Genomic DNA, 113,170 nt, shown 5'->3' on the forward strand with positions numbered 1-113,170 from the left:
TCGCTGAGCTCGACGGTGACGTCCTTGAGGACGGGTTGCCCGTCCCCGAAGGCGTGCGTGACCTCGGTGAATTCGATCAGCGGCATGCTTCGACCAGGATCGCCGTACCTTGGCCACCACCGGCAGCGATCGCCGCAACGCCGTACCGGCCGCTCTGCTGCGTGACCAGCTGACTGAACAACCGCACCGCCAGTACGGCGCCGCTCGCGCCCCAGGGATGGCCGAGCGCCAGCGCACCGCCTTGGGTGCAGACGCGCTCGTCGGGGAGACCGAGCACGTCGCAGCACGCGAGCACCTGGCCAGCGAAGGCTTCGTTGAACTCCCAGACATCGATCTGCTCAATCCCCAGACCCGTTGCCTTGAGCACCTTTTGTACGGCGGGCACGATTCCCAGCCCGGGCAACGTCGGATCCACGCCTGCCGAAGCGGTCGCCAACACCCCCAGCCCCGGCCCGGTCTTGGACAGTGCGACCACCGCCGCGCCATCGTTGATGCCACACGAATTGCCAGCAGTCACCGTGCCGTCGGCCCGAAACACCGCAGGCAACTTCGCCAGCCGCTGCACCGTCAGCCCACGCCTGATCCGCTCATCAACCGTCTGACCGTTGACCGGAACGATCTCCCCCTCAAACGCTCCAGCAACCTGCGCCGCCGCGGCCCGCTCATGCGACCGCGCCGCATATTCGTCCTGCCGCCCCCGCGTGATCCCCTGCAGCTCAGCCAACAAATCAGCCGCCGCACCCATCTCCGGATCCCGCCCAACAGGAGCAAACGGCGCCCGGTCATACCGCACCGCCCCCGCATCCCCCACCGGAGGCCAAAACCGCCACGGAGCGGTCGACGCACTCTCAACCCCACCCGCCAAGACAGTTCCTTGTGAGAAGCCTGCGGCCGCGAGTTGGATGGCGGCCAGGCCGCTTGCGCATTGGCGGTCGACTGTCAGCGCCGGCACGTGGTCGGCAATGCCTGCGGTCAGCGCGGCTACCCGGGCGACGTTTCCGCCCGGGCCCATGCAGTTGCCTAGGACAACGTCCTCGACCTGACCAGCGGGAACGAGCTGCTTCAGCACGGCAGCGCCGAGGTCGGCGGCCGCGACATCGCGAAACGCCTTGCCTGCCGTACCGATCGGCGTCCGGAGCGCATGGGTGATGAACACGTCAGACACGCGCCAGCCTCGCTCGATCGATCTTCCCGCCGGGTGTCAGCGGCAGTTCGCCGACAAACTGCCAGCGCCGCGGCCGGTGTGACGGCGGCAGGTGTTCCCGCGCGTACTCGCGCAGTGTCGCCAGATCAGCCTCCACCACAACCGCAACCGCCAGCACCTCCCCGAGCACCGCATGCGGAACCCCGAACACCACCACGGGCCCCCGCGCAACACTCGCTAGCCGTTCCTCCACCTCGGCGATCACCACAGTCGCCCCGGATGTCGTGACAGCTCCGGGCCGACCGAGCACGCTGAGCGTCGTACCGGACCAGCGTCCGCGATCACCCACCGTCGCCCACCCGTCCGGATCGGTGCGCAACGGGCCGGTGGCGCCATCGGCGTACCCGAGGCACACGTACGGCGACCGCACCCAGATCTCGCCGTCCCGGAGCTCGACCTCCACCCCGTCGAACGGCCGCAGGTCATCGGCATGCGTGCCCGCAGCAACGAACGACAACTCAGCAGCGCCGTAGTAGTGCACGACATTCGCCGCCGCGGCCCGCCGCTCCAACCGAGCCCCCGCCACGCAGATCACCACCTCCGGCCCCAACTCACCACCCAGCCGATCAAGCTGAGCCGGAGTCAGACAAGCATGAGTCGCCTCCCCAGGCTCCCCCACAACCCGAGCCCCGACCACCTCCGCATGCACCGCCGCAAACAGGTTCATCGTCGCGCTCAACGGCCCCGGAACCCACACAGCCGCCCCCGAACCAACCCCAGTCAGCTCCGAGTAGGCCTCGAACGACGCCCACCACGACTCCGTGTCCCGCACCACCATCCGCGGCCGATCGGTAGTACCGGACGTCGGCAGCGCAATCGGCACCCCAAGCTCCCGCGCCTCGAGCACCGCCCGCACCGAAACCCCAGCAATCACGCCCCCGACTGTACGTAACAACAGGACGTAGTCATGTACGTATACCCCCGTTCCCGCCTGAGCCCCACCCAGAACCCCGCGATCCAGCGACTACTACCTGTCCTTCCGCACACCTCAGCGGGTCAGGACGGCGATCGGGACGACAAGGTAGAAGAGGTTGATCGAGGCGATGAAGATCCGCTCGGACAGGCCGAAGAACCGTCGGCGCAGCGGGCGGACGACCAGCGCGACAACCAGGGCGGCGAGCGAGACCAGGGCGATCCAGCGCAAGGCATTCAGCACGACCAGGTCGAACTGGTCGGTGAACGTGCTGGTCAGGCTGAAGCTGATGGCGAACCAGGCGATCGCGGCCAGGTAGTGGATCCGGCCGATCGCCGTACGGCGGGCGCCTTCGAGATCGGTCGGGAGGAACGGGAGTACGACGAAGATCGCGGCCAGGATCAGCAGCCAGACCGCACCGCGGTCGACGGCACCGGCCAGGGCCGCCCAGGCGGCAGCCCAGACCCAGGTGGCGACTGTCGAGAGGCGGCGGGTGGATCCGACGGCGTAGTCACTGACAGCATGCTCGATGGGGTTGTACTCGCTGCGGACAAGATGGAGCGCAACGAACAACCCGAACCGGACCAGGAACAGAGCGGCAGCGACGGCGGCCAGAGCGGTAGTCATGGGTACATGTTCGTTCCATAGCCTGAAATTCTGATGACACGCACCTGCGCAGCCGCCTTCTACACCTCGCGCATGAACGCGGTGAGCTCGCCGGCCACGAGCTTGGGCTCCTCGAAGGCCATGAAGTGGCCGCCGCCGTCCGGTGCGAGGTAGCGCCGGATGTCGCCGGCCGCGCGCTCGGCGATCGAGCGCGGGAACAGCGGCATGTTCCACTCCTGGCTCTGGGTGACCGCGACCGGTACGCCGATGGTCGGCCGGTTCCCGTTGTGCGAACCGTCGTAGTACGGACGGAACGACGTACCGATCGAGGCTGTCACCCAGTAGAGGGTGACGATCGTGCAGAGGTCGTCGCGGCTGAAACGCGACTCGAGGTCGCCGTGGCAGTCGCTCCAGGCACGCAGCTTGTCGATGATGAACGCGGCCAGCCCGGAGGGTGAGTCCAGCAGCGCCGCAGCAACCGTGTCAGGCCGGGTGCCGACGATGGCTCCGTAGCCGCCGTCCTCGTCGCCGCGCTCGTCATCCGAGTCGAGCCACACCTGCTCGGCCTCGGTGATCGGCTCCGCGAAGTCCGACGGGAACGGCCCGTGGATGACGTGGATTCCGGCGACCTGGGCCGGGTACATCGTCGCGAGCCACCCGCACACCGAGCCGCCGATATCACCACCGAAGGCGAAGTACCGCTCGTAGCCGAGGGTCTCGGTCATCAGCCGGTGGTACCGCTCGGCGATCGCAACCTTCGTGGCCGGCCCCTCGGTCGGTGTCGACCACAGAAACCCGGGCAGCGAAGGGATGACCACGTCGACCTCGAGCAGGTCGGCGAGCGGCAACAGCTCAGCGAACGTGCTCGGCCAGCCATGCGTGAGCAGGACCGGCGGCCGCGTCGGATCGCGTCGGATGTGCACGAAGTGAGTGCCGTCCACTATGTACTGCGGGTATTCGTTCAACCGCGCCTCGGCGGCCCGCCAGTCGAACTCGTCGGCCCAGTGGGAGACGAGCGAACGCAGGTAGTCCGGATCGACACCGGCCTCCCAGTCCTTCGCAGTCGGTACGGCGAATCGCGTCCGCCGCAGTCGCGACCGGAGATCGTCGAGCTCCGCATCGGGTACGGCGATCGTGAAGGGATCCATCGGACTACTCCTCGTCGGTTCCGCCGCGAGCCAGCGGGAACGCATTGAGCTGCAGCTGCACCGGTCGGGCACCTGCAGACGGTTGAACTTGGAGGCGGCGAGCGATGACTGCGTCGATGTCGGCCACAACGGACCGGAGTTCGTCGGCAGTGAGCCGCAGGTTGACGGTGTCGAACGAGGCAACGTCGAGCCACTCAGCACTGAAAGCGTGCTCACGGAATTCACGGACGGCGTCGTCGCGGCGGCGCATCCACTCCTGATCGATCAGCTCGGTCGCGAGCCGCTCGGCACTGCCCTCCGGCTGCTGATGTGCGTCCGGCAGCGTGATTGATCCCGGCGCCCGCATCCACCAGCGCTCCCGCCCGGTGCCGCGCCCGACATCCTCGGCGACCAGACCGTGCTTCGCCAACTGGCGAAGGTGGTAGCTGGTGGATCCGCTCGACTCACCGAGCCGCTCCCCCAACCCACTGGCCGTGAGCGGTCCGTACATCGACAGCTCGTCGAGAATCCGCACCCGCAGCGGATGCGCGAGCGCCCGCAACGCCGCCGTACCCAAAGCCGGCGCCCGGGCCGAGATCACCTCTTGCATGATGCAAAGATAGCTTTGCAAAGATTCCTTTGCAAGAAACTCAGTGCGCGAGGCCGTCCAGCAGCAGATTGACCAGGCGGCGAGGGTCGTAGGTGGCGTCGCCTTCACGGCCGATGCAGAGGTTTCCGATGCCGCGCATCAGCTCGTAGGCCTTGATGTCGGAGACGATCTCGCCGGCCTCGGCGGCGGCCTCGAGCAGCTCGGTGCAGATCGGCAGCAGGCGGTCGAGGAAGTAGCCGTGCAGGGCTTCGAAGCCACTGCTGTCGGACTGCAATGCGTGCGCGAGGCCGTGTTTCGTGACCAGGAAGTCCACGAAGAGGTCGACCCACTCCCGCAGCGCCGCGAACGGTGAGTCCAGCTCGGCCAGCAGGCGCGGGCCGGCTTCGGCGCAGGCCTCGACCTGATGCCGGTAGACGGCGACGACCAGGTCCGCGCGGGTCGGGAAGTTCCGGTAGATGGTCCCGGTACCGATGCCGGCCTGGGCCGCGATCTCCCGGATCGGCGCATCGACGCCGGACACCAGGAACACCTCGGCCGCCGCAGTGAGCAGCTTTTGCTCGTTCCGCAGCGCATCGGACCGTCTGTTCCGGCCGGTCTCCGCCATCCGAACTCCCTCCTTCGCAGCAAACGGAACGACGTCCCACTTGATAACCGGAACAACGTTCCGTATCGTAAGTGGAACAACGTCCCGGTTCTCACTCTAGTGCACCGAAGGAAGCAACATGAGCGTCCTCTCCTACAGCCCGGTGATCCTGTCCGTCCCCGGCCGGCCCGTCGACCTCCAGGTCCGGGTCTCAGCACCGGCGACCGGCACGGACCTGCCGGTGATCCTGCTGTCGCACGGCCACGGCTTCGCGAACAATCTGTCCTCGCTGAACGGCTATGCCCCACTCGCCAACGACTGGGCCGCGCGTGGTTTCGTCGTCGTCCAGCCCACCCACCTCAGCTCGCGGACGCTGACCAGCGTGGTCGGTGCCGCGCCGGGAGCGCCGTACTTCTGGCGATCGCGCGCCGAAGACATGTCCCAGATCCTCGACCAGTTCGACCTCATCGAGGACGCCGTAAAGCAGCTCGCCGGCCGGGTGAACCGCGACCATGTCGCCGTCGCCGGCCACTCGCTCGGCGGCTTCACCGCCACTCAGTTGCTCGGGGCCCGCATCACCGACCCCGGCACCGGCGAGATCGCGGACCTGCGCGAGCCGCGGATCAAGCAGGGCATCGTCCTGGCTGCCCCGGGCCGCGGCGACGTCCTGAACGGCCCGATGGCAGACGCCATCGACTTCGCGCGGACGATCGACTTCAGCACGATGACGACACCGGCCCTGGTGGTCATCGGCGACAAGGACGACTCACAGCACTTCACCGACCTGGGCCCCGACTGGCACGCCGACCCGTACCACCTGGCACCGGCCCCCAAGACCCTGCTCACCGTCTTCGGCGCCGAGCACCTCCTCGGCGGCATCCAGGGGTACGACGCCGCCGAGACCACCGACGAGGATCCGCAGCGAGTCGCCGCCATCGCCCGCCTGACCGCGGCCTACCTGCACACTCAGTTCAACCCCGGCAGCTCCGCCTGGCAAGAAGCCTCGGAGGAGCTTGCGGGGCTCGCAGCCACCGAGTCCAAGTAGGCGAGGACAGGATCGGCACCGGGAGCCGACAATTCCCTGACATTCGGTCGGCATCGTGGCGTGTATGACGATCAGGAGACTGTTGCAGTGGGCACCGATGGTGCTGGTGGTGGTGCTGGCGGCCGGCTGTTCGGCCTCGAAGGCGGACACCCAGGCTCAGACCGGGAAGGCACCGGATATCGCCACACTCGAGACGCCGACCCCCGGCAAGGGCGGTAGCACCACGAAGGCGACCCCGAAGGACCCGGATGCCGGCCGCGTCCGGGAGCGGATCGACATGACCGATGCGGACCGCCAGCGGCTGCTCCAGCCGTACCTGCAATGCATGAAGGACAACGGGATCGACGTCCTCGCGAAGCGGAAGGAGGCCGCCGTACTGGGCAGTGGGCCGGTCACGGACCCGAAGAAGGCGAAGAATGCAGGCAAGGTCTGCGAGCCGAAGCTGCCGCTGCCTGCTTGGGAGGTCGACGCCAACAACCCGGATGCGATGGAGTTCGGCCGCAAGGTCGTGCAGTGCCTCAAGGACAAGGGCGTCAAGTACGTCGAGCTGTCCAAGGACACGTCGTCCGGCATCGTCGGCCCGTCGCTCGGTGGCAAGAACAACGACATGCAGTCCATCACCAAGGGCATGGACCTGATGCCCGAATGCCAGCGCGAGGTGGCCGGCAAGTGAAACGTGTGGTGACGGTGGTTGTCGCGCTGACGGTGGTCGGCGGCGGTCTGGCCGGGTTCCGGTACGTCGATCGCCCGGAGAAGGCAGTCGCGGCGAACGGCCCCGATCCGGCCCAGACGGTGGAGATCGCCCGGACCGATCTGTCCCAGGCCAGGGACGTCACCGGGCAGCTCGGGTACGGCGGCAGCTCGACGATCAAGAGTCATGCCACCGGCACGATCACGTGGTTGCCGAAGGCAAACACGACGGTGGAGCGCGGCGACGTGCTGTTCCGGTTGGACAACGAGCCGGTGACGTTGTTCTACGGATCCACCCCGCTCTTCCGCCCGATCGGCAAGCCGGCCAAGGACAAACCACTGACCGGGCCGGACGTCCGGGTCGTCAAGCAGAACCTGACAGCACTCGGCTTCTTGCCCAAGACAACGACCGACAAACTCACCCCCGCCACCACCCAGGCCATCAAGGAATGGCAGAAGTCGCAGGATCAGGAGCCGACCGGCCTGATCGACCCGACCACAGTCGTCGTGCTGCCCGGCGCCGTACGGGTCGACTCGATCAAGGCCGCGCTCGGCGATCCGGCCGCGACCGAACTGCTCGGCGTCACCGCGACCGACAAGGTCGTCTCGCTGCCCTTCGACGCCGACGCGGCCGACGGCATCAAGGCCGGTGTCAAGGTGAAGCTCGCGCTACCGAACGGCAAAGACACTACCGGGACGATTCGCAGTGTCAGCACGGACGCCACCGCTCCACCCGATGACGGCAGTCCGTCCGACGGCGGCACGAAGCCGCAGCTGGTTGCGACGATCACACTCGACCAACAGGCCGCGAGCAAGGGTGTCGACACCGGCCCGGTTCAGGTCACTGTGCCCGGTCCCAGTCGCAAGGGCGTCCTCGTCGTACCGGTTGCTGCACTACTCGCGCTGCGCGAGGGTGGGTACGCCGTACAGGTGGTGAACGGTACGACGACCACGCTGGTCGGCGTACAGACCGGAATGTTTGCCGACGGCAACGTCGAGATCACGGGGACCGGCCTCCAGGCGGGCCTGAAGGTGGTGACGACCTCATGACCGCGGTCGTCGAACTCACCCATGCGGTCAAGGAGTACCCCGGCGGTGTCCGGGCCCTGGACGACGTCTCATTGCAGATCGAACCGGGCGAACTCATCGCGATCGTCGGCCCGTCCGGCTCCGGCAAGTCGACCCTGCTCAACCTGATGGGCACGCTCGACCGTCCCACCACGGGTACGGTCGCGATCAGCGGCCACGACGTCGCCAGCCTCTCCGACCGCGAACTGTCTGCCCTGCGCGGACGCTCGATCGGCTTCGTCTTCCAGCAATTCCACCTGTCCGACGGTCACACCGCGACCGAGAACGTGGCCACCGGACTCCTGTACGCCGGTACGCCGCGGCGCGCGCGGAAACCACTCGCGCTCGAAGCCCTCGCCAAAGTCGGCCTGTCGCACCGAGCCAACCACCATCCGCACCAACTCTCCGGGGGCGAACGCCAACGCGTGGCGATCGCCCGAGCCCTGGTCAACAACCCCTCAGTCGTGCTGGCCGATGAGCCGACCGGCGCTCTCGACACTGCCAACGGCCTAGCCGTCCTGGACCTGCTGACTCAACTGCACGCAGCCGGTACGACGATCGCCGTCATCACGCACGACCGCGACATCGCCGCGCAGCTCCCCCGCCAACTCGAAATGCGCGACGGCCACCTGGTGAGCCCATGACCAAGCTGACCCAGCCGGTCCGGCTGGCGCTCTCCGATCTGCTGCTGCTCGGGCTGACTCGGGTGAGAACCCGGCCGTTGCGCGCTGCCCTTTCGGCACTCGGTATCTCCATCGGTATCGCCACCATGATCGTCGTCACCGGCATCCCCGCCTCCAGCCAGCAAGCAGTGCTCGACGAGTTGTCGACCCTCGGACCGGACCTGCTCCGGGCGGCCGCCGTACCGGATGCGACGGACAAGAGCGGCGCTCCAGCCGGGCTGCCGGTCGAGGCGGTGGGGATGGCCGGGCGGATCGGGCCGGTGCAGGACGTCAGTGGCGTGGCCAACGTGCACGCGAGCGTACGGCGTTCGGACAAGATCGACGCGACCACCAACAGCAGCGGGATCACCGTGCTGGCCGGGACGCCCAATCTGCTCGGCCTGCTCAGCGCCAAGATGTACGCCGGTAAGTTCCTGTCCCCCGCAACCGACAAGTTCCCGACCGTCGTGCTCGGCGCGAAAGCCGCTACCTGGCTGGGAATCACCAGCCTGCCCGCCGGTCAACCGCTCCCCCGGATTCTGCTCAACGACACCTGGTTCACGGTGATCGGCGTGCTTGCCGACTCACCACTGGCACCGGACGTCGCGCAATCCGTGCTGATCGGCTGGGACGCCGCCAAGACCAACCTCGGTTTCGACGGACGACCGTCGGTGGTCTACGTCCGGTGCACCGACACCGCGGTCGAGGACGTCCGCGCCGTACTGGGTCGCACGCTCAGTCCCGAGCAGCCCGGCCTGGTTCAGATCAGCCGGCCGTCCGAGGCGCTCGCGGCGAAACGCATCACGCAGAACGCCTTCTCCACCCTGTTCCTCGGCCTGGCCGGGGTCGCGCTGCTGGTCGGTGGCATCGGGGTCGCGAACACGATGGTGATCTCCGTCCTCGAACGCCGTCGCGAGATCGGCCTGCGCCGCGCGCTCGGTGCCAACCGGCGGCAGATCCGCGGCCAGTTCCTGACCGAGTCCGTCGTACTGTGCGCGATCGGTGGCCTGATGGGCGCGGTCCTCGGGGTGATCGGCGTGATCGGGTACGCCGAATCCCAGGACTGGCCGGTGGCGATTCCGGCCTCCGCTCTGCTCACCGGCCTGGCTGCGTCGATCTCGGTCGGGGTACTGGCCGGGGTCTACCCGGCGATCCGCGCATCGTTGCTCACGCCAACGGAAGCGCTGGCCTCGGATTGAGACGGCCTATAGTCGGCGATATGTGTGCGCAGGTCGTGCTTGCGGAGGATGACGAGAAGCAGGCCGAGCTGGTCCGGCGCTATCTCGAGCGGGAGAACCACACCGTGACTGTCGTGAACGACGGCCGGTCCGCTCTGGAGGAGGTCCGGCGGCGGCAGCCCGACCTCCTGGTCCTGGACGTGATGCTGCCCGGCGTCGACGGGCTCGACGTGTGCCGGATCCTGCGGCGCGAGTCCGATATCCCGGTGCTGATGCTGACCGCACGGACCGAGGAGGACGACATGCTGCTCGGACTCGATCTCGGTGCGGACGACTACATGACCAAGCCGTTCAGCCCGCGCGAACTGGCCGCGCGGGTGCGCACTCTGCTTCGCCGTACCAGGGTGCCGGTGGCAACCGAGCCCAGCACAATGCTGCGGGTCGGCGAGGTCGCGGTGGATCTCGAGCGGCACGAACTGTTTGCCGACGGCACCAAAATCACCTGTACGCCGGGTGAGTTCCGCCTGATCGCGACGATGGCCGCGCGACCGCATCGCGTCTTCACCCGCGCCCAGCTGCTGGAGAACATGCACGGGATCGACCAGTACATCACCACCCGGACGATCGACACCCACGTGCTGAACCTGCGGAAGAAGATCGAGCCGGACCCACGCCGGCCGGTCCGGCTGCTGACGGTCTACGGGGTCGGCTACAAGCTGACCGACGGCTGACATGGCCGTGCGACGCAGCATCCTGGTCCGGTTGCTGGCCGGTGCCGTCCTGATCGCGCTCTGCTCGATCGCCGCGACCGCCTGGCTGGCGGCCCGCAGCACAACGGTTGCGATCCAGGAGCAGCAGGGCCAGGCGCTCGCCGACGACGCCAAGATCTACAACACCCTGCTCGAGTACGCCGCAACGCACCGGAGCTGGCAGGGTGTCGATCGGCTGCTCACCAAACTCAGCCAGGACACCGGCCGGCAGATCAGTCTCAGCCTCCGCGATCGCACGCCGATCGGCGGCAAGCCGGTTCCGGAGACCAGGAAGCCGTCGGCTTTCATCGATCCGCTCCGGATCGACCCCAACCTGGTCGGCGCGGAGGGCGGCGGTGACCTGATCGATCCACGGGTGGTCGGCCCGTTCGCACTGACGCCGGCCCAGCGGACGGCGTACAACGAGCTTGCGCAGCGAGTCCTGAAATGCGTTCAGGGACGCAGTGGCCAGGGCAGGATCGAGGTCGCGCCAACCGGCCGGCCGCAGATCCTGGACGCCCCGGAGGCCACGGTGGCCGGCTGCCAGGGTGACCGGCTCGCCCTTATCGAGCCGCCGCAGCTGAAGGCCTACGAGGAGTTGCAGAAGGACGTCAACAGCTGCCTGAACACCCGGGGCCGCAAAGCGACGATCAAACTCGACGCCAACCTGAACTGGTCGATCCCCAGCGGCCCGGCACAGGCAGCCCCGGCCGTCGCACCACCGGCGGCGACCGCCGAGGCCGTCGAGACCTGCCTGACGAATGTACGTCGAGACATCCTCAAGCCGTACGTCGCTCCCTTCGCACTACTGTTCGTGAGCGCACCAGGCAGCAGCGCCTCGGCCGGGTTCGACCTGTCGGCGGCCAATCAAAAGCGGATCGCGGGAGTCGCCGCCGCGATCCTCGGGATCACCGTGCTGATCGCGGTACTCGGCGGAATCCGGCTGGTGCAACCACTGCGAGCGTTGACCAAGGCGTCGCGGCAGATGACGAGTGGCGACGAGGAGATCCGGGTCCGGGTGCGCGGCCAGGACGAGATCGGCCAGCTGTCACTCGCGTTCAACGAGCTCGCCGACAGCCGCGCCAAGACCGAATCGTTGCGCAGGGCAATGGTCAGCGACATCGCCCACGAACTGCGGACCCCGCTGAGCAACATCCGCGGCTGGCTCGAAGCCGTCGAGGACGGAGTCGCCCACCCCGATCAGGCCTTCATCGCCTCCCTCTCCGAAGAGGCCGCGCTGCTCCAGCACATCATCGACGACCTCCGCGACCTGGCCACCGCCGACGCCGGCAACCTCCGCATCCACCCCGAACGCGTCTACCTCGGCCTGCTCCTCGACCAGGTCGTCGCCACCTACCTCAGCCAGGCCGAGCACGCCGGAATCACGTTGTCCTCGGCAACCGACGGCGACATCGAGCTGGACGCCGACCCGGTCCGCCTCCGCCAGGCCGTCGGCAACCTGGTCGCCAACGCCCTCCGCTTCACCCCCGCCGGCGGCACAGTCCGAATCAACGCCCACCGCGAAGGCACCGACGTACTGATCGACGTCACCGACACCGGCGCCGGCATCGCCCCCGAAGACCTCCCCAAGGTCTTCGACCGCTTCTGGCGCGCCGAACAATCCCGCAACCGCCACACCGGCGGCAGCGGCCTAGGCCTCCCCATAGTCCGCAGCCTCATCGAAGCCCACCACGGCACCACCACCGCCACCAGCCACCTAGACCAAGGCTCCACCTTCACCCTCCGCCTCCCCCAAACCAACTGACCCCAACCTTGAGCACCGTTCAACCATCCCGGCGGGCCTCACGTGGTTGACGGATACTCAAACTGGCGCCGGACCACGACCTCGGCTCCCCGGGACGGTCGGAGTGCGTTACGCGTCAACTTTTCGGCGCATAGACCCGAAAACCACCGCACAACGCAAACCCTCCAACATCACGCACCCCAGCCACAGCCCGTCAGCCCCAAACAACGCAAAACCCCGGTCGCCCACCTCGCCACCCGGCCCAGCCACCCGCTCGGCGCACCCTCTGGTTTTGTCGGCCGCCTTTGGCGGTCGAGTGGGCTGAGGCCCGAAAGGACTCGGCCGGGGACGTGCGCTGTGGCTGATCGCCGCGTCCGGCCGATCTGAAAGACAGCATGGGCTGGGCGCCGCCGTGGCTGGCGTGGATGGCGTGCTCCGGCGACCGGCGGGGGTGGGTTAGGGGTGGGTGGGGGTGCGGAAGGTTTGGCGGTAGGTGTGGGGGGAGACGCCTACGGTGTGTTTGAAGTGGCGGCGGAGGGTGGTGGGGGTGCCCATGCCGGTGGCGGTTGCGATGGCGTCGATGGTGTCGTTGGTTGCTTCCAGCAACTCTTGGGCCCGGCGGACGCGGCGGGTGAGGAGCCATTGGAGGGGGGTTTCGCCGGTGGTGGCGCGGAAGAGGCGGCCCAGGTGGCGGGGGCTGGTGTTGGCTTCGCGGGCGAGGTCGGTGACGGTCAGAGGCTGGTCGAGACGCGCTTCGGCCCAGTGGAGCAGACGAGACAGGGCGTGCTCGTCTGCCGGCTGCACGGGCTTGGAGACGAACTGTGCTTGCCCACCAGCGCGATGCGGCGGTACGACGAGGCGCCGGGCGACCGCGTTGGCCACGGCTGCACCTCGATCCAGGTACACCAAGTGCAGGCAGAGGTCGACTGCCGCGGCCTTCCCGGCGGCGGTTAGCACGCGACCGTTGTCGGTGTAGAGGACATCCGGATCGACCTCGGCCGCTGGGAAGGCTCGACTCAACTGCTCGGTGTGTGCCCAATGCGTAGTCGCCCGCTGCCCGTCCAGCAGCCCGGCCGCGCCCAGCACGAACGCCCCCGTGCACAGCGACGCCACCCGCGCGCCCGCGTCGTGCGCCGTCCGCACCGCCTCGACCAGCTCCACCGGCGGCGGTACGTCGACGTCCACGCAGGCCGGCACGATCACCGTGTCCGCAGCGGCCAATGCATCCAGCCCATGATCGGGCTCGACCTGGAACGGCCCGACCCGGATCGGCCCCGGTCCGCACAGCCGAACGTCGTACCAGTCAGGCACGTCGACCGGCGGATTGCCGAAGACCTCGTAGGCGACCCCGAGCTCGAAATGCAGGAGCTGCCCGGCCGCGGCGACCGCAACGGTATGCATGTCCGAAAGTGTACGCATGGTGGCGTTCCGGACGCTCCCAGAAGATGAATCGAGCGGCCAGACTCGACACATGACGCAAAGAATCGCCGTGTACGGCGCTACTGGGCACACCGGCCGCTTCGTGGTGGCGGAGTTGATCCGGCAAGGCTTCACACCGGTCGTGTCCGGCCGCGATGCCGAGGCCTTGAAGACGCTGTGGCCCGATTTCGAGGCCCGCCCGGCCACCGTGGACGACAGCCACGCACTCGATGCCGCTCTGATCGGCGTGGCCGCGGTCATCAACACGGCAGGTCCGTTCGCGCTGACCGGCGCGGCGGTCTCGGCCGCAGCCGTCCGCGCCGGGATCCCGTACGTCGACGTGGCCGCGGAGATCGAGGCGAACGTCGACACCTTCGCGGCGCACCGGGATGCGACGACCCCGATCGTGCCCGCGATGGCGTTCTACGGCGGACTCGGCGACCTTCTCGTCACCGCCGCACTCGGCGACCGGACCAGCGCCGACGAGGTGATCGTCGCGTATGGACTCAGCAGCTGGCACCCGACACCGGGCACCCGGACCGCCGGCAAGATCTCTCACGACCGGCGGAACGGACGGCGGGTGCGCTTCGCGGACGGCGAGCTGCAGTACCACGAGGACCAGCCGAGCCAGGAGGACTGGCCGTTCCCCGAACCGCTCGGCACCCGCCGCGTGATCAAGGAATTCACCATGGCCGATGTCGTCACGATCCCCAGCCACCTCGACGTACCGAGCATCCGAACCGCCATGACCCTCGAGGCCGCTGGCGATCTGGCCCAGCCGGACACCCCTGCGCCGAAGGCTGTCGATGACGAAGGCCGGTCCGATCAGACCTTCGTCATCGACGTCCTGATCCGCACGCCCGAGGGTGAGCTGCGGGCGTCCGCCCACGGCCAGGACATCTACGCGATCACCGCGCCCCTCGCAGTAGGCGCCGTACGGCGTCTGCTCGCAGGTGAGGGCCGTGCGACGGGCGTGGCATCGGCCGGGGCGATGTTCGACCCGGCCGACTTCCTCAATGAGCTGGCGCCCTATCTGACGGTCACATCCACCAACGGTTCGTGAGGCTGTCCCGCAGGGTGTTGGTGGCGCAGTGGATCTCACCCTCGGAGACGTGGGTGCTGGTCAGATCGTTGACGTAGGTGACCTGGTAGCCGATCTTCCGGAAGGCCTTGGTGATCGCCTCCGCGAACAGATCCTTCCCACCGAGGACCGGACCGAACGGCTTCGGGGCAACGTAGTGGCCGGCGTTCAGCACCAGCCCATTGACCGTGCCGGGCACCTCGGCCACACCGTCGCGCATCGCGTTCAGCTCAGCCCGCTTCGCTTCCTTGGCCGGCCCCTCCGGCATCGAGCGGACCGTGGTCTCGAGCATGCCCCAGTCGAGCGAGCGCGCGGTGTAGAGAGCCGGGACGCGAACCAGGTCGGCCTCGGTCAGCCCGGTCTTCGACCGCAGTACGTCGAGGTTGGCGCGGATCCGCTCGGCCGCCCGCTCGTTGGTCTCGACGAACTGCTTGTCGGCGAGGAACTCGTTCGTCGTCCGCTGGTCGATGCGCTCGTCGTACGGCCACTGCAGTGGCGGCAGGTTCCCGTGCAGCTTGTCGCCACCCCGCCCGGCCTTCTGCACCTGATCGAGCAGCTTCAACCCAGCCGTCGGATCCGCGACCACGGCCTTCCAACCGAGCCGGCTGCCCGGTACCGGGACGAACTGGATGAACTCGTCGACATGCCCGATCGTCAGCCACGAGGTGTCGAGTGAGATCGGATCCTGCAGCCCCTGCGACTTCAGCAACGTGAGCATCTCGGGCGCCGGACCGGTCTGGCCCGGCGCGAATCCGTCGCCGCCGATCACGACACGGCCGTTCGGGTACGACGAGGTGGCGGGAATCGTTTCGAGATTCCCCATCGAGTCGTAGCTGCTGTTCTCGGTCGGGGTCGGAACGTGTTCGACGTGGATGCCGCCGATGTCCGCACCGGCGAGCTCGGTGAACATCACCCGGGAGGCGACCCGGCGGTCGTCGTTCACCGAACCGATCAGCAGCTTCATCCCCTGCGGACGGCCGTCGGGACCAGGAATCGAGGTGTAGGCCGGCTCGAAGATGTCCTGCGCCCACTGATCACCACTCAGGTCGAGCTGCCGCAAGCTGCCACCGGCCTTCTTGGTCACCACGGCAGCGTCCGCCCGCCACTGCTTGCCCTCGGCATCGTCATCGGAGGTCGTCCCGGTGATGACCTGCTCGAGTTTCTGGGTGTTGAGCTGAGTCAGTACTGGCGCCTCCCGCATCGTGACCGTGCTCGACCCACGACCGGTGACGGTCAGCGTGACATCGATCGTGCCGTCCCACACGGCAGTGTCACGGATGATGTCGCGCCCCTCGATACCCAGCTCGGCACCACGTCGCAGTTCCTCCGCGGTCAGCCGAGTCTTCGGCGTCACGAGCTCCCAGGTACTGCGCTTGATGAACAGATGCACCCGATCCGGCTGCGAGATCCGCAGCGAACCAACCGCCGACTTCGGCACGGTTGGCTGAGGGATCGTGTGGATCCGCGCCAGATCGAGTGCATCCTTGCTGCCGTTCACCACGGTGTCGGCAGCGTCATTGCAGGCCGCCAGTTCGCGGTCGGCCAGGTTCTGCTTCTGACGGTGCGTTCGGACGAGCTCCTGGTACAGCCGTTCGGCCTCCTCCTTGTCGGGCAACTTCTCCAGCTCTTCACGACGCTTGGAGAACGCGTCGTCGTTGGCGGCTTCCCGATCGACCGCATCGGCGGCGACCTTCTTCGCCGACGCGTGACAGCGGCCGGTGTCGTCATCGAGGTTGGCCAGGAACAGACCACGCGGCGTATCCGTGCGGAGTCCGGCGTACGTCGTACCAGCGGTGGCGGCCAGTGGGGCTCCGAGCGCGAGCGCCCCGGACGTGGTCAGGAACAAGAGTGTGCGAGCAAGCATGCGGTCATGCTCCCGGCCGCTTGTCAGGGAGTTGTCCGCGTCGCATCCACATCTGATCCGGATCAGTGACCCAATACAGTCGTATCATAAAAGCATGAGATCGTCCGTGCGTTCGTGGATTCGCGAGACCGCTCTCGAGCTGCCTGATCCCGGCGACGGCACCGGTTGGGACACGGCGCTGCGGTCGTGGTTGCCGAAGCTCGCCGAGGTCCGCGTGGTCGGGGTCGGGGAGGCGACCCACGGGACGCGAGAGTTCTTCCAGCTCAAGCACCAGCTGTTCCGCTACCTCGTGAAGCACGCCGGCTTCCGGGTCTTCGCCATCGAAGCCTGCGCCTCGGAGGCACCTGCTGTCGACGCCTACGTCCGCGGTACCAGTCGCGAGAATGGGCTGGCCCAGTTGGGCTTCTGGACCTGGCAGACGGAAGAGGTCCTGGCCCTGCTCAATTGGATGCGGGAGTACAACGACGGACTTCCGTACGACGAGCAACTGCAGTTCGTGGGTGTCGATCCGCAGATGCCGAACCTCTCGATCGAGGCGGCCGAATCGTTGCTGGAGACAACGACTGGCCCCGAGGCCGAGTTGATCCGGCAGCATCTCGAAGTCCTCAAGGCACCCGAGGCCGTCCGGACCGCGGAGCAGGCGGCCAAGTCGACGTACGCCGTCCGCGACCGGCTGATGGCCGACGCCGTCGAGAAACTGAGCCAGGACGCCAAGGTCTTCTTCTGGGGTCACAACGGCCATATCGCCGCCAAGCCCTACCTGCCGGGCGCCCCGAGCACCGGCCAGGTCCTCCACGAGCGGCTCGGAGCGAGCTACTACGCCGTTGGCCTGCTCTTCGGCCGCGGTTCGCTCCGGGCCTTCCGAGGGATGCCGACGAAGAAGGCTGAGCCAGCTGTCATCCGGACCGGTCGCCCAGTCCCCTGGTCGGCCGAGGCGGCGCTGGGCCGGGTGCTACCCGCCGGCTGCCACCTCCTCGACCTCCGAGACGCTCCGGACTGGTTCACCGAGGACCGCTGGACGAGATCCTTCGGAGCCGTCGCCACCGGCCGGCCCGTCTTCAACTTCGGCTTCACCAGCCTGTCCACGGCGTACGACGCCATTGCCTACCTGCCGGAGTCGACACCGTCCCGCCCGTTGTGACCGACTCCGGCAGGCACGACGTCAGTGCCGCCAGGCGGACTTGCTCTGGGCAACCAATGCGGCGGCCCGATCGGCGAGTGAGCCGGTCGACCGGTTCGCCGCGGATGCCCCCGCCGTACCGTCAGCCGGTACGTCGGGCCGTGGCGCGCCGTCGCACGTACTGCGCGATCCCGGCAGGATGCCGTTGATCAGGTAGTCGTCGATCTTCTGCGTGGCACAGGGGTTTCTGCCGTACTGCCCGTGGCTGCCCTCGTCCTTGACCGAGACCAGGTTGTTGTTCAGCGCGGACGCCAACGCGGGCGAGCCGTCGTACTGCGTGGCCGGGTCGTACTCGGCACCGATCACCAGACCGACCGGGTAACCCTTGCGCTTCAGCTCGACCGCCTTCTCCTGTGGCTTCCACTTCGCGAAGGTGCAGTTGGTCGGCCCGGCCGTGATCGCACCCGGACCGTACGGGTACTTCTCGCGGAAGATCCGCATCTGCTTCTCGTAGGTCTTCGGGTCCTTCGACCAGGGCACCTCACACGACACCGTCTCGAAGACCCCTTGGTAGGTCTCCTTCGCGTTGCCGTACACCAGCTTGAGCGCCTTGCCCGCATCACTGCTCAACGCGCGCTTGCTGTCCGGCGCGTTCGCGGCGTCGCGGACCAGACCGAGCAGCTCCGCCGCCAGGTCCCAGAACGGCCGATACCCCGACCCGCCGAGGATGAGGTCGAGGAAGATTCCGTCGACATCTGATGATCCCTGCCCCGGAATCGGCCACGGGACCGGTTTCGCGACGAGCTTCTTCCGGAGCGCCTCCATGGTCGCCGTCACCTCGGCGAGCGTCTTCCCGAAGTGGTAGCGGCTGTCGCGCTCGGCCAGCCAAGTCGCCAGGGCCTCGTAGTTCTCCTTGGCCGACACCGAGATCTGCTGGGCCTGCTCGTACCACAGCCAGTCCGGGTGCATCGCGGCGTCGAGGACCGAGCGGTTCAGCTTGCCCGGGAACAGCGAGCCGTAGACCGCACCGAGGTAGGTGCCGTAGGAGAACCCGAGGTAGTTGATCTTCTTCTCGCCGAGGACACCGCGGATGACATCCATGTCGCGGGCAGTGTTCGCCGTACTGACGTACTTGCGGATCCCGCCGCCGGCCGCCTCGCAGGCCTTCTCCCGCGCCTCCGCGTCGGCAAAGATCTGGGCGAACTGGTCGTCGGTCGGCCTGGTGTCCCCCTCCCACTTCTGCTCTGGAATCTCACACTGCAGCGGGGTGGAACGCCCGACACCGCGCGGGTCGAAGCCGATCAGGTCGAACGGACCGGCGATCTTCTGCTCGGCCATCCCGTTCGGCATCGTCAGCCCGTCACCGCCGGGTCCGCCGGGGTTGAGCAGGAGCACACCCTGCCGGCGGTCCGGGTCGGCCGCCTTGCGCCGGCTGATCGCGATCGACAGATCGCCATCGGACGGCTTCTGGTAGTTCATCGGTACGACGATGGTCGCGCAGTCCAGCCCGGCCCATTCCTTCTCCCACTCGTCCTTCGGCCAGCCGGGTGGCGGCGTACCGGCCTCACAGGCGGCCCAGTTCACCTTCTGGTTGTAGTACTTCGCCAGGTTCGGTGCACCGCTTGCCGGCACCACCATCAGGGATCCGGCCGCAATGGCCATTCCGGCTGTCAGGCCCACGACTCGCGCCAACCGTGGTCGTCGTCTCATCAGCTTCCTCTCTGTTCACGGAACGTCAAGAGGTGGTGACGCTAGCGACGCGGCCGTGTGGTGGTGATCAGCGGCAGATAGGGATCCTGTGAAGGTTCCGGAACCAGTAATCTGAGCGAATGACCGATCGCGGGATGCAGGAACTGGCGTTGCTGTTGCTGACAGCCCTCGCGAACGAGTCCCGCCACGGCTACGCGATCGCCCAGGAGGTCAAGGCGATCACCGACGGCCGGGTCGCACCCCGGACGGGCGCTCTGTACGGCGCTCTCGACCGACTGCTGGCCGACGGCCTGATCGAGGTCGAGCGGGAGGAGGTCGTGGGTGGGCGGGCACGCCGGATCTTCACCCTCACCTCGACGGGGCGCGAACGCCTGGAGACCGAGGCCGAGCGACTGGCCGCCACAGCGCGGGAGATGCGCCGGCGACTGGCCGGTGGGACTGCGCCGGCCACATGAGGCTGTACCCGGCTCGCTATCACGCCGCCGCTGAGATCCTCGATGTGCATCGCGACATGACAGCCGGCCTGTCATGGCCGGCACGGGTGCGCGCGGACGCGGACCTGCTCGCGCACGCCCTCCGGGTGCGACTCGGACTCGACTCCGCCTCGACCGGTGGCCGATTCTTCGAGCTCGCGGCGCCCTTCGCGCTGGCCGTCACAGCGGCGTACGGCGGTATCCACTTGATGAGCTGGTACGCCGGGGTCGTGCTCTCGCCCGGTTCCACCTGGAGCCAGCTCGTGACGATCGATCCTCGGCACGGGCTGAACGTGCTGTTCCTGGTGTTGATGTGTGCCGGCGGAATCGTTGCCCTGTTCAAGCATTCGCGACTCGGTGCCGTGCTGGGCCTGCTGGGTTTCGCCGCGGACTGGACGGTCTCCCCCGGTCTCTACGACTCCCCGCTGCAGGCGGTCGCCGCCGTACTGACTGCACTTGTCATCGTCGCCTGCCCGCCGGATCGGCGTCGGCGATCGGCGGCCGCCGGAGCTCTGGCTGCGCTCGCCTGGTTTCCCTCTGCACTGGTGCTGACCAGGGGTTTTGTGATCAGCACCGACTACGGCGCATGGCCGCTCCTGGCTCTCACCCTGACCGGCATCGTCTGCTACGCCCGCCCTTCAGGTCTCCGCCCGCTCGCCGCACTGGCCGCCGCCTCCCCACTCTTCCTGGTGCAGGCCGCGATTTCCCTATAGTCCGTTGAAGTGACTATTGTCGTCGGCATGCCCTTCACCCTGGCCCACCCGGCCGCAGTGCTCCCGCTGCTGCGCCACCCCTTCGTTCCAGCGGCACTCATCACCGGATCGATGGCACCCGACGCGCCGTACTTCCTGACCGCGGTGGGCATCAGGTCCACCCACGCCGGCGACTGGTACGGATCGTTCCTGAACGCGACCACCACCCACTCGCTCGCCGGGCTACCGATCGACCTGTTCTACGCCGTCGTCCTGGTCGGAGCCTATTGGTTGCTTCGGGCACCGATCACCGCCCTCGGCCTCACCCTCCCGAAACTCGAGCGCCCAAATGTCTTGTGGCTCATCGCTTCCGCCCTGATCGGCGCCGCCACGCACTTGCTCTGGGACTTCCTGACGGACACCCGATTGCTGCAATACATCAGCACGGCATTCGGCCTACTCGCCGTCGCCTGGTTCACCTGGAAGCACCGCATTGCACTGCGAACTCCCGATGACACGACACCTCGCCTCAGCCCCACCACACGCCGTACAGTCATCGGCCTCCTGGTCGCCGTTCCACTCCTGGCCGCCGCCGTCCTGGTCCCCGCCGACTACAACGACTACCAAGCCGCCAGCGAGACCTGGACAGGTATCGCCGAAGGTGTGCTGACCGGCGCCGTCAAACGGGCTGGGGCAGCCTTTGTGCTCGCTCTCCTGGTCTATGCCGTTGCTAGCTGGACCACCAGGTGGACAGTTTCCGCGAGGTGGGGTTAGCCCTACCTCGAAGACTCCGGCTGGCCGGATGGTGCGGCGGGCGTTGAGTTTCTAGCGTTTGGGGTGTTCACACAACGCCCATCGCAAGGAGTCCCCGATGTTCACATCACGTCGTCGCCGGTTCGGTCTGCTGGCCGCGTCTGCGGTTGCTGTCACTGCACTCGTCGGCACCACCGCGGTCTCGGAGGCCGCCCCTCGGAGCGAGGTGCAGTACAGTCTGGACGCTCTGGTTCAGGGTCCGAGCTTCCCGGGCGCGATCGCGACCGTGCGGGATCGGGCCGGCAAGGTTCGGACCTACACCGCCGGGCCGGTGCCACGGGCGAGCCGGGTGCGGATCGGCAGTAATACCAAGACATTCACGTCCGTTGTCGTCCTGCAACTGGTCGGTGAGGGCAAGGTCGGTCTCGATCAACCGGTCGAGAAGTACCTGCCTGGAATCGTTCGCGGCGACGGTATCGACGGCCGCAAGATCACCGTCCGCCAGCTCCTGCAGCACACCAGCGGCATCCCGGACTACGACGAGATCTTCGGCAGCGGCGACTACCTGCCCTTCCAGCACACCTACTGGGAGCCCCGGCAGATGGTCGACGAAGGCCTACGGAAGAAGGCGCTGTTCCCGCCCGGCACGAGCTGGGAGTACAGCAACACCAACTACATCCTCGCCGGGCTGATCATCCAGAAGGTCACCGGCCGCCCGGTCGGCGAGGAGATCACCCGACGGATCATCGAGCCCATCGGCCTGCGTGACACCTACTGGCCGGCGGTCGGCGACGAGCGGATCCACGGCCCGCACCCGACGGCGTACTACAAGACCACGCCCGACGGCCCGGCGACCGACGTCACCGAGCTGGACCCGTCGATGGGCTGGGCCGCTGGTCAGATGATCGCCACACCTGGCGACCTGAACCGCTTCTTCAGTGCGGTGATCAACGGCAAACTGCTGAAGCCCGCCCAACTGAGGGAGATGCTGCGGACTGTGCATGCCCCCGACATGGACGTCAACGGCGACGGTGAGTACGGGCTCGGCATCGCCAAACTTCCCTTGTCCTGCGGTGGATTCGCCTGGACGCACGGCGGTGACATCCCCGGTTTCGAGACCCGGAACGCAGTCACTCCGGACGGTCGCGAAGCGGCCCTCGCGGTCACGGCGATGCCGACCACGATGGACGACGCCAAACGGGTGGCCAAAACCCTGGACACCGCACTCTGCAGCTGAGTCCTGGCGCTAGAGCGAGGCAATCAGCGGTACGAGCGTCAGCCAGTTCGCTCGGGCGGCTTCGGCAGCAGCCTCCGCGTCTCCGGCTGCACAGAGTTCGACGATAACGTTGTGCTGGGCAACTGATTCGCGACCGCTGAGGGAGCTGAAGCGGAGCCGCTCGATCCGGCGCAGTGCCGGGGTGTACTGATCGAGGACCGCAGCGACGGCCTGGTTGGCACTGACCCGGACCGGAACGGCGTGGAAGTCGTCGTCGCCCTGAAGGGCGGCGTCGACGTCTGCGGCCTGCAGAGCGGCCGCGAAGCGGTCGTTGGCAGCGCGCATCTCGGCAAGGTCGGCCGCACCCAGGTGTGGAACGGCCTCCCGGACTGCCAGCTCGTGCATGGCCGCAGTGACCAACTGGGCCTCACGCAGGGCGCGGGCGTCGAGCGGGCTGACCATCGTGTAGCGGCCGGGCTTGGTCTGCACGAGACCGGCCTGTTCGAGTCTGGCCAGTGCCTCGCGGACCGGCGTACGACTGACACCGAGCCAGTCCGAGAGGTCTGCGTCGTTCAGGCGTTCGCCGGGCGCGAGCTCACCTTTGACGATCGCGTCGCGAATCGCCCGGTAGGCGTCCTCACGCAGCAGCGAGCGCGGGACGACCGCACGTTCCTTCGGCACCGGCATGCGACCGAAACCTACCGGAAGAGTCCGCTGTAGGCGTTCAGAGCGGGCTGACCACCGAGATGCGCGTACAGAACATTCGAGTCCTTGCCGATCTCGCCGTCCCGGACAAGGTCGATCAGAGCGGCCATCGACTTCCCCTCGTAGACCGGGTCGATGATCATCCCCTCCAGCCGGCCGGACAGCCGGATCGCATCCAGCGTCGACTGCACCGGTACGCCGTACAGGTCGCCGGCCCAGCCTTCGAGCACCGTGATCTCGTCGTGGCGCAGGTCGCGGCCGAGGCCGATCAGCTCGGCGGTCGACCGCGCGATCTTCTCCACCTGCGCATGGGTCTCGGCAAGCTTGGCCGACGCGTCGATCCCGAGCACCCGCCGCGGCCGGTCCTGCCCGGCGAACCCGGCAATCATCCCGGCGTGCGTGCTGCCGGTGACACTGCAGACGATGATCGTGTCGAAGAAGACCCCGAGTTCGCGCTCCTGCTGCTCCACCTCGTACGCCCAGTTGGCGAACCCGAGACCACCAAGGCGGTGGTCCGAAGCACCGGCAGGGATCGCGTACGGCGTACCGCCATCAGCTCGTACTTCGTCGAGGGCCCGGTGCCAGCTGTCCTTGAATCCGATCCCGAACTCGGCGTCCACCAACTTGACCTGCGCACCCATGATCCGGCTCAGCAGGATGTTGCCGACCTTGTCGTTCACCGGGTCCGGCCAGTCCACCCAGCTCTCCTGCAGCAGCACCGCCTTCAGCCCGACCTTCGCCGCCACGGCCGCCACCTGCCGGGTGTGATTCGACTGCACGCCGCCGATGGTGACGAGCGTGTCCGCCCCCTGCGCCAGCGCCTCCGGGATCAGATACTCCAGCTTGCGCGTCTTGTTCCCGCCGTACGCCAGGCCGCTGTTGCAGTCCTCGCGCTTGGCCCACACCCGCGCCCCACCCAGGTGCGCGGTCAGCCGGTCCAGCGGGTGAATCGGGCTCGGCCCGAACAACAACGGATACCGCTCGAAGGCGTCCAGGCTCATCTCTCACTCCTCAGCGATGTGCAATATATCGCATATTGCATCGCATGAACCCGCTGTTTGTCCAGGAGCCGGAGGGTGCAAAAGGCGTTCAAACACTTGAGTTTCTGGGGTTTTTCGGTGCTTTGGGACACATTTGCGAGTCCCTGGCGACTCGGTATCTCTCCGGCATTGCCGGGAGCGGTTACCGCCTGGTAGGAACGTCCATCAGCTTCGTACTGAACGGTAGTTCAAGTACGTGAATCTTGGATTTTCCGGAGGGGGTCCCGGAGTCCGACAGTGAGGTGGAGGACTCAATGCAGCGCAGTACCTTGCTATGCGGTGCTCTGCTGGCCGTGGTCGCGGGTCTGTTGTGTCTGGTCGGGGAAGCGCTCGGTCTGGACACGCAGCATGTGGCACTGGTCGGCGGCGCCCTGGGGGGTGTGGTGGGGCTGGTGCAGGAGCGCACCCCGGCCCAGCGAGCGATCGGGTTCCTGATCGGGCTGTTCGTGGCCTGGCTCGGGTTCGCCGTACGGGCGCTTTACCTGCCCGACTCGGCTTCGGGGCGCGCGGTTGCCGCGGTCGTCGTGGTGGCGGTGTGCGTCGCGTTCGCCGCGGGTTCGGGGAACCGGCTGCCGTTGTGGACGTTGCTGCTCGGCGCGGCCGCGATGGTGGCTGTGTACGAGGAGAGCTACACCGCCGACAGCCCGGCGTTCCTGGCGCAATCGCCTTCGGCGGCGACCGGCGTACTGCTCGCGGCCGGGATCGGGTTCCTGGCGACCTCGCTCCAATGGCCCGGCCGAACGCCTGCCGCAGCTCCGACCGAGGCTCCGCCTGCGGATGACGAGCCCGAAGCACCCACCCGAGAGTTCGCCACCACCGAAGGAGAGCGTCCGTGACCGCCCGCCGGATCACCCGGGGACTGGCTGCCGTCGTCGCCGTCCCCACCGTCTTCGTCCTGACCACGTCACCGGCCCTGGCCTCGGCCACCGCCGACCCGGTCACGATCACCAACACCGAGACCGTGCAGGCCCGCCTCGACCCGAGCGGCAAGGTCGACACCGCCCGCATCTATGAGCAGCTCGCCCTGACCGGCAACGGCAAGGTCAAGCTCACCAACCCCGTCTCCACCAAGGGCCTCCGCAACCTCGACAGCTGGGGCGGTTACTCGGTCAAGGACGGCAAGATGGCCGTCGACACCACAGTGGACGGCGAACAGCGCCTGCGCACAGTCAGCGACTTCGACAAGAAGAAGCTCCCGATCAAGGTCGCCGTCACCTACACCCTCAACGGCAAGCAACTCAAGAAGCCCAGCGACGTCGTAGGCAAGAAGGGCCGCCTCGAAGCCCACTACGTAGTAGAAAACACGTCGGCCCGCTCCGAACCAGTCACCATCACCGACGGCTACGGCAAACAGGTCACCGAACAGGCCGACGTAGTCATCCCCATGGTCGGCCAACTGACGACGGTCCTGCCCCCCGAATTCGGCAACGTCTCCTCCAACGAGGCGAACAAAGCAGGCGACGGCAAGGGCGGCACCAAACTCAGCTTCACAGTGACGCTCTTCCCCCCGGTAGGCGCAGCCACCGCCGAATTCGGCTGGTCAGCCCAGGTCAAGGACGCCATAGTCCCCGAAGCCGAACTAACCGCCCTCCCAGTCAGCCCCCTAGACAGCCCCACCTTCAAAACCGCAGTCACGGGCTACGAAAGCGGCGCCGAAAAGGGCACCGACCTGGTCGACGGCGGCACCGAACTAGACGCCAACCTCATCAAACTCCGCGACGGCTCCCAAAAACTCCTCAGCGGCCTACTCCAACTCAACGCCGGCGCGAAGACGCTGAACGAAGGCCTGGCCGACAAAGCCGCCCCCGGAGCCACCAAACTCTCCGGAGGAGCAGCCCAACTGGCCGGCGGCCTAGCCGAACTCGACACCGGCGCCTCTCTGCTCCGCACCAAAACAGGCGAAGCCGCCGACGGCGCGGACAAGATCAACGCCGGCACGGGCAAGCTCGCCAAAGGCACCAAGGATGCGAGCGCCGGAGCCAACAAGCTCGCGAAGGGCGCCAAGGATGCGAGCGCCGGTGCAGACAAGTTGGCCAACGGCCTGAAGGACCTGAACGCTGGAGCCGGCCAACTGAAGACCGGTACTGGAAAGCTCGCGACCGGGCTGAACCAGGCCACTGGCAAGGCACCTGCCTTGATCGACGGACTGAACAAGGTCAGCGGCGGCCTCAAGGGCGTCCAGGACGGACTGACCCAGATGTACGGCGGCGTGGGCCAACTGCCCGACAAGGCCGAGGCTCTGCACACCGGTGTCGCCCAGCTGCGGGCCGGGATCGGCTCGGTCAACTCTGCCGGCACTCTGCTCGGCGGGCTGGAGCGCCTGAAGGACCAGCTCGCTGCGTCCGGGCCTGGCATCGACAAGATGCGTGGCGGCGTGTACTGCGCGTCCGATGCACTCAAGGCGGTAAGCAACGGCAAGCCGGTCGGCACCTACTCCGAGGAGTGTTACGGCGCCGCCGCCGCACAGCTGAACGGTCCGGCCGGAGCACTGAACACCGGCCCGGAGACCAACGCGGTCAAGAAGCTGATCCTGGATTCGGTGATCGCCAAGATGGGTGATCTCGACGACGGGCCTGGCGACCTGGACTCGCCGTTGCCCGAGTCCGCCAAACTCCAGGTCGCGCTCGCCTATCTGAAAGGCCGGTTGACGCAGCGCGCCGTACCGGGCCTGGCGCAACTCGAGTGCGGGCTCGACAACCGAGTCTCGGGATGCCCGGACTCGAAGCCGGGCCTCAGCCAAGGGCTGGCAGCGTTGGACGCCGGGATCACCCAGCTGGTGTCCGGCGTGGTGACCAATGTGCAGGGCGGCATCGGAACACCGAAGGACACTCCCACCAACAAGACGTTGCGAGGTGGGATCAATGGGCTCCAGGAGGGCGTCGGCCAGATTCAGGCTGGTGGCAAGACACTGCTGGCCGGCCTCACCCAGCTGTCGGACGGGGCGGACCAGCTCGACGGCGGTATGGGGTCACTGGCGACCGGGAGTGGGCGGCTCGCCACCGGAGCCGGAGCGCTTGCCGACGGCAACAGTCAGCTGAAGACAGGGGCTGCGAAACTCGCCACCGGCAATGGGCAGCTCAAGGCCGGAGCCGGGGTGCTGTTGAATGGGACCACGCGGTTGGACAACGGGCTGTTCCTGCTTTCCGATGGATCCCGCAAGCTCGCCGACGGAGTCGGCAAGGCCAAGGACGGGTCGGATCAGCTAGCCACGGGGTCCAAGGACCTTGCGACGGGTATCGGGTCGGCCGCTGAAGGGTCTGGGAAGTTGGCGGATGGGTTGACCACGGCTGCGGATGGGGCGACGGCGATTCCGGACGGAGCTGGGCGGCTTTCGACGGAGGGGTCTCAGGTTCTGAAGAAGAAGGGTGCTGATACTGCGCTCGACTTTGGGCGGCGGTACGGGATGTTGGCGGCTGCTGCCAACCGGGCCAAGGCTGAGGGGATGCCTTATGGGGCTCCGGAGGGCGCTGCTAGTGCTACTGCCTACTCACTGAAGTTGGCGGGGGCTACTGGTGAGGGTGGTCGGAGCTGGGTTCGGTTGTTGGCGGGCTTGGCGTTGTTTGCGGTGGCGGTGGGTGCGACGGGGATGATCCGTCGGCGCGCTCGGCACTGACCCTTTGCTGGGGACCAGGTCGTGGTACCGGCCACGACCTGGTCCTCGATAGGTTCGGCGCATGGTTGAGGTGGGACTGGTTGGCGCTGGGCGGGTGGGGTTGCCGGTCGCGCGGCGGTTGAGCGCGGCTGGGTATGGGGTTCGGGTGTTCGAGGTTCGGCCGGAGGTGGAGGCACAGGTCCGGGCGTTCGGGGGTCGGTGGGGTGGGCCGGTCGACGAGGTCGACGTACTGGTGACGGTGTTGCCGGGGAGCCCCGAGCTGCGGGCGGTGATGCTGGGCGGGATGCTGGCGGAGCTGCGAGCTGATTCGGCGTGGGTGGATCTGACCAGTGCTTCGCCGGAGCTCGGGCGGGAGTTGGCGGATGCGGCCCGCGCGGTCGGGGTCGACTATCTGGAGGCTCCGCTAGGTGGTGGGCCGGAGGCGGCGGAGAGCGGGACGCTGACCGTGTACGCCGGTGGCGAGCGGGCGACGTTCGATCGGGTGCGGCCGGTGCTTGAGGTGTTCGCGGAGCGGATCAAGTACGTGGGCCTGCACGGCAGCGGCTATCTGGCCAAGCTGCTGATCAACCTCTTGTGGTTCAACCAGGCGGTTGCCGTGGGTGAGGTGCTTCGGCTGGGGCGGAGCGGCGGGCTCGATCCGCACAAGTTGCACGAGGTCCTGACGGACAGTCCGGCGGACTCGGTCTTCGTGCGGGACGTCGTACCGGCTTATCTGGCCGGGGACCTGCTGGCGACGTTCGGAATGGAGCGGATCGTCGAGGAGTGGGAGTCGATAGAGCAGTTCGCCCGGGCGAGCGACGTACCGGCGGCGATCACCGGATCGACGGCGGCGTTGTACCGGGAAGCCCTCGAGCACTTCGGGCCGATCGCCGGAGAACTACTGGGTATGAAGTACACAGGAGGAGAGCGATGAGTACCGAGCTGAAGCTTGAGGCGGTTGTGGTTCCGGTGGCGGACGTGGATCGGGCCAAGGGGTTCTACGCCGGTCTGGGGTGGCGGCTGGATGCGGACTTTGCCTTTGACAACGGGTTTCGGATCGTGCAGTTCACGCCGCCGGGGTCGCCGGCTTCGGTGCAGTTCGGTACGGCGGTGACGACGGCCGAGCCTGGTTCCGGACAAGGGTTGTACCTGGTGGTGGACGACGTCGAAGCGGCTCGGAGCGAGTTGAGCGAGCTGGGTGTTGAGGTCAGTGAGGTCTTCCACCCGGGTGCGCCGGGAGCGCAGTTCGAGCCGGGCATTGAGAACCGCACGGCAGGGCGGGATGAGAACAGCTACGGATCGTTCGCGACGTTCCAGGACCCGGACGGCAACACGTGGCTGCTGCAGGAGGTCACCACCAGGCTCCCGGGGCGCGTGACTGAGGCGACGTACACGTCGGTCGATGACCTCACGCAGGCGTTGCAGCGTGCGGCCGCCGCGCATGGCGAGCACGAGAAGCGGCATGGTGGTGAGTACGACGAGCAGTGGCCGGCCTGGTACGCGTCGTACATGGTTGCGGACCGGACCGGCCAGGAGCTGCCGGAGTAGGAGCTACTCGGAAGTGGCCGCGCGGAGCATGTCTTCGCGCGGAACGACCTTGATCCGCTCGCGGCCGTGGGGTTCACCGAGGGCGATCTCGTGGGCGTCGAGGCGGGCCCAGCCGTCGGCGTCGACGATGACGGCGCCGTTCGCCTTGAGGTGCTCGAGGATGGCGTCCGGGTCGGACACCTCGGGGCTTGGCAGGGTGTCGAGGTCGGCGAGCAGGCTGGTGATCGTCTCGGCCGCGTCGGACTTGGTGTGGCCGATCAGGCCGATCGGGCCGCGCTTGATCCAGCCGGTGACGTACATGCCCTCGAGCGGTACGCCGTCCAGGTCGAGCACCCGACCGCGGTCGTTGGTGATGACGCCGGCCTGGTGGTCGAACGGGAGCTCCGGCAGGTGCGACGACAGATACCCGACGGCGCGGTAGACCGCCTGCACCGGCGTATCGACGTACTCGCCGGTCCCCCGCGCGGTGCCGTCACCTTGGAGCTGCGTCTTCTCGGTGCGCAGACCCTCGACGCGGTCGGTGCCGAGCACCTCGACGGGCGCGTGGCACAGGTGGATGTGGATGCGGTGCGGCGCACCGGTCGGCTCGGCCTCGAGGTGCTTGAGCAGAGTGTCGACGACGAGCCGCGTGCTCTTGCTGGAGCTGATCGCAGCCTGGCTCGCCTCGTCGATCTCGAAACCCTCCGGGTGCACGATCACGTCCACCGACGGTGAGTGCGACAACTCCCGCAGCTCCATCGGCGTGAACTTGATCTGCGCCGGGCCACGCCGCGCGAAGACGTGGATATCCGTTGCCTGGTTGAGCTTCAGGCCCTGGTACACGTTGTCGGCGATCTCGGTGCTGAGCTGCTCGTCGGCCGGCTTGGCCAGCATCCGGGCAATGTCGAGGGCCACGTTGCCGGCCCCCAGTACGGCGACCTCACGCGCTTCGAGCGGCCATTCCCGCGGTACGTCGGGATGTCCGGCGTACCAGGAGACGAAGTCGGCGGCGCCGTGGTTGCCGGGCAGGTCGATCCCCGGGATGTCGAGCGGCCGGTCGGTGATCGCGCCGGTGGCGAAGATGACCGCGTCGTAGTGCCGGCGCAGGTCGTCCAGCTTCAGGTCGACGCCGTACGTGACGTTGCCGATGAACCGGATCCGCTCGTTCTGGAGCACCCGGTGCAGTGCCTTGATGATCTCTTTGATCCGCGGGTGGTCCGGTGCGACGCCGTACCGGACGAGGCCGAACGGCGCGGGCAGCCGCTCGATCAGGTCCACCTGGGCCCCAGGGTGCTCCTTGGTCACGATGTCGGCGGCGTAGATACCGGCTGGCCCGGCACCGATGACGGCGATGCGGAGATCCTTCACAAGCTGCGTCCCTCACATGGGCTCGAATGAGTTAGGTATACCTAACTTTAACGAGCGAACTGCCGCAGCCCGAGCCGGTTCCAGCCCTTGAGATTTATTTCACAAGGGCATTTTGTGTGCTAGTCGAGGTCGAAGCCGAGGGCTTCGGCTGCCCGGGTGGGGACGGGGTCGGCCCAGTTGGCGCTGTAGTTCTCGATCGTGCAGAGCGAACGGGTCTCGAGCTTGTCCACATAGACCGTGCCGCGGAGGTGGTCGGTCTCGTGCTGGACGATCCGGGCCTGCCAGCCCTCGAAGGTCTTGCGCTGGGTCGCACCGGCCGGGTCGAGGTACTTGGCGTGGACGGAGAAGTAGCGGTTCACCACTCCGGTGTAGCCGGGCATGCTCAGGCAGCCCTCGTAGAAGCCGCGGCGCCGGGGCCCGGCTGAGCGGTAGGTCGGGTTGATCGCCGCGAAGAACTCCAGCTTGTAGCGGTGCCGCGCTTCGGCGATCTCGGGCGGAACGGTCGCTGGGTCCTCCAGTACGGCGATCTGCACCGGTACGCCGATCTGCGGTGCAGCCACACCGACCCCGGGAGCCGCTCGCATCGTCCGCTGCATGAGCGCGATGAACTCGGCCAGGACGTTGTCATCCACCTGCCCGTCGAACGGTTCCGCGACCTGCCGTAGGACAGCGTCGCCGAGGGAAACGATCGGGGCCACACCGCCGTCGCCGTACTTCTCGACGAGCTCCTCGATCAGGTCCTTCACGGCAGGCGCATCGTTCATCGTGTGGTTGCCAACTCCTGAAGCAGTCTGGACGGAACCGGCCAGCGGCAACGCCGCGGCACCGGTGAGCAAGGTACGCCGGGTCAAGGCCATGCCCCCATTCTGCCCGGTGCTGTCGGCAAGGACATGTAGTAGTCGCGTGTGCGGGACGCGGCGCGGTGACGCCAGGCGGGAGCTGCGGTGTACGTAGATGGGTACTACGTGTTCTTAGCTACGCGGTCGGCAGGTGAAGGTCGAAGGAGGCGCCGCCGGCGGGGGAGGTGGTGACGGTGAGGGTGCCGCCGTGGGCCTGGGCCAGGTCGCGGGCGATCGCGAGGCCGAGGCCGGCGCCGCCTTCGTCGCGGCTGCGGGCGTCGTCGAGACGGACGAAGCGCTCGAAGATCCGCTCCCGATCGGCCTCCGGTACGCCGGGACCGTCGTCCTGCACCTGGATCAGAGCGTGACCGTCGGTGGAGCTGACGACGACCCGGATCTCCTGGTGGGTATGGCGTTCGGCGTTGTCGAGCAGGTTGCCGAGGATCCGGGCCAGCCGGGTTTTGTTGCCTAGGACAACTGGTTCGCCGGTGAGGTCGAGGCGGGCGGTGCGGCCGTCGATCGCGTCGCGGACCAGGTCGGCGACCTGGATGCGTTCCGGGTCGGGGTGGTCGCCGGCGTCGAGGCGGGCGAGCAGGAGCAGGTCGGCGGCGAGGTGCTGCAGGCGGACTGTGTCTGCGATCAGCTCGTCGAGCTCGAGTAGTTCGGGGTGCGCAGCGGCGACTTCGAGCTGGGTCCGCAGGGAGGCGATCGGGCTGCGGAGTTCGTGGGACGCGTCCGCGACGAACCCACGTTGCTGGGCAACCGAGGTCTCCAGCGCGGTCAACGTGTCGTTCGTCGTCCGGGCGAGGCGGGCGACCTCGTCGCGGGATTCCGGTACCGGGACGCGCCGGCGGAGGTCGCGTGCGGCGGTGATCCCGGCGAGCTCGGTCCGGATCGCCTCGACCGGTGCCAGCGCGCGGCGGGTGACCATCCAGGTGGTCAAGGCAACAACCGCCAGCAGCAACGGCAGCCCGATCAGCATCGTCCGGCTGACACTCGACACCGCATCCTGTGTCGTCGCCAGCTCCGCACCGGCCTGCACAGTCACCTCACCACCACCAGCGGGCAACGTCACCCTCAACGCGGCGAACCGATACTCCGCTGTCCGCCCGTCCACAGTCGCCGTCCCCGTCGAGTAGTTGGCGTCGCCCTCAGCAACCTTCCCCGGCTGGGGTTGCGGAGTGGGCGTGTCATCGTCGTCCGGATCCTCTCCCCCACGCCCCTTGTTGTCGTCGTCGCTTCCCTGGTCGTCCCCGTCATCGTCATCACTCGTGACCGTGGACGAGGGGGCGGGGGGCCGCGTCGCCGAGGATGCGGGCGGCGTGGTCGCGCCCGGCTTGCCCGCGGTGGCTGTCCCAGCCGGGTTACCGGAGGCAGTCGTCCCGGGCGGGTTGCCTGCGGGCTTCGCTGTCGGGGGCTGGACGGGGTGGCCGTCTACGGCGGTCAGCTTTTCGCTGGCGGCTAGGACTTTGCCGTTGGCATCAGTTATGCGGACGGGGCGTTCTTCGTCCAGGTCGAGTTTGGTGATGGCGGTGCCGCCGGCCAGTTGGCTGGCTAGTTGCTGGGCGGTGACTTCGGCCTGCAGCTCGGCTTGGCTGGCTAGGTTTGCGCGGAGGAGGAGTACGACGGCCAGGCCCGCGATCACGAGGGCGACGGCTACTACCGCGGTGGCGGCGACCGTGGTTCGGGTTCGGAGGGAGCCGCGCATGTCAGCCGCCGTCCCGCGCGAGGCGGTAGCCCGACCCGCGCACGGTGGTGATCGCCTTCCGCCCGAACGGCGTGTCCAGCTTCCGCCGGAGCGCGCTGACGTAGACCTCGATGATGTTCGGATCACCGTCGTACGCCGCGTCCCAGACGTGATCCAGGATCTGCGTCTTCGACACCACCTGCCCGGCGTTCGTGGCGAGATGCTCCAGTACGGCGTACTCCTTCGCCGTCAGCTCCACCTCGTCCTCCCCGCGGAACACCCGCCGCGCAGCCGGTTCGACGCGGAGATCGCCGAGCTCGATCACCGGCGACGCACCGCGAGTACGGCGCCGGAGCAGGGCGCGGATCCGAGCCAGCAGGACGACGTACGAGAACGGTTTGGTCAGGTAGTCGTCGGCACCGGTGTCGAGTCCCTCGGCCTCGTCGTACTCGCCGTCCTTCGCGGTCAGCATCAGGACCGGGACCTCCGATCCGGACGCGCGCAGGTCGGCGCAGACCCGGTAACCGTTCCGGCCGGGGAGCATGATGTCGAGCAGGATCAGGTCGTACTCGCCGCTCAGCGCCCGGTCCAGCCCGGTCAGTCCGTCGTACGCGACGTCCACCACGAATCCCTCGGCGACCAGCCCCTTCGCGAGCGAATTGGCCAGCCGTTTCTCGTCCTCGACGATCAGCAACCGCATGCCCCCAGCCTGACAGACCCACCTGAAGCCCGCTTCAGGTTGCTTCAGGACCGCTTCAGGCAGGGTCGGCACTGTGGTGGTCGTCAAGGAGTTCCCCGATCGAAAGGCCGCCTGATGAAGCGCCTCGCACTGACCCTGACCGCCGTTGCCGTGATCGCCGCCGGAGGCGTCGCCACCGCGTACGCCGTCCAGTCCGACGACAAGCCGGCCACCACCAGCCCGACCGCGAGCCCGTCGGCCGGCAACTCCACCGGCGTACCGACCGGCTCGCTGACCGCCGCGAAGGCGGCCGAGCAGGCGGTGAAGGACGTCCCGGGTGGCGTCGTGACCGATGTCGACTGGGACGACAGCAAGTGGGAGCTGGACGTGCACACGACGGCCGGCTGGCGTGAGCTGAGCTACGACGCCAACGGCAAGCTCCTGTCGAACCGCGCCGACAACAACTCGGACGACCGCGGCAACGACGACAACTGACGGAACGCCCCTCCCACGAGCCGGCCGAGCCCCCTCGGCCGGCTCGTACGGCGAGACGCCGGAGCACCGGTCGCCGGGAGCGGATAACGTTTGCACCGTGTTCGACCGGCCCGAGTCTGCACTGCGTGTCGTCGCCCGGTCGCCTTTCTACCGCGCGGCGTTCCTGTCGTTGCTGATCGCCGGGATCGGGATGTCGGCCGCGACTCCGCAGCTCACCCTCTTCCTGGTCCGCGACCTCGGTACGCCGCTCCCCGTGGCCGGCCTCTACTACGTCACCAACCTCGTCGCCCCGATCGCCGGCTACCTGCTCGGCCGGCTCTCCGACCGCAGCCACGACCGGCTCCGTCTACTCCGGATCTGCGCGGTCATCGGCACCGCCGGCTGGCTGGCGATGGCCTCCACCAACGCCGTCTGGCAGCCGTTCGTGATCAGTGTCGTCGTGCTCAGCATCGGCGGCGGCTCGATGGCCCAGCTCTTTGCCGCCTGCCGCGACGAACTCAGCCGCAACCCGACGAGAGCCGACAACCGCGTCGTCGCGACCGTCCGGATGGGCTTCACGATCGGCTGGATCCTCGGCCCGGTCCTCGGCAGCTGGTACGGCGGTGTCTTCGGACTCCGCTCGCTGCTCGTGGCGACCGCGGTGTGCGTGTTCGCCCAGATCATTCCGTTCGGCCGCCAGCGCATCGAGCGCTACCAGGCACCGACATCGCGCCTCCGATCGCCGGGCACGCGCGAGATCACCCACATGCTGCCGCTGCTCGCGTTCACCGCGCTGTGCGTGCTGGCGATGACCGGGGACACCATCAAGTTCGGCTATCTCCCGATCTACATGGCCGACGAACTGCACCTGTCCGACGCGGTCCGGGGCGCGGTGATCGGGATCCAACCGCTGATCGAGCTGCTGATGCTTCCCGTGGTCGCCCGGCTGGCCGACCGCTTCGGCGGACTCCCCGTGATGACCGGCGGCGTCGTACTGGGCCTGTGCGGCAATCTCGCCTTCGCCACCAGCACCGGTGTCGGCATGCTGTTCCTCGGCCAGGCCCTGACCGCGGGTCTCTGGGCCTGCGTCGCAGCAATCGGCGTCTCGATCGCCCAGGACCTCTACCCCGAAGGCGTCGGTACGGCGTCAGGTGTGTTCCTCGGCGCGATCCCGGTCGGATCCGCGATCGGTGGCGCGATCGGCGGTATCGGCGTCGCCGCGATCGGCCTCCCACAAGTCTTCTTCGTCCCGGCCGCCCTGACCACCCTCGCGGTCGGCGGCTTCGTTGCCCTCAGCATCCGCACGCGCCGGAGCGGTGCAACGCCGGTGTAACGGCGATGTCATGGCCTACGCCGAGGGTGGTGGCGAACCAGCCACTCTCGGGGAGGACCGAATCATGCAAGCCCGCACCATCATCGGTACGGCGTGCCTCGCGTCCGCCGTCCTGCTCACGAGCGCCTGCTCGACCACTGCACCGGAGGCGAAGGGCAGCACAGACTCGAACGGCGGAATCTCGAAGGGTGATCGGGCGGCCTTCTGTGCTGAGGCGGAGAAGTCGCTCGACGAAGCCGTCAAGGAGCTGGCCGACGACGAGACGACGACCGACGAGCAGGACCTCGCCCGCTTCAAGGACAAATCGGCCCGCCTGCTCGCCGTGGCGCCGGGCGATATCAAGCCGCTGATGCAGAAGATCTTCGAGCGCGAGGTCAAGGCTCGTGAGAACGGAACCCTGCGCGAACTCGCCGACGACAAGGACCACGAGGCCGACGGGGTGAAGTATTTCGAGCAACTGTCGAAGACCTGCCCGGACCTCTGGAAGGACCGCAGCCCCTCACCCGGAAAGTGAGACGAGCAGTTCGTCGGCGAGTTCGGTGAGGGAGTCGTCCCGGCTCGCGGCTACCACCGCGTCCGCGTCGGCTCCCAGGGCCGACCTCGCGGCTTCCTCGACCAGGTCCCGCGCCTCCAGTTCGTCGGCGATGATCAGCGGTACCCCCAGGCGGATCCGTTGGATGCCGGCCACGGTCAGGATCCGGAGGGCGGACCAATGCCGGCCGGCCGCCACCTCGAGACCCGCGACGAGCTCGACGATGTCGATGATTCCCTCGGTCAGGTCGATCTCGCGATACAACTGCAGCGCGTCCCGCAGCCGTTCGCGAGCCCGGGCCAGGTCGCCGGTGCGCTGGTGGACCAGACCTAGGTTGCCCAGTGTTCCCGCCTGGCCCCGCCGGTCGTCGATCCGCTGCCACAGCTCGACGGCCGCCTGGAATCGCTCCTCTGCCTCGGCCAGCCGGCCCAAGCCACGCAGCGCACCACCGGTGACGTTCATCGCGGTCCCCAGCAACCTGGGTTCGCCGACGAACTCGGCCAGTTCGGATGCCTGGAGGCCCAGCTCGAGCGCAGTCTCGAACTTGGCCAGGGCAAGGTTCGAGATGCACAACCCGACCAGCGTCGAGGTGCAGCCCAGGTCGTCGCCGAGTGACCGGAAGATCGCGAGAGCCTGCTCACCGAGCGCCAACGCACCGATCGCGTCGCCGCTGTTCCGCGTCAGCGAAGCCGTCGCCCGGAGCGCTACCGCGCGATCCCGCGGTGGCGCCTCCTCTTCGATCGCCAAGGCCCGATGCAACCAATTGCGCGCCTCCACGATCAGACGGCCGTGGCTCCACCAGTACCACCAGGTCGGTGCCGCGATGGCAAGCACGCGGTGCGCCTCGCCCGGCGTACTGAGTGACCACTCGACCGCTGATCGCAGGTTCGCTTCTTCCGTGCTCAGTTCCCGGACCAGGAGTTCGTGATCGGCCCCGCCGTACCGCTGGGTCCGGGCCGCGAGCTCCGCGCACCAGTCGGCATGCCGGCGGCGGATGTCGATTTCGTTGCCGTCAGCCTCCAGACCTTCGAGGGCGTAGTCCCGGATGCTCTCCAGCAGGCCGAAGCGATGGCCGCCGGGTTCGACGCTGATCGTGATCAGGCTCCGGTCGTGCAGGTCGGCCAGCATCGGCGCGACGTCGGCGGCCGCGATCGGCGGCTCGTTGCCACTGGCAACCTCCTCGGCGGCCTCCAGAGTGAACCCGCCGGCGAAGACCGCGACCCGGTGCAGCAGCGCCTGCCCGAGCGGGTCGAGCAGTGAGCAGCTCCAGTCGATGGCTGTCCGCAGGCTGCTGTGTCGGCCGCCGGCCGACCGTGCACCACCAACCAGCAACCGCAGCCGGTACTCGATGCGCTGCGCGATCTGCTCGACAGTCAACGTCCGGGTCAGACCAGCGGCGAGCTCAATCGCGAGCGGGTACCGATCGACCGCCGTACAGATCGTGTCGGCGACCTCGGCATCGTCGTCAGGCCCCAACCCACAGCGCTCCTGGAAGAGCCGGATCGCATCGGCCCGGCTGAGCGGACCGAGCGGCCGCACCTCCTCGGCCGAAACCCGGACCGGTCGCTGCGAGGTGATCAGCACCGAGACCCGATCGCCCTGGTCGGCAATGGCCATCAGCAGATCAGCAACCGGATCGAGGACGTGTTCGGCTCCGTCGAGCACGAGCAGCGCGCCGGCCAGCCTGGTCACGCAGAGCGGAAGGAGTTCGTTGCCCGCAGCATCGACATGGGTCGCCGCCGCAAGACTCGGCAGTACGGCGTCGCCACGCGACAGGCGGGTGAGATCCAGCCAGATCACCGGCCGCCCCGGATGGGCGACCAGGTTCGCGACCTCCCGGGCGAGCCGGGTCTTGCCCACGCCGGGAGCACCGGTCAGTGTGACGACGGCCGGTCTGCGCAACCGATCCAGCAAAGCAGTGACCTCGGCACCCCGGCCGATCATCGAGGCTCCCGGCTCGGCCACCTCCTCGACCGGGCGGACGTCCGGAACCAGCAGGGACGGATCCTGGCGGAGCAGACGTAACTCAAGTTCGAGAGTTGCCGGCGAGGGGTCGATACCGAGCTGATCGGCCAGCGCCCGGCGAAGATCGGACACCCGCGCCAGTGCCTCGGCCTGCCGTCCAGCGCGGTACAGGGCGACGACGGACAGCCCGACCAGGCGTTCATTCAATGGATTGCGGCGCGCGAGCTGGTCCACCTCGCTGACGGCAATGGTGCCGAGAGCAAGCTCCGCCTCGAGCCGGTCGGTCAGCAGATCGAGGTGCAGGCTCTCGAGCCGCGCCGCCTCGGCCGCGCCGTACGGCGTCTCCCGGACATCGGCGAACGCCGGGCCGCGCCACTGGGCCAGCGCCTCCGCCGCAGCCGCGGCGATCCGGCTCGGTTGACCACTCTTCCGGGCCGCCCGGATCGCCAGCAGCTCATCCTCGACTGCGAGCAGATCGGTCAGCCGCCCCTTGAGGGCATAGCCGTTCGGGGCACGGTGGACAGCGGCGGCGTGCGCACCCAGTGCCTTGCGCAACCGATAGATGAGGACCCGGAGCCGCTCGGTCGGCTTGTCGACCTGGCCCTCGCCCCAGAGATCGGCGGCCAGGGTTTCATCCGGTACGCCGTGGCCACGCGCCAGCGCCAGCCGGACCAGCAGCGCCCGCTCCAGCGCACGGTCGACGCGGAACGTCTCGTCGTGAACTCTCAACTCGGTCGGTCCGAGCACCCTCACCTCGAACTCGCCATCCCCCGATGGACTCATGCTCAGCACTCCCCCCAGCTCTGCCTGGCGCTATCGCATCTGAGCATGGCAGCGGGACCATCGTCCAGCACCCCAGTAAATCCCCCAGGAATCTGGGGTAGGGCTTGACCTGCACGATCAGGCAGACTGACACAGTGGGGACCCGAGACCAGCTTCTCGAGCGCGATCTCGAGCAAGCGGCGATCGCCGACGCGCGTGCAGCGGCAGCCGGCGGGCACGGCCAGATGCTCGTCGTACAAGGCGAACCGGGCATCGGGAAGTCGCGTCTCCTGGCCCAGGTACGGCGGCCGGGGCAGCGGATCTTCACTGCCCGCGGCACCGAATTCGAGCAGTGCGTTCCGTTCGGCCTCGTGGGGCAGCTGTTCGATCACGCCGTGCGCGATGCCGACGGGACAGCGCTCTCTGGGCCGGCGGCACAGGCGGCTCGGGTCTTCGATCCGGTGGCCGGTGAGCATGCGGCGGCCAATTCGGAGCTGGCCGTATTACACGGCCTCTACTGGCTGACGGTGAACCTCTGCGACAGCCCGATGGTGATCGTGATCGACGACCTGCAGTGGGCCGACCCGCCGTCGCTTCGCTATCTCGCCTACCTGCTCCCCCGCCTGCCCGCTCTGCCGTTACTCGTCCTCGCGGCCGTCCGGAGCGGCCGGGACGCCGACGGTCCGGAGGTACTGCGGCTCCTCGCGGACTCTGGTGTCCGAGTCGTCCGGCCCGGCCGGCTGTCGGCCGAGGCGACGACCGAGTTGCTGGACAGTACGTTCGGTGAGCCGTGTCAGCCGCGTTTCGCCCGGGACGCGTACGAGGCCACCCGCGGGAATCCCTTACTGGTGCGAGCACTGGCCGGCGCTCTACTGGACAAGAACGTTGCTCCTGTCGATCAGAATTCGGGCCTGATCCTCGCGCACGGGCACCGAACGGTCGCGCACCTCGTGACCGCTCGCCTGGCGGCTGCTGGTCCGGTGGCGACCGAGATCGCCCGCTGTCTCGCCGTCCTCGGCCAGCGCGCCGCCGTACCGCTCGTCCTACAGTTGGCTGCGCCGGACCGGCCGGAGGCCGCGGACGGTCTGGCCGGACTGCAGGCCGCCGGGCTCGTCGAGCTCGACGCCGGCCACGTGACCTTCACCCACCCCTTGGTCGGCGCTGCCGTCGAAGCCACCATCGATCCGGTCGACCTAGGTCGACGGCACGCGGCCGCAGCGAACGCGCTGCGCGCATCACGAGCCCCCGCGGAACACGTCGGCGCGCATCTCGCGAAGGCGCCGCGTGGTCTGGAGCCGGCCGCGGTCGACTGGCTGGAGCGGGCAGCGTCGTCGGCGTTGGCGCGGGGTTCGGTGGAGGGCGCGTTCGTATTTCTGCGCCGCTGTCTGGACGAATCGCTACCGGCCGATCGGCGGCGCGAGTTGCTGGTGACCGCTTCCGAGCTCGCGTTGCAGGTCGACCTCCAGACCGCCGCGGACCTGACTGCCGAGGCTCGGATCCTGACCGCGGATCCGGTGCAGCGCGCCCGGCTCGGGCTGCAGCTCGGGCGGGCCCGCGGGTACTTGCTGGATCCCGCCGAAGCCTTTGCGGCACTCGAGGAGGCGCGGGACGAGACCCCGGATTCGGCCGAGGATCTCCGACGGCAGATCGAAGCGACCTTGCTCGTCGGAGTGTTCGTCGTACCAGGTCGGCTGCACCTGCAGGACCGCGTGCCGGAGCTGGCCGCACTACCGAGCAGCGACGGCGTTGGCGCCAAGCTGCTGGCGGCCGTGATCGGTGCGCATCAGGCGGCTCAGTGTCTGCCGGCCGGAGTCGAGCGGGCCGCGGCGGCGCTGGCCGATGGTGAACTGATCCGGACATCGAATGGCGAGGGGCCGCTGGTCTGCGGCTGGTTCACACTGCTCGCTGCCGATGAGCGGCTCGCTCTGACCAGCCTGAACGAGGCGGTGGCGCAGGCACATCAGAACGGTTCGGTCCGATCGCTCGCCGCGGCGTACTGCTTCCGGGCGGCAGGTCACCTCTGGACCGGTCAGCTGAGCGATGCAGAGCAGGATGCCCGCGAGGCGCTGGAGCTGGCCCGCACCGGGCGGGTCGACATGGACCCCAGCTTCGCGGCCGCGTACCTCGCCTGGTCACTCGCCCATCGCGGCGACCTCTCGGCTGCCGAGGCAGCCCTCCGCGAGGCCGGCGTCCCGTACGCCGGCGTTCCCGACCGGCCGGTGTACTACGCGCTGACGGCCTGGGCCGAGCTCCTGCTGCTGAACGGCCGGCACAACGAGGCCCTGGCCACGGCCAGGCGAGCCGGGCAGGTCTGGCAGACGTTCGGATTCGCCAACCCCGCCTTGGCATCATGGCGTTCGGTGGCCGGGCTCGCGGCTCATGCGCTCGGCGATCGGGCGACAGCGATCGCCGTACTCACTGAGGAGCTTGAACTTGCCGAGCGTTGGCAGGGCACTCGGGCGTTGGGACGTGTACGACGCAATCTCGGGCTCGTGCTCGATGACGGCGAACTGCTCGCCGCGTCGGTGGCCGTGCTCACGGACAGTCCAGCCAAGCTCGAGCTGGCGGCATCGCTGCTCGAACACGGCGCGTACCTCCAACGAACTGGCCAGCGGATGGACGCTCGCGACCAACTGAGCCGCGCTCTCGACCAAGCCGAGGCCTGCGGAGCAACACCACTCGCCGACCGGGCCCGCTCGGAGCTCACTGCGGCCGGCTTCCGCCCCCGCCGCAACCGCCTCACTGGACGGGCCGCCCTGACCGCCAGCGAACTTCGGGTAGCCGAGCTAGCGGCAGCCGGGGCAACCAATCGGGAGATCGCCCAGGACCTGTTCCTCACCGTGAAGACGATCGAGCTGCACCTCTCCAGCACCTATCGCAAACTAGGCATCGCCAGCCGAGCAGCCCTGCGAGACGGCTTGCTGACGGGCTAGCGAGTTCCCGATGGGGCAGCGTTGGGGGAAGCGGGCGCCGAAGGGTGCGGGACTCTCGTAGGTTGACCCTCATGATCGGACTGGCGATTGCCGTCGCTTGGTTGGGGTTTGTGCTGCACAACGTGGCGGATCTGCCTGGGCAGACGTTGCTGAGTGCGGAGACGCTGTATCCGTCACTCGTGTACGTCGTTCTGATCGGCGTACTGCGGTGGTCGGCCTGGCCGTTGTTCGGGTGGGCGGTACTGAACGGGGTCGGCGGCGGTGTGCTGAGCGTCCTGCCGTTGCCGTTTCTGCCGTTCGACCCGGTGCAGAGTTTCCACCATTACTCGTTCCACATCATCTACACGGCAACCCAGATTCCCCTTGCTGTACTGGCGTTCCGCCGGGCCCGGAGCCCTCAGGCGTTGTAGCCCCCGTGGGCGTCGAGGACGGCGCCGGTGACGTAGGTGGCGGTGGGGCCGGCCAGGAAGCCGATGGCGGCGGCGATCTCATCGGGGTGGCCGACGCGCTGGATGGAGAGTCCGGCGAGGAGGGCCTTCAGTACGGCGGGGTCGGCGGCCATGCCGGTCTCCATCAGGCCGGCCTCGACGACGTTCGCGGTGATGTTGCGGGGGCCCAGGTCGCGGGCGGCGCCGAGGGTGTAGCGCTCGATGCCGGCCTTGGTGGCGGCGTAGTCGGCCAGACCGGGAAGGCCGACGCGGGTGCCCAGGCCCGAGCTGATCGTGACGATCCGGCCGTTGTCGCGGAGGACCTTGGCGGCGGCACGGATGACGGCGATCACGCCAAGGTAGTTGATCGCGTGCATCCGGTCGAGCGCGGCGGTGTCCGCTTCCGGGTCGTCGACGCGGAAGTTGACACCGATCGCCGCGTTGTTCACCAGGATGTCGAGGCCGCCGTACGCCGCAACGACCTGGTCGATCAGCACCGGCGCCTGACTCGTGTCGGCGTGATCGACCTGGAACGCGACCGCCTTCGCCCCGAGCGCCTGCACCTCGTCGACCACACTCTGAGCCAGCGCCGCCGAACTCACGTAGGTGAAGGCGACATCCGCACCCTGCCCGGCCAGCAACCGGACCGTCGCCGCGCCCAACCCTCGGGACCCACCAGTGACCAACGCGACCTTGCCTGCCAACGGCTTACTCATACCCAACTCCTCAGTCGTAACAAGAATGGTTACTTCAGTCTCAAGGTAACATACTTGGTTACGACGTCAAGGAGGATCATGAGCGCAAACAGCAGGCTGACCATCGCGGCGCACGCGCTGGCCTGGATCGGTCTGTACCAGCGCCAGGGCCACGAGGTCGCCACCTCCGAACAGATCGCCGGCAGCGCGAACACGAACCCGGTCGTCATCCGCCGCCTGCTCGGCGAGCTCCGCGCGGCCGGGCTGGTCGAGTCGCGCCGGGGTGTCGGCGCCGGCTGGTCCCTGACCCGCGACCTCGAAGCAATGACACTGCTCGACGTGTACGACGCGATCGAACCCGGCCCCCTCTTCGCCCTGCACCGCGCCGACCCCGACGAAGGCTGCGTCATCGGCCACGGCATCCAGCCCGCCCTGCAGGACGTCTACGCCGGCATCGAATGCACCGTCCGCACCGAACTCAGCAAAACCACCCTCGAAGCCGTCCTCCAAGCAGTCCTAGCAGTCCCCCGCTGACCCCTCACAGTCCAGGCGGTCCGCCCCGCCTCCAGCGGGAGAGCCTCCGCACGAGCCGGTACGACGTCGAGCACGGTTCAACCATCCGCGCGCCCGAACGGCGGTTGATGCGTGCTCAAGGTGGCTGCTGTCCTGCGATCTCGGGTTCGCAGGCTGTCCCGCGCGTTAGCCGATGGATTTTCGTCACCGAGTCCCCAAAATCCATCGGATAGCGCACATCTCGAGCCTCACAACCGGTTGGGGGAAGGGGACTCGGCGACCCTGTTCGTTGCGGGTTTCCCTTGGGGTCCGAGTATCCGGAGACGGGGCCTCCGGGTTTCGGGTGTTAGGGGGTCAGGGGTTCGGCAGGTGGGTCCGAAGGGGGCGGACCTGCCGGGGCTGCAGGGGGACGTAGCCGGCGGCGGCGGAGGAACTCCAGTACGACGACGGTTAGCAGGAGCATGCCGAGGCCACCGGCGCCCACCAGCAGGCCGAGGCGGAGGCCGGCTGGGTGGTAGGTGCAGGCGAGCTTGGTTGAGGTGGGGCCTACTGGCATTGCCATCAGGCCGGCCATTTGGGTGGGTTTGCGCCAGGGCTGGTTGTCTACCTGACAGCGCCAGCCTGGGGTTCGGACTACGCCCATCACGACGAGGCCTCGGGTGCCGGGGTTGAGTTTGACGTCGATGTTGTGACCGCCCACGTGGACCTCGGCGGGCTGGTTCTGCCGGAGGGTGGCGACTGCGGCGTCTAGCTTGGTCCGGTCCAGGCAGCCGATCGGGCGGTCCGGCAGGTTGGTGGGCTCCGGGACTCGGAGCTTCACGTCCACCAGGCCGCTCGGCCCCGCCGTGCTGACCCGGCGGACCGGGGCGCCGCGGAAGATGCCGGGTCGCTTCGCGCCGGTGGTGAGGCTGATCGTCCATTTGCGTCCGTCCACGAGGACGTCGCCGACGAACTCGGGCCCGAACAGGTACACCTCGTCACCCGGCCGGCAGCGGGCGGTGAGGCGGAACTCGCCTGCCTTCTTGAGGCCGATCGGGTGGTTGATCGTCAGCACGCCCGGCCGCTTGTCGCTGACGGTGACCGGGGAGCCCTCGTCGACGTACGCGCGCAGCTTCGGGGTCGTGTACACGCCGGCACCGAGTGCGGTCTCCTGCAGACCGTACGGCGCCCCGAGCTGCGAGACCCACGGTTTCAGCGGGCGCACTGTGACGAAGGGCGCGACCTGGCTGCGCGCGAGCTGCAGCTCGCCCTTGGGGTTCAGCGTGAGCCGCGCACCGACCGAAAAGACCGCGTCGACCACCGGGTTCACCGGGTCGACGATGGAGCGTCCGAACGCCGAGTAGCCGAAGCCGAGGTTGAGGAGCTCCTGAGTGAGCTCGTCCGGAATCGTCGAGCTGTAGTACTCCGGCCCCTCACCGCCGATCAGCATCGGATCGTTGACCGTGGTGAACGCGCCGGGCGCGACCCGCTGCCGCGGCCAGTCGTTGTCCCCCATCACCAGCGCCCGGGCGGTCTCCTGCCGAGCCGCCCAGGCCCGTCCGGTGTGGTACTTCTCGCCGCGATGCGCCTCGATCGCGTACGACGAGGCGCCCGACTCGACCAGCACCGCGGTCACGAGCACGGCCGCGGCGATCCGCCGTACCGGGAGTGTCGGCTTCCACCGGGTGACGACCCACGCCCCGATCGCCAGCGCCCCGACCACCGGTACGGCGACGGCCGTGACCGCGGTCGACGTCCAGTTGTTCCAGGCGAAGGCGTACAGCGCCGCGAGGAAGACGGCCGGGATGACGACGGTCGACCACTTGGTGATCCCGGTGGCCACCGACATCCAGCCCGCGATCACGATCAGCCCGGCGATCACGAACGCCTGCCGGTACGGGTTGCCGTTCGGTACGTCGAAACCGTGCCAGATCAGGTGGGTGATGGTGAGCTGCATGCTGGCGATGGCCAGCAGGATCGCCACCGACCAGACGATCCGCTCCCGGAGTGCAATCTTCCAGTTGAAGGGGAAGCTCAGCGCGAGAAGCAGCAGCAGGGTGCCGACGGCCAGGCTCGGAGTCTTACCGACGCCCTCGGATCCCGGCAGCAGCCGGCCGAAGAAATAGAGATAGCCGATCGGGTGGAAGGTCTCGTCCGGGCTGGGCCGCGCGTAGCCGACCGATTTGAAGGTTGGCACCAGCAGCGGTGCCGACAGCGCGATCCCGATCACGACCACGACCAGGCAGCGCACCGCGCCACCGATCCGGCGCAGCCACGCGCCACCCTCGGGATCGCCCAGCACGCGCGCGATGACCACGATCGCGGCCCCCAGCGAGGCCATGTAGACGGTGTAGAAGTGCGAGTACCAGAACAGGGCGATGACGAACGGCGAGACGATCATCGACGGCAGTGAGCGCGACTGCCAGACCCACTCGCAGAGCAGGCAGATGACCGGGAACGCGATCAGGCCGTACAGCCAGCCGGTCATGTAGCCGCCGTCGTCGAACGCCCACCCGCAGGTCCCGTACGAGACTCCGGCCAGCGCCGCCACCCAGGCCGGACCGCTCGGGCGCAACTTCCGCAGGTACGCCGTCATCGCCGCCGCCGCGCACGCGATCGCGGTCACCGAGATCACGTACAGCGCCAGGTCGATCTTGTCCCGCGGGAACAGCAGCACGATCCAGGACAGTGCGGCCCCGTTGTAGGCCATGAAGTCGCCGATGTACGGGACGCCGTACCCGCTGGACCAGTTGAAGAAGAAGTCGCCCGGCCCGGCCCCGGTCAGGATGTCGCGCAGGTGGGCGTGCATCGGGATGAACTGCTGCCCGAGGTCGAGGATGTTGCGCGGGATCGACCCGAACGGGTAGCTGCCGCGGATGATCCCGCCGGCGAGGTACGCCGCCGCTGCTGCCAGTGCCGCCAGCGGCACTGCCAACCACCCGCGCCCTCGCCCCCGGGCTGCCGCCATCAGTTTCATTCCCTCACTCGTGACCCCGCAACGCCGTCCGACCTTATCCGAGAGCCCGGCCCACGGAGGAAAGTTGCCCTGCACAAGCAGGTGTTCCCCTTCGGGAACCCGCGGTAGACCAGTTCAGATCCAGTAGAACCCTGGGTGCGGATGCATCAGGAACTCGTGGTGCGAGATGTTCCAGGCATAGGCACCCGACATAGCAAACACCACCCGGTCCCCGGCCCGGATCACCGGGACCGGAATTCCCTGTGCCAGCAGGTCTTTCGGCGTACACAGCTGACCGGTCAACGACACCCGTCCGGAGGCCTCCGGACGCGGCCAGGGATGCGACCACTCCTCGACTGGTACGACGGTGAACGGCTGGTCGTGGCCCTTGGTCGCCGGGGTCCGAAGGTGATGTGTACCACCCCGGACCACGCCGAACGGCTCACCCTGGCTCACCTTCACGTCCAGGACCTCGGTCGCATAGAACCCGCAGTACGCCGTGAGCGCGCGTCCTGGCTCGATCCGAAGCCGCAACTCCGGTCGGCGGTCGAGCAGCTTGCGCAGGCCGTCACCGAACTCGGCCCAGTCGAACCGCGCCGACGGATCGGCGTAGTCGACCGCCATCCCGCCGCCGACGTTCACCTCCTCGAACCGCAGGCCGTGCCGCCCGGCCAGCGCGGCCGACCAGTTCACGATCTGCTCGGCCACCGCGAGGTGCTCGGCCGCACTCAGCCCGCTGCCGAGGTGCGCGTGGATCCCGCGCAACCGGAGCTGCCGCCCGATCGGACCAGCCAGCAGCTCCAGCGCCCGCGCAACATCGGCCGGATCGAGCCCGAACGGACTCGGCCGCCCGCCCATCGCGAGGGCGACCGACTCCAGCGAGCCCTCCGCCACCGGGACGTTGACCCGCAGCAGTACGTCGACCTGCTGGTCCGGCGCACTGCCCAGCGCGGACGCCAACTGGTAGAGCTCCTGCACGCTCTCCAGATGCCACCGGTGGATGCCGGCCGCGACCGCGGCAGCGATCTCGGCCGGCGTCTTGCCCGGTCCACCGAAGGCGAGCGGCGCGCCGGGCGCCACCTGACGCACGTGAGCCAGCTCGCCTGCACTGGACACCTCGTAGCCGTCGACCGCAACCCGCACTGCCTCCAGTACGGCGGCGTCCGGGTTCGCCTTGGCCGCGTAGTACAGCTCGACCTCCGTCGGCAGCGCCGCCCGGACCATCGCCGCATGCGTGCGCAGCGCACCCAGGTCGTAGACATAGGCAGGCAGCGCATCGGCCGGCAGACCGGCCACGAACTCGCCGACGTTAGGGGGCACGGTCACCGATCAGCCGCCGCTGCGAGGACGGACTCGGCGATCGGCGATGGCAGCCGAACGTAGCCGGCACTCCGGTCCGGCAGCCGGCCCCACCGGGTCAGCATGTTGGTCTTCGCAGGCAGCGGCACCCCCGCCAGTAGCGCGGCCAGCAGCGACGGGCAACCGTTCTGGTCGGCGTACTCGGCGATCACCGCACGCACCTCGGCCCACAGCCGGCCCTCGAGCGCGGGGCTCAGGTCGGCGACCGCGCCGAGCAGGTCGGACACGTGGTTCACGAGCAGGCAGTAAACGACCCGGTCCCAGCCGCGCTGAGCGTCGTACGTCATCGGACCGGCGACAGCCACAGGCAGACCCGCGAGCGTCTCGGTGTGCCGCTCGTCGACGAGCTTGGTGCCTTCCAGATCACGGAAGAGCACCTGCACCGGCTGGTTGTTCGCGTCGACGCCGATCAGCACATTCTGCAGATGCGGCTCCAGGACCACCCCGTGGTCGAGGTACGCAGCCAGCACCGGCGGGATCAGCAGCCGCAGGTACGCCGCCCACCAGGACACGATCTCGGCGTCGTCGGCTCCGTCGAGCAGGTGCGAGATGTGCGCAGAGCTGGTCGCATACTCGTCAGCCACTGCACCGGCCATCAACGGCGTCACACCAGGACGCAGTACGTCGCTCAGCCCGGTCCGCACGATCAGCCCGAACCCCTCGAAAACCGCGACATCGGCAGCACCGTCCGCACCCGGCAGAGCGAGCGTGCGGAACGCGGGCTCCCGCAGTACGGCGGCACCTGGGAAACGAACCGCGAGGTCGTCCAGCACGGGTGCGAGCAGCCGGGTGAGCGCCACCGCACCGGTCATCTCGTACGCCGCGTTCTTGCGCAGGCAGTTGGTGATCCGGATGTTCAGGCTGAACTTCAGGAACGCATCCGGACCGGCCAGCGTGCGGACCGAGGAGGTCGCCGTGAACGGGACGCCGCCGGTGCCGAGGTCGATGACGTCACCACGCTCGACCGCGGCCTGGTAGAGCGGGTTGATCCGCATCATCGAGAACTGCCACGGATGCGCGGGCAGCAGCCGATAGCCGTCCGGGACCTCACGCAGGCCGTCGACGAGCGCAGTGATCTCGGCGTCGAGGCTCTCCTCGGCGAGCAGCTCCGCACGGACCGCGAGGTACCGCAGCTGGAAGGCGGCCCGCGACTCCGGCCCGTACGCGGCCCAGTCGTCGCGGTTCTCGGTGCGAGCCTTCGGTGCCGGGTGGAAGCGGTGCCCGAACAACATCGCCTGCTCGGACTCGAGGAAGCGGTCCGGACCAGCAGGCCGGGTCCGGGTCAGTCCGCGGCTGACACCTTCGTGGCTGGACTCGATCTGCGGGAGAAACTCCTCGTTCTCGAAACCACTGCGCAGAGCGAGCTCACGCCGTACGTGATCAGCCAGCTCGCGCCAGGTCAGCTCGGCGCCACTCTCCTCGAACACCGGCCCGGTGAAGCGGTGCGCCCCGATCAACGCCGTACGGCGAAGCTCGACGCGCAGAACAACTCCCGCGCGTGGCAGTCGCAGGAGCAGCCAGCCGTCGTCGACAGCGCTCTGGCGCTCCGGACCGGAGACCTCACGCAGCAGGCAGTTGAGCAGGGTGTGTGCGACCACATGGTCGGCACGCGGTACAGCGGTCGCAGCCGGGGGAAGGGACTGCATGACAGACATATGTGACTCCGAAGTCGTACGGGGACGAATGAGCAACGTGGCGGAAACGGCTGTGACCAAGGCGGCGACCGCTGCGACCCTGGAAAGGAATTCGACGGTACCGGACGGTCACTGCGCGAGTCGCAAGTAGTTGGGCCCGGTCGTGTAGTGCTTGTTGATATCCGCGGCTCCGGAACGCTGCTTGCTCAGCAGCGTGCCTGCGGTGACCATCGCCTTGACCGGCAACCGGTCCGCGTCGACCAGGTTGGCTCTCAGCGAAGCGCCGTCCGGGCCGAGCCGATCGATGGCCTCGACGAGGCGGGCGCGCAGGATGCGGAGCATGTCCCGATCTCCCAGCGCGAAGGCGAGTGACGCCGTACAGAGGTGCACGGTGATGGTGGTGAAGAGGTCGGTAAGCGCCCGGTCGTCATCGCCGAACATCCGCGGATCGGTGAAGTCGCCGCGGTCCGCACAGCGCTGCCGGTTGATCCGGAGACCGTCATTATCCTTGTACAGCAGGCGAATCCTCGTCTCACCATCCACACGGTCGAAGATCACCGACGTGTTCTGCTGATGCGATTCGAGCGCGATCCCGTAGCCGAACAACGTGGTCTGCCAATCGAGCACCAGCCTGACGAAGGCGTCGTACAGGTTGAGGACGTTGCCTTCGTAGAAGCGATCGGCCAGGTGATCGATGACGCGTCGCCCGCTCGGAGCCTGCGCCGCGAAGGCGGCCAGTGGGACGACGAGCGCATCGTCCAGGTCGTCGGGATAACGACGGAGCAGTACGGCGAACAGTTCGTGGCCGCTCTCGTAGTACGTCTGCTCGTCCGCGTTCAGGATCGTCGTCAGGAACCGGGGCTCGTGCGCGATCACGTCGTGCATCAGACGCTCCCCCGCGGCACCGTCGACGAGCACACCGGCCTTGATCGTCCGCCGGTTCCGGGCACCGAGTGTGGCCGTTGCTATCGGCAACTTCAGGTGGCAGCGCGGGTCCTGGACGACGGCCACCGTGCGGGTCGACAACGTCGGTACGACGTCGAGGTACGGAATCGGACCGAGGACGCCGTCGACGACCTCAGTCAGGGGATGGATCGGAAGGGCCGTGTGGTCGGTCAGCTCGGGCAGGCCGATATCGGCCACCGTGGGCCACCACTGCGGCCAGTCCGCCTTGGTCGGCCCCGGTACGGCGACCCACCGCAGCTTGAAGGTCGGGTGGAATTCAGGGGTGTACGCGCGCACCTGCTCCGGTGTCAGCCCGATGCGTCCCCGCGCGGTCGGGTAGACGGGGTGATCAAGGAACGCGGCCAGGGTGTCGAACCCGAGCGAGCTGCCCAGACCGGTCCACTCGGTCGGATCATCGCCGTACCGCTCCGCGAGACCAGCCAGGACGTCGGCCTGGACCTCGTCGTGCAGCTCCATCGTGGCGAGCGTCTGCCGGCATTCGTCCGCGAACGTGTCGTACCCACCGCGATCCTCGGGATCGGCCAGCTCCCGCAGTGCGGCCAGGATGTCGTCGAGCGTGGTCAGCTCGGTGCCGTTGACCTCGAGCAGCGGCCGGCGAGCGCCGTACTCGGCCTGGAAGTTGTCCGCGGCGACCGCGACGGCCAACAGCCGACCGCCGAGATCCAGCTGGAGCCAGGGCCCGTCGTCCATCGCAACCAGCAGGCTGCGGGTGCGCAATCCGAGCACGTCTTCCCGGATCAACGTCGACAGAACACGCAGCGCCAACGTAGTAGCCGCGCTCACTCCGAGATCTCCCACACCTGGTCGCGGACGAACTCCTCCGCGATCCGCTGCAGCGCCGCCTGGTCCGGGCCGATGCCCTGGATCACGCCGAGGTAGTCGCGGTTGGTGCGGTAGTACGGATGCTCCGCGCCGACCTCACGGAAGCTCCGGTACGACAGCGCAATGCCGTCGACCACGCGATCGAACGGCTCCGGGGCCGCGGTCAGCGTCCCGGCCCGGTCGGCACAGATGTAGAGGCTGTACGACGTCTGCCCGGTGCGCGCGCCGAGATCCGCGGGCAGCGGCTCCCCGAGGTGGACCCGCAGCACGTGCTCGAAGTACGGGATGCCGAGGATCTGCTCGAGCGCGAGGTCCATCCGGTCGCCGATCGCGCGGTAGTTGACCTCGATCAGCCGGGCGCGGCCGTCGGCCTGGACGACGAACTCGGTGTGACAGGCACCGAACCCGACCCCGAGCGCGTCGAGCTGGGTGAGCACCTGATCGGTGACTGCCTGCGGGTGGGCCCCGACGAACTCCAGCGACAACTCGATGAACTCCGGCGGCTCGGAGATCGCCGTACGGAAACCGCCGATTACCTGGCGACTCGTGCCGTCGCCCAGCGTCTCGAGCGTGCGCAGGTCACCGGCCAGGAACTCCTCGACCAGCAGTACGGCGCCGGGCCGGCGTTCCTGAACCTCTGCGGCGAACTGGGTCAGTGCGGCGAGGTCCTCGACCAGCACGACGTCCTCACTCGCGACGCCCTCGCGGGGTTTGACCACACACGGGAACGGGATGTCCGTCAGCGTCGCCGGGTCCTGCCCCTGCGCGAGCTCAGCCGCCCAGACGGTGTCGAGACCGGCGGCAGTCAGACAGCGCCGGGTCTCCGCCTTGTTCTTGGCCCGGTACGCCGCCCGCCAGTCCTTCCCCGGAAGACCGAAGTACTGCGCGGCCAACGCCGCCTGCGTCTGCAGATGATCGCTGTTGGTGAAGACCGCGGCCGGCTGCCGGGAGATCTCGCTGATCACCTCACGGAAGTCCCGGACGGCACAGTGCCGAAGCTCCGGCGGCTGCGAAAACCCCTTGTAGGCCTCGCGATGCGCGTCGACAGAGTCCGTCAGCACGATCACGTCGAGACCGAGCCGCGCAGCCGCCGGCAAGAACCCTTCAGTGACGGAGTCGGTCGGATTGAGGGCGAGCAGGTACAGCCGCATACCTTGATCTTCTTCGGTAAGGCTACCCTTAGTCAATCCGACCGGCGAGAGCTCCGTCACGCACCGTGCTCAGCGCAACTTCTCCTGCACCCGCAACGCGACCTGCTTGTCGACGACCAGCTCGCCTTCGGTGACGAACCAGTTGTCGGGAACGCTGTGCGCCAGGTCGATCCCCGAGGCACCATCGACGTACTTGCCCACGGTGTAGCCACGCTTCTCGAGCAGCGCACGCACCTCGCCGACGGACAGCCCGGCGTACTGCACCCCGGCCAGGGGCTCACCCGGGTCACTCAGGTTGCCGGCCTGCTCGGCCTGCTCGCCCGGCCGCATCGGCCGCCCGATCGCCAGCTCACCGGCGCCGGTGTAGTCCCGCGGCACCTTGATCTCGATCGCGCACGGCGCCGGTCCGCCGAGCGTGCAGCCTTCCGGATCCTCGCCGACCTTGAACTGATCGTTGCCCTCGTCCCCCATCTCCCCCGCCCACAGGAGCTTGCCCGCACTCGAGGGGGTGGCCGCCAGCAGCTGGATCTTGAAGTTCAGCCCGTGCTCCTTCAGCTCCTTGGTGAACCGCGCGGAGTCGGCCTCCAGGTCGATGATCCGGATCGAGCGGTAGCGGCCCTCGTCGCTGAACGCCAGCGCGGGTCCGGCCGCGACCGTCCGTGAGTCGCCGGTCCGCTCCAGCACGGTGAGCGCGATCCCGCCGAGCAGCGCGACCGTGACCAGCGCCGGAACAAGCCGCCGGACGACGAGACTCCGCCGCCGGCGCTTCGGCTTCAGTGGCCTTTCCTGAGGAGTCGTCTGTACCTTCGAGAGCACATCGAGCCAGGCGAGGTCCTTGGTCCGGGTCAGCTCGCGGGCCTCGTCGTCGGTCACTGGGTTGAGTTCCCGCAGCTTGTCGATCGCCGTCATACCGCACCTCCTTTGAGCAACTTCTCGAACCGGCGTTTGGCCCGGTGCACGCGGATCCGGACCGCGTTCCGTGAGCAGCCGAGTACCACCGCCACCTGGTCGGCGTCGAGCCCCTCCCAGGCGATCAGCGCCAGCACCTCCCGGTCCCGCTCCGGTAGCTCCCGCCAGGCCGCTGCCGTGATCGCCGCGCCCTCCGGATCGGTCTGCGTCCCCGTCAACGGGGCCACCCGCAACCGCTCCACCAGCGCGACCCGGGTCTTCTCCCGGCGCCGATGATTGGCCAGCACCCGTCGCGCCACGGCGTACAGCCACGGCAGCGCCGCGTCCTCCGGTACGTCGCCGAGCCGCCGCCAGGCCGTCAGGAACGTCTCGGCCACGACGTCGTCGACGTCCCCCGCGTTCCCGGTCCGCCGCAAGACGTACCCGAGCACCCGCTCATGATGCGCCGTGAACAAGTCCTCGAACCGAGCCAGCTGCACACTGTCCGGCGGATCATGCACGACGGTCCCGCCCCTGTCCTGAGCTAAGAAGGTCATACCCGGCCTATGTCGCCAGGTACCCCTCGATTTCACCCCCTCATGGGGTCAATTTCAGCTGGCGGGGCCTGACCGGGTCACAGGGAGCGCCAGCCGGTGACGTGGTGCCAGTGGTTGCCGGTGGCAAGGTGGTCGGCGATTGCGCGTTCCAGGCGGGTACGGCGGGGTAGGTCGGCGCCGGGCGGGAGGTCGAAGACGAAGGTGATGACGTCGTCGTCGGCTTGGGAGACGACTGTCTCGGGGGTGAAGCGGCGCTGGAAGCGGAGGATGTTGGAGTCCTCCGGGAGGTAGTCGGCCAGCTGGGGGTCGAGGAGCCAGGACGTGCAGAAGGCTCGCTTGTACTCCTCGGCCGGGAAGTGTCGAGCGAAGAACGGGCGGGCCGCGGCCAGCGACGTGTCACAGGCCTCAGGCTTCAGCGGTCCATCGCCGGGGATGTGGATGTCGAGGATCGGTTCGCCGTGGCGAGCGGTCCGGTCGAACTGGAGTCGGCCGAGGCGGTAGAGGCTGCCGTGGAAGTGCCGGGCGAACCAGTACGGCCGGACGATCTCGCCACCGCGGACCCTGGAACCGAGCTGACGCATCGTCGCATGCGACACCTCCCGAGGCACGCCGCGCGCGGCATGCCAGGCGAGCACCTCCGGCAGGATCGTCAGGTAGGCGTACAGCGGCAGCGTGCCACTACCGGCCGGCCAATCGGTCCGGCTGTCGAGTGTGCCGAGATCGCGTCGCAGCTCCGCGACCGCCGCCGCGAGCTGATGCTCGTCCGGCGGCGACGCGAGGACTGCGGCCTGTTCCGCTGCCGGAATCCCGACCCACTCCATCAGCTCACGCATTCACCACGACCTTCACATACCCACCGCCCACCGGCATGACCTGGGCCGGCTGGTTGTTCACCGTCACGGTCCGGACGCCGGGTGCGTAGATCCGCAGGGTGGCCGGTGCCGGCGCCACGGCCGACCGCCGTACGTCGATCCGCACGATCTCCCCGGCGTATTCGATCGACGCGTTGTCCAGCTTCCGCGACGCCTCGACAAGGATCCGGCCGTCGACCGCGACCGTCGACCGCTGCAGCATGTCGACACTCTGCACCGACCGGGTGCGCTTGATCAACGCGAAACCCTCGTCGTACAGCAGGTCGTCCCGCCCACCCGCGGCCAGGTCGACCCGCACATGCCCGTCCGCGATCCGCTGCACGGCCCCGACAGTCGGCGAGGTTTCCAGGAGGGTCGTGTACCGCGTCGCCGTCACACCCTCACGCCGAGCCAGTACGAACGGGATCGCCGTACCGGTCGATGCCGTCCCCGGCCCAGTCTCGTGCAGCACGGTCGTTGCCTCGGGCTCCAACGCGGTCAGCTTCAGACCGCTCGACCAGGTACCGGTCCACCGACCGTCCGCAGCCTTGCCTTCGGCAACGTTCTTCAGCAGGTGGTAGCCGAAGTTCTTGTTGTCCGGATCAAGCACACAACAGGGCGCCGGTGTCATCGGAACGGTCCCGATCGTCAGCGAACCAGCACCGTGCCACGACTGATCGAACCGATGCGGTTTGGTGCCCTTGGCATCGAACACATCCAGCGCGTAGTCGTCGGTCAGCAGAACTGCGCGTTCCAGCTCGACATCGCTCAACGCCGGGACGCTGGCGTAGGCACCCTTCACCTCCGCGTCCGCGACCTGCAGCCGCGGCGTCGTGCCGAAGTACTTCAGAGTGCCGCGCAGATTCCGATCCTGGCTCGTCCCGTCCACCACGACCGTGTTGTGCGAGACCGTCTCCCGGTACCAGTTCTCGGTCAGATCCGCATTGGAAGCGCCGTACACCTGACCGAGGTCGGTCGACTGCAGCCCGCTGGCCCCGACCACATCCAGATGCAGTTTGTCGGCGTGCCCGTGCGTGCCGCCCGCGATCCCGTAGTCGAGCCGCAAGTAGTTCGCCTGGAAGGCGTCGATCGCATGGTCGAAGCTCAGCACCGCTCGGAAGGGCGCTGAGGTTCGCACCTTGACCGTCTGCGTCGGTACCTCGGCCTGCACCCGGAACTTCCCCGCCTTTGTCCCCAGTACGGCGCCGTCCTTGTCCAGGAAAGTCAGCTCCACTGGGCCGGCCCCACTCAGCGTCACCGATCCGACGTTGCCACCCCGCACCGGAACCTCACGCTGACCGTCGACCAGCAGCTGGTTCGTCCACAGATCCACCTGGTCGAACCACAGCGTCCCAGTCCCCCGCTCACTACCAAGACTGAGCCGCACCGCCCGAGTCGCCGGCGGCACGTCCGCGTCGACGTCGTACGACGCCCAGTCCGCATCCCGCCGCAACGCCACACTCTTCGTCGACAACACCTTCCCGCTGCCATCCAGGAAACTCGCCGTCAACCGACCTGCCGTCACCGAAGACGTCTTGGCCAGGGCTGACAACCGGATGGTCGGAGTCCGCCGCCCATCGAGCGGCACATCCTGCCGCAGCCCACGCCAGCCGGACAGATCGGCCGCCACCCGAGCGGCACGCTTCCCGTCCATCACGACATCCGTCACCCACGACGCTCCGTCCAACTTCCAGTACGCCGGTACGCCGTTCGCACCCGTGGCCTCGTCCTCCAGCCCCGGGTTCGGGGCCAGGTTGCGTCCGTTGTGCGACTGCAGGACGGCTTCACCGAGACTGCCGAAGTTCGTGCTCCCGACTCGCAATCCGGAACTCGGTGGAATGGCGTCGGCGCCGTACCGCAGTGCCCATCGATCTGTCCGCGCCACCTTCGCATTCGTGTACGCGTAGTCGAGCGCGGCCGCGAACCGCGGATCGCCGTACTGGCCGTAAGCGAACTCGGCGAACTGCGTGAAGCTGACCCCGAACCGCCGTCCCCAGTTGCCACCGTCGCCGGCCGCCGGAACCGTCAGATCCGGATACAGGTAAGGCAGCAAAGCCGTGTACATCTGCTTGAACCGCGGATCGCCCAGATAGTCGTGTTCCCCACGAGCTGCAATCGCCAGACTCGTCAACGCCTGCAGGGCATAGACGTGGTAGCTGGCCGAACCCTCCCACCACCAGCCGTCGTTCATCCGCGCCTTGTTCAGCAGGAACTCCAGCCCGTCCTCGGAGTCGTGCAGCGCATACTCCTTGTACGCCGAATCGTTGAGCGCAGCACCGATCGAATAGATCCCCGCGTCGTTCCAGGCTTGGAAGTTCGAGGTGGATGTAGGCCAGGAGATCATCAGATCGGCCAGCGGCCGGAGCAGGTTCTGCTCGATGTCCACCCGCTCGGCCGGTGTCAACGAATCATGGATCAGGTCGTACGCATCGACCAGCGCGATCGACGACACCGCTTCGTCCAGCACCTGGTAATGCACCCGTCCATAGAGCCCGTTCAACGGCACCGAGACGAACTGGTCGGCGTAGTACTGCAGGAGATCCCGCGCCTTCACCGCATACCGCGGATCCGCAGTCAGTTGATACGCGAGCCCCAGATCCGCAGCCCCTTGCGCGGCGTTGTAGTGCCAGGTCTCGATCCAAGCACTGTCATACGGCTCACCGGTGTACACCTTCCCGTCGATCGGACAGGTATGTTGCGTCGGCTTGTCGTAGTCGAACCGCAGACTCGTGTTCGTCCCCGGACACTTGTAGTTGCCGGTCCACGCGTTGTGGAACATCGTCTTGTCGAGGGACCGCGGCAACCAGTTGTCCGCCTCGGTCTTCACCACCTTGGTAAAGGCATCCTTCGCCCATCCCTGATCGGCGACCTTCTGCCGCAACGCGTCCAACTCACCGGACGTGTTGAACACCTGCGGCCCCTCACCACGCGCGGCGGCAGTCGCGACTCGCGTCTCCAGCCACGCCGTCTGGGTCAGCTCCGGCGCACCAGCAGGAGTCGCAAGCAGCTTGACCTCGCGCGTCGTACCAGCTGCCTGCGCCGAAGGTGCAGCGACGAAGACCTTCACCTGGGCAGCTGCGCCGGGGGCCAACGTGATCGAGTCCGCGTCGAGCCGCGCGGTGTACGGCGCCAGACTCGACTGGTCGAGGCTGAGCCGGAAGGTGTCCGCGACCTCACGCCGGTTCGTGATCGTCGTGTAGTGCACAACTTCGGAGCCCGCGGCAACTGACTTGGTCACCGTGTCCGGCGATACCCAGCCGGATTCGGTGCTGACACTCACGTTGTCGATCCACGCCGTACCGGTCGCGTTGGTGACCGTCGGAATCACTTGGATCCGCTTGGTCTTGGCCGGTAACCGCATCGTCCCCGAGATCCGCGACCAGCCGCGGCTCCCGGTGATCACCCCGGCGATGATCGACGACCCCGTATAGGTGGTCTGGCCGTTCTCGACGTACGAGAAGCTCAGGCTGACCCGCAACCCGCCCGGTACGTCGGTGAAGTCCGACGACACCAGCTGCTCGGTCTTCACATCCGCCGCCACGGTGACCACCGGCCAGACGGCCTGATCGACCTGGGTCGTGACGAACCCACCGACCTTCTTCCCCGGCACACCCTTCAGCCGCATCGCCCCTTCGCTGAGGTCATAGACCTGACTCAGGTACGGCGTACACCAGCCGGCCGCCGGGCAGTTCGGATCGGTCGTCGTGGTGTCGAACCCGGGGTTCGGCGCCAGGTTGACCGGCGCACTCGCCGCCACCCGGAGGTCGTCGAATCGCACCGTCCCGACCGCACGATCGAGCGCCACGCTGACGAACGCCGAGACCGTCCCAGCCGGTACGGCGTAGGTGGCGGTCTGCAACGTCCAGTCCTGCGTCCCGTGCAGCCGAACGCCTTGCCAGGTCTTCACCCCCGCCGCAGTGACGAACGCGATGTAGAGCTTCGCCGCATTGTCCGCCGACGGACCTGGGACGACGCCGTCGAGTTTCACCTGTCCGGACACTGTCACCCGGGCAGTACGCCGACCGTCGAGTCCGAAAGATGCCGAGTTCGCGCCCTCCCAGGCAATCCCGGTGGCGGAGGTGACCTTGAGTGCCCGCTCGCCATGTTGCGCGGTGGAGTCCAGCGTCGCACCAGCCGACGTTGCCCATCCGTCAGGTGTCGCGACTCCGGCTTCGAACCCGGGGTTGACCAGGAGGTTGCCGGCAGCAACGGGCGAGGCAGAGGTGGCGGATAAGGCGGCAGTCGCGGGTTGCAGGAGTGCCGCGATCAGGGCGGCGGCTACCAGGTATGGCTTCAACTCTGAACCAACTCTCGGGTTGCCGCACCGCAGGAGGCGCGGATGACCAGCCGCGGACGCAGCTGGACCTGATGAATGGGGGCCGTCTCGCCTTGGGTGAGGCGACGCAGCAGCAGCTCGGCAGCGAGCGCTCCCACCTCGGCCTTCGGCGGTGAGACAGCAGTCAGCGGCACTTCCCCCAGGTCGGCCACTTCGTCGTCATAGGCAACGATCGCCAGGTCGCCGGGGACATCGAGCCCGAGCCGGCGTGCGTGCAGCACCAGGGCCGAGGCATCCCGGTCACCCAGGCAGAAGACCGCGCTGACCTCGTTGTCGGCGCAGGTTCTGGCGTACTCGGCAATCTCCTCACTGGACCAGATCTCCCGGCGCTGGTTGACCGCGGGAAGAACCGGCAGCCCGAACTCCGTGATCGCCGCGTCGAACCCGGCCTGCACGGCATCCGCCGTACCGGTCCGGAGACGACCGAGGTGACCGATCCGCCGGTGGCCGAGCTCGGTCAGGTGCCGGACCGCGGCGTACGCACCGCCTTGATGATTGGTGCAGACGTACGGCGTCGCGTCGTCCAGCGTGGGATGCGGCGGCCCGCGTTCGATCAGCACGTACGGGACCGGGAGCTCGGGCAGGTCCGCGAAGAACAGCCCGGGGTCGTCCATCAGATGCAGGTTCGGCACCAGCAGGAGCCCGTCGACACCGGCCTGCAGCAGCTGGCGGGTCTGCTCGGCCTCGACCTCGAGGTTGTACTCCGAACTCGACAGGATCACCCGCACCCCGGCCGCGCTCAGTACCCGCTCGATCCCTTCGATCACCTTTGGATAGAAGTACGACGTCGACGGCACCAGCACCCCGACGAACCGGCGCTGCAGCCGGAGGCCCGACGGCTGAGCCAGCACGTAGGTCCCGGATCCCTGCCGGCGCTGGACGATGTCGTCCTCGATCAGCAGGTCGACCGCCCGCCGGACGGTGTTGATCCCGACCCCGGCCGACCGGGCCAGCTCCGGCTCGGTCGGCAACCGGCCGCCGACCGTCCAGACCCCGGCCGCGATCTGCTCGCGCAACTGCTCGGCGAGCGCCCGGAACTTCATCCCGCGGGGAACCTCGGCCAACCCGTTCTCGCTCGTCATGGGTGACATCGTGAAAGCCGATTCATCCCTCGTCAAGGCTTGTATTGGGAATGAATCGCCATCTTTTGCGGCCAATCTTGCAACACACAGCCTCAAGGCCCAGAATTCATTCCTTCGATGGAAGGTCTTCGCGGGACAACTTAGACTTCTGCCGGTGAAGATTTCTCATGTGGTGTGGGACTGGAACGGCACCTTGCTGCACGACAACGAGATCGTGCTGGCCGCGGTGAACGAGGTGTTCGTCGGGTTCGGGGGTACGGCGATCACGTGGGCGGACTGGCAGGCGGCGTACACGCGGCCGATGCGCGTCTCGTACGAGACGGTCCTGAAGCGGCTGCTCGACGAGGAGGAGTGGGCGCAGGTCGACAAGCTCTACCACGACCGGTACGACGCGTTGCTCGCCGAAGCGTTGCTCGCCGACGGCACGCAGGACGTGCTGAAAGGGCTGGCCGAGTCCGGGCGGACGCAGTCGTTGCTGTCGATGTGGTTCCACGACCGGCTGACACCGACGATCGACGAGTTCGGGCTGACGTCGTACTTCACCCGGATCGACGGACTGGTCGCCGAGGTCGGCGGCGGTTCGAAGGCGGACAGCCTGCTCCGGCATCTGCAGGCACAGAACCTCGACCCGGCCGACGTCGTACTGATCGGTGACGTGGTCGACGACGCCGACGCGGCCCGGGCTGCCGGAGCCGGCAGCATCCTGGTCAGCACCGGCGCGATGAGCCGGGACGCCCTGGAGGCGACCGGCTGTCTGGTCACCGACTCCATCCAGGAAGCCGTCGCCCTGCTGCAGTAGACGCTTAGATCCTCAGGTCGCGGGCACCGGGCGAGTGACCCAGTGATCGGAGGAGAGCGTGAAAATCGGGTACTTCCTGTCCAGCGAGGAGTACACGCCCGCCCAGTTGATCGAGCAGGCGCGGATGGCCGAGGACGCCGGGTTCGACGGTTTGTGGATCAGCGACCACTTCCATCCGTGGAACGACGAGCAGGGCCAGAGTGCCTTCGTCTGGTCGGCGATCGGGGCGATCTCACAGGTGTGCGAGTTGCCGGTGACGACCGCGGTGACGTGTCCGACCGTGCGGATCCACCCGGCCGTGATCGCCCAGGCCGCGGCCACCAGCGCCGTCCTGCTGAACGGCCGGTTCCGGCTCGGGATCGGGTCCGGTGAGGCGTTGAACGAGCACGTGCTCGGGACGGTCTGGCCGACGGTCGACGTACGGCTGGAGATGCTCGAAGAAGCAGTCGAGGTGATGCGGCGGTTGTGGACGGAGGAGGGGTTCGTCTCCCATCACGGCAAGCACTACACCGTGGACACCGCCCGCATCTACACCCGGCCGGAGCAGCCGCTGCCGATCTACATGTCCGGCTTCGGCCCCGAGGCCACCGATGTCGCCGCCCGGATCGCGGACGGCTACATCAGCACCTCGCCGGATGCGGAGCTGGTCCATCGCTTCCGCACCAACGGCGGTGGCACCAAACCCGCGCAGGCCGGATTCAAGGTCAGCTACGCACCGACCGAGGCCGAGGGAATCGAGCAGGCACACCGGATCTGGGGCAACTCCGGCCTCCCCGGTGAGCTCGCCCAGGTGCTGCCGTCGCCGCGTCATTTCGAGCAGGCGAGCCAGCTCGTCACGAAGGAGTCCACTGCCAAGTCGGTGACCTGCGGCCCGAAGGCCGATGACCACGTCGACGCCTTCACGCCGTACGTCGAGGCCGGCTTCGACGAGATCTACGTGGCCAACATCGGCCCGCACTCCGTCGACATGATGAACCTCTACCGCACCGAAGTACTCCCCGAGCTCCGCCGTCGTCACCCCTAGGAGGAATCATGAGTACCAATCCCATCCCGGTGCCGCCCGTCGAACCCCTGCCCGATCTCACCGATCCCGCACCGGGCGACGGCAATCAGGATCCCGATATCGACCCCAGCCCGACTCCGGCTCCCGGGCCCGACGAGGACCCGAACGAGCAGCTCCCGCACTTCCCGGACTAACGGCCGGCCGAGCCGTCCGCATGGACGGCCAGTAGGTCGGTGATTGCGCGGTTGCACGGAGTCGGAATGCCGAGGTTGCGGCCCCGGTCGACGACATCGCCGCTGAGCCACGCGACCTCGAGCCGGTTGCCCCGGTTGAGGTCGTGGTGCATCGACGACGTCATCTCGGCCGGAGCCTGGTCGACGAAGGCCAGCCGGTCGTCGGCGAAGCCGGCCGGGATCGGCACCCCTTGGGCCCGGGCGACCTGAACGGCCTCGTCCATCACGTCCCGCAGGAACGCCCGCGACCGCGGGTTGCTGCGGACCTCGCCGACCGGCGTCCGGGTCGTGGTCGTCAGCCCGGACAGACCGACCAGGAAGACGAACTTCTCCCAGATGGTCCGCTCGATCTCATTGCTGACGGCAACATCGATACCAGCCTCGGCACAGGCCGCGCGGAACGCCTCAACGCGGTCCGACGCACTCCCGTCGTACTCACCGAAGGCCAGTCGCTGCAAGGTGCCGGTGTGCTTGATGACGCCGGGCTCGGCGATCGTCGCCGCGATGTAGGCGACCCCACCGACGACATGCTCGGGACCGATGATCCGACGCAGTACGTCGTCCTTCACCACCCCGTTCTGGAACGAGATCACCGCCGTCCGCTCGGCCAGCAGCGGCTTGATCAGCGCGGCCGATTCCTCGGTGTCCCACAACTTCACGCCGAACAGTACGACGTCCGCCGGCGCCAGCTCGGACGGATCATCCGTCACCTCGACCGTCGGCAGATGCAGGTCGCCGAGCTCGCTCTGCACGTGGAGCCCGTTCGCCTTGAGGGCCTCCAGCTGACGGCCCCTGGCCACGAAGGCAACCTCATGCCCTGCCGCTGCCAGCCGGCCTCCGAAGTACCCGCCGATTCCACCCGTTCCCATCACCGCAATACGCATGGGAGAAGCCTCGCACAGCCGCACTTCTGCGTGTTGTTGTGTCTACGGAGCGAGAATGCGCGCATTTGCGCTTGCCGGACCGGCCGGACAAGGGTTCGATAGGCGCTTGTGGAGAAAACTCACCAGCATGACGGGGTTTCGTACCGGACGTTGATCTGGCTGGCCGTGGCCGCGTTCTCGACCGGGATCGACGGTTACGTGCTGGCAGGTCTGCTCCCGGCCATTGCCGACGACCTGCGGGTCAGTGAGGCAGCGGCCGGTCAGCTGATGACGGTCTTCGCGCTGACGTCGGCGATCGCGGCCCCCATCCTCGGTACGGCGACCAGTCGGTGGGAGCGCCGCCGTACCATCGCGTTGTCGCTGGCGGTCTTCGTCGTCGGCAACCTGATCGTTGCCGTCGCACCGAACTACGGGGCCGCGATCAGCGGTCGCGTGGTCGCCGCACTCGGTGGCTGTCTGCTGAACGCCGCGATCCTGGCCTATGTGATCGCGCAGACCCCGATCCGGCACCGCGGCAAGGCGCTGTCGTTCGTCCTCGGTGGCTGGATGACCGCGACCGCGCTCGGCGTACCGGTCGGTCTCGTGATCGGACAATCCAACTGGCGCTTCCCGATGGTCCTGGTCGCGATCGTCGGCACGATCGCCCTGGCCGGAATCATGCTCCGCCTGCCTGAACTGCATCTCCCGGCCGGCACCCTGGCCGACCGGCTCCGGCCACTCCGCCAGCCCCGGCTGCTGGCCGGCCTGCTCGTCACGGTCGGCATCCTGTGCAGCAGCTACACCTGCTTCACCTACGCGACGCTGATCTTCGGACCGACCTTCCGAGCCGACTGGATGATCATCCTGATCATGTTCGGCTACGGCTTGTTCAGCATGCTCGGGAACTTCGTGACCGGCCGCCTCACCGACCGCTTCACGCCGATCCGCGTACTGACCGTCGTTCTGGCCGGCCTACTGCTGAACTCGATCATCGGCGACGTCGCCCTCGCCTTCGCACCGTTCACGCTGGCGGCCGTCATGGGGTTGGTCTGGTTCTTCCTGGCCGGCGTCGGCAACGGCGGTGCCGCTGTCCCCCAGCAGGCCCGGCTGGGCGTGCTGGCCGGAGACTCGGCGGCCATCGTGATGGCCCTCAACGGCAGCGCCATCTCCCTCGGCGCTGCCCTGGGCGGCGGCCTAGGCGGAATCACCCTCGCCACCGGCGCAGCTCCCCACACCCTCCTCACCGTCGCCGCCGTGGTCCTCGCCCTGACCCTCGCCCTCCACCTCATCATCGCCCGCAAAGACTCCCGGCTAACCGCTCTGGGCTAACGTCCGAATGATCGGAGGGTGTGGTCTCCGGATCTTCGGACGTTGTGGGGTTAGGCGCGGTGATCGGCGGCGAGAGCGGCCGCCACGGTGAGGGTGGCCTCGTCCAAGGTGGCGGGTTTCAGTACGGCGGTTTGGGCGTAGGCGGCGCGTAGGAGCGGCTCGACGGAGTTGGCTCGGCCGGGGGCTTCGGTCGCGACCGAGCCGACAGAAGCTGGGTCGAAGGGGAGGTCGAGCTGGCGGTAGATATCGGTGAGAAGCGGGCGTAGCCGGTCGTCATCGCCTAACACGATCAGGGCGCTGAACAACCAGCCGTCGCGGACAACGCGTTGCCCGGTCCCGATCAGCTTCACGACTCCCCGCGCGTTGACGCTGTGCGCACCAGGGCAGTACTCCCCCGGTACGGCGCCCACTCGCGCATCGATCCCGAGATCGCGGAGCACACCGGCGTACAGGTCGCCGTAGTGTGCGAACCGGGACTCCATGCCGTCCGGAGCAAGCCGTTCGTGTCGCACGTGGTCCACCACGAGAGCCTCGGTCGTGTACGCGACCGGTCGACCACCCACCGCTCGGACCAACGGTTCGAAACCAGCGTCCCGAGCCGTCCGTACGGCGGCAGCGAAGCCCGGCAACCGGGTATCACGGCGACCGAACACCACCACGGGATCAGCCGGCCGATAGATCCGGAGCGCCTCATCCACAAAGCCGTCCGAGGCCCGCCGTACCAGCGCATGCGCGACCGCGAGCTCTAACGCTTCTTCACCTTGTTGCAGAGGACCCGAGTACACATGCACCTCGGAATGGTGCCATGGGCAGCTAATGTGCTCGCATGGAGGAGGCCGGCCCGGAGGTCCAGGCACGTGTTCGCGCGAGCTTCGACAAGCAGGGCCTGATGGAGCATCTCGGTGCCCGGCTGACGCGTATTTCTCCGGGGTGTGTGCACATCGAGTTGCCGAGCCGCCCCGAGGTCACCCAGCAGCACGGCTACTTCCATGCCGGTGCGACCAGTGCGATCGCTGACAGCGCAGGTGGCTATGCCGGCTTCACTCTGTTCGGTCCGGACAGCTCGGTCCTGACCGTCGAGTACAAGATCAACCTGCTTGCGCCGGCCGAAGGCGACTACCTCGAGGCGGTCGGAACTGTGCTGAAAGCTGGTCGTACGTTGACGGTTTGTCAGCTCGAGGTCTTCGCGGTGGAAGGTGATCGTCGCACGTTGGTGGCCACCGGGCAACAGACACTGATCCAGATCGAGGCCCGCGCGGAGCGTTGATTACGGTCGGGGCCGTTGTGGATTCTCTCGGGGTCCGGCCCGCATTGTCTCGGGGTTCGGAAAGGTCTGAAAGAAGTTGACCGTGCGTACATCTTGACGGGGCCGGTCAGCATCTGATTACTGTTAGTGAGTAACCACGGGGTCGGACAGCAGGCGACTGGGGCGCCGAAGTCCGTATGCCACCCGTAGTCGATCAACCCGTCCCTTCCGACAGCCGAACCACGCTGCGTCCCGGCCTTGTCATGCCTGGACAGCCCGCAGTGCGGCGTTGACACCTGCGCACACCACACCAGCGTGGTGCTGCCACATGCCCGCAGTCGATTCGAACGGTGGTGTGTTTGATATGACCCTCACGGAACCCGATGTGAGCGCTAACGGTCAGCCGCAACTCAGCCTCGGTACGGCGGCCGCCCGCAACCTGGCCACGACCACCAAGTCCGAGCCGCAGATGCAGGGCATCACCTCCCGGTGGCTGCTCAAACTGCTGCCGTGGGTGGAGGCCAAGGGTGGCGCCTACCGGGTGAACCGCCGGCTGAGCTACGCGGTCGGTGACGGCCGGGTCACCTTCACCACGACGGGATCCGAGGTCCGGGTGATCCCGCAGGAGCTCTGCGAACTGGGCATGTTGCGCAGCTTCGACGACGTCGAGGTGCTGACTGCGCTCGCGGACCGCTTCGAGCAGCGGGAGTTCCAGCCCGGCGACGTGATCGTCGAACGCGGCCAGCCGGCCGACCAGGTCTGCCTGATCGCCCACGGCAAGCTGAGCAAGATCGGTGTCGGCAAGTACGGCGACGAGGCCGTCCTCGAGACGCTGATCGACGGCGATCACTTCGCCTACAAGGCGATCCTGGAGTCCGACGACCTCTGGGAGTTCACCGTCAAGGCCCTCACGCCGGGCACGTTGCTGACCTTGTCACAGCAGTCCTTCGAGGAGCTGATCGGCCAGTCCGACAGTCTCCGCGCTCATATCGAGAGCTTCCGCAACAGCCCCGAGGCCGCCAAGAACGAGTTCGGCGAAGCCGCCATCGAGCTCTCGGCCGGCCACGCCGGTGAGTCCGAGCTGCCCGGCACGTACGTCGACTACGAGACGACCCCGCGGGAGTACGAGCTGAGCGTCGCGCAGACCGTGCTGCGGGTGCACAGCCGGGTCGCGGATCTCTACAACCACCCGATGGACCAGACCGAGCAGCAGTTGCGGCTCACCATCGAGGCGCTGCGCGAGCGGCAGGAACACGAGATGGTCAACAACCGCGAGTTCGGCCTGCTGCACAACGCCGATCTGAGTATGCGGATCCCGACCCGCACCGGCCCCCCGACGCCGGGAGACATGGACGAGCTGCTCAGCCTGGTTTGGAAGGACCCGGCGTTCTTCATCGCGCACCCGCGCTCGATCGCCGCCTTCGGCCGCGAATGCACCAAGGCCGGCATCTACCCCGACTCCATCGATGTCGGCGGACACCGGCTGCCCGCGTGGCGCGGCGTACCGATCTTCCCGTGTAACAAGCTCGGGATCAGCGACACCCGGACCAGCTCGATCATGCTGATGCGGACCGGCGAGGACAGCCAGGGTGTGGTCGGCCTGCACCAGACCGGTCTGCCGGACGAGTACGAACCCGGCCTGTCGGTGCGGTTCATGAACATCAGCGAGAAGGCGATCATCAACTACCTGGTCAGCGCCTACTACTCGGCCGCCGTCCTGGTTCCCGACGCCCTAGGTGTCCTGGAGAACGTGGAGATCGGTCGCGAGGGCTGACCCATGGCAACGCAGCCCTACGAGCTGCCCGACTTCTATGTGCCTTATCCCGCCAGGATCAATCCGCATCTGGAGGGAGCCCGGGCGCACAGCAAGTCCTGGGCCTACGAGTTCGACATGATCGACGTACCGCAGGAAGGTCATCACGTCTGGGACGAGCACGACTTCGACTCCCACGACTATGCCCTGCTGTGTGCGTACACCCACCCCGACGCGACCGGACCGCAGCTCGACCTGGTCACCGACTGGTACGTCTGGGTCTTCTACTTCGACGACCACTTTCTCGAGCTGTACAAGAAGACCCGGGACATTCCGGCTGCCAAGGCGTATCTCGATCGGCTGTTGTTGTTCATGCCGGCCGAAGGAGAGATCACCGAGACACCGACCAACCCGGTGGAACGCGGTCTCGTCGATCTGTGGAACCGCACGATCCCGTCGATGTCGGCGGACTGGCGGCGGCGGTTCCGGCTGACCACAGAGGCTCTACTCGCCGAGTCCCTGTGGGAGCTGTCGAATATCAGCGCCGGCCGGATCGCCAACCCGATCGAGTACATCGAGATGCGTCGCAAGGTGGGTGGCGCGCCCTGGTCGGCGAACCTGGTCGAGTACGTCACCTCCGAGGTCCCCGAGGCGATCTCGGAGACGCGGCCGATGCACGTCCTGAGCGACACGTTCTCGGACGCGATCCACATGCGCAACGACCTCTTCTCCTACCAGCGCGAGGTCGAGGTCGAGGGTGAGGTCAACAACGCGGTGCTGGTGATGGAGACCTTCTTCGGTTGCCCGACGCAACGGGCCGCGAACCTGGTCAACGACATCCTCACCTCGCGGTTGCACCAGTTCGAGAACACGGCCGTGGTCGAGGTCCCCCAACTTCTCGCCGAGAACGGGATCGATCCGCAGGGGCAGCTCGACGTACTGAACTATGTGAAAGGCCTGCAGGACTGGCAGTCCGGTGGGCACGAGTGGCATCTGCGATCGAGCCGCTATATGAACAAGGGCGGAAAGGCTGCCCTGAGCAACGGCCTGGGCAGCAACTTCGGTACGTCGGCCATGCGGATCGCCTCGTCGTTGATCGGCACCGCGCCGTACCGGATGCGCAGTCACAGCTTCACGCCGTACCAGCCGGTGGGGCCGACGACCTTGCCGGACATCTACATGCCGTTCAAGGCCAAGAGCAGCCCCCACTTGGACAGCGCGCGGTTCGCGGTCCTGGAATGGGGTGCCCAGACGGGTATCACCGACGGGACGGTCTGGGACGCCCGGATGCTCGAGGCCTTCGATCTGCCACTCTGTGCCTCCGGCATCTTCCCGGATGCTTCGGCCGACGAGCTCAACCTGGCCAGTCAATGGCTGGCCTGGGGTACGTACGCCGACGACTACTACCCGCAGGTCTTCGGTCTGCGGCGCGATCTGGCCGCCGCCAAGGCGACCACCGTACGGTTGTCGGCCCTGATGCCGCTCGACCTGGTGGGTCCACCTCCGGTGGGTCCGTTGGAGGTGTCGCTGGCCGATCTGTGGCAGCGCACGGCTGAGCCGATGTCGATGGAGGACCGCCGCACCTTCCGGCAGACGGTCGACACGATGACCGAGAGCTGGCTGTGGGAGCTGGCCAACCAGGCGCAGAACCGGATCCCCGATCCGGTCGACTACGTCGAGATGCGGCGCCGGACGTTCGGCTCGGATCTGACCATGAGTCTGTGCCGGATCGGGCACGGACGGCAGGTTCCGCCGGAGGTCTACCGGTCGCGTCCCGTGCAGGCGATGGAGAACGCCGCCGCCGACTACGCCTGCCTGCTGAACGATCTCTTCTCGTACCACAAGGAGACCCAGTACGACGGCGACTTCCACAACGCAGTGGCAGTCGTGCAGAACTTCCTGGCCTGCACCAAGGACGAGGCCGTTGCCGTCGTCAACGACTTGATGACGGCCCGGATGCAGCAGTTCGAAGCCGTCACCGAGAACGACCTACCGACCATGATCAGCGACTTCGGCCTCTCCGACGACGTCGGGCACGCCGTCCTCGGGTACGCCGAAGAACTCCGCAACTGGATGTCCGGAATCCTCGTCTGGCACGAAGGTTGTCATCGCTACAAGGCCTCCGATCTGCCACATCGCACCGCCCAACCTCACCGAATCGGTATCCCCACAGGACTAGGCACCTCAGCCTTCCGACTCGCCAGAAAGGCCGGTGCAGCATGACCGTCGACCATACGGAACAACCCCAGCTCAGCCTCGGTACGGCGGCCGCTCGCAAGCTGGCGACCACGACCAAAACCGTCCCGCAGATGCAGGGCATCACCCCGCGCTGGCTGTTGCAACAGCTGCCGTGGGTGGAGACCAAGGGCGCGACCTTCCGGGTGAACCGGCGGACCACCTTCGCGGTCGGCGACGGCCGGCTCAGCTTCTCGGTGACCGGATCGGACGTCCGGGTGATCCCGGCCGAGCTCACCGAGCTGCCGCCGCTGCGCGGGTTCGAGGACGAAGAGGTGCTGAACGCACTGGCCGAGCGGTTCCACCGCGAGGACGTGCAACCCGGTCAGGTGATCGTCGAGTTCGGCAGCCGGGTGGACGACGTCGTACTGATTGCCCATGGCAAGGTTTCGAAGACCGGAGTCGGCGAGTACGGCGCCGGCACCGACCTCGGTACCGTTGCCGACGGCGACCATCTCGGTGCGCAACTGCTGACCGAGCCCCCGGAACACCTCTGGGAGTACACAGCCAAGGCTCTGACCAGCTGTGTCGTCCTGCGGCTCAGTCGCCAGGACTTCACCGAGCTGGTCGATCGATCGGAGTCGTTGCGGACCCAGCTCGACGACTACCGGCAGCGCCCGCGGCACGCTCAGAACAAGAACGGCGAGGCGGAGATCGAGGTTGCTTCCGGTCACGCCGGCGAGGACGTGCTGCCTGGCACGTACGTCGACTACGACCCGGCACCGCGGGAGTACGAGCTCAGCGTCGCGCAGACGATCCTGCGCGTGCAGACCAGGGTCGCGGATCTCTACAACGACCCGATGGACCAGACCGAGCAACAGCTGCGGCTGACCGTCCAGGCACTCCGCGAACGGCAGGAGTGGGAGATGATCAACAACCGCGAGTTCGGCCTGCTGCACAACGCGGACTACAACCAGTGCATCTACACCCGCACCGGTCCCCCGACCCCGGACGACTTCGACGAACTGCTCACCCGGCGGCGCAAACCACGGCTGCTGCTCGCGCATCCGAAGGCGATCGCCGCGTTCGGCCGGGAGTGCACCAAGCGGCGCATCTACCCCGAGACCACGGTGGTCAACGGCAAGACCGTGCACGCCTGGCGCGGCGTACCGCTGCTGCCGTCGAACAAGATCCCGATCTCCGACACCAACACCACCTCGGTGCTGGTCCTGCGCACCGGCGCCGACGACGAGGGTGTCATCGGTCTGCACCAGACCGGCCTGCCGGACGAGTACGAACCCGGCCTGAACGTGCGGTTCCTCGGCATCAGCGACAAGGCAGTCATCTCGTATCTGGTCAGCACCTACTACTCGGTGGCTGTTCTCGTCCCGGACGCGCTGGGCGTTCTGGAAAACGTCGAGCTCGGTGGATGAGAGGTATGAGATGTCAACACTCCAAGAGACGACCAGCCAGGGTGACCGTTCGGCGGCCGAGGTGCTCGCCTGGAGCCGTGAGGTCGTCGACCCCGCGCTCCGTGCCGCGGTAGCCACCCTGCCACCGGCCACCCGCCGGATCGCCGACTACCACTTCGGGTGGGCCGACGAGGACGGCCGGCCCGCCCACGCCGACAGCGGCAAAGCGATCCGTCCGGCCCTCGTCCTGCTCACCGCCCAAGCAGTCGGCGGTACGACGGAATCCGCGCTCCCGGCCGCGGTTGCGGTCGAGCTGGTGCACAACTTCTCCTTGCTGCACGACGATGTGATGGACTGCGACACCTCGCGACGGCACCGCGCGACTGCGTGGACCGTGTTCGGGCTCGGGCCGGCCATCCTGGCCGGTGACGCGCTGCTCGGCCTGGCGTTCGACGTACTGGTCGGCAGCGGCCACCCGGCGCGCGGTGAGGCCGCGAGGATCCTCGGCGCCGCGGTTCAGGAGCTGGTCGACGGGCAGTTGGCCGATGCCGACTTCGAGACCCGGGACGACGTCGTACCGGCGGAGTGCGTGCGGATGGCGCAGCTCAAGACCGGCGCATTGCTCGGGTGCTGCACAGCACTCGGTGCGCTACTCGGCGGCGGACGGCCGGACCAGGTCGACCACCTCAGGCTGTACGGCGAGGATCTCGGGCTCGCGTATCAGTACGTCGACGATCTGCTCGGTATCTGGGGGACGCCATCAGTCACCGGCAAGCCCGTGTACTCGGATCTGACCAGGCGGAAGAAGTCGTTGCCGGTGGTCACCGCGCTCGCCTCCGGTACGCCGGCCGCCCGGGAGCTCGCCGCGTTGTACGCGAGATCCGACGAGTTGTCGCATGAGGACCTGACGACTGCGGCTGCGCTGGTCGAGACCGCGGGGGGCCGCGCGACCAGTCAGGCCCAGGCCGATGCCTTGCTGACCGCAGCTCTGGGCTCGTTGATCACCGCCGGTGCACTCGCACCCGCGTCCGCCGACCTGGAGAGGCTGGCTCGGCTCGCCACACGTCGCGATCACTGAAGGGGGGATCCGATGACGACACGAAGAACCATCCTGCTCGCCTCACCCCGGTCGTTCTGCGCCGGGGTGGAGCGGGCGGTCGACATCGTCGAACGACTGCTCGCGGCCCGCTCGGGGCCCATCTATGTCCGCAAGCAGATCGTCCACAACACCAGGGTCGTCGACGACCTTCGCATGAGGGGGGCGATCTTCGTCGACGAACTCGACGAGGTGCCGGAGGGTGCCACTGTCGTCTTCTCCGCCCACGGGGTTGCGCCGGTCGTCCACCGGGACGCCGCGCAGCGCGGACTCGACGTCGTCGACGCCACCTGTCCACTCGTCACCAAGGTGCACGTCGAAGCCCGCCGGTACGCCGCCCGCGGGGACACCGTGGTCCTGATCGGGCACGCCGGTCACGAGGAGGTGGAGGGCACGCTCGGGGAAGCGCCTGAGCAGACCGTGCTGGTGGAAACCCTCGCGGATGTCGAGGCCCTGGAGGTCGACGATCCGGACCGGGTCTCCTACCTGACCCAGACCACGCTGGCCGTGGACGAGACCACCGCCCTGATTGATGCCCTGCGCAACAAGTTCCCCGGCGCCCGGGGTCCGGACACGGCCGACATCTGTTACGCCACCACCAACCGGCAGTCCGCGCTGAGCGTCATCGCCGAGCAGGCCGATCTCGTGCTCGTGGTCGGGTCTGCCAACTCGTCGAACTCGGTGCGCCTGGTCGAGTTGGCCGAGCGGAACGGCACGACGGCGTACCTGGTGGACCGGGCGGACGACGTACCGGTGTCGTGGTTCGACGGCGTGCAGGTGGTCGGGCTGACGGCGGGGGCCTCGGCACCGCCGGAGCTGGTGAACGAGGTGATCGAGCGGATCGCGTCCTGGGGTCCGGTCGAGGTGATCGAGCACGAAGTGACCCGGGAGACCGTCCGGTTCACGTTACCCCCGGCAGTGAGGCAAGCATGAGTCTGTTCGTGAGCGGTGTGCTGTGGGTCGGCGGCATCATGATCGTCACCGGCGCCCTGGCCGTCGTGCTGCGCAAGGCCCGGCAGCGCGAGGGCCGGGAGGCCAACAACGAGGTCGCCGGACAGGTCTTCACCATCGTCGGTGGAGTCAACGTGGTGATCGCGGCGTTCGTCCTGATCTCGTTGTTCGACGGTATGGACACCGCGTCCGAGACGACGTACAACGAGGCGAACGCGCTGGTCGCGGTGAGCTGGTCCGGGAACACGCTGGCCGAGCCCACGCGTTCCAAGGTCGAGGAGCTGACCAAGGAGTACGCGACCGAGGTCGCCGAGCGCGAGTGGCCGGCGATGCGGGAGGGTCGCGACGTCGGCGCCCAGGGCTGGACGCTGCTGTCCGAGCTGCAACGCACGCTGGAGCAGGCGAAGACGACCACCCAGCGGCAGGAGGAGAGCCGGGTCCAGGCGGCCGGTCAGGTCTGGAACGTGTACCAGGCGCGGCAGGAACGGCTGAACTCCAGTGGCAGCGGCGTCAGTGCCGTGGTCTGGTTCGCGATCATGATCGGCAGCCTGATGTCGGTCGCGCTGATGTTCATGTTCGGCGGCCCGGGGCTGTACTCGTACGCGTTCATCGTGTCGATGCTGGCCGGCGCGATCGGGTTGCTGCTGTTCGCGATCTACCAGCTGCAGAACCCGTTCAGCGGTGGTGCGGACATCGGCCCGGAAGCGTTCCTGTCCGCACTCTCCCGCTTGGGCGACAGTGGGTGAGGCCCGTCGAGCACTCGCCTGCTCAGCGGTGGTCGCGCTCACCGCGGCCGGTGTTGTTCTGGTCGCCACACCCTCCGAGGCGGCGACCCCCGAGTGCTCGATCCTCGACTTCCGGTCCACCCGGCTCACGTCGATGTCCCGCCTGGTCCGGGTCGACCTGCCCGGCGGGACCTCGACCGATCTCGGCCGGCTCGACTATCAGATCCAGGCAGCTGGGTACTCGACCAGACAGGAGCTTGTCTACGGCGTCGCGACCAGGGACAACCACGGCTGGCTGCTCCACCGGCCGCGGTTGCTGAAGATCAGCAGCCGGGGAACGGTCACCGATCTGGGTGAGGTACGGCGAGGTATCGGGGGCCTCGCCGATCCGGTCGGGGGCGCGGTCTCCGGGACGAAGTTCTACGTGCGGGATGTACATCGGCTCTTCACGATCGACATCGATCCGGGGAGTCCGACGTACCGGAAGGTGGTGAGTGATGTGCGATTGAAACCTGTGAGCCTGGGGCTGTCGATGGACGACTTCGGGGCGTCGCCGGTGAGCGGCAAGCTGTACGGCATCTCGACGGCCGGGGGCACCGCGAAGCTGGTGAGCCTGGACCCGGCGAGTGGCTCGGTGCGGACCGTCGCGTCGGTGCCAGGGATCCCTCGGTATCACTCGTACAGCTCGGTGGTGGTGGGGGCGTCGGGGGTGTACGCCGTTCACACCGGGCACGGGCGGCCGAGCCGGGCGTTCCGGATCGGTTTCGACGGGTCGTCGCGGGAGATCGCGTCCTGGCAGCCGGTGGCGTTCAGCGAGGCCGCGGGCTGTCTGCCGCGCGTCGCGCCGCCGCCGACTACACCGACGCCGACACCTCGTCCGCCGACACCTCGGCCGACCCCTCGGCCGACGCTGACGCCCACGCCGCCGGCACCGCGGCCCACCCCTACGCGTGAGGCTACGAGACCCGCCGACCCGGTGCCGCCGCGACCGACCCCAACGCCTGCTCGCACACCTACGCCGACGCCGACCTTTGATCCGCAGGTGGTTGCGCCACCACCGAGCCCGACGCCGACTCCGACCCCAACGCCGACACCGCGCCCGCCGATTCCGGCGGACGAGAAGGAGTTCGTCGCGGCTCAACAGGCAGCAGCCCGGCCGCCGGAGGCAGACCGCACAGTTCAGGTACTGCGGCGCTGGTCGCTGGCGACCATGATCCTGATCATGTTCGGCGGGGCGTCCTTGGCGGCCGTGCGCAGAATGCGGCGCTCGTGAACGCGCCCTGCGTCGAAGCCCGGCGCGAGCACGAACTCGGCGTACTGCACGATGCCTTGAGCAACGACTCCGGACTCATCCTGGTGGTCGGCGAATCCGGAGTAGGCAAGACGCATCTGCTGCGCCAGGTGGCCTCCCGGCATTCGGTGCCGTGGTTCATCACCCAATGCCTGGCCGGTACGTCGTCACTCGCTGCACTGCTCGAGGTTCTCGGTGTCGACCCGGCGGAACCCGATCGGCGCGGTGCCGTCCTGCGCGGACTGGCGCAGCTCGGTCCGATCGTGATCGCGGTGGAGGACCTGCAGTGGGCCGACCCGGAGACCTTACGGCTGGTGCGGTTCGTCGCCGCCCGAATACCGAAGGGTGTGCACCTGGTCGTGACGTGCCGGCCGGAGGCCATCGAGGCGGGCTTCCTCGCCGAACGGCTGACCGAGATCCGGCTCGGTCCGCTCGACGCCGACGAGGTTCAGGCGGTGGCTGCTCATCAGCTGGGTGGGCACCAACTGTCACCGACCTTGGCCGAAGAACTCACCCGACATAGTGGCGGACTTCCCTTTGCCGTGCTGGAGTTTCTGCGCACCATCAAACCTGGTTCCTCGGTGGAGAACGAGGTGCGACGGGCCCTCGTCGAGACGGCCCCGCCGGTGGCGTTGCGGGCGTCGTTGGGAATCCGGATGCGCGAAGTACCGGAGTCATGTCGACATGTCGTTCGGGCTGCTGCGGTGTTGACGACTGCTGCTCCGGAGCACCTGCTCGGCACCGTGGCCGGGTTGACCGGTCCGACCTTGACGGCCGCGATCGACCACGCGCTGACGACCGGACTGCTGCACGAGCGGCGCCCCGGACTCTACGACCACCGGCACACGCTGGCTCGGCGTGCCGTGCTGGCGATGCTGCCGCCGGACGAGTTGCGGCGGCTGCATCGGCAGGCAGCCAGGGCGTTGATGGGGATCACGCCACCACCGCACGCACGGATCGCCGAGCATGCCCGGAGGGGTGGCCTGCTCGGCACTTGGCTGACCCACGCCGAGCTGGCCGCCGACCATTCAGTGGCCAGCGGCAACCTCATGGCCGGGGCCGACCAGCTCACCGCGATGCTGGAGGTGACCGCCTTACCGTGGACGGATCGGGCCCGGCTGGCCACGAAACTCGGGCGGACGGCGCTGGCCGACAACGCGCGGTGGGGCGACGTCATCGCCGTACTGAGTGAGGTGCTGGCCGAGTCCGAGGTTGCCGGGGTGACGCGGGGCCGGCTGCGGTTGATGCTCGGGCTGTTGCTGCACGACCGGGCCGGTGACATCCGGTCGGGTCGGCGGGAGCTGTGTGCGGCGGTGCCGGAGCTGGATGGTGATCCCGGGTCGATCGCTTGGGCGCTGTCGGTGCTGGCGGTTCCGACCCATGGTGGTGAGCCGATCGCCCAGCAGCGGGTCTGGTTGCGCCAGGCCCGATCGCTCGTGCAGGAGACGGTCGACGGGGTGACCCGGTACGCCGTACGGACGAACGAGGCTCGTTTCCGCCTTGCCACGGGTGAGTTGGATCCGGCACCTGGTGCCGAGGCGGCCGCGGCGCGTGCCTGGCTCGGTCAGCGGCAGACGTTTGCGAATGTGAACACGGATCGGTACTCGCGGGCGGTGGTCGCGGCCGCACAGGTGCGGGTCGCGTTCGCGGCGGCCGATTGGGCGACTCTCGAGGAACGGTTGACGCGAGCAAGGGCTGCCGCCGCTGGTCTGCCACTGGTGCTGGCGGAGCTGGACCTGATCGACGGACGGCATCGGCTGGCTCGGGGCAATGTTGCTGAGGGCAAGGAGATGCTCGAGACCGTGATCGCCCGGACCTCGCTCGGACCGTGGCCACTGCATGCTGCGGCCGTTGCCGCGTGCCCCGATGCGGGTTTCGAGCAGTGCCTGGACATCGTTCGGCGGAAGGGGTTGTGGGCGGTCTCCGGGGACCTGGTGATTCAGGTCTGTACGACGCTGATGCGGGCGGATCGGGTCGAGGAGGCGACGCGCTTGGCCGACGAGTTCGCCGAGTCGGTCGGGGATGTGAACGCTCCCGCGGCTGCTGCAGCGGCCGCGCTGGTCGATGCCGTCGTACGGCCGTCAGTTGCTGCCTTCGGTCAGGCAGCGGCGCAGTACGGCGCTCTGGGCTGGCGATACTACGAGTGTCTGGCGCGTGAGCAGCTCGGGCACTACCTGCTGAGCCAAGGGGACGCCGAGCACCTGACTACGACGTCTCGCAAATACGACGCTCTGGGCGCGCGCGGTGACGGTGAGCGGTGCCGGGATGCCTTGCGGGCGGCGGGTTTCGCGGCTCCACGGAAGCGGGGGCGGCGCGGCTACAACAACAAGCTGTCCCCGCGGGAGCTCGAGGTGGCCCGCCTGGCCGCGCAGGGCCTCACCAACCGTGAGATCGCCGTCCAGCTCGAGCTCTCGGTCAGCACCATCGAGGACCACATCACGAGCACCTTCCGCAAGCTCGGGGTGGCCCGCCGCAGCAGCCTGGGACCGTTGCTCTGAGCCCCCATGTCCGGACATATCAGGGCCGGAGGGTGTTAGATCTGCGGAAACGGGTAATGGCGGGGGCGCAAGGTCCACGAACCATCGACAGGAACGGGGAAAGACGATGGGTATTTTCGACAAGGCCAAGGACGCCCTCGGCGAGCACGGCGACAAGGTGGACGAGGGTATCGAGAAGGCCGGTGACTTCGCCGACGAGAAGACCGGCGGCGAGCACGCGGACAAGATCGACCAGGGCCAGGAGTTCGCCAAGGACCGCCTCGGCAACCTCGGCGGCAACCAGGACGACAACGCCTGACCTTCCGAGCGGCCGCTCGCTCCCGCCTTAATTGACGCGGGAGCGGCGGCGCTTGGGGTTGCAGCCTTGGATCACCGGGATGCCGGGGACCGACTGGGGCTCGGGCGGTACGACGGGACGGTCGGCCGCGAGCACCAGGATCCCGCGCTGGTTCAGGCGGCTGTATTTCGAGTACGGGTCGTCCGGATCGCCGAGCAGGTCGAGGTTCAGCACGATCACGGCCGAGACGTGCTCCTCGGTCGACGCGGCCTCCAGTAGTACGGCGAAGCCGTCCGGATCGGTCAGCGCGTCGTCGACGTGCACGGTCCCGAGCGTGTGTCCCTGAGCTCGCGCGGCCTCGGCGAGCAGCTGTTGCTCCATCCCGATCTCGAAGTGGCGTAGCGAGCATCGCCTGTGCACGTAGCCCAGAGCGAGCGGCATCGGCCGGCTGATCATCATGGTCTACTCACCCCCGTCCGGTGATTGCACCGACCGGGCAAGCCGGTGCACCTGCCGCCGCGTTGCTGGGTACAGCTCGGCGTACGTGCGGAACAATGTCTCGTAGGTGGAGGCGGTCGCCGGGTCCGGGCGGACGGTGTGATCGAGCTCCGCCCAGTCGGTGTCCGGGGCAACCAGTCCGACTCCGATCGCGGCCAGCAGCGCGTCGCCGTACGGGGCGCCGATGGTCTGCGCTGGTACTTGTTGCTCGAGGCCACTGATGTCGCTGACGATCTGCGTCCACAGTCCGCCTTGGGTGCCACCGCCGACCGCGACAACGCGCGCCGGTTGACCGGCCGCGGCCTCGAACTCGGCCACGATCTGGCGGACACCACAGGCAATGCCTTCGTACGTCGCACGCAGCAGATGGCCGCGTCCGTGGCGCAGGGTCAGTCCGGCGATCACACCGCGCGCCAGCGGGTCGTAGATCGGGGTGCGTTCACCGCTGAAGTACGGGAGCATCACCAGGCCCTCACTGCCGGCCGGCACCGCTGCGGCCTCGGTCACCAACGTCTCGAACGGCACTCCCCCGGTCAGATCCTGCAACCAGGTGGTGATGATCCCGGAGGTCGCCATACCGGCGGCCAAGGTGTGTGAGGCCCGCTCGACGCCGGAGGTGGTCCAGAGCCCGCGCACGCTGGTCGGTGCGGCCAGTACCTGGACGAAGAACATCGTTGAGCCGTACATCAGCATCAGGTCGCCCGGCTTCCGGACGCCGACGCTGAAGGCCTCGGCCCAGGCATCGACCGTGCCTGCGACGACCGGTGTGCCCTTGGCCAGACCGGTCGCGGCAGCGGCTGCTTCATGCACGATGCCAACCTGCTCGGCCGGCCACACCAATCGCGGCAAGGCCAGGCCAGGCAGCACTTCCTCAACCCAGTCGGTGGCCCACTGTTGCTTCTGGATGTCGTAGAAAGGGTCGCACTGGCTGGCAGTGTGGTGGTCGAGCACCCACTCACCGGTCAGTTGCGCGACAACGTACGTGTGCGCGCTGAACCACCGGTCATCCGGTCGCCACTCGGAATCCGCCTCACGCCGAAGCCAGGCCAGCTTCGGGCCGATCGCCTGGCTGGACAGGTCCTTGCCACAACGAGCCAGGATCGCCTCCGCACCGAGCCGCTCGGTGATCTCGTCAATCTCCACCGTCGCGCGGGTGTCGACGCCGTACAGGATGGCTTTGCGGCGCGGTTTGAGATGGTCATCGGTCTGTACGACGCAGGGCCCGAGGCCGGAGATGCAGACGGCAGCAATCCTGGTGTCGGGGTTTGCTGCGGTGAGCTCACGCAGCACCTCGACGACATCACCCCACCAGTCCCGCTCGGCATCCATCTCCGCCCACCCCGGCTGCGGAAACGTCGGCGCATGATCGCGCCGCGCGATCGCCACCACAACGCCATCGGTCGTGGTCAGCACACCCTTGGTGCTGCCCGTGCCGATGTCGACGCCGATCACGTGACTCATGCGGTCACTCTCCGGCGTGGGCGGAAGCCGGACAAGGCTGTTCCCCAGGTGTTCAGCAAGACCATGGTTACCAGCAACAAGCCTTGGCAGATGTTCACCACATGCGAGCTGACACTGAGGGACAGCAGGCCGGCGCCGAGGAGCTGCATCGCGATCGCTGCGATCACCACACCGGCGACAGTCAGGTAACCGCCTTCCGGATCCACTCCGGCCAGTACGGCGATCACGACGGCCAGCAGCACGTAGGACGAGCCGTAGTCCGAGTTCGCGCCACCGGCTCGCGCGGAGATGATCAGACCGGCCACCCCACCGAGTGCACCGCTCATCACGTACGTCGCCAGCAGCACGCGGGCCCGACGGATACCACTGAAGTCGGCGGCGGTCGGATTCGCGCCGACCAACCGCATCCGGAACCCCAGCGGGGTCTTCGCGACCACGGTCCCGACGACCACCGCGGCCATCAGCATCACCCAGAAGATCAGCGGTACGCCGGCCACCGTGAGCAAGGCGATTCGGGTGAACGAGTCCGGGAGTCCCTTGATCACAGTCCCGCTCGACGCGACCAACGCGAGTCCTGAGAACAGCTGTCCGGTCGCAAGCGTGGCCAGGATCGGCGGGACGTGTTTGTAGCCGACGAGCAGGCCGTTGACTGCTCCACAGGCCAGTGCGACGCCGACCGCGGCCAGCATCGCCAGACCGGGCGGCTGATGGCCGTTCGTCATGATCAGCGCGGCGACGACGCCGGACAGGTTCGCGATCGATACCACGGACAGGTCGATTCCGGCGGTCAGCATGGTCAACGCCATGGCCAGGCTCAGGATCGCCACCTCGGGTGACGCCAGTTCGACGTACTGGAGGTTCTGGCCGCTGAGGAAGACCGTGGGGTTCAGGATGCCGAACACGACGACGATCGCGACCGCGACCACCAGCAGCCGGATGAAGCTGGCCCGGGTTCCCATGGTGAGCAGCACCCTGCGGAGGCGCTCAGGCATTGGTCACCTCCGGCGCCGGTGCATCCAGGATCGGCCGGATCCGTTGCCGGCGGCTGATCGCGGTCTGCAGGAGGATGCCGCCGATCAGCAGTGCGCCGACCGCCGCGCGCTGCCAGATCGTCGGGATGCCGAGCGGAACGAGCGATGCGGTCACGAGTGAGATCAGCAGTACGCCGAGCACAGCGCCGCGGACGGTGCCTTTACCTCCGGCGATTGCAACGCCGCCAAGAACCACCGCGGCCAGGGTGTCGAGCTCGCGGCCCATGAAGGTGGTCGGGTCGGCCCGTCCGCTCAGCGTGACCGAGACGATCCCGGCGAGCCCAGCGACCGCACCGGCGATCGCGAACACCAGCACGCGCGTGCGTGGCACCGAGATCGCCGCTCTTGAGGCCGCCTCCGCGTCACCGCCGACCGCGAAGACACTGCGCCCGGCGATCGTGAAGTGCAGGAACGCCCACACCAGCACGCACACCACGAGCACGAGCAGGATCAGCACGTTCAGGCTGGTGATCCCGCGGACCTCCCCCTTCACGGTGATCAGGTGCGTCGTACCGAGCGTCTGCAACGGTTGCGGCAGGGTCGAGATCACCTCACCGCCGACGAAGGCGAACATCGCCCCGAGGTAGATCGAGCTGGTCGCCAAGGTCGCGATCAGCACCGACGTCCGGGCCACGATCACCACGGCCGCGTTGATCAGGCCGAGTCCGAGGCCGATCGCCGTACTGATCGCGAAGATCACCACGGCACTGCCGCCCTGCGGGCCGTACTTGATCGTGGCGTAGGCGGAAAGGATGCCGACGGCAAGGAACGAGACGTCGATCCCGCCGGAGACCAGGACCAGCATCACGCCGACCGCGAACAGCATCCCGACCATCGAGGCGGTGAGCACGTTGAAGAGGGTCTGCAGGCCGAAGAAGTCCGGGAACTTCAGGCTGACCCCGAGGATCAGGAGCACCATCAACCCGACCAGGAGGAGCTCCTGGTTCGCCATCACTCGTCTCACGCGGTCACCGCCGCGACCACGGTGTCTTCGCGCAACTGGTCGCCGCTGAGCTCGCGGACGATCCGGCCGCTGCGCACGACGAGCACGCGGTGGCACATCGAGATCAGCTCGGGGACGTCGTCGCTGATGATCAGGACGCCGAGGCCCTGCAGGGACTGGGCATTCAGTTCGCCGAGGATGTCGAACTTGCTGCCGACATCGACACCGACGGTCGGACCGTTCAGGATCAGCACCTTCGGTTCGCCGACCAGCCACTTGCCGAGCAGTACCCGCTGCGCGTTACCACCGGACAGCGAGCGGACCGGGTCGGTCAGCTTGCCGAGCTTGATCCGCAGATCGCGGACCACCCGCGCCTTCCGCCGTTCGATCGCTTGCGAGCTGAGGAAGCCGCGCCGGGCCGGGAGATGGGTCGCGACGATGTTGTCGCCGATGGGCTGGTCGAGGAACAGACCTTGGGTCAACCGATCCTCGGGTACGTACCCGATCCCGGCGGCGACCGCATCGGCGAGGGCGTTGATCGGGGTCGGCCTGCCGAGCACCTCGATCGTGCCGGTCTGGGCGGGCTTCACGCCACAGATCGCCTCGGCGATCTCGGTCCGCCCGGAACCGAGCAATCCGGCCAGGCCGACGATCTCGCCCTGACCGACCTCCAGATCCACATCCGCGAACAGCGGCGCCCGGCCGAGACCGGTCACCTTGAGCGCCGGGGCGCGGCCCTTGTTCCGGGGTGCGACCCGGTCGAAGCTCTGGCTGCCGCGTCCGGTCATCGTCTCGGCCAGCGATGCGTGGGTGAACTCGTCCGGCCGGCCACTCGTCACGACCGCACCGTTGCGCAGGACCGTGACGCGCTCGGCGATCGAGAAGATCTCCTGCATCTTGTGCGAGATGAACGCCAGCGCGACCCCGGCCTGCTTCAGCCGGCCGACCGCCGCGAACAGCGCGTCCACCTCCTTCCAGGTCAGTGCGGTCGTCGGTTCGTCCATCGCGATGAACTTCGCCTCGTGCGCGAGCGCCCGCGCGATCGCGGTCAGCTGCCGCTCCGCCACGGTCAGCTCGCCGACCGGGATGTCCAGCTCGATCTCCACCCCGAGCCGTACGACGGCCCGCTCCGCCAGAGCGCGGGCCGCCGTACGGGAATAGAGACGCCGGCCGCCGGCTACCGAGCCGGGCAGGGCGATGTTCTCGGCCGCGGTCAGATTCGGCATCAGGCTGAAGTCCTGGTAGATGACCTCGATCCCGGCCGACAGCGCCTGCCGCGGCGTGAGGTGGTCGTACGCCGTACCCTCCACGATCACCTGACCCGAGGTCGGCCGGTACGCGCCGCTGATCACCTTCAGCAGCGTGGACTTGCCGCAGCCGTTCTCCCCCACGATGCAGTGCACCTCGCCGGGGCCGAACGCCACGCTGACGTCCGTCAGCGCCTGGACGCCTCCGAAGCGCTTGGAGACGCCGACCGCCTCGACGATGGGTGCTGACATCTGTGCCCGTTCAGAAGTCGTGGATGCTTCGTTACCTCAGAAGTCGTAGTTGCCTCAGAAGTCGTAGTTGCCGACGTCGGCCTTGGTCAGCTTCAGCTGCGCGTTCCCGAGGAACACCTTGGGGTTCTGCGGCGAGACCGTGAGCTTTTCATAACCCTTCACCCCCAGGTTCGTCCCTTCGGCGAGCGGCTTGCCCTCGACGATCAGCTTGGCGGCGCTCAGCATCGCCTCGCCGGCCAGCTGCGGGTCCCACAGGTAGATGGCGTCGATCGAGCCGTCGTCGACGAACGCCTTGGTCTGCGACGGTACGCCGGTGCCGAACACGCAGGTGTCGTTCTGCAGCCCGGCCTCCTTGATCGCGCGGGCGATCCCGGGGACATCCTCCGACGACCCACCCTGGAAGCCGGCCAGCTTCGGGTGCGCCTGGAGCAGCTCCTTGGCCTTGCGGTACGCCTGGTCGCCGTTGTTGTTCGACTCGACCGGCGTACTGACCCGCTTCATGCCGGGGAACTTCTGCTGCTGCAACTCGTAGCCCGCGGTCGCCCAGGCCATGTGCGTCGCGGCGGTCAGCGTGCCGACGAACTGGACGTACTCGCCGCTGCCCTTCATGCAGGCCGCCAGGTCGCCCATGATCGTCTGGCCGTACGTCGCGTTGTCGAACGCCTCGATATCCGCGTCGACGTCGGTCAGGGCCGGCGCCTCGTGGGTGACGACCTTGATCCCGGCCGCCCGCGCCTGCTTGATCACCGGGATCACCGATCCGGGGTCCGACGGCACGATCGCCAGCGCCGCCGGCTTCTGTGCGATCAGGCCCTGGATCAGGCTGACCTGCTGCTCGGGGCTGTTGGTCGACGGTCCGGTCTGGGTCGCGGTCACGTTGGCGGTGGTCGCGAACTGCTTGACGCCCTGGTTCATCCGGTCGAACCACGCAATGCCGGTCAGCTTGACCACATTGATGTAGGCGCCGCCCGCACTGGATGAGGAGGAGGGGTTTCCGGCGGGCGGCGCCGTCTTTCCCTGGTCTACCGTTCCGCATCCGGCCAGCATTGCAATCAGTACAACGCCGGGCACTAGCAGTGACCGCTTCTTCATGCAAAACTCCTCTGGCGCGATCGGCAAACCAGCGCTTGTTTTCGCACGTTTCCGCACGAATCGCTGCACGAATTCGTGCAGCGTGCCTCACTCTGGCGGCTGGTTCCGGTCTATGTCAATGGTGAGTGACGACCCGATTTCGGGCAGTTAGAACCTTACCGGGCCGGTGACCGATGGTTTACAGTCGAGCACCACGGCGTGAGGAAGGTGACGGATGCGGTTACGGCTGAATACGCGCCAGCGCGCGATCCTCCGTGAGGTCGAGGGTCGCGAGTACGTCGAGGTCAAGGATCTGGCCAACCGGCTCGACGTGGACGTCTCGACGATCCGCCGGGACCTGCAAGGACTCGTCGCCGACGACCTGGTCGAACGCCTCCACGGTGGCGTCCGCCGCCGTACCGCCGACAGTCCGCCGGTCGCCTTCGCCACCACCCCCGACAGCGGCGTCGACGCCATCGCGCACACCGCCCGCCGGATGGTCCGCAACGGCGACCGGATCGCCCTCGGCGCCGGCATCTGCATCGACCGCCTGGTCAGCACCCTGCTCGACGTCGAGGACCTGACCGTCGTCACCACCGACCTCCAGTCAGCCGAGCGCCTCAGCCGGCAGCCCAACATCCGCGTCGTCATCGCCGGCGGCGAACTCCGCGACGCCCCCGGCTCCACCGTCGTCTCCGGCGCCGCCACCGCCGAGTTCCTCGCCGCCCAGCAAGCCGACTGGGTCTTCCTCGAGGTCGACGGCATCCACCCCTTCGCCGGTATCACCACCTCCCACGCCTGGCACGTCTCCACCGCCAGAGCCCTGCTCTCCGCCGGCGACCGCCGCGTAGGCCTGGCCCGCTCCCAAGCCTTCGGCGCCCGCTGCGTCGGCTTCATCGCCGAAGCCTCCGAGCTGGACCTGGTCATCACCGACGACCGCCTCACCGACGCCGAACTCCCCGCCTTCGCCGGCCGCATAGTCCGAGCCTCCCTCGACCCCACCGACGACTGGCGCACCGAACAACCCCCGACCTACCACCCACCCCGCCGCCTGTAGCCGGTCCGGGCTCCTTAGGCGGAGGTGGCGAACTGGGTTGTGTGGAGTTCGGCGTACAGGCCGGCGGCGGCTAGGAGCTCTTCGTGGGTGCCGTGTTCGCGGATTTGGCCGTTGTCGAGGACGAGGATCTGGTCGGCGTTGCGGATTGTGGACAGGCGATGGGCGATTACCAGGGAGGTCCGGCCGACGAGGGCGTTGGCCAGGGCGGCTTGTACGGCGGCCTCGGACTCGGAGTCGAGGTGAGCCGTGGCCTCGTCGAGGATGACGATCGACGGGGACTTCAGGAGTAGGCGGGCAATGGCGAGACGCTGGCGTTCGCCACCGGACAAGCGGTAGCCGCGGTCGCCGACGACGGTGTCGAGGCCGTCCGGGAGGCTGTCGATCATGGTCGCGATCTGGGCCGCGGCGAGCGCGTCGTGCAGCTCGGCGTCGGTTGCGTCGGGGCGGGCGAGGAGCAGGTTGGAGCGGATCGTGTCGTGGTACATGTGCGAGTCCTGGGTGACGACACCGATCACGTCATGCAGTGAGCGTTGGGACACCTCGCGGACGTCGTGCCCGCCGACCAGGATCGCGCCGCCGGTGACGTCGTACATGCGGGAGACGAGCGAAGCGAGGGTGGTCTTGCCGGCACCGGATGGGCCGACGACGGCCACCATCTCGCCGGGGCGGACCGAGAAGCTGACACCCTTGAGCACCTCTTCACCGGTCTCGGCCGACAGCGTCGCCACCGACTCGAGCGAGGCGAGTGAGACCTCGGCCGCGGACGGGTAGTGGAAGCGGACCTGGTCGAATTCGATCGACGGCTCGACGTCGGGCGGGAGCTCCTTCGCATCCTTGCGGTCGGCAACCATCGGTGGCAGGTCGAGGACTTCGAGCACCCGCTCGAAGCTGACCAGCGTGGTCATGATGTCGACCTGGACATTGGAGAGCGCGGTCAGCGGGCCGTAGAGCCTGGCCAGGTAGGCGGTGAGCGCAACGACCGTCCCGATCCCAAGAGCACCCTGTACGGCGAAGACGCCGCCGACGCCGTACACGAGTGCCACGGCGAGCGCCGCGACCAGAGTGAGCGAGACGCGGAAGATCCCGGCGTACATGGACGTCGTGACGCCGATGTCGCGCACGCGGGCGGCCTTGTCGGCGAAGTCCTTGGACGACTCCTGGCTGCGACCGAAGATCTTGGCCAGCATCGCGCCGGCGACGTTGAAGCGCTCGGTCATGGTCTGTGCCATGGTCGCGTTCAGCCGGTACGTCTCGGCCGTTGCCTCGCGCAACCGACCGGCCATCAACCGGGCCGGGAGAATGAAGAGCGGCAGCAGGACCAGCGCGAGCAGGGTGATCTGCCACGACATCACGAACATCGCGGCGAGTACCAAGGTGACGCTGAGGACGTTGCTGACGACGTTCGACAGGGTTGAGGTGAAGGCTTGCTGCGCGCCGAGGACGTCCCCGTTCAGACGCTGGATCAGCGCACCGGTCTGGGTGCGGCTGAAGAAGGCGATCGGCATCTGCTGCACGTGGTCGAACACGGAGGTGCGCAGGTCGTAGACGAGCCCCTCGCCGATCCGCGCGGAGAACCAGCGCTGGGCCAGCGTGACGGCACCGCTGACGATCGCGAGCAGAGCCACGACGAGCGCGAGCCAGATGACGAGTGCGGTGTCCTTGGGCACGATGCCGCGGTCGATGATCGCGCGGTACAGCAGCGGGGTGGCCGCGCCGGCGCTGGCGTCGATCGCGACGAGGACGAGGAAGGCGGCCAGGTAGCCGCGATAGGGAACGGCGAAACCGGCGATGCGGCGCAGGGTGCCCGCGGAGAGTTTGTGGTGCCGGACGGAGGAGTCCTTCAGCAGTGAGCGCATCGCCCGTCCACCGCCGCCTCCTGCACCCGGCATTCCGGAGATCTGTGACATCGAGGCCTTTCGGTTCAGGATCAGATATGCTGAGGTTAACTCACTATGAGGCAAACTCACAAGACCTCTCCCCGATAGGCTCACCCCCGTGAATGCGTCCGACGACACCGCGGAACAGATCGCCGCCCAGCTGGACGGCATCGTGCGGAGGCAGCGACGTGCCGCGAAGGCCGAGGTCGAAGGCCTCACCCACGGCCGCTTCCGCGTCCTGCGCACACTCGACCAGGCCGACCGTCCACTCCGCCTGAGCGAGCTCGCCACCCAGCTCGGCATCGTCCCCCGCTCGGCCACCTCGGTCGTCGACGACCTCGAGGCCGGCGGCCTCCTCGCCCGCCAGCCCGACCCACACGACCGCCGCGCCACCCTGGTCGCCCTCACCCCGGCCGGCACCGACCTGCTCACCAAGTTCCGCCGCACCCGCCGCGACGCGATGGTCACCCTCCTCGACCGCCTCACCCCAGCCGAACAGTCCACCCTCCTAGGCCTACTGAACCGCCTCGCCGACGACTGACAGCCTCCCTGAGGTCGGGTACGGCGATCGATAACATCCGAGCGTGCTAAGCGCTCTGCTGGACGGCGTCACGCGAGTGCTACTCGCGGCGGCCGGAATCGTGCTGCTGCCAGTGCTGTGGGTCGAGAACTTCCTGGTCACCTGGACAATCCCGTCCCTGATGGTCTGGGACGTCCTGGCGCTCGCCTTTCTGGCCCGGCAGGTGTGGATCATGCGGCGCGGTCGTGCCGCGGCCGACACCGAGGGGACACCAGCCTGGTTGCTGTCGGCACGGTTGATGCGACTGCGCTACGGGGCATTGCTCATAGCCAGTGCCGCCGGACTGTCGAGCGGGCTGCTGATCGTGGCGGTAGACAGGGACGACGACGGCACCCAGTGGGATCTCTGGATCGTCCGCTTGCTGGCCGCGACGACCGTCGTACTGGCTTGGCTGATTCTGCATGTCGGGTATGCCATGCACTACGCGAACATCTACTTCAGCACCGGCCACGGCATCGCGTTCCCGGGAACCGGTACGCCGAACTTCCTCGACTTCGCGTACTTCGCATTCACGATCGGGGCGACGTTCGCGACGTCCGATGTCGAGGTCACCAACCGGCGGGTCCGGCATGCGGTGATCTGGCATTCGGTGCTGTCGTTCTTCTACAACGCCGCCGTGCTAGGTATCGCGATCGGGGCCTTCACCGGGAAGTGAAGGCCCCTGGCGCGGTCAGCTCCGCAGGTGGTTGATGATGCCGTCGATGTCTTCGATCATGCGGTTGGCACGGATCTCGTGGCCGCCGCCGTCCTCGTACGCCGTGAAGTGGATGCCGGCCTGGTGGAGGGCGGCGCGGAACTCGCGCTGACCGGCCAGGACCTGGGTCTCGTTGGCGTAGTTGAAGGGGTCGGGACCGGGAGAGGTTCCGGCGACCAGGAAGATGCGTTTGCCACGGTAGCGTTCGATGTTCTGCATCGGGTTGTCCATGGTGACTCGATGCTCGTCCCACGGGACGCCGTACACGGTGCCGCCGTTGAGGTCGACGGTCGCCGACGAGGCGTTGGCCCAGTGGACGACCAGGCCGTTGTCGCGGCGGACGCTGGCGGGGCCGGAATGTGAGCTGACGGAGGCGAAGTGACCGAAGTACTTGGCGGTGTACTTGAGCGCTCCGAAGCCACCCATCGAGAACCCGGAGACCGCGCGCCCGGCGAACTCGGCGTACGTGCGGAAGTTGGCGTCGATCCACGGGATCAGCTGGTTGATGTGGAAGCTCTCCCAGTTGCGTGGGCCGACGTTGGTGGTGACCGGGTTGGAGTACCAGCCGGCCTTCCCGCCGTCCGGCATCACGACGATGACCGGCTTCCCCGCGGTCCAGGCGCGGACCCCGGCGGCGTCGAAGGTGATGAAGTCCTGCAGACCCCCGTGCAGCAGGTAGAGAACGGGATAACGCCGGCCACCACTGTTGTGATAGCCATCGGGCAGCAGCACGTTCACCGCGGGCTGCCAGCCGATCTCGGCGGTCTGGAAGCGGTAGTACCACATCCGCGGATCCGACTGGTTGCTGTCGACGACATGCAAGTCGGCGGCGCTGGCCGCGGCGGAGGTAGCCAGAATGGTTCCGGCGCCGAGGCCGGTCGCGACGGTCAGTCCGCCGGCGGCCTTGAGCAGAGTTCTCCGGGTGGGGCGGTGCTCACTCACCATGATCTCCTGGGGAGAGTAGGAACAGTCACCGTAGGTCACGGTGCAGATCTAAGTTAGTACCATAACTTAGGGGTCAGCAGACTCGGAGGAGGGTTGTGACAGGGACTTCGCCCCGGCGCAAGACCGGTGGCCGGCAGGCCCAGATCGGGCTCACGGACATCGAGCGCGAAGGGCTGCGCCTCGGCCTCGCGAACCTCACCGTGAACGGCGTCGCCGGCGCGCTCGGTGTCACCCCGGCCGCGCTGTACCGCCATGTCGACGGCAAGTTCGGCCTGGAGTCGGTCGTCGGCGAGGCGGTCCTCGCCGCACTGCACATCGTCGACGACCCGGCCGACGATCTGGACGCCCACCTGTTGTCGTTCGCCCAGCAGATCCGCGTCTTCGTCCTCGACCGGCCCGGACTGGCGGCGTACATGCAGACTCTGTTCCCGCGCGGTGCTTCCGGGTTGCGGCTCCAGCGCGAGGCGGTCGAGGCGCTCGGACGACGTGGGTACGGCGCTGCCGGCGCGGTGATGTTGTCGGGAACGGTCGCCTCCCTCGCCATCAACCTGACCGCCGCCGAGGAGCGGCACCGCCCGTACCACGACGGCGGCCCGCAGCAACGGGAACTCGAGAAGGTCTACGCGCTGCTCGCGACCGACGAGGTCCTCGCACCCGTCCACGCGGAACTGCCGGCCATCTCCAGCGACGACTACTTCCTGATGGTGATGACCGCCTGCATCCGTGGCCTCACCACCGCAGCCCCGCCCAACCGGCCGGTGATCGAGATCCTCACCGATCTCGGCCTGACCGATTGAGCGGTTCGCTCAATCGACGGGGTCCGCGGCAGAAGCGGTGGTTTGGTCAGGGCATGCGTATTGCGAAGACATCACCCGCCGAGGCGGCCCAGTTGTTGCGGGAGGACCAAGGCCTGCTGCTGGCTGCGGTCGACGGGCTGACCGAGGACGAACTGCGAGCGCCGTACCAGCTGAGCGCGGGACCGCTCGGCCACTTCTGCGACTCGTTGCACGACCTCGTCGGCCATGTGCTGATGTGGGACGAGATCACCCTCGCCGTCCTGTGCGACGCCCGGAACAGGCGACTGCACTGGAGTCTGGATCCGCGTTGGGAGACCCCCGAGATCGGCAGCGCGCTGAATGTCGGCGGTGTCGAGGCCGGTCGGCACCTCCCGCCGCAGTTGACCTTGCATCGCTACCGCAGCGTCGGCGCTGCGCTGCTGGCCGAGATCGAGCAGTACGACGACGCTGCGTGGAACGATCCGGCAACGGGCGGCGGGTACGACGGTGGGATCGGGGCGCTGACCGAGTACGTGTCGACTCCGCCAGGACACGGGGTCTTCGGGCACGCGGCGCGTCACCTGAAGGCCGCATGAACACGCTAGTTGCCGAGAGCATCGACAGCCTGGTCTTCGCCGGTGAGACCCAGGCTCTGCTCAACCGCTTGGCCAACGAGCCGGCCGGTCCTGAGCTCGATCCCTACGAGGCTCTGCTGAAGGATCGCTTGGAGCTCCCGGACCCCGAGCTGGCCGGCACCGTCGATCCGCGGACGAACCCGCGCGATCTCCGGATCGACCTGCCGGGACGCGCACTCGAGGCGCGCGTGTATCAACCGGTTCACACCACCAGACCGGCGCCGGTGGTTCTCTGGCTGCACGGCGGCGGATTCATCGGCGGTCACCTCCGCGACATCGAGTACGCGACCTCCGGGATCGCTGCTGCCGGCAACGTTGTTGTTGTCTCCCTCAACTATCGACTGGCACCGGAGAACCCTTACCCAGCTGGGCTTGACGACGCCGTCGAGACCCTGAGCTGGATCCGCGAACACAGCGTCGACCTGAACGGCGACGGCCGGATCGCGGTCGGTGGTCAGAGCGCCGGTGCCGCGCTCGCTGCCGGAGCGTGTCTCGTTGCCCGGGACAACGGCAGTCCGCTCCCCGACCATCAGATCCTCTGCTACCCCAGTCTCGACCACGATCAGGACACCGAGTCGTACCGGCTGTTCAACGGGACCTTCCTCAGCATCGCCCCCGGTCGCTGGTCATCCGCCCAGTACTTCCCCACCGGCGAACTCCCGGCGCCCGCCGTACCGCTGCGTGCTGAGTCCCTCGCCGGACTCCCGCCCGCCCTCATCCTCGCCGCCGGCCGCGATCCTCTCCGGGACGACGCCCGGCGCTATGCCCAGCGTCTCGATGGACCGGTCAGACTGGTCGAGTACGCCGACACCATGCACGCGTTCCTCAACTTCCCAGCCGTCCTCTCGGCCGGCCGGCATGCTGTCGAGCTGATCGGCGCGCACTTGCGGGAGGTGTTCTAACGGTCGGCGCCGTGGTTGAAGAAGCGCCCCGGGTCGCTGGCCGCGCGCGGCCCGGACGCCATCCACGCGGCGAACTCCTCGGGGAACCGGCGCTCGAGCTCGTCCAGATAAGCGCGCCGTACGTCGATCGTCGCGGCCCAGTGCTCGGATCGCTGCAGCTCGGTGAAGCTGCGGCGCCAGGCCAGGCACAGCTCGGATGCCGACAGCTCGCTCAGCTGATCGGCCGGCTCCAGCTCGGGGAGCGCGAGGTCGGTCGGCTCCACCACGATCCGCTTGACTGGTGCTTTGACCTTGGTCTGCGGCGTCGGATCGATCCAGCCGAGCCAGGCAGCGACCGGCGGCGACGTCCCGGCGACCAGCAGGATCAGGAGCAACACCTCGGATCCGGCGGCCACGCCGTACCCGAGACTCGCCACCGTACTCACACCGGCGAGCGCCGCCCACTGCGGCGCCTGCCGGAACACCTGGGCCGGCGGACGCTCACAGGACAACCCGAAACTGATCGAAATTGAACCGGCCATGAAGGCGGCGAGCAAGAACGTCGCCAAGTTCGGCCCCGGTGACACCAGCACCAGCGCCGCCAGCACACCAATCCCGGCCAGCGCCCCCACAGCCGCGCGCCAGACCCGGGAATACCGCACCTCGACGTACCCCTGCATGTTGCTCCAGTGCCCAATTCAGGCCGAGATCAAGCGATCCCGGCCAGCGTCCCAGCACCGCCACTTTCAGAGTAGGCCGCAACAACTCCGACGGAAAGTGATGGTGGGCAGCTGTCGATTCGGGCGCAGCCTGTTCGTCGGGTTCAGGTAACCGACCTGCGAAGGAGGACACCCTGATGAGTGCCGACGATGTGTTCCCGATCGTGACCACCGCCGACCTGGACCGGCTACTGGCCTTCTACACCGACGCCCTCGGCGCGACCGAGCACTACCGCTTCCCACCCGAGGGCCCACCCGGCTACGTCGGACTCCACGTCGGCAAGGCCTCCCTCGGCCTCGGCCACGACCCCGACCACCAGCCCGCCGCCGGTTCGATCGCCCTCTGGTTCTACGTCGATGACTGCGACGCCATCACCACGCGAATCCGCCAGACCGGCGCCCGCATCCTCGAGGAGCCGACCGACCAGCCCTGGGGCGAACGCATAGCCCGAGCCCAGGACCCCGACGGCAACACCCTCATCCTCGGCCAACGCCCTCCATCCCCCGAAGGACAGGACGTATAACCCCAGCACCAACTCCGCCACGCTCACCACAGCGAGCGCCGGCTCGCACCCGCTGGGCGGTGGCTGTCGCTTGCGTGCTGGAATACCTCACCATGACCATCCGGATTGCGATCGCCGGCGCCGCCCATCCGCATGCGGCGTACGTGACTGCTGAGGTTGACCGGTACGACGAGTTCGAGCTCGTGGCCGTGGCTGACCCCGACCGCGCTGTCGCCGAGAGGTATGCCGCTCCCTATCGCGCGCAGGTCTTCACCGACCACCAACGGATGCTTGCGGAGACCAGACCGGATGTTGTGATGGTGGCGGGGATCTACGGCGACCGTGGCCGTGCTGTCGTGGATGCCCTCGACGCCGGCGCCCATGTCCTGTCCGACAAACCTCTCTGTACGTCGCTCGCCGATCTGACCGCGATCTCCGAAGCCGCGCACCGCAACAGCCGGCATGTCGCCCTGCTGCTCGAGAAGCGCTACTACCCAGAGACCCTCGCGGCCATCGAGCTCGTACGGTCCGGCGAGCTGGGCACGATCCATGGCGTCGTCTCGGCCGGCCCGCACAAGCTCAACCGCCCGTCCCGTCCGGAGTGGTTCTTCGATCGCAGCCGGTACGGCGGTCTCCTCAACGATCTCGCCGTCCACGACATCGACGCGGCCCTCTACTTCACCGGCCTCACCACTGGCACCGTCAGCGGCGCCCTCGCCGGTGAACCGGACTTCCCCCGCTACGGCACCGCGACGCTCACCGGCCCCGGCGTCCTCATCACTGCGGGCGTCGACTGGCTCACGCCCGCGGCCTCTCCCCTGCACGGCGACTACCGGATGAAGCTCATCGGCACCGAAGGCACCGCCGAACTCCAATGGGCCCGGCACCGCCTGATCCTGACCACCACCGAGAAGCCGCCGTACGACGTCCCGCTGCCGCCCGGCCACCGCCCGGCCGAGCTCCCGCTGCAAGCACTTGCCACCGGCAACGAACCGGAGATCGCCACCAGCCACAGCCTGCTGGTCACGCGACTCGCCCTGCTCGCCCAGCAATCGGCGGAGAGCGACAACCTCCCGCTGCCCTGGACGAGCTGACCGAAGGAGGTCCTATGCGCTTCGCCCTCATAGGTGCCGGTGCGAACGGTACCGTCCACGCCCGCCTCATCGAAGCCCTCGACGACGATCTCGTCGCGGTCGTCGACCACGACCTCGACCGTGCGCAACAGCTCGCCGACCAGTACGGCGCTCGCGCCTACGCCACAGCGGCCAGTGCGTACGCCGAGGTCGATGCCGTCAGCATCTGTCTGCCCAGTGCATTGCACGCGGACGCCGCGATCGAAGCCTTGTACGCCGGCAAGCACGTGCTGGTCGAGAAGCCGGTGGACATCACGCTCGCCGCGGCCGACCGCCTCATCGCCGTGCAACAGGAGACCGGGCTGACGGTGTCTGTCATCAGCCAGCGCCGCTTCCAGGAACCGGTACGCACGATCAAGGACGCGGTCGACTCCGGTGCACTCGGGCGGATCACGTCCGGGATCGTCGAGTCCGCGTTCTACCGGCCGCAGTCGTACTACGACGGCGACGGCTGGCGCGGGACGCTCGCCATCGACGGCGGCGGCGCCCTGATGAACCAAGGCATCCACGCCCTGGATCTCCTGGTGTGGATGCTGGGTAAGCCGGTCCAAGTCAGCGCACGGACTGGGCAGCTCGCCCACGAGAACATCGAGGTCGAAGACGTCGCCGCCGCCACCATCACCTTCGAGAGCGGCGCCATCGGCGTACTCCTAGCCAGTACGGCGGCCTACCCCGGAAGCCCAGTCCGCCTGTCGATCCACGGCGACCGCGGCACAGCCACCATGGACGACGACCGCCTAGTCGCTCTAACCACCGCAGGTGCGGTGGGTGAGGGCTTGGGCCTGGTTGGAGAGCGGAGTGCGGTGGAGTTGGCGCATCTGGCGCAGTATCGGGACTTTGTGGGGGCGGTGACTGAGGGGCGGGCGCCGGCGGTCGGGTTGGCTGATGGGCGGCGTTCGTTGGCGACCGTGCTTGCCGTGTACGAGTCCGCGCGCCGAGGGCGCCCAGTCGAGTTGGACGAATGAACGTGTTCCGCATCGCTCTGGTCGGGACCGAGAACAGCCATGCCCGCGAGATCGTCCACCACCTCAACGTGCACCCGATCACTGACGCCGCCCGGATCGTGGCTCTCGTGGGCTCCGATGACGAGCACAACCGTGCGCTTGCCGCCGCCGGCGCGATCACGCAGCTCGTCCCGACGTCCACCGAGCTGATCGGCAGTGTCGACGCCCTGATCGTCACCAACCGCGATGGCGCGCTCCACCGCGAGCACGCCGTACCGTTCCTCGACGCCGGTGTCCCGGTCTGGGTCGACAAACCGATGGCAGCCAGTACGGCGGACGCCCGGGCCATCATCGATGCCGCGAATCGCACCAGCACCCCGGTCACGTCGTACTCGGCCGTCCGCTGGCTCGCCGACACGGAAACCCTTGCCCAAGGCACCCAACAGGTCGGCGAACTCCAGGCGATCACCGTGACCGGCCCGGCCGATCCCGCCAGCGAGTACAGCGGCATCTTCTTCTACGGCATCCACACCGCCGACCTCGCCCAGCGCCTCGCCCCCGGCGAGCCCGAAGACCTCCAGGTCGAGCAAACAGCAGCAACCGTCATCGCCCGCTACCGCAGCAACGGCGTCCTCGTCACGCTCCAACTCGTGAAGCCGACCGATACCGGCCGCGTCCCGTTCCACGCCGAGATCGTCGGCCGCGAGGGACTCGTGAGCCACGACGTGCGGCTCGACGCGCAGTACGTCGTACCCGGTCTGAAGGTCTTCCTCGAGCTGCTCGCCACCGGCCGAGCACCGCTCGACGACGCGACTCTGCTCGCGCCGATCACGGTCCTCGAACAGATCAACGCGCAGCTCAGCTAACCAGGAGCTCGGCGGCGCGCGTCGTACCGTCCGTGTCGATGGTCGGCGCCACCGCCTGCGCCCGAGCGAGCGTCTCGGGCGCCAGGGTGACGCTGAGGCCCGCACTCAACGACTCGAGCGTCGGATCCGAATCCTGGTAGCCGATACCGAGTTCAGCAACTCGCGCGGCCCACCGGGGCTGATCGACGAGGCGCGGTACGACGAGTTGCGGCGTACCGGCCTTGGCCGCGGTCGTGGTGGTCCCGGCACCACCGTGATGGATGACCGTGGCCACCCGCGGGAACAGGGCCTGCTGGTTGACCTCGCCGATCTCGAACGTGTCCTTCCGATCGTCGATCGCCGCGAGCTCCGCCCACCCGCGCCCCAGCAACACCCGACGCCCGTGAGCTCGGGCCGCCTCGATCGTCAGGCGGGCGATGTCCTTCGGCGCATGAGCGGCCATGCTGCCGAACCCGACGTACACGGGTGGTTCGCCGGCATCGAGAAAGGCCTCCAGATCAGCCGGGAGCGGACGGTGGTCGGGCAGCGTCCAGGCACCGATCTGAAGAACGTCGTCCACATCGGCCGGCCAGAGCGTCGGGTCTGCAGCCAGCCACGACTGCTCGGTGCGGACATATGACCGTACGTCGTCCACCGGTGGCAGGCCGATGGCCGACCGATTGCTGTTCAGCGCCTCGAGGTACAGCTCATTCGTCTTCGCGGCCGGTAGCCCGAGGGTGTGGAACGAGGCAAACGCGTACCCGATGCCGAGCTTGTCGGCCACGTCCCGGGCGCCGGCCGGCATCAGCCCGGTGGCGACGATCGCCTTGGCCCCCTGCGCGAGCTTCGGCAGTACGGCGAAACGCGCAGCGACCAGATCGGGCGCCAACCGGAGCGCGTCCTCTCGGGTGGGCGGCTTCGGGTTGTTCACCACCGAACGCACCGACGGGCCCAGTGGGACCAGCGGTACGCCGGCCCGGTCCAGTAGCACCTGGAACTCCTCGTCGGGTGGTGCACACAGCACGACCTCAGCGCCGTACTGCTGCAACCGGACCGCAAGTCCCGCCAGCGGTTCGACATCTCCGCGCGATCCCCAGGTCAGCAACACAAACCGCATCCGCACATCCCCTCGACTCGTAAGGGCAGAGTAGGCTGCAATTGGGGCAGGATCCATGGATCCGCGGCGGCGTGGGGTGCGTCCGAACCTACGCTCGGGGTTGTTTCTCAGGAGGGGGTAGGTCAGTGCGTAGTCAACTGTTCGCTGCGGAGAACCAGGAGCAGGAGTCGGCGCAGCCGGGACTGCGGCTGCAGAACTCGAAGCTGCTGAAGGTCGAACTGCGGGGCGAGGTGTTCGCGCGGCAGGGTGCGATGGTCGCGTACCAGGGCAACGTGCAGTTCGAGGCGCAGGGGTCCGGCGGGATCGGCAAGTTCATCAAGCAGAAGCTGACCGGCGAGGGTATCCCGCTGATGAAGATGAAGGGGCAGGGCGATGTCTTCCTCGCCGACCGCGCCTCCGACGTCTATCTGATCGACCTCGAAGGCCCGCACGACGGGCTCAGCATCAACGGCGCCAACGTGCTCGCGTTCGAGCCGACGCTGAGCTGGGACATCCAGCGCGTCCAGGGCATGGGCATGATGTCGAACGCCGGCCTGTTCAACTGCACGTTCTCCGGCCAGGGCCGGCTCGCGATCACCTGCAAGGGAACCCCGGTGGTGCTGACGGTGGACCAGCCGACGTACGCCGACCCGCAGGCCGCGATCGCCTGGTCGACCAACCTGCAGACCGGCTACCAGCGCGCCGACCAGATCGGCCTCGGTACCCTGCTCGGCCGGACCACGGGTGAGGCGTTCACGATGAGCTTCGCCGGCCAGGGCTTCGTCGTCGTCCAGCCGTCCGAGGAGCCGCCCGGCGGCGCCATCGGCGGGACTGGCAGCGGCACCCAGAGCGGCCAGGACGGTGGCGTCGGCGGCGTCCTCGGTGGGCTACTCGGCGGACGCTAGCCCCTCGCAGATATCCCAAGCCGCTTGCTGGAGGAGGGTCGCGGTGTCCGCATCGAGGCCCTTCACCGGCACGTCGATCCCGACCGGATCCTCCGCCAGTAAGGTGATCAGGAACACGCACGCCGCCAGGTAGCTACCGGCCAGGGCCGGGTGGCTGTTGTCCTGGTCATGCAGCACGGGTTCGTCATGGGTGGCGAGGAACCGTTCCCACACCATCCCGACCGGGATCAGCGTCGCACCCAGCTCAACCGCAGCCCCGCCGTACGCGCTCGTGAGGGCAGCCTGGGTCTCCGGCGCGTTCCGGCGCGCCCACGTCAGGTAGAGCGCAGTCCGCGCCCCGGCCGCCTTGATCGCGGCATCGAAGTCCCGCGCGCTCTCCCGGAACCGCTCCGGACTCTTCACCGGCAACGTGCTCTGCTCCTGCAGCACGACCACGTCGTACCCGCCGCCCGCAAGCGCCGCCAACGCCTTCCCCGCATTCAAATGCTGCCGCAGCGAGGCCCCACCGGCCTGGATCAGCGTCGACTCAACCTCGATACCCCGCGCCCCAGCCAACCCCTTCAACAGCCCAGGCAGGTTGTTCCGCGCCGTAAAACTGTTCCCGACAAAGAGAATCCGCACGACAGAGACGCTACTACGTGCCAGCATCTGCAGTCATGACGTTGAGAATTGTGCGGGTTCAGGACGAGGTGACGTTGCTTGACTGGCAGCGGGTGCACAACGAGATCATCCCGACTGCGGCGCTGTCGGTCGACGAGGTTCGGGAGCGCGCTACCCGCAATGTGCTTGAGGTGGCGTACGACGGTGAGGTGCTGGTGGGGTGTTCGACTGTGCGACCGCCGTCGGAGGAGACGGCTGCGGTGACGGTGATCGCGCGGGTGCTCCCGGCGTACCGGAGGCGTGGATTCGGGGAGACGTTGTATCGGCATTGCATGGAGCGGGCTGAGGGGGCAGTGGTGGAGGCTCACATCCTGGCCAGCAACGTGGACGGAGTGCGGTTCGCCGAGAAGCATGGGTTTGTCGAGGTGGAGACCTACCTGCTGCCGGGCGACACCGTCCCCTTCGTGCTGATGCGGCTGGGTTAGACGAAGGTGACTTCGGGGTAGTCCGGGGATGGGGCGTTCAACAGGGGTGCCGGGTCGAGGCGTAGGAACTTGTTGAAGTAGGCGGTCAGGTAGGTCCGCTGGGCCAGGATGCTGCGCTGGGGGTCGACCGTCCCGATGGTTCGGCTCAGGGCGACTTGGCGGAGGTCGGGGTCGTTCGGGACCAGTTGGCGGAGCAGGTCGGCGTAGATGTACTGGAGGTCGGTGAACGCGTTGTGCGTGGCGCCGGGGAGCTGGAGGTTCAGCTTCCAGCTCCGGTGGGACTTGCTGAATTGCGCCCAGGACAGGTCGTCGTCCCCCGAGCCGAACAACAGGAAGGGCCGGTCCAGGCCGCGCTCGGAGACCTCGCTCGTGGGGGACTCGATCTTGTCGTCGGCCAGTGGCCCGTCGAGGTCCGCGCCGGCCGCGATGCGCGGGTCGACGAGCATCGCGCTCGCGGTAGTGAAGCCGCCGGCCGAGAAGCCGAACATCCCGATGTGCTCCAGACCGAGCGCAACCCCCAGGCCAGGCGGTAGCAGCTTGCCGTCGGCATCTACCTCGACGCCCGCGCGGAACGTGGCGAGCTGATCGAGGACGAACCGCGTATCGGCGACCCGCGAAGCGATCGCGGACCTGTACGCCGGAGTCGTCGCAATCGGCTCGCCAGTGCCCGGCACCAGCCGACCGCCGGGGAACTCGACCGGCGTCTCGTGCGTGTGGTCGATCGCGACCACGACGTAGCCATGACTGGCGAGCTCCTCGAGCTGCGCGGTGTTCTGGAAGCGGCTGTGGTAGTAGCCAGGCGAGAACAGCACGACGGGGTGCACTCCCGGCCGAACCGGTACATCGATCAGCGAGTGGGTCCGCACCTTGGCCAGATCGACGAAGCCCGGAGCTCCGCCGAGATCGGCGGACAGTCGCAGATCCTCATCCCAGGCGAGTGCTTGTTTCGGCGGCATGTAGCGAGCGACCTCACCGTCGGCCTCCGCGCCGGCCGGATACCAGACACTGACCATCAGCTCCCGTTGACCGTCGGCCAAGTGCAGCGCACTGGTGCCGGTCCGGTCAGGGCCTGTTGGAGCGGGCACGTCAAAGGTCAGCGCAGTCATGTCACCAATCCTCCAAGAGAACCCTGTCAGCGCAGATCCGCCACAAGACGGAGACCGGATATCAGTCTGATGAATGCACCGGTACGACGGCCTTTCGCAGACCCGGCGTGGTCGCGGCCACCGCGACGACTGCGGCTACGCAGAGGACGGCGCCCGAGAGCAGGGCGGTGAAGGGGGAGGTGAACTGGGCGGTGACGCCGCCGCGGACGTTGCCGAGGTTGGGGCCGGCGCTGCCGACGATCTGTTCGGCGGCGGCGACGCGGCCGAGCAGCTCGTTCGGGGTGTTCAGCTGGACAATGGTGCTGCGGGCAACGACCGAGACCGTGTCAGCGGCACCTGCGACGGCCAGGAAGGCCAAGGCGAACCACGGGTTCGGTGCGAAGGCGAACAGACCTAGGGCGATTCCCCAGCTGCCGGCCCCGATCAGCATCACGATCCCAGGGCGCGGCAGTCGGGTGTACGAACCGGACAGCACCGAGGCGACCACTCCCCCGACCGCGATCGCCGTCAGGAACAGCCCGAGCGTTCGCGGATCACCACCGAACCGCTCCGCGTTCAACGCCGGGAACAGACTGATCGGCATCGACAGCACGGTAACCGCCAGATCCGTGATCAACGCACCCCGGATCACCGGCGTCGACACCACGAACCTCAGTCCGTCGGTCACCCCACGCAGCCCGGGTCGCACCTCCCCCTTGACCCGGAGCAGTGGCAGACCCAGGACGCCGTACAGGGCAGCGGTGAAGGTCAACGCGTCGACCAGGTACGCCGTACTGGGGCCCCAGGCGCCGACGATCACTCCACCGACAGCCGGGCCGACCAGCATCGCGCCTTGGAAGGCGATCCGGTTGAGCGCGATACCGCCGGCCAGCAGTTCGCGCGGCAGGAGTTGCGGGAGGATGCTTCGGGCGGCCGGACCGGACGCGGCCCCGAGGGCGGACTGCATCGAGACCAATCCGAGCAGTACGCCGACCGGCACCGAACCGATCACCAGTTGACTCGCCATCACGAGTGCGGTGATCAGCTGGCAGATTGTGATCACCAGATAGAACCGCCGCCGTTCGAACCGGTCGACGGCTGCCCCGGCGAAGAGGCCGAGCACGATCAGCGGCAACGCCTGCGCGAGACCGATCGCGCCGGTCCAGGCCGTGCTGTGCGTTTCGTCCCAGACCTGGAACATCACCGCGACGAAAGCCAGCTGCGCACCGAAGATCGACACCACCTGGCCGCACCACAGCCGCCGGAACGGACGCGAGGCCCGCAATGGCGCCAGGTCGATCAGCACGCCCTTCATTCGGCGAGCTTCTCGGTCACACGCTGATAGAAGCTCTTCCGGGCCAGCGCCTCCTCGATATCGCGCACGACCTGGCTCATCGGGTACGGCAGCTCGGCCTCGAGCTCGGCGATGGCCGCCTCGGTGGCTCGCCACTCCGCCGCCAGCAACCCGGCCAGCTCCTGCGCCTTCGGAGTCAGCGCAACCACCTTGGCGCGGGCGTCCGGTCCGGCCTCGGTCTGCACCAACCCGGCCGTCCGCATCGCGGCGACCTTCTGGCTGAGGGCGGAATGCGTCCGGCCGACCGACTCGGCCAGCTCGGTGATCGTCATCGGCCCGCGCAGATGGAGCCGCAGCAGCTCCATCACGTAGTTGGGCTTCAGCCCTTGAATGTCCCGGTCGGTATAGACCCGGCCGATCTCACTGTCCATTCGCCCCAGCAACTGGTGGAGCGCCCGCCACTGACTCTGTTCTGTCGGATCATCCACCGAGCCATCGTAACAGCACTTATATAAGTACTGTTATAACGGCTTGATGTTCATGTTCCGGTGGAACACGTTGCCCGGGTCGTAGACCGTCTTGATCTCCTGCAACCGCGCGTACTTCTGCTCCCCGTACGACGCCCGCACCCGGTCGGCGTCGTACTCCGCCATCGCGTTGACGTAGCTGCCGTGGCCGAGTGTGTGCGGCTGGAGTTCGTCCCAGAACGCCCGCACCCAGTCGCGTTCCGGTGGCAGGCCTTCGGCGGTCGGCGAGATCGCGACCAGGAAGACCGCGTACCGCGGTGAGCGGCCGCCCCCGAAGGCGGTGTCGTCGTCACCGATCTCGGAGTAGGCGCCGTCGAGGCGGTAGAACAGGGTGTTCGACAGCGGCGACACCTTCCGCGCGACGTGGTCGGTGATCACCTCGATCGCCTCGTCGGTGAGGTCCTCGAGATAGGCGCCCTTGTCGTAGCAGTGGAAGCCCCAGGCGTTCGGCTCGTCGATCGACTTCTGGACCTCGGTGAACGGCATCGGGGTGGTGAACTCGACCGTCGGCGGCAGCGCCGTCCGGACCTGACCGACGATCTCGTCGAACTGCTCGACGCCCCCGAAGCCGACGACGACCAGCGCGTAGCCGGGCTTGAGCTGGTACTCGGCCGGTACGAACGGGGCCGGCGGCGCATTGAGCGCGCCGATGATCACGGTGACCTCGCGCGGCAGGTTCGGCACCAGGTCCCGGGCAAGCCGCAGTACGTCGGCGCCCTGGTCGAGGTCCCACCAGAGCAGCCCGTACTGGACGATCGGCGCCATCTCATGCAGCTGGAACTCGAACTCGGTGACGACCCCGAAGTTGCCGCCACCACCACGAACGGCCCAGTAGAGCTCGGGATTCTCGTCGGCAGCGGCACGCAGTACACGGCCGTCGGCGGTGACGATCTGGACCGACAGCACGTTGTCGAGGCTGAGCCCGAACTTGCGGGTCAGATAGCCCATCCCACCGCCGAGCGTGAGCCCAGCGACTCCGGTATGGCTGATCATCCCGGCCGGCGCTGCCAGTCCGTACTCCGCCGTGGCGGCATCGAGGTCCGATAGCAAGGCGCCGCCGCCGACCGAAGCGCGCTTCGTCTCCGGGTCGACGGTGATCTTGTTGAGAGCGCTGACGTCGATCATCAATCCGTCGTCAACGACCGCTGCACCGGACATGCTGTGCGCGCCGCCGCGGATCGAGATCTCCAGTCCGTTGTGCACCCCGAAGAGGACGGCCGTCCGGACATCGGCGACGCTCACACACTGCGCGATCAGGGCCGGCCGCCGATCGATCGCCGCGTTCCAGACCCGCCGGGCATCGTCGTACGCCGCATCCCGCGGCCCGACCACCACCCCGTCGATCGTGGTCCGCAACTCGTCGATCCCGCTGTCGGCCGTCTGCGTCATACGCGTTCCTCCCCAGGTCCCTGTCAGCCTAAATCCGCCGCTCGCGGGCAGGAGGAGCCTTTCGGGCAGACCATCGCGCGGACCCCCAGCCCATCACAAATGGCGCGGCCGGACCCGGCTGAGCGTGCCGGCGGGTGGGCGCCTGCAGTTGTGATGGCCTGCAGGTCCGCATACGGTTCCCGATCATGACCAAGGTTTTCGCACTGCGGACCACGATCGACCTCGACGCGTCCCCGACGGAGATCTGGCGGGTGCTGACCGACAACGCGGCGTACTCCGAGTGGAATCCGTTCATCTTCTCGCTGACCGGTGAGCTGACGGCCGGCTCGACCGTCACCACCCGCATCCGCGACACCGAGGGCAAGGAACGCACCTTCACCCCCAAGGTGCTGGTCGTCGAACCGAACCGGGAGCTCACCTGGCTCAGCCGCGTCGGCTTCGGCGGTCTGTTCGACGGCAAACACACTTACCGGCTGGAGGATCTGCCGGGTGAGCGCACCCGGCTGATCCACGACGAGGAGTTCCGGGGTATCGCCGTACCGTTCCTCCGGTCGATGCTGCGCAAGACAATCGAGCCGCAGTTCGTGGCGATGAACCACGCCCTGGCCGTACGGCTACAGCACAACCCCTGACCGTCCTACTCGCCGAGCAGCCCCAGGCCCGGCGAATAGGACGGTGGTGAGAGCGAAGATCAGGGCTTCGCGAGGCAGGTGCGGGTCGGGCTGCTGTCAAGAACCTCGTTGTTCAGGCCCAGCAGTGTCGAGGTGAACGAGTTGTCGGTCATGTTCAGCTTCAGTACGCCGTAAGCGACCATCCGCTTGGCGGTGATGGATTTGGCCGGACCGAGCTCGTACGGGCTGGCGCCGGCCATGCCGCCGATGATCTCGACCGTTCCGCCCGCGTCGTCGCGGGCACCGCTGCTGTTCAGCGGGTGGAACCGCTCGTAGTGGTGGTCGTGCCCGTTCAGGACCAGATCCACCTTGTTGTCGGTCATCACCTTCCACAGCGCGGGGTCGCCGACGCTGCCTCGCGCACCCGTGCTCCAGCGCGGGTGGTGGTAGTAGGCCGCGACACAACCCTTGTTCGTGGCGGCCAGGTCGGCCTTCAGCCACGTCATCTGGGCCGACGGCGAACCGCCGCTGACGAAGTCGTTCGAGTCGAGGGCAATGAAGTGCCAGTTGCCCTTGTCCCAGCTGTAGTACCGCTTGCCGTTCGGCTTCGCGATCGTGCCGAAGTACCGCTCGTACCCGTCGAACGCGGGCGAGGAGTACGACTCGTGGTTACCGGCCGACGGCTTGGTGATGCTCTTGAACCGGCCCCACGACTTGTCGTAGTAGTTCTGGAAGTCCGACAAGTGCGCGTCGTCGTACTGGTTGTCGCCCATCGTGACGACGTTGGCCGGCTTGATGAAGTCGACGATCTTCGCCGTCTTCGGGTGGATGCAGGACGAGCTGGACGCTGTGCACTGCTTGGCGATGTCACCGGCGGCGGCGAGCACGAAGGCACCGGTGCCGCCACCCGTGCTCGTCTTCACCGTGATCGCCGGACTGGCCGCCGAGACGTTGCCGGCCAGATCACGCGCTCGGACGCTGTAGCTGTACGACGTGTCCGCCGTCAGCCCGGTGTCCGTGTACGACGTGGTCGTGGAGGTGGCCACCACGACGCCGTTGCGCAGGACGTCGTACCCGCTGACCCCGATGTTGTCGGTCGACGCGGTCCAGCTGAGCCCGACCGAGTTCGCGGTCACCGCGCTGCTCGCCAGCCCGGCCGGCACCGTCGGCGCCTCGGTGTCACCGGTGGAATCGGTGACGCCGTAGACCTCGAGCTCGAACAGCGAGTACCCCCAGGCCGTGCCGCGCTGCGTGCCGACGATCCGGACGTACCGGCCGTGACCGGTCAGTCCGGTGATGTCGTCGGTCCCGCCGTTCTGGCCGGTCAACGACTTCGCCGTCGTGAAGTTCGTGCCGTCGTCGGAGACCTCGATCCGGTACGACGACGCGTAGGCCGCCTCCCAGTTGAGTTTGACCCGGTGGACGTCGGCCGCCTGACCGAGATCGACCCAGATCCATTGCGGATCAACGTATTCCACGCTGGCCCACCGCGTCGTGGTGTTGCCGTCGACCGCATTCTCGGCCGGGAAGGTGCCGTCCTCGATGCTGGACGCGAGGACGGGTTGTCCCCGGGACAGCAGGACGTCTGCCGTGGTGCCGGCGGTAGCGGCTGAGACGCCGACCCCGGCGACCAGAACCAGTGGCAGCAGTGCCGACAACCGGCGTATTCGTTTACTCATGACAACCTCCGTGGGCGTTGCGGACCTGGACGACTCGGCGGACCTCACGGCTTCTGGCCGCCGCCGAGGGACGGGCTGGTGGCATGCCGGACCAGCAGGGTGGGCGGTTTGGTCAGTCCGACGGACCAGATGTCGGTGGTCCCGTCGGCGGCGCGGAGTGGATAGAGCAGGGTGTTGTTGTCGCGCCAGACCGGCTGGTCGTCGAGCAGCCGGTCGTCCGGTGGGTGGGTGACCTTGCGGGTGGCGAGGTCGAGGACGGCGAGCCGCCATTTGCCGGTGGCAACCTTTTGCTTGTAGGCGATCCGGCGGCCGTCCGGTGACAGCGACGGGCACTCGACGTTCCGGGCGATCGCTTCACCGTAGTACTTCACACTGTCGGCTTCGATCAGGTACGTCTTGCCCTTGCTGGCCATGGTCAGGTAGAACCGCTTGCCGTCGGCACTGAACGTGATCCCCCAGAAGTTCACGTCCGCGGCGAAGTAGCGGTTGCCGTCGACGAAGATCGGCAGTGTCTCGACCGACTTGATCATGCGCTGGGTATCCAGGTTGTAGAAGCCGGTCCGGGTGGAGAAGCCGGTGGCCGCATAGGAGTCACCGGTGACGAAGAGCGTCCAGTTCACGGTCCGCCCGTCGGGCGAGACCCGGGCGCGGCTCGGCGTACCGGGGAGCGGCTCGCGGTAGACCTCCTTCAGGTTCGCGTCGAGGACGATCAGGTCGGTGAGCGGTGGTAACGAGTCCGGCTTGAGCCGCAGACAGATCGCCGTACCCCGTGCTGCGGCGAACCGATCGCAGGACAAGTCCCCGACACGTCTGGCCGCTGCCGGATCGGCTGCCGGGACGGCCGCGAGTTTCCCCCGGTCCGGCCCGTCGGCGAGATTGCGGAAGAACAGCGTCGACGGTTCCAGGGCGAGCGTCTGCCCGGTGCTCACCGGTACGGCGTTCACGGCGGCACCGCCATGTCGCGCGGAGACGACGTACGCGACGGCACCACCCAGCAGTACGGCGAATCCGGCGATCAGGGCGATGATCTTCCTCATCGTGCAGCCTCCAACGGTCGGATCACGGCCGCGGCGACGGTCACCGTCAGCAGGGCCGCAGTGAACAGGAGCAGGGCAGGCCCGACATCCCACAACGTCCAGAGCAGTCCGACGGTGACGGCCGAGACCATCCGCGCCAACGCCTGACCGGTCTGCAGGACGGCGAGCCCCGACGCCCGAAGTTCCTTGGGAAGCATCGGGCCGGCGGCTGCCGGCAGTACGCCGTCGGTGGCTGCGTAGAACGCTCCGTGCAAGGCGAGAGCCAGCCACCAGTTGCCGATCGGACCGCAGACCAGCAGGACCGCGACGACCAGCGCCAGGTGTCCGGCGATGAAGATCTTCCAGCGACCAATGCGGTCGCCGAGCCGGCCGAGCGGAATCGCGAGCAGGAGGAACGCACCCGCCGTACCGAGTGGCAGCAACGGGAACAGGCGGCCGTCGATGTCCCACCGGCGTTGCAGCGCCAGGTAGAGGAACGAATCGGTGACGGTGAAGAGCCCGAGCGCCGCGGCCCAGACACAGCAGCGCCGGAAGCTTGCCTCGCGCAACAAACCCAGCATGGTGCGGAAGGACGGTTTGTTCTTCGCCGGCTCGGTGCTGAGCCGCGTCCGGTTCGGGACCAGAACCATCAGCAGCAGTACGGCACAGGTTGCCAACGAGAAGCTGGTGACGAAGACGGCGTTGTAGTTGCCGAGCGCCGCCCAGAGCACCGCGGTCGCCGCCAACGGGCCGAGAGCGGCGCCGATCGTGTCCATGGTCCGATGGACACCGAACGAGCGCCCGAGGGTTTCGGGGGTGCTGCTCAGCGAGATCAAGGCGTCCCGCGGTGCGGTGCGGATGCCCTTCCCGGCCCGGTCGACGGCCAGTACGGCGCCGATCGCGGGCACCGAGGAACCGGCCACCAGGAACCCCAGTTTCGCGACTGCCGAGACGCCGTACCCGATGCCTGCAACGGCTTTCAGACGTTGCCAGCGGTCGGCGACATGCCCACCGACCAACCGCAGTACGGCGGTCGCACCGGCGTACAGGCCGTCGAGCAGCCCGAACTGCAGCGGGTTCAGACCGAGTCCGAAGACCAGGTAGAGCGGCAGAATCGCGGTCACCATCTCCGAGGAAATGTCCGTCACCAGGCTGACGACGCCCAGCGCAACGACGGTCCCGGGGACCCGGCCGAGGACCGTGCGCTCTGGTGTCGCCCGGGCAGCGGCCTGGTCAGCGGCCCGGGTTCCGGCTAGGTACATACAACCTCCGTGGGGCGTGCCGGAGAGAATTGTTAGGAAGGTTACCTAACAGTCCGAGCCAAGGTAAACCCTCGGTGAACAACTCGTCCAGTGCTCGGTGTTCATGCGTTTCATGCATGAACATGCCTTCAAACAACTATTGGACGAATAACGGGCTGACTGGTTGGCTGAACGCCATGGAGATGCGCAGCTTGGGACGAGTAGGGATCGAGGTCAGCCCGGTCGGGTTCGGCTGCTGGGCGATCGGCGGTCCGTTCAGCAATCCGGCCGGCGACCCGCTCGGGTGGGGCGAGGTCGACGACGAGGAGTCGATCCGGGCGATCCGGCGCGCGATCGAGCTCGGCGTGACGTTCTTCGACACCGCCGACGTGTACGGCGCCGGGCACAGCGAGCGCGTTCTCGGCAAAGCGCTGGAGGGCCGCCGGGACCAGGTCGTGATCGCCAGCAAGTGGGGCAACACCTTCGACGAGACAACGCGAGTCATGCACGAGCAGGACGGATCGCCGGAGTACCTGCGCAAGGCCGTTCAGGCCTCGCTGGACCGCCTCGGCACCGACTACCTCGATCTTTACCAGTTGCACTTCGACACCAGCGACGAGGTGGCACTGCCGCTGCGAGCAGCCTGCGAGGAACTGGTTGCCGAAGGCCTCATTCGCAGCTATGCCTGGAGCACGGACACTTTGCACAGTGCAAAGTTGTTTGCCGAAGGCACCCACTGCTCGGCGATCCAGCACGAGGCCAGCGTCCTGCACGATGCCGCGGACTTCTTCGCCTTCTGCGAGCAGGCCGACCTGGCCAGTATCAACCGGACCCCGCTCGGGATGGGCATCCTCGGCCGGCGCGACGCCACCAGGCCGGCCACTGGTGCGGACATCCGCAGCCTGCCGCCGTCCTGGCTGCGCTTCTTCGACAAGGGCGGCGTACCGGCTCCGGAGTGGTGGGAGAAAGTCAACGCGATCCGCGAGGTGCTGCAGAGCGATGGGCGCACCCTGGCCCAGGGCGCGCTGGCTTGGTTGTGGGCGCGCAGTCCGCGGACAGTGCCGATCCCCGGATTCCGGACGGTCGTTCAGGCCGAGGAGAACGCTCGGGCGCTCGAGTTCGGACCGCTGAAACCCCAGCAACTACAGGAGATCGCCGGCCTCCTGGCCTGATCTCGTCGTACCGCGCAGCACCAGGCGTGCCGGGACGGTCAGCTCGTGCGGACCCGCCGGCTCGGCACCGCCGAGGTGCGCCAGCATGCGGGAGGTGATCTCCTCGGCCATCTGCTCGTGGCCCGGGTTGATCGATGACAACGACGGCACCAGATAGGCCGCCTCGTCCAGATCGTCGAACCCGATCACCTGGACGTCGGCAGGCACCCGGAGCTCCGCATCCGCCAGCGCCCGGAGTGCTCCCATCGCCACCACATCGGTCAGCGCGAACACCGCGTCGAACGAGATACCGCGATCGAGCAACGACCGGATCGCGTCGTACCCGTCCCGCAGCCCGAAGTTGGACGGCACGTTCAGCAACGGATCGACCGGTACGCCGGCCTCCTCGTGCGCGAGTGCGTAACCGCTCGCGCGCAGGCCCGGCATGGTCGCACTCCCGGACGGATCACCGCCGATCATCGCCACCCGCCGGGCACCGGTCGAGAGCAGCTGCTCGGTCGCCATCCGGGCACCACCGATGTTGTCCATCCGCACATGGTCGAACCGCGAGGGCAGTGCCCGCTCGCCGATCATCACCACCGGCGCATCGGTGTTGAGCCGGGACAACTCCCCGGGGTCGATGTCGACCACGCTGAGGATCAGGCCGTCGTACATCCGCAGCCGGGAGAACGCGACCGCCTCGAGCTCGCCCTCGCGACTCGCGCCGGTGCGCTCCATCACGATCCGCAGACCGTGCGCATCGAAGCGATCCGCGAGCCGGCCGGCCAACTGGGCGAAGTACGGGCGCTCGAGCTCAGGCACGGCCAGCCCGATCACACCGGTCCGGCCCGCGCGCAGATGCCGCGCGGCCAGGTTCACCTGGTAGCCGAGCTCGGTGATCGCCGCCAGCACCCGCTCCCGGGTCGCCGCACCGACCCGCGGCCGACCGTTGACGACGTTGGACACAGTCATGGTCGACACCCCCGCGGACCGGGCGACGTCAGCCATCGTCACCACGGAGGCCTTCTTCATACAGGCCACCCTAGAGGTCTTTGGTCGCCTGTATACCTTTGCCTTAAGGCCTAGTCCGCAAAGAGAGTCAGGAACCGACCTGGGTACGGCGTTCCCGGACGGCCGCGAACCCGAACCCGGCCACCGCGATGACGAGCCCGCCACCGGCCAGACCGGCGACCAGATTCATCCGCTGGTCCAGCCGGGTGTCGCACTGCATCGGCGTGATGCCCTTGTCCGGCGCGTACACCGAACCGCAACTGACACTGTCGACGTGCAGCGGTCGAGTAGCGAGGAACAACCCGGTCAGCAGCAGAAGCACCCCCGCCGCGCCGAGTACCTTGCTCAGCACTGCCCAGCTCTCGGCAGCCCCTGAAGCAGGCCGCGCGCCGGACCTCGCCACAGGCTCAGCAGACTCGGCCGCCCCGGAAGGAGGGCAGACAAGCCCGACCGAATCGCGGTGGTCAGACCCTGCATGCACGCTCACGCTCCCTGGACGCTTGTCAGATTTGATCAAATCTAACGCGCCTAGCACCACAGGCTGAAGCCCAGGCCCATCTGGACGCCCAATCTTCACTCATTCCTAACGCTCCTCCGGGGGTACCAACCAGTACCAACGATCCACCGAGCTAACCGGTTCACCTGAAGCCCACCCGGTGACCCCAGCCACCCCGATACCCCACTCCCCCGCCACACGCCCGCAACCCCCGCAGCCGTGCTCTCCGAACCGTCGGACGTCACCCCCACCTACCGTCCGAAGGACCGGAGAGCCCGCCTCCGGATGTTCGGACGCTAACCACCACCCCGAGCCAACGCCCGAGGGACGGGAGCCCCCGTCTCCGGATGTTCGGACGTCAACCACCCCGAGCCAACGGCCGAAGGACCGGTTTGCCCGCCTCCGGGTGTTCGGCCGTTAGGAGGACGCCGTGCCGACCCCTTCCGCGAACCGGATGGGGAGAAAACTGTGCCAGGCAGGCACACATCCACCCCAGCCTCCTGCAACGGTCACTTCCACGCGCCGGGACTCACCTTCCCCAGCCATAGCCCGGCAACCCCAAGCAACGTGGAACCGCGGTCACCGGACCTCGCCATCCACCCCAGCCACCGCGGCGCCCAGCCATGCTTTCTTTCAGATCGGCCGGACGCGGCGATCAACCACAGCGCACGTCCCCGGCCGAGAACTTTCGCGCCTCAGCCCACTCGACCGCCAAAGACGGCCGACAAAACCAGAGGGTGAGCCACCGCAGATGGCTGAGCCGGATGGCGAGGTCCGGTGACCGCGGTTTCGCCTTGCCTGGGGCTGACGGGCTGTGGCTGGGGTGCGTGATGCTGGGGGTTTTGCGTTGTGCGGTGACTTTTCGGGTCTATGCGCCGAAAAACTACCGTGTAACTCACGCCGACCAGCCCCGGGGACCCGAGATCGTGGTCCGGCGCCACCTTGAGACTCCACCAACCACCTGCCGCCCGCCCCGAACGGTTGAACCGTGCTCAAGGTCGACCGGCCGACTCACCTTGAGCACCCCCCAACCACCTGCTGGCCCCGTGCATGGCTGGCCGGGGCTCAGCGTCGTACCGGCTCATGCAGTGAGCCTCAATCACCTGGCCTTGGGGTTCACCTGACGGCGCTTCGCAGTGCTCGTTCGCGGCGGTCGGCGACCGCTGATCCGGACTCGCGGCGTGCCATCCGGCGCAGGACGATCGGGGCGAGCAGTAGCCCGGCCACGGCCCAGAGGCCGAGAACGCCGGCCGTCTCGAGGTGCCGCCACGATTGGCTTACCTCGACCACGACCGCTTCGCCGGGCAGGAGTGCCGACCGCATCCCGAGCCCCATCCAGTAGATCGGGGTCAGCTGACCGATCCACTCGAGCCAGGTGGGCAGCGCGGTCAGCGGGTAGAAGATGCCCGAGATCGCGATGAACCCGAGCATCGGCAGCTGGATCAGGCCCTGCGCCCGGGCGCTGGTGAAGACCGATCCCAGGACCGCGCCGATCGGCAGCGTTGCAATCATCCCAAGTAAAAGCACCCAGATCAGGGTGAGCCAGCCGGAGGTATCGACCGAGAGACCGCCGACGATGATGAGTCCCGGGATCAGGACGATCAGGAGATCCACCAGCAGGGAGCCGGCCACCGAGACGACCTTGCCGATCAGATAGCCGAGCATGCCGTGCGGTGTCGCCTTGGCCCGCAGCAACGTGCCGTCCTCCCGATCGGCCGTCAACTGCTGGCTCATGGCGACCATGCCCATCGCTGCGTTCATGCCGAGAATGCTCGGCAGGGCCAGCGCACCGAGGAGCAACCCGCTCGATCCGAAGTCGCGGTGGCGTAAGAAGAACAGTGCAGCCAGGGTGAGCGCCGGCCACAGGAAGTGGCTAACCAACTCGGGCCCATTGGTGAACGACTGCCGCAACTCGATCAGTCCGCGCCGCCAACCGGCTCGGATCGCTGCGCCTCGGGGCGTCATGCCGCAACCTCCTGACCGCGCACCAGCGCGAGATAGGTGTCTTCCAGCGAGGCCCGGCGGACCTCGAGTTCACGGAGCTCTTCGCCGTACTGGGCGAACAGGCCGCGCACGAATTCCGTGGAGTCAGCGATCTGCTTGTGGAATCGCTGCCCATCGACGCTCCACCGCACCTCGTCCGCACCGGCAATGGCTGCCGTGAGCTCGCTCGGTGTCCCGACGGCGACGATCCGGCCGCTGGTCATGATCATGATCCGATCCGCGAGCCGGCTGGCCTCGTCGAGATCGTGGGTGGTGAGCAGGATCGTCGTTCCGTACTCCGCGGCCAACCGGCTCACCAGTTCGTGGAACTCACGCCGTGCCTCGGGATCGAACCCGGTTGTCGGTTCGTCCAGAAACAGCAACTCAGGCCGCCCGACAATGCCGATCGCCACGTCGAGCCGCCGCCGCTGACCACCCGAGAGCGTTCGGATCTTGTGATCCGCTCTCTCGGTCAGACCGACCGCGGCGAGCAGTTCGCCGGTCGGCCAAGGCCGCACAGCTCCGGCCGTCGCGTACGGCGTGTAGTAGGAACCGAGGTGTTGCAGCAGCTCACCGACCCGCCAGTTGCCGTGGTCACGCCAGGACTGCAGCACGATCCCGACCCGCGCCCGCCAGCTCTCATCGGCCTGACCCGGATCGGTCCCGAGCACCTCGACCCGGCCGGCCGAGCGGAGCCG

Annotated in this window: 103 protein-coding genes (2 of these 103 only partly in view); 51 read left to right on the plus strand and 52 right to left on the minus strand. The window is 67.8% G+C overall.

Annotated elements, in window-relative coordinates; genetic code table 11:
• The 7 genes from ACFCV3_RS02515 to ACFCV3_RS02545 form a co-directional block, all read right to left on the minus strand.
• On the minus strand, positions 1 to 86 hold the 5' portion of the coding sequence (locus ACFCV3_RS02515) for an energy-coupling factor ABC transporter ATP-binding protein (protein WP_376025396.1). The gene continues 598 nt to the left of window position 1, outside the view; the window shows 86 of its 684 coding nt (coding positions 1-86); it begins with the start codon at positions 84 to 86; its stop codon lies off the left edge, out of view.
• Positions 77 to 1,165 carry a thiolase family protein gene (locus ACFCV3_RS02520; protein ID WP_376025398.1) on the minus strand — a complete coding sequence of 363 codons (1,089 nt, stop codon included), beginning with the start codon at positions 1,163 to 1,165 and terminating at the stop codon, positions 77 to 79. The genes ACFCV3_RS02515 and ACFCV3_RS02520 overlap by 10 nt, the downstream gene beginning before the upstream one ends.
• Complete coding sequence (locus ACFCV3_RS02525; RefSeq protein WP_376025400.1) at positions 1,158 to 2,078, minus strand: o-succinylbenzoate--CoA ligase; 921 nt, start codon at positions 2,076 to 2,078, stop codon at positions 1,158 to 1,160. Before ACFCV3_RS02525 ends, ACFCV3_RS02520 begins: the two co-directional genes overlap by 8 nt.
• 114 nt (positions 2,079 to 2,192) lie before the next feature.
• On the minus strand, positions 2,193 to 2,744 hold the full coding sequence (locus ACFCV3_RS02530; RefSeq protein ID WP_376025402.1) for a DUF998 domain-containing protein: 552 nt from the start codon (positions 2,742 to 2,744) through the stop codon (positions 2,193 to 2,195).
• Between the two features lie 59 nt (positions 2,745 to 2,803).
• Positions 2,804 to 3,871 (minus strand): epoxide hydrolase family protein, encoded by a 1,068-nt coding sequence (locus ACFCV3_RS02535; RefSeq protein ID WP_376025404.1) that lies wholly within the window; start codon positions 3,869 to 3,871, stop codon positions 2,804 to 2,806.
• A 4-nt stretch (positions 3,872 to 3,875) separates the two neighbouring features.
• Positions 3,876 to 4,460, minus strand: a complete 585-nt coding sequence (locus ACFCV3_RS02540; RefSeq protein ID WP_376025406.1) for a helix-turn-helix domain-containing protein — start codon at positions 4,458 to 4,460, stop codon at positions 3,876 to 3,878.
• A gap of 40 nt (positions 4,461 to 4,500) precedes the next feature.
• The gene (locus ACFCV3_RS02545; protein WP_376025408.1) at positions 4,501 to 5,064 is read right to left on the minus strand and encodes a TetR/AcrR family transcriptional regulator; all 564 of its coding nucleotides are present in this window, start codon (positions 5,062 to 5,064) and stop codon (positions 4,501 to 4,503) included.
• Between the two features lie 118 nt (positions 5,065 to 5,182).
• Here ACFCV3_RS02545 and ACFCV3_RS02550 point away from each other — a divergent pair, with 118 nt between their 5' ends.
• The 7 genes from ACFCV3_RS02550 (at position 5,183) to ACFCV3_RS02580 (ending at position 12,200) form a co-directional block, all read left to right on the plus strand.
• A complete protein-coding gene (locus ACFCV3_RS02550) occupies positions 5,183 to 6,088 on the plus strand; it encodes an alpha/beta hydrolase family protein (RefSeq protein ID WP_376025410.1) in 906 nt (301 codons plus the stop codon).
• A gap of 64 nt (positions 6,089 to 6,152) precedes the next feature.
• Positions 6,153 to 6,761 (plus strand): hypothetical protein, encoded by a 609-nt coding sequence (locus ACFCV3_RS02555; protein WP_376025412.1) that lies wholly within the window; start codon positions 6,153 to 6,155, stop codon positions 6,759 to 6,761.
• The gene (locus tag ACFCV3_RS02560; RefSeq protein WP_376025414.1) at positions 6,758 to 7,828 is read left to right on the plus strand and encodes a peptidoglycan-binding protein; all 1,071 of its coding nucleotides are present in this window, start codon (positions 6,758 to 6,760) and stop codon (positions 7,826 to 7,828) included. The genes ACFCV3_RS02555 and ACFCV3_RS02560 overlap by 4 nt, the downstream gene beginning before the upstream one ends.
• Positions 7,825 to 8,490, plus strand: a complete 666-nt coding sequence (locus ACFCV3_RS02565) for an ABC transporter ATP-binding protein (RefSeq protein WP_376025416.1) — start codon at positions 7,825 to 7,827, stop codon at positions 8,488 to 8,490. The genes ACFCV3_RS02560 and ACFCV3_RS02565 overlap by 4 nt, the downstream gene beginning before the upstream one ends.
• On the plus strand, positions 8,487 to 9,707 hold the full coding sequence (locus ACFCV3_RS02570) for an ABC transporter permease (RefSeq protein ID WP_376025418.1): 1,221 nt from the start codon (positions 8,487 to 8,489) through the stop codon (positions 9,705 to 9,707). Before ACFCV3_RS02565 ends, ACFCV3_RS02570 begins: the two co-directional genes overlap by 4 nt.
• Positions 9,708 to 9,727: 20 nt before the next feature.
• Positions 9,728 to 10,417: a response regulator gene (locus ACFCV3_RS02575; RefSeq protein ID WP_376025420.1), complete on the plus strand. Its 690-nt coding sequence runs from the start codon at positions 9,728 to 9,730 to the stop codon at positions 10,415 to 10,417.
• 1 nt (position 10,418) lies between these two features.
• A complete protein-coding gene (locus tag ACFCV3_RS02580; protein WP_376025422.1) occupies positions 10,419 to 12,200 on the plus strand; it encodes a sensor histidine kinase in 1,782 nt (593 codons plus the stop codon).
• 435 nt (positions 12,201 to 12,635) lie between these two features.
• On the opposite strand, the gene ACFCV3_RS02585 is transcribed toward ACFCV3_RS02580, so the two are convergent.
• Positions 12,636 to 13,580: a helix-turn-helix domain-containing protein gene (locus ACFCV3_RS02585; protein WP_376025424.1), complete on the minus strand. Its 945-nt coding sequence runs from the start codon at positions 13,578 to 13,580 to the stop codon at positions 12,636 to 12,638.
• A 70-nt stretch (positions 13,581 to 13,650) separates the two neighbouring features.
• On the opposite strand from ACFCV3_RS02585, the gene ACFCV3_RS02590 reads away from it, so the two are divergent.
• Positions 13,651 to 14,661, plus strand: coding sequence for a saccharopine dehydrogenase NADP-binding domain-containing protein (locus ACFCV3_RS02590; protein ID WP_376025426.1), 1,011 nt, complete (start codon positions 13,651 to 13,653; stop codon positions 14,659 to 14,661).
• On the opposite strand, the gene ACFCV3_RS02595 is transcribed toward ACFCV3_RS02590, so the two are convergent.
• Positions 14,639 to 16,543: a protein-arginine deiminase family protein gene (locus ACFCV3_RS02595; RefSeq protein ID WP_376025428.1), complete on the minus strand. Its 1,905-nt coding sequence runs from the start codon at positions 16,541 to 16,543 to the stop codon at positions 14,639 to 14,641. The two genes, ACFCV3_RS02590 and ACFCV3_RS02595, sit on opposite strands and share 23 nt — an antisense overlap.
• Positions 16,544 to 16,637: 94 nt before the next feature.
• Here ACFCV3_RS02595 and ACFCV3_RS02600 point away from each other — a divergent pair, with 94 nt between their 5' ends.
• Positions 16,638 to 17,684: an erythromycin esterase family protein gene (locus tag ACFCV3_RS02600; protein WP_376025430.1), complete on the plus strand. Its 1,047-nt coding sequence runs from the start codon at positions 16,638 to 16,640 to the stop codon at positions 17,682 to 17,684.
• A gap of 21 nt (positions 17,685 to 17,705) precedes the next feature.
• On the opposite strand, the gene ACFCV3_RS02605 is transcribed toward ACFCV3_RS02600, so the two are convergent.
• Positions 17,706 to 19,373, minus strand: coding sequence for an alpha/beta fold hydrolase (locus ACFCV3_RS02605; RefSeq protein WP_376025432.1), 1,668 nt, complete (start codon positions 19,371 to 19,373; stop codon positions 17,706 to 17,708).
• 119 nt (positions 19,374 to 19,492) lie between these two features.
• Between ACFCV3_RS02605 and ACFCV3_RS02610 the strand changes: the two genes are divergently transcribed.
• The 4 genes from ACFCV3_RS02610 (at position 19,493) to ACFCV3_RS02625 (ending at position 22,528) form a co-directional block, all read left to right on the plus strand.
• On the plus strand, positions 19,493 to 19,828 hold the full coding sequence (locus ACFCV3_RS02610; RefSeq protein WP_376025434.1) for a PadR family transcriptional regulator: 336 nt from the start codon (positions 19,493 to 19,495) through the stop codon (positions 19,826 to 19,828).
• Positions 19,825 to 20,559, plus strand: coding sequence for a hypothetical protein (locus ACFCV3_RS02615; protein WP_376025436.1), 735 nt, complete (start codon positions 19,825 to 19,827; stop codon positions 20,557 to 20,559). The genes ACFCV3_RS02610 and ACFCV3_RS02615 overlap by 4 nt, the downstream gene beginning before the upstream one ends.
• Positions 20,560 to 20,568: 9 nt before the next feature.
• On the plus strand, positions 20,569 to 21,312 hold the full coding sequence (locus ACFCV3_RS02620; RefSeq protein WP_376025438.1) for a DUF4184 family protein: 744 nt from the start codon (positions 20,569 to 20,571) through the stop codon (positions 21,310 to 21,312).
• A gap of 97 nt (positions 21,313 to 21,409) precedes the next feature.
• Entirely contained in the window at positions 21,410 to 22,528 is a 1,119-nt protein-coding gene (locus tag ACFCV3_RS02625; RefSeq protein WP_376025440.1) for a serine hydrolase domain-containing protein, read from the plus strand.
• Between the two features lie 9 nt (positions 22,529 to 22,537).
• On the opposite strand, the gene ACFCV3_RS02630 is transcribed toward ACFCV3_RS02625, so the two are convergent.
• A complete protein-coding gene (locus tag ACFCV3_RS02630; RefSeq protein ID WP_376025442.1) occupies positions 22,538 to 23,194 on the minus strand; it encodes a GntR family transcriptional regulator in 657 nt (218 codons plus the stop codon).
• 11 nt (positions 23,195 to 23,205) lie between these two features.
• On the minus strand, positions 23,206 to 24,213 hold the full coding sequence (locus ACFCV3_RS02635) for a 1-aminocyclopropane-1-carboxylate deaminase (RefSeq protein WP_376025444.1): 1,008 nt from the start codon (positions 24,211 to 24,213) through the stop codon (positions 23,206 to 23,208).
• Between the two features lie 293 nt (positions 24,214 to 24,506).
• Here ACFCV3_RS02635 and ACFCV3_RS02640 point away from each other — a divergent pair, with 293 nt between their 5' ends.
• From ACFCV3_RS02640 to ACFCV3_RS02655, 4 genes are all read left to right on the plus strand, one after another.
• On the plus strand, positions 24,507 to 25,088 hold the full coding sequence (locus ACFCV3_RS02640; protein ID WP_376025446.1) for a hypothetical protein: 582 nt from the start codon (positions 24,507 to 24,509) through the stop codon (positions 25,086 to 25,088).
• A complete protein-coding gene (locus ACFCV3_RS02645) occupies positions 25,085 to 27,865 on the plus strand; it encodes a hypothetical protein (RefSeq protein WP_376025448.1) in 2,781 nt (926 codons plus the stop codon). The genes ACFCV3_RS02640 and ACFCV3_RS02645 overlap by 4 nt, the downstream gene beginning before the upstream one ends.
• A 61-nt stretch (positions 27,866 to 27,926) precedes the next feature.
• Complete coding sequence (locus tag ACFCV3_RS02650; protein WP_376025450.1) at positions 27,927 to 28,778, plus strand: NAD(P)-dependent oxidoreductase; 852 nt, start codon at positions 27,927 to 27,929, stop codon at positions 28,776 to 28,778.
• Positions 28,775 to 29,392: a VOC family protein gene (locus ACFCV3_RS02655; protein WP_376025452.1), complete on the plus strand. Its 618-nt coding sequence runs from the start codon at positions 28,775 to 28,777 to the stop codon at positions 29,390 to 29,392. The genes ACFCV3_RS02650 and ACFCV3_RS02655 overlap by 4 nt, the downstream gene beginning before the upstream one ends.
• Before the next feature lie 3 nt (positions 29,393 to 29,395).
• On the opposite strand, the gene ACFCV3_RS02660 is transcribed toward ACFCV3_RS02655, so the two are convergent.
• The 4 genes from ACFCV3_RS02660 to ACFCV3_RS02675 all read right to left on the minus strand — a co-directional run bounded on the left by ACFCV3_RS02660 (position 29,396) and on the right by ACFCV3_RS02675 (position 33,965).
• Positions 29,396 to 30,739, minus strand: coding sequence for an FAD-dependent oxidoreductase (locus ACFCV3_RS02660; protein WP_376025453.1), 1,344 nt, complete (start codon positions 30,737 to 30,739; stop codon positions 29,396 to 29,398).
• A gap of 119 nt (positions 30,740 to 30,858) precedes the next feature.
• Positions 30,859 to 31,596, minus strand: coding sequence for a peptide deformylase (locus ACFCV3_RS02665; protein ID WP_376025455.1), 738 nt, complete (start codon positions 31,594 to 31,596; stop codon positions 30,859 to 30,861).
• A 118-nt stretch (positions 31,597 to 31,714) separates the two neighbouring features.
• Positions 31,715 to 33,286 (minus strand): sensor histidine kinase, encoded by a 1,572-nt coding sequence (locus ACFCV3_RS02670; RefSeq protein WP_376025456.1) that lies wholly within the window; start codon positions 33,284 to 33,286, stop codon positions 31,715 to 31,717.
• Position 33,287: 1 nt separating this feature from the next.
• Complete coding sequence (locus ACFCV3_RS02675) at positions 33,288 to 33,965, minus strand: winged helix-turn-helix domain-containing protein (RefSeq protein ID WP_376025458.1); 678 nt, start codon at positions 33,963 to 33,965, stop codon at positions 33,288 to 33,290.
• A gap of 114 nt (positions 33,966 to 34,079) precedes the next feature.
• On the opposite strand from ACFCV3_RS02675, the gene ACFCV3_RS02680 reads away from it, so the two are divergent.
• The 3 genes from ACFCV3_RS02680 (at position 34,080) to ACFCV3_RS02690 (ending at position 36,265) form a co-directional block, all read left to right on the plus strand.
• The gene (locus ACFCV3_RS02680) at positions 34,080 to 34,439 is read left to right on the plus strand and encodes a hypothetical protein (RefSeq protein WP_376025460.1); all 360 of its coding nucleotides are present in this window, start codon (positions 34,080 to 34,082) and stop codon (positions 34,437 to 34,439) included.
• 97 nt (positions 34,440 to 34,536) lie between these two features.
• The gene (locus tag ACFCV3_RS02685; RefSeq protein WP_376025462.1) at positions 34,537 to 35,751 is read left to right on the plus strand and encodes an MFS transporter; all 1,215 of its coding nucleotides are present in this window, start codon (positions 34,537 to 34,539) and stop codon (positions 35,749 to 35,751) included.
• 64 nt (positions 35,752 to 35,815) lie between these two features.
• A complete protein-coding gene (locus tag ACFCV3_RS02690) occupies positions 35,816 to 36,265 on the plus strand; it encodes a hypothetical protein (RefSeq protein ID WP_376025464.1) in 450 nt (149 codons plus the stop codon).
• Here ACFCV3_RS02690 and ACFCV3_RS02695 read toward each other — a convergent pair.
• On the minus strand, positions 36,251 to 39,031 hold the full coding sequence (locus tag ACFCV3_RS02695; protein ID WP_376025466.1) for a BTAD domain-containing putative transcriptional regulator: 2,781 nt from the start codon (positions 39,029 to 39,031) through the stop codon (positions 36,251 to 36,253). The genes ACFCV3_RS02690 and ACFCV3_RS02695 overlap by 15 nt on opposite strands.
• 134 nt (positions 39,032 to 39,165) lie before the next feature.
• Here ACFCV3_RS02695 and ACFCV3_RS02700 point away from each other — a divergent pair, with 134 nt between their 5' ends.
• Positions 39,166 to 41,943, plus strand: a complete 2,778-nt coding sequence (locus tag ACFCV3_RS02700; protein WP_376025468.1) for an AAA family ATPase — start codon at positions 39,166 to 39,168, stop codon at positions 41,941 to 41,943.
• Between the two features lie 71 nt (positions 41,944 to 42,014).
• Positions 42,015 to 42,353 (plus strand): hypothetical protein, encoded by a 339-nt coding sequence (locus ACFCV3_RS02705; protein WP_376025470.1) that lies wholly within the window; start codon positions 42,015 to 42,017, stop codon positions 42,351 to 42,353.
• Here ACFCV3_RS02705 and ACFCV3_RS02710 read toward each other — a convergent pair.
• Positions 42,341 to 43,087 carry an SDR family NAD(P)-dependent oxidoreductase gene (locus tag ACFCV3_RS02710; protein WP_376025472.1) on the minus strand — a complete coding sequence of 249 codons (747 nt, stop codon included), beginning with the start codon at positions 43,085 to 43,087 and terminating at the stop codon, positions 42,341 to 42,343. The genes ACFCV3_RS02705 and ACFCV3_RS02710 overlap by 13 nt on opposite strands.
• Before the next feature lie 78 nt (positions 43,088 to 43,165).
• On the opposite strand from ACFCV3_RS02710, the gene ACFCV3_RS02715 reads away from it, so the two are divergent.
• Complete coding sequence (locus tag ACFCV3_RS02715; RefSeq protein ID WP_376025474.1) at positions 43,166 to 43,600, plus strand: Rrf2 family transcriptional regulator; 435 nt, start codon at positions 43,166 to 43,168, stop codon at positions 43,598 to 43,600.
• Between the two features lie 325 nt (positions 43,601 to 43,925).
• Here ACFCV3_RS02715 and ACFCV3_RS02720 read toward each other — a convergent pair whose 3' ends face one another.
• The 10 genes from ACFCV3_RS02720 to ACFCV3_RS02765 form a co-directional block, all read right to left on the minus strand.
• Positions 43,926 to 46,487 (minus strand): YfhO family protein, encoded by a 2,562-nt coding sequence (locus ACFCV3_RS02720; protein ID WP_376026436.1) that lies wholly within the window; start codon positions 46,485 to 46,487, stop codon positions 43,926 to 43,928.
• Positions 46,488 to 46,649: 162 nt separating this feature from the next.
• The gene (locus ACFCV3_RS02725) at positions 46,650 to 47,840 is read right to left on the minus strand and encodes a type III PLP-dependent enzyme (protein ID WP_376025476.1); all 1,191 of its coding nucleotides are present in this window, start codon (positions 47,838 to 47,840) and stop codon (positions 46,650 to 46,652) included.
• A complete protein-coding gene (locus ACFCV3_RS02730) occupies positions 47,837 to 49,528 on the minus strand; it encodes an IucA/IucC family protein (RefSeq protein WP_376025478.1) in 1,692 nt (563 codons plus the stop codon). Before ACFCV3_RS02730 ends, ACFCV3_RS02725 begins: the two co-directional genes overlap by 4 nt.
• 108 nt (positions 49,529 to 49,636) lie before the next feature.
• Positions 49,637 to 51,256, minus strand: a complete 1,620-nt coding sequence (locus tag ACFCV3_RS02735) for an IucA/IucC family protein (RefSeq protein ID WP_376025480.1) — start codon at positions 51,254 to 51,256, stop codon at positions 49,637 to 49,639.
• Positions 51,253 to 52,446, minus strand: coding sequence for an acetyl-CoA carboxylase biotin carboxylase subunit family protein (locus tag ACFCV3_RS02740; RefSeq protein ID WP_376025482.1), 1,194 nt, complete (start codon positions 52,444 to 52,446; stop codon positions 51,253 to 51,255). Before ACFCV3_RS02740 ends, ACFCV3_RS02735 begins: the two co-directional genes overlap by 4 nt.
• A 69-nt stretch (positions 52,447 to 52,515) precedes the next feature.
• Positions 52,516 to 53,355, minus strand: a complete 840-nt coding sequence (locus tag ACFCV3_RS02745) for a hypothetical protein (RefSeq protein WP_376025484.1) — start codon at positions 53,353 to 53,355, stop codon at positions 52,516 to 52,518.
• Entirely contained in the window at positions 53,352 to 53,891 is a 540-nt protein-coding gene (locus ACFCV3_RS02750) for an RNA polymerase sigma factor (RefSeq protein WP_376025486.1), read from the minus strand. Before ACFCV3_RS02750 ends, ACFCV3_RS02745 begins: the two co-directional genes overlap by 4 nt.
• A 77-nt stretch (positions 53,892 to 53,968) precedes the next feature.
• On the minus strand, positions 53,969 to 54,724 hold the full coding sequence (locus ACFCV3_RS02755) for an acyltransferase domain-containing protein (RefSeq protein ID WP_376025488.1): 756 nt from the start codon (positions 54,722 to 54,724) through the stop codon (positions 53,969 to 53,971).
• The gene (locus ACFCV3_RS02760) at positions 54,717 to 59,039 is read right to left on the minus strand and encodes a heparinase II/III family protein (protein ID WP_376025490.1); all 4,323 of its coding nucleotides are present in this window, start codon (positions 59,037 to 59,039) and stop codon (positions 54,717 to 54,719) included. The genes ACFCV3_RS02755 and ACFCV3_RS02760 overlap by 8 nt, the downstream gene beginning before the upstream one ends.
• Complete coding sequence (locus ACFCV3_RS02765; protein ID WP_376025492.1) at positions 59,036 to 60,160, minus strand: LacI family DNA-binding transcriptional regulator; 1,125 nt, start codon at positions 60,158 to 60,160, stop codon at positions 59,036 to 59,038. Before ACFCV3_RS02765 ends, ACFCV3_RS02760 begins: the two co-directional genes overlap by 4 nt.
• A gap of 154 nt (positions 60,161 to 60,314) precedes the next feature.
• Here ACFCV3_RS02765 and ACFCV3_RS02770 point away from each other — a divergent pair, with 154 nt between their 5' ends.
• From ACFCV3_RS02770 to ACFCV3_RS02780, 3 genes are read left to right on the plus strand one after another with little or no spacing between them, the layout of a single operon-like run.
• Positions 60,315 to 60,959 carry an HAD family hydrolase gene (locus tag ACFCV3_RS02770; RefSeq protein ID WP_376025494.1) on the plus strand — a complete coding sequence of 215 codons (645 nt, stop codon included), beginning with the start codon at positions 60,315 to 60,317 and terminating at the stop codon, positions 60,957 to 60,959.
• Positions 60,960 to 61,017: 58 nt separating this feature from the next.
• Entirely contained in the window at positions 61,018 to 61,983 is a 966-nt protein-coding gene (locus ACFCV3_RS02775; RefSeq protein WP_376025495.1) for a TIGR03557 family F420-dependent LLM class oxidoreductase, read from the plus strand.
• 8 nt (positions 61,984 to 61,991) lie between these two features.
• Entirely contained in the window at positions 61,992 to 62,156 is a 165-nt protein-coding gene (locus ACFCV3_RS02780) for a hypothetical protein (protein WP_376025497.1), read from the plus strand.
• Here the strand turns inward: ACFCV3_RS02780 and ACFCV3_RS02785 are convergent.
• Positions 62,153 to 63,079, minus strand: coding sequence for a ketopantoate reductase family protein (locus ACFCV3_RS02785; protein ID WP_376025499.1), 927 nt, complete (start codon positions 63,077 to 63,079; stop codon positions 62,153 to 62,155). The two genes, ACFCV3_RS02780 and ACFCV3_RS02785, sit on opposite strands and share 4 nt — an antisense overlap.
• A 108-nt stretch (positions 63,080 to 63,187) precedes the next feature.
• On the opposite strand from ACFCV3_RS02785, the gene ACFCV3_RS02790 reads away from it, so the two are divergent.
• Positions 63,188 to 64,387, plus strand: a complete 1,200-nt coding sequence (locus ACFCV3_RS02790) for an MFS transporter (RefSeq protein WP_376025500.1) — start codon at positions 63,188 to 63,190, stop codon at positions 64,385 to 64,387.
• Positions 64,388 to 64,437: 50 nt separating this feature from the next.
• Here the strand turns inward: ACFCV3_RS02790 and ACFCV3_RS02795 are convergent, their stop codons facing one another.
• Positions 64,438 to 65,178, minus strand: a complete 741-nt coding sequence (locus ACFCV3_RS02795) for a biotin/lipoate A/B protein ligase family protein (RefSeq protein ID WP_376025501.1) — start codon at positions 65,176 to 65,178, stop codon at positions 64,438 to 64,440.
• Positions 65,179 to 65,213: 35 nt separating this feature from the next.
• On the opposite strand from ACFCV3_RS02795, the gene ACFCV3_RS02800 reads away from it, so the two are divergent.
• The 10 genes from ACFCV3_RS02800 (at position 65,214) to ACFCV3_RS02845 (ending at position 77,832) form a co-directional block, all read left to right on the plus strand.
• Entirely contained in the window at positions 65,214 to 65,654 is a 441-nt protein-coding gene (locus ACFCV3_RS02800) for a PaaI family thioesterase (RefSeq protein WP_376025503.1), read from the plus strand.
• 343 nt (positions 65,655 to 65,997) lie between these two features.
• On the plus strand, positions 65,998 to 67,407 hold the full coding sequence (locus tag ACFCV3_RS02805) for a family 2B encapsulin nanocompartment shell protein (RefSeq protein WP_376025505.1): 1,410 nt from the start codon (positions 65,998 to 66,000) through the stop codon (positions 67,405 to 67,407).
• Positions 67,408 to 67,410: 3 nt separating this feature from the next.
• Complete coding sequence (locus ACFCV3_RS02810) at positions 67,411 to 69,609, plus strand: germacradienol/geosmin synthase (protein ID WP_376025507.1); 2,199 nt, start codon at positions 67,411 to 67,413, stop codon at positions 69,607 to 69,609.
• A complete protein-coding gene (locus ACFCV3_RS02815; RefSeq protein ID WP_376025509.1) occupies positions 69,606 to 70,994 on the plus strand; it encodes a family 2B encapsulin nanocompartment shell protein in 1,389 nt (462 codons plus the stop codon). Before ACFCV3_RS02810 ends, ACFCV3_RS02815 begins: the two co-directional genes overlap by 4 nt.
• A 10-nt stretch (positions 70,995 to 71,004) precedes the next feature.
• Complete coding sequence (locus ACFCV3_RS02820; protein WP_376025510.1) at positions 71,005 to 72,051, plus strand: family 2 encapsulin nanocompartment cargo protein polyprenyl transferase; 1,047 nt, start codon at positions 71,005 to 71,007, stop codon at positions 72,049 to 72,051.
• A gap of 12 nt (positions 72,052 to 72,063) precedes the next feature.
• Positions 72,064 to 73,002 (plus strand): 4-hydroxy-3-methylbut-2-enyl diphosphate reductase, encoded by a 939-nt coding sequence (gene ispH / locus ACFCV3_RS02825; RefSeq protein WP_376025511.1) that lies wholly within the window; start codon positions 72,064 to 72,066, stop codon positions 73,000 to 73,002.
• Positions 72,999 to 73,766 (plus strand): hypothetical protein, encoded by a 768-nt coding sequence (locus ACFCV3_RS02830; RefSeq protein WP_376025512.1) that lies wholly within the window; start codon positions 72,999 to 73,001, stop codon positions 73,764 to 73,766. Before ispH ends, ACFCV3_RS02830 begins: the two co-directional genes overlap by 4 nt.
• Positions 73,759 to 75,018, plus strand: a complete 1,260-nt coding sequence (locus ACFCV3_RS02835; protein ID WP_376025514.1) for a DUF6923 family protein — start codon at positions 73,759 to 73,761, stop codon at positions 75,016 to 75,018. Before ACFCV3_RS02830 ends, ACFCV3_RS02835 begins: the two co-directional genes overlap by 8 nt.
• A complete protein-coding gene (locus tag ACFCV3_RS02840; protein WP_376025516.1) occupies positions 75,015 to 77,534 on the plus strand; it encodes a LuxR C-terminal-related transcriptional regulator in 2,520 nt (839 codons plus the stop codon). Before ACFCV3_RS02835 ends, ACFCV3_RS02840 begins: the two co-directional genes overlap by 4 nt.
• A gap of 106 nt (positions 77,535 to 77,640) precedes the next feature.
• Positions 77,641 to 77,832, plus strand: a complete 192-nt coding sequence (locus ACFCV3_RS02845) for an antitoxin (protein WP_376025517.1) — start codon at positions 77,641 to 77,643, stop codon at positions 77,830 to 77,832.
• Positions 77,833 to 77,859: 27 nt separating this feature from the next.
• Here the strand turns inward: ACFCV3_RS02845 and ACFCV3_RS02850 are convergent, their stop codons facing one another.
• The 6 genes from ACFCV3_RS02850 to ACFCV3_RS02875 are packed head-to-tail and all read right to left on the minus strand — an operon-like array spanning position 77,860 to position 84,335.
• Positions 77,860 to 78,270, minus strand: a complete 411-nt coding sequence (locus ACFCV3_RS02850; RefSeq protein WP_376025519.1) for a hypothetical protein — start codon at positions 78,268 to 78,270, stop codon at positions 77,860 to 77,862.
• Between the two features lie 3 nt (positions 78,271 to 78,273).
• Complete coding sequence (locus ACFCV3_RS02855; RefSeq protein ID WP_376025521.1) at positions 78,274 to 79,770, minus strand: FGGY-family carbohydrate kinase; 1,497 nt, start codon at positions 79,768 to 79,770, stop codon at positions 78,274 to 78,276.
• On the minus strand, positions 79,767 to 80,762 hold the full coding sequence (locus ACFCV3_RS02860; protein ID WP_376025522.1) for an ABC transporter permease: 996 nt from the start codon (positions 80,760 to 80,762) through the stop codon (positions 79,767 to 79,769). The genes ACFCV3_RS02855 and ACFCV3_RS02860 overlap by 4 nt, the downstream gene beginning before the upstream one ends.
• A complete protein-coding gene (locus tag ACFCV3_RS02865; protein ID WP_376025524.1) occupies positions 80,755 to 81,765 on the minus strand; it encodes an ABC transporter permease in 1,011 nt (336 codons plus the stop codon). Before ACFCV3_RS02865 ends, ACFCV3_RS02860 begins: the two co-directional genes overlap by 8 nt.
• Positions 81,762 to 83,243 (minus strand): sugar ABC transporter ATP-binding protein, encoded by a 1,482-nt coding sequence (locus ACFCV3_RS02870; RefSeq protein WP_376025526.1) that lies wholly within the window; start codon positions 83,241 to 83,243, stop codon positions 81,762 to 81,764. The genes ACFCV3_RS02865 and ACFCV3_RS02870 overlap by 4 nt, the downstream gene beginning before the upstream one ends.
• 54 nt (positions 83,244 to 83,297) lie before the next feature.
• On the minus strand, positions 83,298 to 84,335 hold the full coding sequence (locus ACFCV3_RS02875) for an autoinducer 2 ABC transporter substrate-binding protein (RefSeq protein WP_376025528.1): 1,038 nt from the start codon (positions 84,333 to 84,335) through the stop codon (positions 83,298 to 83,300).
• Positions 84,336 to 84,549: 214 nt separating this feature from the next.
• Between ACFCV3_RS02875 and ACFCV3_RS02880 the strand changes: the two genes are divergently transcribed.
• The gene (locus ACFCV3_RS02880) at positions 84,550 to 85,371 is read left to right on the plus strand and encodes a DeoR/GlpR family DNA-binding transcription regulator (RefSeq protein WP_376025529.1); all 822 of its coding nucleotides are present in this window, start codon (positions 84,550 to 84,552) and stop codon (positions 85,369 to 85,371) included.
• Positions 85,372 to 85,385: 14 nt separating this feature from the next.
• Here ACFCV3_RS02880 and ACFCV3_RS02885 read toward each other — a convergent pair whose 3' ends face one another.
• Positions 85,386 to 87,227 (minus strand): ABC transporter ATP-binding protein, encoded by a 1,842-nt coding sequence (locus tag ACFCV3_RS02885; RefSeq protein ID WP_376025530.1) that lies wholly within the window; start codon positions 87,225 to 87,227, stop codon positions 85,386 to 85,388.
• Positions 87,228 to 87,366: 139 nt separating this feature from the next.
• Between ACFCV3_RS02885 and ACFCV3_RS02890 the strand changes: the two genes are divergently transcribed.
• Positions 87,367 to 87,789, plus strand: coding sequence for a MarR family winged helix-turn-helix transcriptional regulator (locus tag ACFCV3_RS02890; protein ID WP_376025532.1), 423 nt, complete (start codon positions 87,367 to 87,369; stop codon positions 87,787 to 87,789).
• Positions 87,790 to 87,832: 43 nt separating this feature from the next.
• Complete coding sequence (locus ACFCV3_RS02895; protein WP_376025534.1) at positions 87,833 to 88,483, plus strand: DUF1345 domain-containing protein; 651 nt, start codon at positions 87,833 to 87,835, stop codon at positions 88,481 to 88,483.
• Between the two features lie 15 nt (positions 88,484 to 88,498).
• Here the strand turns inward: ACFCV3_RS02895 and ACFCV3_RS02900 are convergent, their stop codons facing one another.
• Entirely contained in the window at positions 88,499 to 89,464 is a 966-nt protein-coding gene (locus ACFCV3_RS02900; protein WP_376025536.1) for an alpha/beta hydrolase, read from the minus strand.
• 98 nt (positions 89,465 to 89,562) lie between these two features.
• On the opposite strand from ACFCV3_RS02900, the gene ACFCV3_RS02905 reads away from it, so the two are divergent.
• From ACFCV3_RS02905 to ACFCV3_RS02915, 3 genes are read left to right on the plus strand one after another with little or no spacing between them, the layout of a single operon-like run.
• Positions 89,563 to 90,264: a hypothetical protein gene (locus ACFCV3_RS02905; protein ID WP_376025538.1), complete on the plus strand. Its 702-nt coding sequence runs from the start codon at positions 89,563 to 89,565 to the stop codon at positions 90,262 to 90,264.
• 53 nt (positions 90,265 to 90,317) lie between these two features.
• Positions 90,318 to 90,839 carry a DinB family protein gene (locus ACFCV3_RS02910; RefSeq protein ID WP_376025540.1) on the plus strand — a complete coding sequence of 174 codons (522 nt, stop codon included), beginning with the start codon at positions 90,318 to 90,320 and terminating at the stop codon, positions 90,837 to 90,839.
• Positions 90,836 to 91,780: an alpha/beta hydrolase gene (locus tag ACFCV3_RS02915; RefSeq protein ID WP_376025542.1), complete on the plus strand. Its 945-nt coding sequence runs from the start codon at positions 90,836 to 90,838 to the stop codon at positions 91,778 to 91,780. Before ACFCV3_RS02910 ends, ACFCV3_RS02915 begins: the two co-directional genes overlap by 4 nt.
• Here ACFCV3_RS02915 and ACFCV3_RS02920 read toward each other — a convergent pair.
• Positions 91,777 to 92,439, minus strand: a complete 663-nt coding sequence (locus tag ACFCV3_RS02920) for a hypothetical protein (protein ID WP_376025544.1) — start codon at positions 92,437 to 92,439, stop codon at positions 91,777 to 91,779. The genes ACFCV3_RS02915 and ACFCV3_RS02920 overlap by 4 nt on opposite strands.
• A 176-nt stretch (positions 92,440 to 92,615) precedes the next feature.
• On the opposite strand from ACFCV3_RS02920, the gene ACFCV3_RS02925 reads away from it, so the two are divergent.
• The 4 genes from ACFCV3_RS02925 (at position 92,616) to ACFCV3_RS02940 (ending at position 95,924) form a co-directional block, all read left to right on the plus strand.
• A complete protein-coding gene (locus tag ACFCV3_RS02925; protein WP_376025546.1) occupies positions 92,616 to 93,002 on the plus strand; it encodes a VOC family protein in 387 nt (128 codons plus the stop codon).
• 92 nt (positions 93,003 to 93,094) lie between these two features.
• On the plus strand, positions 93,095 to 94,075 hold the full coding sequence (locus tag ACFCV3_RS02930; protein WP_376025548.1) for a Gfo/Idh/MocA family protein: 981 nt from the start codon (positions 93,095 to 93,097) through the stop codon (positions 94,073 to 94,075).
• Between the two features lie 14 nt (positions 94,076 to 94,089).
• Positions 94,090 to 95,079, plus strand: a complete 990-nt coding sequence (locus tag ACFCV3_RS02935) for a Gfo/Idh/MocA family protein (RefSeq protein WP_376025550.1) — start codon at positions 94,090 to 94,092, stop codon at positions 95,077 to 95,079.
• The gene (locus ACFCV3_RS02940; protein ID WP_376025552.1) at positions 95,076 to 95,924 is read left to right on the plus strand and encodes a Gfo/Idh/MocA family oxidoreductase; all 849 of its coding nucleotides are present in this window, start codon (positions 95,076 to 95,078) and stop codon (positions 95,922 to 95,924) included. Before ACFCV3_RS02935 ends, ACFCV3_RS02940 begins: the two co-directional genes overlap by 4 nt.
• Here the strand turns inward: ACFCV3_RS02940 and ACFCV3_RS02945 are convergent.
• Positions 95,917 to 97,020 carry a glycosyltransferase gene (locus ACFCV3_RS02945; RefSeq protein WP_376025554.1) on the minus strand — a complete coding sequence of 368 codons (1,104 nt, stop codon included), beginning with the start codon at positions 97,018 to 97,020 and terminating at the stop codon, positions 95,917 to 95,919. The genes ACFCV3_RS02940 and ACFCV3_RS02945 overlap by 8 nt on opposite strands.
• Before the next feature lie 125 nt (positions 97,021 to 97,145).
• Between ACFCV3_RS02945 and ACFCV3_RS02950 the strand changes: the two genes are divergently transcribed.
• Positions 97,146 to 97,904 (plus strand): AIM24 family protein, encoded by a 759-nt coding sequence (locus ACFCV3_RS02950; RefSeq protein ID WP_132415606.1) that lies wholly within the window; start codon positions 97,146 to 97,148, stop codon positions 97,902 to 97,904.
• Here ACFCV3_RS02950 and ACFCV3_RS02955 read toward each other — a convergent pair.
• The gene (locus ACFCV3_RS02955; protein ID WP_376025556.1) at positions 97,887 to 98,525 is read right to left on the minus strand and encodes a hypothetical protein; all 639 of its coding nucleotides are present in this window, start codon (positions 98,523 to 98,525) and stop codon (positions 97,887 to 97,889) included. The two genes, ACFCV3_RS02950 and ACFCV3_RS02955, sit on opposite strands and share 18 nt — an antisense overlap.
• Positions 98,526 to 98,560: 35 nt before the next feature.
• Here ACFCV3_RS02955 and ACFCV3_RS02960 point away from each other — a divergent pair, with 35 nt between their 5' ends.
• Positions 98,561 to 98,989 (plus strand): GNAT family N-acetyltransferase, encoded by a 429-nt coding sequence (locus ACFCV3_RS02960; RefSeq protein WP_376025558.1) that lies wholly within the window; start codon positions 98,561 to 98,563, stop codon positions 98,987 to 98,989.
• On the opposite strand, the gene ACFCV3_RS02965 is transcribed toward ACFCV3_RS02960, so the two are convergent.
• From ACFCV3_RS02965 to ACFCV3_RS02980, 4 genes are all read right to left on the minus strand, one after another.
• Positions 98,986 to 100,095, minus strand: a complete 1,110-nt coding sequence (locus ACFCV3_RS02965; protein WP_376025559.1) for an alpha/beta hydrolase family protein — start codon at positions 100,093 to 100,095, stop codon at positions 98,986 to 98,988. The two genes, ACFCV3_RS02960 and ACFCV3_RS02965, sit on opposite strands and share 4 nt — an antisense overlap.
• A gap of 61 nt (positions 100,096 to 100,156) precedes the next feature.
• Positions 100,157 to 101,389 (minus strand): MFS transporter, encoded by a 1,233-nt coding sequence (locus ACFCV3_RS02970; RefSeq protein WP_376025561.1) that lies wholly within the window; start codon positions 101,387 to 101,389, stop codon positions 100,157 to 100,159.
• On the minus strand, positions 101,386 to 101,856 hold the full coding sequence (locus tag ACFCV3_RS02975) for a MarR family winged helix-turn-helix transcriptional regulator (protein ID WP_376025562.1): 471 nt from the start codon (positions 101,854 to 101,856) through the stop codon (positions 101,386 to 101,388). The genes ACFCV3_RS02970 and ACFCV3_RS02975 overlap by 4 nt, the downstream gene beginning before the upstream one ends.
• Positions 101,857 to 101,889: 33 nt before the next feature.
• Positions 101,890 to 103,284, minus strand: coding sequence for an FAD-binding oxidoreductase (locus tag ACFCV3_RS02980; protein ID WP_376025564.1), 1,395 nt, complete (start codon positions 103,282 to 103,284; stop codon positions 101,890 to 101,892).
• A gap of 185 nt (positions 103,285 to 103,469) precedes the next feature.
• Between ACFCV3_RS02980 and ACFCV3_RS02985 the strand changes: the two genes are divergently transcribed.
• Positions 103,470 to 103,916 (plus strand): SRPBCC family protein, encoded by a 447-nt coding sequence (locus ACFCV3_RS02985; protein WP_376025565.1) that lies wholly within the window; start codon positions 103,470 to 103,472, stop codon positions 103,914 to 103,916.
• Between the two features lie 59 nt (positions 103,917 to 103,975).
• Here the strand turns inward: ACFCV3_RS02985 and ACFCV3_RS02990 are convergent, their stop codons facing one another.
• The 3 genes from ACFCV3_RS02990 to ACFCV3_RS03000 are packed head-to-tail and all read right to left on the minus strand — an operon-like array spanning position 103,976 to position 107,852.
• Positions 103,976 to 105,574 (minus strand): discoidin domain-containing protein, encoded by a 1,599-nt coding sequence (locus ACFCV3_RS02990; RefSeq protein ID WP_376025566.1) that lies wholly within the window; start codon positions 105,572 to 105,574, stop codon positions 103,976 to 103,978.
• Between the two features lie 44 nt (positions 105,575 to 105,618).
• The gene (locus tag ACFCV3_RS02995; protein WP_376025568.1) at positions 105,619 to 106,611 is read right to left on the minus strand and encodes a TolB family protein; all 993 of its coding nucleotides are present in this window, start codon (positions 106,609 to 106,611) and stop codon (positions 105,619 to 105,621) included.
• Positions 106,608 to 107,852: an MFS transporter gene (locus ACFCV3_RS03000; RefSeq protein WP_376025569.1), complete on the minus strand. Its 1,245-nt coding sequence runs from the start codon at positions 107,850 to 107,852 to the stop codon at positions 106,608 to 106,610. Before ACFCV3_RS03000 ends, ACFCV3_RS02995 begins: the two co-directional genes overlap by 4 nt.
• A gap of 176 nt (positions 107,853 to 108,028) precedes the next feature.
• On the opposite strand from ACFCV3_RS03000, the gene ACFCV3_RS03005 reads away from it, so the two are divergent.
• Positions 108,029 to 109,003, plus strand: coding sequence for an aldo/keto reductase (locus ACFCV3_RS03005; protein ID WP_376025571.1), 975 nt, complete (start codon positions 108,029 to 108,031; stop codon positions 109,001 to 109,003).
• Here the strand turns inward: ACFCV3_RS03005 and ACFCV3_RS03010 are convergent.
• The 4 genes from ACFCV3_RS03010 to ACFCV3_RS03025 all read right to left on the minus strand — a co-directional run.
• Positions 108,974 to 110,014, minus strand: a complete 1,041-nt coding sequence (locus ACFCV3_RS03010; RefSeq protein ID WP_376025572.1) for a LacI family DNA-binding transcriptional regulator — start codon at positions 110,012 to 110,014, stop codon at positions 108,974 to 108,976. The two genes, ACFCV3_RS03005 and ACFCV3_RS03010, sit on opposite strands and share 30 nt — an antisense overlap.
• A gap of 67 nt (positions 110,015 to 110,081) precedes the next feature.
• On the minus strand, positions 110,082 to 110,345 hold the full coding sequence (locus ACFCV3_RS03015; RefSeq protein ID WP_376025573.1) for a hypothetical protein: 264 nt from the start codon (positions 110,343 to 110,345) through the stop codon (positions 110,082 to 110,084).
• 1,260 nt (positions 110,346 to 111,605) lie between these two features.
• On the minus strand, positions 111,606 to 112,454 hold the full coding sequence (locus tag ACFCV3_RS03020) for an ABC transporter permease (protein ID WP_376025575.1): 849 nt from the start codon (positions 112,452 to 112,454) through the stop codon (positions 111,606 to 111,608).
• Positions 112,451 to 113,170: the 3' portion of an ABC transporter ATP-binding protein gene (locus ACFCV3_RS03025; RefSeq protein WP_376025577.1), read on the minus strand. 162 nt of this gene lie beyond the right edge of the window; the window shows 720 of its 882 coding nt (coding positions 163-882); its start codon lies beyond the right edge, outside the window; the stop codon is at positions 112,451 to 112,453. The genes ACFCV3_RS03020 and ACFCV3_RS03025 overlap by 4 nt, the downstream gene beginning before the upstream one ends.

This window comes from Kribbella sp. NPDC056345 (assembly GCF_042262745.1).
Classification (GTDB): domain Bacteria; phylum Actinomycetota; class Actinomycetes; order Propionibacteriales; family Kribbellaceae; genus Kribbella.

Excerpts from the sequence above, each read along its gene's own strand:
- ACFCV3_RS02930 (WP_376025548.1), top strand. The coding sequence starts at position 93,095 with ATGACCATCCGGATTGCGATCGCCGGCGCCGCCCATCCGCATGCGGCG.
- ACFCV3_RS02600 (WP_376025430.1), top strand. The coding sequence starts at position 16,638 with ATGAGATCGTCCGTGCGTTCGTGGATTCGCGAGACCGCTCTCGAGCTG.
- ACFCV3_RS02540 (WP_376025406.1), bottom strand. The coding sequence starts at position 4,460 with ATGCAAGAGGTGATCTCGGCCCGGGCGCCGGCTTTGGGTACGGCGGCG.
- ACFCV3_RS02780 (WP_376025497.1), top strand. The coding sequence starts at position 61,992 with ATGAGTACCAATCCCATCCCGGTGCCGCCCGTCGAACCCCTGCCCGAT.
- ACFCV3_RS02585 (WP_376025424.1), bottom strand. The coding sequence starts at position 13,580 with ATGCATACCGTTGCGGTCGCCGCGGCCGGGCAGCTCCTGCATTTCGAG.
- ACFCV3_RS02710 (WP_376025472.1), bottom strand. The coding sequence starts at position 43,087 with ATGAGTAAGCCGTTGGCAGGCAAGGTCGCGTTGGTCACTGGTGGGTCC.
- ACFCV3_RS02665 (WP_376025455.1), bottom strand. The coding sequence starts at position 31,596 with ATGGCCTTGACCCGGCGTACCTTGCTCACCGGTGCCGCGGCGTTGCCG.
- ACFCV3_RS03020 (WP_376025575.1), bottom strand. The coding sequence starts at position 112,454 with ATGACGCCCCGAGGCGCAGCGATCCGAGCCGGTTGGCGGCGCGGACTG.
- ACFCV3_RS03010 (WP_376025572.1), bottom strand. The coding sequence starts at position 110,014 with ATGAAGAAGGCCTCCGTGGTGACGATGGCTGACGTCGCCCGGTCCGCG.
- ACFCV3_RS02740 (WP_376025482.1), bottom strand. The coding sequence starts at position 52,446 with ATGCGGCTGTACCTGCTCGCCCTCAATCCGACCGACTCCGTCACTGAA.
- ACFCV3_RS02915 (WP_376025542.1), top strand. The coding sequence starts at position 90,836 with ATGAACACGCTAGTTGCCGAGAGCATCGACAGCCTGGTCTTCGCCGGT.
- ACFCV3_RS02755 (WP_376025488.1), bottom strand. The coding sequence starts at position 54,724 with ATGCGTGAGCTGATGGAGTGGGTCGGGATTCCGGCAGCGGAACAGGCC.
- ACFCV3_RS02530 (WP_376025402.1), bottom strand. The coding sequence starts at position 2,744 with ATGACTACCGCTCTGGCCGCCGTCGCTGCCGCTCTGTTCCTGGTCCGG.
- ACFCV3_RS02910 (WP_376025540.1), top strand. The coding sequence starts at position 90,318 with ATGCGTATTGCGAAGACATCACCCGCCGAGGCGGCCCAGTTGTTGCGG.
- ACFCV3_RS02670 (WP_376025456.1), bottom strand. The coding sequence starts at position 33,286 with ATGCGCGGCTCCCTCCGAACCCGAACCACGGTCGCCGCCACCGCGGTA.
- ACFCV3_RS02730 (WP_376025478.1), bottom strand. The coding sequence starts at position 49,528 with ATGTCTGTCATGCAGTCCCTTCCCCCGGCTGCGACCGCTGTACCGCGT.
- ACFCV3_RS02785 (WP_376025499.1), bottom strand. The coding sequence starts at position 63,079 with ATGCGTATTGCGGTGATGGGAACGGGTGGAATCGGCGGGTACTTCGGA.
- ACFCV3_RS02800 (WP_376025503.1), top strand. The coding sequence starts at position 65,214 with ATGGAGGAGGCCGGCCCGGAGGTCCAGGCACGTGTTCGCGCGAGCTTC.
- ACFCV3_RS02625 (WP_376025440.1), top strand. The coding sequence starts at position 21,410 with ATGTTCACATCACGTCGTCGCCGGTTCGGTCTGCTGGCCGCGTCTGCG.
- ACFCV3_RS02995 (WP_376025568.1), bottom strand. The coding sequence starts at position 106,611 with ATGAGGAAGATCATCGCCCTGATCGCCGGATTCGCCGTACTGCTGGGT.
- ACFCV3_RS02695 (WP_376025466.1), bottom strand. The coding sequence starts at position 39,031 with ATGAGTCCATCGGGGGATGGCGAGTTCGAGGTGAGGGTGCTCGGACCG.
- ACFCV3_RS02850 (WP_376025519.1), bottom strand. The coding sequence starts at position 78,270 with ATGATGATCAGCCGGCCGATGCCGCTCGCTCTGGGCTACGTGCACAGG.
- ACFCV3_RS02650 (WP_376025450.1), top strand. The coding sequence starts at position 27,927 with ATGGTTGAGGTGGGACTGGTTGGCGCTGGGCGGGTGGGGTTGCCGGTC.
- ACFCV3_RS02815 (WP_376025509.1), top strand. The coding sequence starts at position 69,606 with ATGACCGTCGACCATACGGAACAACCCCAGCTCAGCCTCGGTACGGCG.
- ACFCV3_RS02845 (WP_376025517.1), top strand. The coding sequence starts at position 77,641 with ATGGGTATTTTCGACAAGGCCAAGGACGCCCTCGGCGAGCACGGCGAC.
- ACFCV3_RS02595 (WP_376025428.1), bottom strand. The coding sequence starts at position 16,543 with ATGCTTGCTCGCACACTCTTGTTCCTGACCACGTCCGGGGCGCTCGCG.
- ACFCV3_RS02875 (WP_376025528.1), bottom strand. The coding sequence starts at position 84,335 with ATGAAGAAGCGGTCACTGCTAGTGCCCGGCGTTGTACTGATTGCAATG.
- ispH (WP_376025511.1), top strand. The coding sequence starts at position 72,064 with ATGACGACACGAAGAACCATCCTGCTCGCCTCACCCCGGTCGTTCTGC.
- ACFCV3_RS02830 (WP_376025512.1), top strand. The coding sequence starts at position 72,999 with ATGAGTCTGTTCGTGAGCGGTGTGCTGTGGGTCGGCGGCATCATGATC.
- ACFCV3_RS02610 (WP_376025434.1), top strand. The coding sequence starts at position 19,493 with ATGACCGATCGCGGGATGCAGGAACTGGCGTTGCTGTTGCTGACAGCC.
- ACFCV3_RS02555 (WP_376025412.1), top strand. The coding sequence starts at position 6,153 with ATGACGATCAGGAGACTGTTGCAGTGGGCACCGATGGTGCTGGTGGTG.
- ACFCV3_RS03000 (WP_376025569.1), bottom strand. The coding sequence starts at position 107,852 with ATGTACCTAGCCGGAACCCGGGCCGCTGACCAGGCCGCTGCCCGGGCG.
- ACFCV3_RS02935 (WP_376025550.1), top strand. The coding sequence starts at position 94,090 with ATGCGCTTCGCCCTCATAGGTGCCGGTGCGAACGGTACCGTCCACGCC.
- ACFCV3_RS02855 (WP_376025521.1), bottom strand. The coding sequence starts at position 79,770 with ATGAGTCACGTGATCGGCGTCGACATCGGCACGGGCAGCACCAAGGGT.
- ACFCV3_RS02640 (WP_376025446.1), top strand. The coding sequence starts at position 24,507 with ATGCAGCGCAGTACCTTGCTATGCGGTGCTCTGCTGGCCGTGGTCGCG.
- ACFCV3_RS02630 (WP_376025442.1), bottom strand. The coding sequence starts at position 23,194 with ATGCCGGTGCCGAAGGAACGTGCGGTCGTCCCGCGCTCGCTGCTGCGT.
- ACFCV3_RS02715 (WP_376025474.1), top strand. The coding sequence starts at position 43,166 with ATGAGCGCAAACAGCAGGCTGACCATCGCGGCGCACGCGCTGGCCTGG.
- ACFCV3_RS02940 (WP_376025552.1), top strand. The coding sequence starts at position 95,076 with ATGAACGTGTTCCGCATCGCTCTGGTCGGGACCGAGAACAGCCATGCC.
- ACFCV3_RS02745 (WP_376025484.1), bottom strand. The coding sequence starts at position 53,355 with ATGACGGCGATCGACAAGCTGCGGGAACTCAACCCAGTGACCGACGAC.
- ACFCV3_RS02590 (WP_376025426.1), top strand. The coding sequence starts at position 13,651 with ATGACGCAAAGAATCGCCGTGTACGGCGCTACTGGGCACACCGGCCGC.
- ACFCV3_RS02820 (WP_376025510.1), top strand. The coding sequence starts at position 71,005 with ATGTCAACACTCCAAGAGACGACCAGCCAGGGTGACCGTTCGGCGGCC.
- ACFCV3_RS02885 (WP_376025530.1), bottom strand. The coding sequence starts at position 87,227 with ATGCGCTCACTGCTGAAGGACTCCTCCGTCCGGCACCACAAACTCTCC.
- ACFCV3_RS02615 (WP_376025436.1), top strand. The coding sequence starts at position 19,825 with ATGAGGCTGTACCCGGCTCGCTATCACGCCGCCGCTGAGATCCTCGAT.
- ACFCV3_RS02675 (WP_376025458.1), bottom strand. The coding sequence starts at position 33,965 with ATGCGGTTGCTGATCGTCGAGGACGAGAAACGGCTGGCCAATTCGCTC.
- ACFCV3_RS02545 (WP_376025408.1), bottom strand. The coding sequence starts at position 5,064 with ATGGCGGAGACCGGCCGGAACAGACGGTCCGATGCGCTGCGGAACGAG.
- ACFCV3_RS02810 (WP_376025507.1), top strand. The coding sequence starts at position 67,411 with ATGGCAACGCAGCCCTACGAGCTGCCCGACTTCTATGTGCCTTATCCC.
- ACFCV3_RS02970 (WP_376025561.1), bottom strand. The coding sequence starts at position 101,389 with ATGAAGGGCGTGCTGATCGACCTGGCGCCATTGCGGGCCTCGCGTCCG.
- ACFCV3_RS02880 (WP_376025529.1), top strand. The coding sequence starts at position 84,550 with ATGCGGTTACGGCTGAATACGCGCCAGCGCGCGATCCTCCGTGAGGTC.
- ACFCV3_RS02990 (WP_376025566.1), bottom strand. The coding sequence starts at position 105,574 with ATGAGTAAACGAATACGCCGGTTGTCGGCACTGCTGCCACTGGTTCTG.
- ACFCV3_RS02750 (WP_376025486.1), bottom strand. The coding sequence starts at position 53,891 with ATGACCTTCTTAGCTCAGGACAGGGGCGGGACCGTCGTGCATGATCCG.
- ACFCV3_RS02765 (WP_376025492.1), bottom strand. The coding sequence starts at position 60,160 with ATGACGAGCGAGAACGGGTTGGCCGAGGTTCCCCGCGGGATGAAGTTC.
- ACFCV3_RS02680 (WP_376025460.1), top strand. The coding sequence starts at position 34,080 with ATGAAGCGCCTCGCACTGACCCTGACCGCCGTTGCCGTGATCGCCGCC.
- ACFCV3_RS02870 (WP_376025526.1), bottom strand. The coding sequence starts at position 83,243 with ATGTCAGCACCCATCGTCGAGGCGGTCGGCGTCTCCAAGCGCTTCGGA.
- ACFCV3_RS02925 (WP_376025546.1), top strand. The coding sequence starts at position 92,616 with ATGAGTGCCGACGATGTGTTCCCGATCGTGACCACCGCCGACCTGGAC.
- ACFCV3_RS02550 (WP_376025410.1), top strand. The coding sequence starts at position 5,183 with ATGAGCGTCCTCTCCTACAGCCCGGTGATCCTGTCCGTCCCCGGCCGG.
- ACFCV3_RS02690 (WP_376025464.1), top strand. The coding sequence starts at position 35,816 with ATGCAAGCCCGCACCATCATCGGTACGGCGTGCCTCGCGTCCGCCGTC.
- ACFCV3_RS02980 (WP_376025564.1), bottom strand. The coding sequence starts at position 103,284 with ATGACGCAGACGGCCGACAGCGGGATCGACGAGTTGCGGACCACGATC.
- ACFCV3_RS02860 (WP_376025522.1), bottom strand. The coding sequence starts at position 80,762 with ATGCCTGAGCGCCTCCGCAGGGTGCTGCTCACCATGGGAACCCGGGCC.
- ACFCV3_RS02635 (WP_376025444.1), bottom strand. The coding sequence starts at position 24,213 with ATGAGCCTGGACGCCTTCGAGCGGTATCCGTTGTTGTTCGGGCCGAGC.
- ACFCV3_RS02575 (WP_376025420.1), top strand. The coding sequence starts at position 9,728 with ATGTGTGCGCAGGTCGTGCTTGCGGAGGATGACGAGAAGCAGGCCGAG.
- ACFCV3_RS02580 (WP_376025422.1), top strand. The coding sequence starts at position 10,419 with ATGGCCGTGCGACGCAGCATCCTGGTCCGGTTGCTGGCCGGTGCCGTC.
- ACFCV3_RS02535 (WP_376025404.1), bottom strand. The coding sequence starts at position 3,871 with ATGGATCCCTTCACGATCGCCGTACCCGATGCGGAGCTCGACGATCTC.
- ACFCV3_RS02920 (WP_376025544.1), bottom strand. The coding sequence starts at position 92,439 with ATGCAGGGGTACGTCGAGGTGCGGTATTCCCGGGTCTGGCGCGCGGCT.
- ACFCV3_RS02985 (WP_376025565.1), top strand. The coding sequence starts at position 103,470 with ATGACCAAGGTTTTCGCACTGCGGACCACGATCGACCTCGACGCGTCC.
- ACFCV3_RS02960 (WP_376025558.1), top strand. The coding sequence starts at position 98,561 with ATGACGTTGAGAATTGTGCGGGTTCAGGACGAGGTGACGTTGCTTGAC.
- ACFCV3_RS02570 (WP_376025418.1), top strand. The coding sequence starts at position 8,487 with ATGACCAAGCTGACCCAGCCGGTCCGGCTGGCGCTCTCCGATCTGCTG.
- ACFCV3_RS02965 (WP_376025559.1), bottom strand. The coding sequence starts at position 100,095 with ATGACTGCGCTGACCTTTGACGTGCCCGCTCCAACAGGCCCTGACCGG.
- ACFCV3_RS02705 (WP_376025470.1), top strand. The coding sequence starts at position 42,015 with ATGATCGGACTGGCGATTGCCGTCGCTTGGTTGGGGTTTGTGCTGCAC.
- ACFCV3_RS02805 (WP_376025505.1), top strand. The coding sequence starts at position 65,998 with ATGACCCTCACGGAACCCGATGTGAGCGCTAACGGTCAGCCGCAACTC.
- ACFCV3_RS03005 (WP_376025571.1), top strand. The coding sequence starts at position 108,029 with ATGGAGATGCGCAGCTTGGGACGAGTAGGGATCGAGGTCAGCCCGGTC.
- ACFCV3_RS02945 (WP_376025554.1), bottom strand. The coding sequence starts at position 97,020 with ATGCGGTTTGTGTTGCTGACCTGGGGATCGCGCGGAGATGTCGAACCG.
- ACFCV3_RS02655 (WP_376025452.1), top strand. The coding sequence starts at position 28,775 with ATGAGTACCGAGCTGAAGCTTGAGGCGGTTGTGGTTCCGGTGGCGGAC.
- ACFCV3_RS02605 (WP_376025432.1), bottom strand. The coding sequence starts at position 19,373 with ATGAGACGACGACCACGGTTGGCGCGAGTCGTGGGCCTGACAGCCGGA.
- ACFCV3_RS02565 (WP_376025416.1), top strand. The coding sequence starts at position 7,825 with ATGACCGCGGTCGTCGAACTCACCCATGCGGTCAAGGAGTACCCCGGC.